The organism is Paraburkholderia diazotrophica (assembly GCF_900108945.1).
In the GTDB taxonomy this organism is placed as follows: domain Bacteria; phylum Pseudomonadota; class Gammaproteobacteria; order Burkholderiales; family Burkholderiaceae; genus Paraburkholderia; species Paraburkholderia diazotrophica.
The window spans coordinates 1-92,868 of sequence record NZ_FNYE01000032.1 but is presented as its reverse complement, the minus strand read 5'-3'; the positions used below and the strand labels follow the sequence as shown (position 1 = coordinate 92,868).

General features: G+C 62.5%; 106 protein-coding genes, 1 tRNA gene and 1 riboswitch. Of the genes, 15 read left to right on the top strand and 92 right to left on the bottom strand.

Annotation, left to right across the window (positions count from 1 at the left end; translation table 11 throughout):
* On the bottom strand, positions 1-744 hold a 744-nt coding region (locus BMW76_RS30055), incomplete at its 3' end, for an APC family permease (RefSeq protein WP_143062353.1).
* A gap of 523 nt (positions 745-1,267) precedes the next feature.
* On the opposite strand from BMW76_RS30055, the gene BMW76_RS30050 reads away from it, so the two are divergent.
* On the top strand, positions 1,268-1,471 hold the full coding sequence (locus BMW76_RS30050) for a cold-shock protein (protein WP_012402098.1): 204 nt from the start codon (positions 1,268-1,270) through the stop codon (positions 1,469-1,471).
* A gap of 92 nt (positions 1,472-1,563) precedes the next feature.
* Here BMW76_RS30050 and BMW76_RS30045 read toward each other — a convergent pair whose 3' ends face one another.
* Entirely contained in the window at positions 1,564-2,832 is a 1,269-nt protein-coding gene (locus BMW76_RS30045; RefSeq protein ID WP_090871843.1) for an Hsp70 family protein, read from the bottom strand.
* A 270-nt stretch (positions 2,833-3,102) separates the two neighbouring features.
* Between BMW76_RS30045 and BMW76_RS30040 the strand changes: the two genes are divergently transcribed.
* Complete coding sequence (locus BMW76_RS30040) at positions 3,103-4,569, top strand: MFS transporter (RefSeq protein WP_090871841.1); 1,467 nt, start codon at positions 3,103-3,105, stop codon at positions 4,567-4,569.
* Positions 4,570-4,640: 71 nt separating this feature from the next.
* On the opposite strand, the gene BMW76_RS30035 is transcribed toward BMW76_RS30040, so the two are convergent.
* Together BMW76_RS30035 and BMW76_RS30030 are read right to left on the bottom strand one after the other, a co-directional pair.
* On the bottom strand, positions 4,641-5,234 hold the full coding sequence (locus tag BMW76_RS30035) for a nitroreductase family protein (RefSeq protein WP_090871851.1): 594 nt from the start codon (positions 5,232-5,234) through the stop codon (positions 4,641-4,643).
* A gap of 248 nt (positions 5,235-5,482) precedes the next feature.
* Entirely contained in the window at positions 5,483-6,769 is a 1,287-nt protein-coding gene (locus BMW76_RS30030) for an MFS transporter (protein WP_090871839.1), read from the bottom strand.
* Between the two features lie 155 nt (positions 6,770-6,924).
* Here BMW76_RS30030 and BMW76_RS30025 point away from each other — a divergent pair, with 155 nt between their 5' ends.
* Positions 6,925-7,557, top strand: coding sequence for a TetR/AcrR family transcriptional regulator (locus BMW76_RS30025; RefSeq protein WP_090871837.1), 633 nt, complete (start codon positions 6,925-6,927; stop codon positions 7,555-7,557).
* Positions 7,558-7,605: 48 nt separating this feature from the next.
* A complete protein-coding gene (locus tag BMW76_RS30020; RefSeq protein ID WP_090871835.1) occupies positions 7,606-8,187 on the top strand; it encodes a DUF1415 domain-containing protein in 582 nt (193 codons plus the stop codon).
* A 21-nt stretch (positions 8,188-8,208) separates the two neighbouring features.
* Here the strand turns inward: BMW76_RS30020 and BMW76_RS30015 are convergent, their stop codons facing one another.
* A complete protein-coding gene (locus BMW76_RS30015; protein WP_090871833.1) occupies positions 8,209-9,039 on the bottom strand; it encodes a class I SAM-dependent methyltransferase in 831 nt (276 codons plus the stop codon).
* A gap of 426 nt (positions 9,040-9,465) precedes the next feature.
* Here BMW76_RS30015 and BMW76_RS30010 point away from each other — a divergent pair, with 426 nt between their 5' ends.
* On the top strand, positions 9,466-9,786 hold the full coding sequence (locus BMW76_RS30010; RefSeq protein WP_087736351.1) for a type II toxin-antitoxin system HicA family toxin: 321 nt from the start codon (positions 9,466-9,468) through the stop codon (positions 9,784-9,786).
* A 127-nt stretch (positions 9,787-9,913) separates the two neighbouring features.
* Here BMW76_RS30010 and BMW76_RS30005 read toward each other — a convergent pair whose 3' ends face one another.
* Complete coding sequence (locus BMW76_RS30005) at positions 9,914-10,129, bottom strand: DUF1059 domain-containing protein (RefSeq protein ID WP_090871832.1); 216 nt, start codon at positions 10,127-10,129, stop codon at positions 9,914-9,916.
* A 326-nt stretch (positions 10,130-10,455) separates the two neighbouring features.
* Between BMW76_RS30005 and BMW76_RS30000 the strand changes: the two genes are divergently transcribed.
* Positions 10,456-11,727, top strand: a complete 1,272-nt coding sequence (locus BMW76_RS30000) for a TIGR03862 family flavoprotein (RefSeq protein WP_090871830.1) — start codon at positions 10,456-10,458, stop codon at positions 11,725-11,727.
* Positions 11,728-11,785: 58 nt separating this feature from the next.
* Here the strand turns inward: BMW76_RS30000 and BMW76_RS29995 are convergent, their stop codons facing one another.
* The 8 genes from BMW76_RS29995 to BMW76_RS29960 form a co-directional block, all read right to left on the bottom strand.
* Complete coding sequence (locus BMW76_RS29995) at positions 11,786-12,910, bottom strand: methyltransferase (RefSeq protein ID WP_090871828.1); 1,125 nt, start codon at positions 12,908-12,910, stop codon at positions 11,786-11,788.
* 575 nt (positions 12,911-13,485) lie between these two features.
* Positions 13,486-13,561 (bottom strand) — tRNA-Thr (locus BMW76_RS29990).
* A 19-nt stretch (positions 13,562-13,580) separates the two neighbouring features.
* A complete protein-coding gene (locus BMW76_RS29985; RefSeq protein WP_090871824.1) occupies positions 13,581-14,057 on the bottom strand; it encodes a ClpXP protease specificity-enhancing factor in 477 nt (158 codons plus the stop codon).
* A 73-nt stretch (positions 14,058-14,130) separates the two neighbouring features.
* Complete coding sequence (locus BMW76_RS29980) at positions 14,131-14,742, bottom strand: glutathione S-transferase N-terminal domain-containing protein (RefSeq protein ID WP_006052302.1); 612 nt, start codon at positions 14,740-14,742, stop codon at positions 14,131-14,133.
* Between the two features lie 95 nt (positions 14,743-14,837).
* Entirely contained in the window at positions 14,838-15,590 is a 753-nt protein-coding gene (locus tag BMW76_RS29975) for a cytochrome c1 (protein ID WP_090871823.1), read from the bottom strand.
* Between the two features lie 23 nt (positions 15,591-15,613).
* Positions 15,614-16,999, bottom strand: a complete 1,386-nt coding sequence (locus tag BMW76_RS29970) for a cytochrome b (RefSeq protein ID WP_090871821.1) — start codon at positions 16,997-16,999, stop codon at positions 15,614-15,616.
* Positions 16,999-17,616 (bottom strand): ubiquinol-cytochrome c reductase iron-sulfur subunit, encoded by a 618-nt coding sequence (gene petA, locus BMW76_RS29965; protein ID WP_090871819.1) that lies wholly within the window; start codon positions 17,614-17,616, stop codon positions 16,999-17,001. Before petA ends, BMW76_RS29970 begins: the two co-directional genes overlap by 1 nt.
* A 218-nt stretch (positions 17,617-17,834) precedes the next feature.
* Positions 17,835-18,581: a Nif3-like dinuclear metal center hexameric protein gene (locus BMW76_RS29960; RefSeq protein ID WP_090871818.1), complete on the bottom strand. Its 747-nt coding sequence runs from the start codon at positions 18,579-18,581 to the stop codon at positions 17,835-17,837.
* A gap of 20 nt (positions 18,582-18,601) precedes the next feature.
* Here BMW76_RS29960 and BMW76_RS29955 point away from each other — a divergent pair, with 20 nt between their 5' ends.
* Positions 18,602-19,816: a Do family serine endopeptidase gene (locus BMW76_RS29955; protein ID WP_090871816.1), complete on the top strand. Its 1,215-nt coding sequence runs from the start codon at positions 18,602-18,604 to the stop codon at positions 19,814-19,816.
* Between the two features lie 214 nt (positions 19,817-20,030).
* Here BMW76_RS29955 and tatC read toward each other — a convergent pair whose 3' ends face one another.
* From tatC to BMW76_RS29810, 29 genes are all read right to left on the bottom strand, one after another.
* The gene (gene tatC, locus BMW76_RS29950) at positions 20,031-20,807 is read right to left on the bottom strand and encodes a twin-arginine translocase subunit TatC (protein ID WP_090871814.1); all 777 of its coding nucleotides are present in this window, start codon (positions 20,805-20,807) and stop codon (positions 20,031-20,033) included.
* A gap of 42 nt (positions 20,808-20,849) precedes the next feature.
* On the bottom strand, positions 20,850-21,398 hold the full coding sequence (gene tatB, locus BMW76_RS29945) for a Sec-independent protein translocase protein TatB (protein ID WP_090871812.1): 549 nt from the start codon (positions 21,396-21,398) through the stop codon (positions 20,850-20,852).
* Positions 21,399-21,456: 58 nt separating this feature from the next.
* Complete coding sequence (gene tatA / locus BMW76_RS29940; RefSeq protein WP_087736360.1) at positions 21,457-21,693, bottom strand: Sec-independent protein translocase subunit TatA; 237 nt, start codon at positions 21,691-21,693, stop codon at positions 21,457-21,459.
* A gap of 316 nt (positions 21,694-22,009) precedes the next feature.
* Entirely contained in the window at positions 22,010-22,375 is a 366-nt protein-coding gene (locus tag BMW76_RS29935; RefSeq protein ID WP_090871849.1) for a histidine triad nucleotide-binding protein, read from the bottom strand.
* Between the two features lie 46 nt (positions 22,376-22,421).
* A complete protein-coding gene (locus BMW76_RS29930) occupies positions 22,422-22,817 on the bottom strand; it encodes a DUF4870 family protein (protein WP_090871810.1) in 396 nt (131 codons plus the stop codon).
* Positions 22,818-22,927: 110 nt separating this feature from the next.
* Positions 22,928-23,302, bottom strand: coding sequence for a phosphoribosyl-ATP diphosphatase (locus BMW76_RS29925; protein ID WP_090871809.1), 375 nt, complete (start codon positions 23,300-23,302; stop codon positions 22,928-22,930).
* A complete protein-coding gene (hisI, locus tag BMW76_RS29920; RefSeq protein ID WP_090871807.1) occupies positions 23,299-23,709 on the bottom strand; it encodes a phosphoribosyl-AMP cyclohydrolase in 411 nt (136 codons plus the stop codon). The genes BMW76_RS29925 and hisI overlap by 4 nt, the downstream gene beginning before the upstream one ends.
* A 1-nt stretch (position 23,710) precedes the next feature.
* Complete coding sequence (hisF, locus tag BMW76_RS29915; protein WP_090871805.1) at positions 23,711-24,484, bottom strand: imidazole glycerol phosphate synthase subunit HisF; 774 nt, start codon at positions 24,482-24,484, stop codon at positions 23,711-23,713.
* Between the two features lie 155 nt (positions 24,485-24,639).
* On the bottom strand, positions 24,640-25,392 hold the full coding sequence (gene hisA / locus BMW76_RS29910; protein WP_090871803.1) for a 1-(5-phosphoribosyl)-5-[(5-phosphoribosylamino)methylideneamino]imidazole-4-carboxamide isomerase: 753 nt from the start codon (positions 25,390-25,392) through the stop codon (positions 24,640-24,642).
* Positions 25,393-25,590: 198 nt separating this feature from the next.
* Positions 25,591-26,232 carry an imidazole glycerol phosphate synthase subunit HisH gene (gene hisH / locus BMW76_RS29905; protein ID WP_090871801.1) on the bottom strand — a complete coding sequence of 214 codons (642 nt, stop codon included), beginning with the start codon at positions 26,230-26,232 and terminating at the stop codon, positions 25,591-25,593.
* Positions 26,229-26,849, bottom strand: coding sequence for a MarC family protein (locus BMW76_RS29900; RefSeq protein WP_090871799.1), 621 nt, complete (start codon positions 26,847-26,849; stop codon positions 26,229-26,231). Before BMW76_RS29900 ends, hisH begins: the two co-directional genes overlap by 4 nt.
* Positions 26,850-26,892: 43 nt before the next feature.
* Entirely contained in the window at positions 26,893-27,480 is a 588-nt protein-coding gene (gene hisB / locus BMW76_RS29895) for an imidazoleglycerol-phosphate dehydratase HisB (RefSeq protein ID WP_087736369.1), read from the bottom strand.
* A gap of 57 nt (positions 27,481-27,537) precedes the next feature.
* Positions 27,538-28,608 (bottom strand): histidinol-phosphate transaminase, encoded by a 1,071-nt coding sequence (hisC, locus tag BMW76_RS29890; RefSeq protein WP_090871797.1) that lies wholly within the window; start codon positions 28,606-28,608, stop codon positions 27,538-27,540.
* A gap of 164 nt (positions 28,609-28,772) precedes the next feature.
* Positions 28,773-30,095, bottom strand: a complete 1,323-nt coding sequence (gene hisD / locus BMW76_RS29885) for a histidinol dehydrogenase (RefSeq protein WP_090871795.1) — start codon at positions 30,093-30,095, stop codon at positions 28,773-28,775.
* Between the two features lie 54 nt (positions 30,096-30,149).
* Entirely contained in the window at positions 30,150-30,848 is a 699-nt protein-coding gene (gene hisG / locus BMW76_RS29880) for an ATP phosphoribosyltransferase (protein WP_090871793.1), read from the bottom strand.
* The gene (gene murA, locus BMW76_RS29875; RefSeq protein ID WP_090871791.1) at positions 30,845-32,107 is read right to left on the bottom strand and encodes a UDP-N-acetylglucosamine 1-carboxyvinyltransferase; all 1,263 of its coding nucleotides are present in this window, start codon (positions 32,105-32,107) and stop codon (positions 30,845-30,847) included. Before murA ends, hisG begins: the two co-directional genes overlap by 4 nt.
* A gap of 234 nt (positions 32,108-32,341) precedes the next feature.
* Positions 32,342-32,581: a BolA family protein gene (locus BMW76_RS29870; RefSeq protein WP_087736373.1), complete on the bottom strand. Its 240-nt coding sequence runs from the start codon at positions 32,579-32,581 to the stop codon at positions 32,342-32,344.
* Between the two features lie 11 nt (positions 32,582-32,592).
* Positions 32,593-33,348 (bottom strand): ABC transporter permease, encoded by a 756-nt coding sequence (locus BMW76_RS29865; protein ID WP_087736374.1) that lies wholly within the window; start codon positions 33,346-33,348, stop codon positions 32,593-32,595.
* The gene (locus BMW76_RS29860; RefSeq protein ID WP_090871789.1) at positions 33,345-34,271 is read right to left on the bottom strand and encodes an ABC transporter ATP-binding protein; all 927 of its coding nucleotides are present in this window, start codon (positions 34,269-34,271) and stop codon (positions 33,345-33,347) included. Before BMW76_RS29860 ends, BMW76_RS29865 begins: the two co-directional genes overlap by 4 nt.
* Positions 34,272-34,553: 282 nt before the next feature.
* A complete protein-coding gene (locus tag BMW76_RS29855) occupies positions 34,554-34,862 on the bottom strand; it encodes an STAS domain-containing protein (protein ID WP_090871787.1) in 309 nt (102 codons plus the stop codon).
* Positions 34,859-35,491 (bottom strand): MlaC/ttg2D family ABC transporter substrate-binding protein, encoded by a 633-nt coding sequence (locus tag BMW76_RS29850; protein WP_090871785.1) that lies wholly within the window; start codon positions 35,489-35,491, stop codon positions 34,859-34,861. Before BMW76_RS29850 ends, BMW76_RS29855 begins: the two co-directional genes overlap by 4 nt.
* 139 nt (positions 35,492-35,630) lie before the next feature.
* Complete coding sequence (locus tag BMW76_RS29845; protein WP_090871782.1) at positions 35,631-36,617, bottom strand: MlaA family lipoprotein; 987 nt, start codon at positions 36,615-36,617, stop codon at positions 35,631-35,633.
* A gap of 12 nt (positions 36,618-36,629) precedes the next feature.
* Positions 36,630-37,205 (bottom strand): outer membrane lipid asymmetry maintenance protein MlaD, encoded by a 576-nt coding sequence (gene mlaD, locus BMW76_RS29840; protein ID WP_090871847.1) that lies wholly within the window; start codon positions 37,203-37,205, stop codon positions 36,630-36,632.
* A gap of 103 nt (positions 37,206-37,308) precedes the next feature.
* The gene (gene mlaE / locus BMW76_RS29835) at positions 37,309-38,076 is read right to left on the bottom strand and encodes a lipid asymmetry maintenance ABC transporter permease subunit MlaE (protein ID WP_090871780.1); all 768 of its coding nucleotides are present in this window, start codon (positions 38,074-38,076) and stop codon (positions 37,309-37,311) included.
* Entirely contained in the window at positions 38,073-38,894 is an 822-nt protein-coding gene (locus BMW76_RS29830) for an ABC transporter ATP-binding protein (protein ID WP_090871779.1), read from the bottom strand. The genes mlaE and BMW76_RS29830 overlap by 4 nt, the downstream gene beginning before the upstream one ends.
* A gap of 110 nt (positions 38,895-39,004) precedes the next feature.
* Positions 39,005-40,102, bottom strand: coding sequence for a thiamine phosphate synthase (thiE, locus tag BMW76_RS29825; RefSeq protein WP_090871777.1), 1,098 nt, complete (start codon positions 40,100-40,102; stop codon positions 39,005-39,007).
* Positions 40,099-40,935: a thiazole synthase gene (locus BMW76_RS29820; protein WP_090871775.1), complete on the bottom strand. Its 837-nt coding sequence runs from the start codon at positions 40,933-40,935 to the stop codon at positions 40,099-40,101. Before BMW76_RS29820 ends, thiE begins: the two co-directional genes overlap by 4 nt.
* 203 nt (positions 40,936-41,138) lie before the next feature.
* Positions 41,139-41,336, bottom strand: a complete 198-nt coding sequence (gene thiS / locus BMW76_RS29815) for a sulfur carrier protein ThiS (RefSeq protein ID WP_087736383.1) — start codon at positions 41,334-41,336, stop codon at positions 41,139-41,141.
* A 9-nt stretch (positions 41,337-41,345) separates the two neighbouring features.
* Positions 41,346-42,506 (bottom strand): FAD-dependent oxidoreductase, encoded by a 1,161-nt coding sequence (locus tag BMW76_RS29810; RefSeq protein WP_090871773.1) that lies wholly within the window; start codon positions 42,504-42,506, stop codon positions 41,346-41,348.
* Positions 42,507-42,728: 222 nt separating this feature from the next.
* A riboswitch (TPP riboswitch) is annotated at positions 42,729-42,839 on the bottom strand.
* Between the two features lie 326 nt (positions 42,840-43,165).
* Between BMW76_RS29810 and BMW76_RS29805 the strand changes: the two genes are divergently transcribed.
* Entirely contained in the window at positions 43,166-44,899 is a 1,734-nt protein-coding gene (locus tag BMW76_RS29805; protein WP_090871771.1) for an ABC transporter ATP-binding protein/permease, read from the top strand.
* Positions 44,900-44,977: 78 nt separating this feature from the next.
* Here BMW76_RS29805 and thpR read toward each other — a convergent pair whose 3' ends face one another.
* The 4 genes from thpR to BMW76_RS29785 all read right to left on the bottom strand — a co-directional run bounded on the left by thpR (position 44,978) and on the right by BMW76_RS29785 (position 53,135).
* Positions 44,978-45,610 (bottom strand): RNA 2',3'-cyclic phosphodiesterase, encoded by a 633-nt coding sequence (thpR, locus tag BMW76_RS29800; protein WP_090871769.1) that lies wholly within the window; start codon positions 45,608-45,610, stop codon positions 44,978-44,980.
* A gap of 210 nt (positions 45,611-45,820) precedes the next feature.
* A complete protein-coding gene (locus tag BMW76_RS29795) occupies positions 45,821-47,287 on the bottom strand; it encodes a glutamate synthase subunit beta (RefSeq protein ID WP_090871768.1) in 1,467 nt (488 codons plus the stop codon).
* Positions 47,288-47,402: 115 nt separating this feature from the next.
* Positions 47,403-52,106, bottom strand: a complete 4,704-nt coding sequence (locus BMW76_RS29790) for a glutamate synthase-related protein (protein ID WP_090871766.1) — start codon at positions 52,104-52,106, stop codon at positions 47,403-47,405.
* Between the two features lie 321 nt (positions 52,107-52,427).
* On the bottom strand, positions 52,428-53,135 hold the full coding sequence (locus tag BMW76_RS29785) for a transposase (protein WP_090871764.1): 708 nt from the start codon (positions 53,133-53,135) through the stop codon (positions 52,428-52,430).
* A gap of 185 nt (positions 53,136-53,320) precedes the next feature.
* Between BMW76_RS29785 and BMW76_RS29780 the strand changes: the two genes are divergently transcribed.
* Entirely contained in the window at positions 53,321-54,043 is a 723-nt protein-coding gene (locus BMW76_RS29780; protein ID WP_090871762.1) for an OmpW/AlkL family protein, read from the top strand.
* A 374-nt stretch (positions 54,044-54,417) separates the two neighbouring features.
* Positions 54,418-54,801, top strand: coding sequence for a DUF883 family protein (locus BMW76_RS29775; RefSeq protein ID WP_090871760.1), 384 nt, complete (start codon positions 54,418-54,420; stop codon positions 54,799-54,801).
* A 349-nt stretch (positions 54,802-55,150) separates the two neighbouring features.
* Here the strand turns inward: BMW76_RS29775 and BMW76_RS29770 are convergent, their stop codons facing one another.
* From BMW76_RS29770 to pilM, 7 genes are all read right to left on the bottom strand, one after another.
* Positions 55,151-56,368, bottom strand: a complete 1,218-nt coding sequence (locus BMW76_RS29770; protein WP_090871758.1) for a deoxyguanosinetriphosphate triphosphohydrolase — start codon at positions 56,366-56,368, stop codon at positions 55,151-55,153.
* Positions 56,369-56,425: 57 nt separating this feature from the next.
* Positions 56,426-57,508, bottom strand: a complete 1,083-nt coding sequence (gene aroB / locus BMW76_RS29765) for a 3-dehydroquinate synthase family protein (RefSeq protein WP_456090134.1) — start codon at positions 57,506-57,508, stop codon at positions 56,426-56,428.
* 16 nt (positions 57,509-57,524) lie between these two features.
* Positions 57,525-58,076, bottom strand: coding sequence for a shikimate kinase (locus BMW76_RS29760; RefSeq protein ID WP_090871754.1), 552 nt, complete (start codon positions 58,074-58,076; stop codon positions 57,525-57,527).
* A gap of 137 nt (positions 58,077-58,213) precedes the next feature.
* Positions 58,214-59,857 (bottom strand): type IV pilus secretin PilQ, encoded by a 1,644-nt coding sequence (locus BMW76_RS29755; protein WP_090871752.1) that lies wholly within the window; start codon positions 59,855-59,857, stop codon positions 58,214-58,216.
* Positions 59,854-60,768, bottom strand: a complete 915-nt coding sequence (locus BMW76_RS29750; RefSeq protein ID WP_090871749.1) for a hypothetical protein — start codon at positions 60,766-60,768, stop codon at positions 59,854-59,856. Before BMW76_RS29750 ends, BMW76_RS29755 begins: the two co-directional genes overlap by 4 nt.
* Complete coding sequence (locus tag BMW76_RS29745) at positions 60,765-61,388, bottom strand: fimbrial assembly protein (RefSeq protein WP_090871747.1); 624 nt, start codon at positions 61,386-61,388, stop codon at positions 60,765-60,767. Before BMW76_RS29745 ends, BMW76_RS29750 begins: the two co-directional genes overlap by 4 nt.
* On the bottom strand, positions 61,385-62,341 hold the full coding sequence (pilM, locus tag BMW76_RS29740) for a pilus assembly protein PilM (RefSeq protein ID WP_090871746.1): 957 nt from the start codon (positions 62,339-62,341) through the stop codon (positions 61,385-61,387). The genes BMW76_RS29745 and pilM overlap by 4 nt, the downstream gene beginning before the upstream one ends.
* 252 nt (positions 62,342-62,593) lie before the next feature.
* On the opposite strand from pilM, the gene BMW76_RS29735 reads away from it, so the two are divergent.
* Positions 62,594-64,987, top strand: coding sequence for a penicillin-binding protein 1A (locus BMW76_RS29735; protein WP_090871744.1), 2,394 nt, complete (start codon positions 62,594-62,596; stop codon positions 64,985-64,987).
* 128 nt (positions 64,988-65,115) lie between these two features.
* On the opposite strand, the gene cyaY is transcribed toward BMW76_RS29735, so the two are convergent.
* Positions 65,116-65,433: an iron donor protein CyaY gene (gene cyaY, locus BMW76_RS29730; RefSeq protein WP_090871741.1), complete on the bottom strand. Its 318-nt coding sequence runs from the start codon at positions 65,431-65,433 to the stop codon at positions 65,116-65,118.
* A gap of 35 nt (positions 65,434-65,468) precedes the next feature.
* Between cyaY and lptM the strand changes: the two genes are divergently transcribed.
* Together lptM and lysA are read left to right on the top strand one after the other, a co-directional pair.
* Positions 65,469-65,816, top strand: a complete 348-nt coding sequence (lptM, locus tag BMW76_RS42065) for an LPS translocon maturation chaperone LptM (RefSeq protein WP_090871740.1) — start codon at positions 65,469-65,471, stop codon at positions 65,814-65,816.
* A 9-nt stretch (positions 65,817-65,825) separates the two neighbouring features.
* On the top strand, positions 65,826-67,094 hold the full coding sequence (gene lysA / locus BMW76_RS29720) for a diaminopimelate decarboxylase (protein WP_090871738.1): 1,269 nt from the start codon (positions 65,826-65,828) through the stop codon (positions 67,092-67,094).
* Between the two features lie 84 nt (positions 67,095-67,178).
* Here the strand turns inward: lysA and msrQ are convergent, their stop codons facing one another.
* The 5 genes from msrQ to BMW76_RS29695 form a co-directional block, all read right to left on the bottom strand.
* Entirely contained in the window at positions 67,179-67,898 is a 720-nt protein-coding gene (msrQ, locus tag BMW76_RS29715) for a protein-methionine-sulfoxide reductase heme-binding subunit MsrQ (RefSeq protein WP_245763428.1), read from the bottom strand.
* An 11-nt stretch (positions 67,899-67,909) separates the two neighbouring features.
* Positions 67,910-68,905: a protein-methionine-sulfoxide reductase catalytic subunit MsrP gene (gene msrP, locus BMW76_RS29710; RefSeq protein ID WP_090871734.1), complete on the bottom strand. Its 996-nt coding sequence runs from the start codon at positions 68,903-68,905 to the stop codon at positions 67,910-67,912.
* 182 nt (positions 68,906-69,087) lie between these two features.
* Complete coding sequence (gene ccsB, locus BMW76_RS29705; protein WP_090871732.1) at positions 69,088-70,320, bottom strand: c-type cytochrome biogenesis protein CcsB; 1,233 nt, start codon at positions 70,318-70,320, stop codon at positions 69,088-69,090.
* Between the two features lie 4 nt (positions 70,321-70,324).
* A complete protein-coding gene (locus tag BMW76_RS29700; RefSeq protein WP_090871731.1) occupies positions 70,325-72,562 on the bottom strand; it encodes a cytochrome c biogenesis protein ResB in 2,238 nt (745 codons plus the stop codon).
* Between the two features lie 117 nt (positions 72,563-72,679).
* On the bottom strand, positions 72,680-73,333 hold the full coding sequence (locus tag BMW76_RS29695) for a c-type cytochrome (RefSeq protein WP_090871729.1): 654 nt from the start codon (positions 73,331-73,333) through the stop codon (positions 72,680-72,682).
* A 266-nt stretch (positions 73,334-73,599) separates the two neighbouring features.
* Here BMW76_RS29695 and yihA point away from each other — a divergent pair, with 266 nt between their 5' ends.
* The gene (gene yihA, locus BMW76_RS29690; RefSeq protein ID WP_090871727.1) at positions 73,600-74,262 is read left to right on the top strand and encodes a ribosome biogenesis GTP-binding protein YihA/YsxC; all 663 of its coding nucleotides are present in this window, start codon (positions 73,600-73,602) and stop codon (positions 74,260-74,262) included.
* Positions 74,263-74,502: 240 nt separating this feature from the next.
* The gene (hemB, locus tag BMW76_RS29685; protein WP_090871725.1) at positions 74,503-75,501 is read left to right on the top strand and encodes a porphobilinogen synthase; all 999 of its coding nucleotides are present in this window, start codon (positions 74,503-74,505) and stop codon (positions 75,499-75,501) included.
* A 195-nt stretch (positions 75,502-75,696) separates the two neighbouring features.
* On the opposite strand, the gene dsbD is transcribed toward hemB, so the two are convergent.
* From dsbD to BMW76_RS29525, 32 genes are all read right to left on the bottom strand, one after another.
* Complete coding sequence (gene dsbD, locus BMW76_RS29680; RefSeq protein WP_090871723.1) at positions 75,697-77,553, bottom strand: protein-disulfide reductase DsbD; 1,857 nt, start codon at positions 77,551-77,553, stop codon at positions 75,697-75,699.
* Entirely contained in the window at positions 77,546-77,872 is a 327-nt protein-coding gene (gene cutA / locus BMW76_RS29675) for a divalent-cation tolerance protein CutA (protein WP_177200534.1), read from the bottom strand. The genes dsbD and cutA overlap by 8 nt, the downstream gene beginning before the upstream one ends.
* A 156-nt stretch (positions 77,873-78,028) precedes the next feature.
* Complete coding sequence (gene rplQ, locus BMW76_RS29670; protein WP_007730705.1) at positions 78,029-78,424, bottom strand: 50S ribosomal protein L17; 396 nt, start codon at positions 78,422-78,424, stop codon at positions 78,029-78,031.
* 132 nt (positions 78,425-78,556) lie between these two features.
* Positions 78,557-79,534: a DNA-directed RNA polymerase subunit alpha gene (locus BMW76_RS29665; RefSeq protein ID WP_087736424.1), complete on the bottom strand. Its 978-nt coding sequence runs from the start codon at positions 79,532-79,534 to the stop codon at positions 78,557-78,559.
* Between the two features lie 124 nt (positions 79,535-79,658).
* Complete coding sequence (gene rpsD, locus BMW76_RS29660) at positions 79,659-80,282, bottom strand: 30S ribosomal protein S4 (RefSeq protein WP_090871720.1); 624 nt, start codon at positions 80,280-80,282, stop codon at positions 79,659-79,661.
* A gap of 146 nt (positions 80,283-80,428) precedes the next feature.
* Positions 80,429-80,833: a 30S ribosomal protein S11 gene (rpsK, locus tag BMW76_RS29655; protein ID WP_006052224.1), complete on the bottom strand. Its 405-nt coding sequence runs from the start codon at positions 80,831-80,833 to the stop codon at positions 80,429-80,431.
* A gap of 28 nt (positions 80,834-80,861) precedes the next feature.
* The gene (rpsM, locus tag BMW76_RS29650) at positions 80,862-81,227 is read right to left on the bottom strand and encodes a 30S ribosomal protein S13 (protein ID WP_087736422.1); all 366 of its coding nucleotides are present in this window, start codon (positions 81,225-81,227) and stop codon (positions 80,862-80,864) included.
* A gap of 41 nt (positions 81,228-81,268) precedes the next feature.
* Positions 81,269-81,385, bottom strand: coding sequence for a 50S ribosomal protein L36 (gene rpmJ, locus BMW76_RS29645; protein ID WP_004199844.1), 117 nt, complete (start codon positions 81,383-81,385; stop codon positions 81,269-81,271).
* Between the two features lie 20 nt (positions 81,386-81,405).
* Positions 81,406-81,624 carry a translation initiation factor IF-1 gene (gene infA, locus BMW76_RS29640; protein WP_004521905.1) on the bottom strand — a complete coding sequence of 73 codons (219 nt, stop codon included), beginning with the start codon at positions 81,622-81,624 and terminating at the stop codon, positions 81,406-81,408.
* An 8-nt stretch (positions 81,625-81,632) separates the two neighbouring features.
* Positions 81,633-82,979, bottom strand: coding sequence for a preprotein translocase subunit SecY (gene secY / locus BMW76_RS29635; protein WP_087736421.1), 1,347 nt, complete (start codon positions 82,977-82,979; stop codon positions 81,633-81,635).
* A 46-nt stretch (positions 82,980-83,025) separates the two neighbouring features.
* Positions 83,026-83,460, bottom strand: coding sequence for a 50S ribosomal protein L15 (gene rplO, locus BMW76_RS29630; RefSeq protein ID WP_087736420.1), 435 nt, complete (start codon positions 83,458-83,460; stop codon positions 83,026-83,028).
* A 30-nt stretch (positions 83,461-83,490) separates the two neighbouring features.
* Positions 83,491-83,673, bottom strand: a complete 183-nt coding sequence (gene rpmD / locus BMW76_RS29625; RefSeq protein WP_004202755.1) for a 50S ribosomal protein L30 — start codon at positions 83,671-83,673, stop codon at positions 83,491-83,493.
* 10 nt (positions 83,674-83,683) lie between these two features.
* Positions 83,684-84,202 (bottom strand): 30S ribosomal protein S5, encoded by a 519-nt coding sequence (rpsE, locus tag BMW76_RS29620; protein WP_004197945.1) that lies wholly within the window; start codon positions 84,200-84,202, stop codon positions 83,684-83,686.
* A 14-nt stretch (positions 84,203-84,216) separates the two neighbouring features.
* Positions 84,217-84,582: a 50S ribosomal protein L18 gene (gene rplR, locus BMW76_RS29615; RefSeq protein WP_087736419.1), complete on the bottom strand. Its 366-nt coding sequence runs from the start codon at positions 84,580-84,582 to the stop codon at positions 84,217-84,219.
* A 12-nt stretch (positions 84,583-84,594) separates the two neighbouring features.
* Positions 84,595-85,125: a 50S ribosomal protein L6 gene (gene rplF / locus BMW76_RS29610; RefSeq protein ID WP_090871718.1), complete on the bottom strand. Its 531-nt coding sequence runs from the start codon at positions 85,123-85,125 to the stop codon at positions 84,595-84,597.
* Between the two features lie 19 nt (positions 85,126-85,144).
* Complete coding sequence (rpsH, locus tag BMW76_RS29605; protein ID WP_090871716.1) at positions 85,145-85,540, bottom strand: 30S ribosomal protein S8; 396 nt, start codon at positions 85,538-85,540, stop codon at positions 85,145-85,147.
* A 14-nt stretch (positions 85,541-85,554) separates the two neighbouring features.
* The gene (gene rpsN, locus BMW76_RS29600) at positions 85,555-85,860 is read right to left on the bottom strand and encodes a 30S ribosomal protein S14 (protein ID WP_087736416.1); all 306 of its coding nucleotides are present in this window, start codon (positions 85,858-85,860) and stop codon (positions 85,555-85,557) included.
* Between the two features lie 7 nt (positions 85,861-85,867).
* Positions 85,868-86,407, bottom strand: coding sequence for a 50S ribosomal protein L5 (gene rplE, locus BMW76_RS29595; RefSeq protein WP_006052214.1), 540 nt, complete (start codon positions 86,405-86,407; stop codon positions 85,868-85,870).
* Positions 86,408-86,420: 13 nt separating this feature from the next.
* Positions 86,421-86,729, bottom strand: a complete 309-nt coding sequence (rplX, locus tag BMW76_RS29590; RefSeq protein ID WP_090871714.1) for a 50S ribosomal protein L24 — start codon at positions 86,727-86,729, stop codon at positions 86,421-86,423.
* 9 nt (positions 86,730-86,738) lie between these two features.
* Positions 86,739-87,107: a 50S ribosomal protein L14 gene (gene rplN / locus BMW76_RS29585; RefSeq protein ID WP_012402188.1), complete on the bottom strand. Its 369-nt coding sequence runs from the start codon at positions 87,105-87,107 to the stop codon at positions 86,739-86,741.
* Positions 87,108-87,398: 291 nt separating this feature from the next.
* Positions 87,399-87,671: a 30S ribosomal protein S17 gene (gene rpsQ / locus BMW76_RS29580; RefSeq protein WP_087736414.1), complete on the bottom strand. Its 273-nt coding sequence runs from the start codon at positions 87,669-87,671 to the stop codon at positions 87,399-87,401.
* Positions 87,668-87,862 carry a 50S ribosomal protein L29 gene (gene rpmC, locus BMW76_RS29575; protein ID WP_007180130.1) on the bottom strand — a complete coding sequence of 65 codons (195 nt, stop codon included), beginning with the start codon at positions 87,860-87,862 and terminating at the stop codon, positions 87,668-87,670. The genes rpsQ and rpmC overlap by 4 nt, the downstream gene beginning before the upstream one ends.
* 10 nt (positions 87,863-87,872) lie before the next feature.
* Complete coding sequence (rplP, locus tag BMW76_RS29570; protein WP_012402192.1) at positions 87,873-88,289, bottom strand: 50S ribosomal protein L16; 417 nt, start codon at positions 88,287-88,289, stop codon at positions 87,873-87,875.
* A gap of 2 nt (positions 88,290-88,291) precedes the next feature.
* Positions 88,292-89,086 (bottom strand): 30S ribosomal protein S3, encoded by a 795-nt coding sequence (gene rpsC, locus BMW76_RS29565; protein WP_090871712.1) that lies wholly within the window; start codon positions 89,084-89,086, stop codon positions 88,292-88,294.
* Between the two features lie 11 nt (positions 89,087-89,097).
* Entirely contained in the window at positions 89,098-89,427 is a 330-nt protein-coding gene (gene rplV, locus BMW76_RS29560; protein WP_007730533.1) for a 50S ribosomal protein L22, read from the bottom strand.
* A gap of 12 nt (positions 89,428-89,439) precedes the next feature.
* Positions 89,440-89,715 carry a 30S ribosomal protein S19 gene (gene rpsS / locus BMW76_RS29555; RefSeq protein WP_006998484.1) on the bottom strand — a complete coding sequence of 92 codons (276 nt, stop codon included), beginning with the start codon at positions 89,713-89,715 and terminating at the stop codon, positions 89,440-89,442.
* 10 nt (positions 89,716-89,725) lie between these two features.
* The gene (gene rplB, locus BMW76_RS29550) at positions 89,726-90,553 is read right to left on the bottom strand and encodes a 50S ribosomal protein L2 (RefSeq protein ID WP_090871710.1); all 828 of its coding nucleotides are present in this window, start codon (positions 90,551-90,553) and stop codon (positions 89,726-89,728) included.
* A 2-nt stretch (positions 90,554-90,555) separates the two neighbouring features.
* Positions 90,556-90,870 (bottom strand): 50S ribosomal protein L23, encoded by a 315-nt coding sequence (rplW, locus tag BMW76_RS29545; RefSeq protein WP_087736411.1) that lies wholly within the window; start codon positions 90,868-90,870, stop codon positions 90,556-90,558.
* Positions 90,867-91,487: a 50S ribosomal protein L4 gene (gene rplD, locus BMW76_RS29540; RefSeq protein WP_087736410.1), complete on the bottom strand. Its 621-nt coding sequence runs from the start codon at positions 91,485-91,487 to the stop codon at positions 90,867-90,869. Before rplD ends, rplW begins: the two co-directional genes overlap by 4 nt.
* Entirely contained in the window at positions 91,487-92,146 is a 660-nt protein-coding gene (rplC, locus tag BMW76_RS29535) for a 50S ribosomal protein L3 (RefSeq protein WP_090871845.1), read from the bottom strand. The genes rplD and rplC overlap by 1 nt, the downstream gene beginning before the upstream one ends.
* Positions 92,147-92,334: 188 nt before the next feature.
* Positions 92,335-92,646, bottom strand: coding sequence for a 30S ribosomal protein S10 (gene rpsJ, locus BMW76_RS29530; protein WP_087736409.1), 312 nt, complete (start codon positions 92,644-92,646; stop codon positions 92,335-92,337).
* A gap of 127 nt (positions 92,647-92,773) precedes the next feature.
* Positions 92,774-92,868 (bottom strand): EF-Tu C-terminal domain-related protein (locus BMW76_RS29525; protein WP_072445389.1); only part of this gene is annotated, 95 nt, incomplete at its 5' end.

The window sequence follows — 92,868 nt, the reverse complement described above, 5'->3', positions numbered from 1 at the left end:
CAGCAGGATCGAGCCGATCACCGCGAACGGCACGCTCTTCGCCGGATTGCGCGCCTCGCCCGCCAGGTTGACGGGACTCTGGAAGCCGTTGAACGCGAACACGATGCCGCTCGTCGCCACGGCCGTCAGCACCGCCGACCAGCCGTACGGCGCGAACGTGCCTGTGCCGCCCAACCCGTCGCCGAGGTTTTCCTTGTGAAAGCCGCTCATCATCAGGCCCAGAATCGTCAGGCCCGGAATGATGAACTTGAAGATCGTGATCGCCGTGTTGGCGCGCGCAAAGACCTTCACGCCCCAGTAGTTCAGCATGAAGTAGATGATCACCAGCACCGCCGAGAGCAGCAGCCCCGGCGCCGTCAGTTCGCCGTTGACGAACAGGTTGTGCGCCCACTCGTACGGCCACGTGCTCATGTACTGGATCGATGCCTCGGCCTCGATCGGAATCACCGACACGATCGCGATCCAGTTGGCCCACGCGCTGATGAAGCCCACCAGTGCGCCGTGCGAATAGCGCGCGTAGCGCACCATGCCGCCCGACTCGGGGAACATCGACCCCAGCTCCGCATACGTCAGCGCGATCGCGAGAATCACCACTGCGCCGATCACCCATGCGCAGATCGCGGCAGGACCTGCAATCTTGGCCGCCTTCCAGGCGCCGAACAGCCAGCCCGATCCGATGATCGAGCCGAGCCCCGTCAGCATCAGCGCGAATGGGCCGATATGCCGTTGAATAGAACTTTTCACGTCTTCTCCTGTGTCGACGGGATCAGGCGTTAGCGCCCGCTCCCGTCCCATGCAAGATGGTTACTAGCTGAAAGCACGCCGCTGCCGCGTGCCACGAGAGACGGCTAAAGGTCATCCAAAAGACTAGGGCATACGGCGGGCGGGCGCGAGTCCGGATTGCGGGTTATGCCAGGTGCAACCGGTCGCGCGCGGGGCGTAGTTTAACGGTTGCACCGCCCGATTGCAGTCAAAAACCGTATGCGCCCTACAAAAAATCAAGAACATAGCAAGCTTTGTAAGACAAGCCGTGCGGCGCGATATCCCCGTCCCGTATGAGGATTTAAAGATTGCGGTTGACCTTCTCTCGAAATGCCCGTATAAAGAACGGGCAGGATTTCAAGCGGCGAGTGAATTGGTCTTTCGTAGTTCGCCCATCAACGGTACTCCGGTTGGTCCCATTACCCTTCCTTGATTTTCATGCACCCTCGGGCTACGGCCTTTTTTTTGGCTTCGGCCTTGTTCACCATTTTTAGGAAAAAGTAATATGGAAACCGGTACCGTCAAGTGGTTCAACGACGCAAAGGGCTTTGGCTTCATCACGCCGGACGCCGGCGGTGAAGACCTGTTCGCGCATTTCTCGGAAATCCGCGTCGAAGGCTTCAAGACGCTGCAGGAAAACCAAAAGGTTACCTACGACGTCAAGACGGGCCCGAAGGGCAAGCAAGCCGCTAACATCAAGCCGGCCTAAGCTTCGCCTCCTTCTGGAACGCAAAAAACCCCGCCTCGGCGGGGTTTTTTGTTTATTGCCCGATGCGATTATCGGAGCGCGGTCTGAAATCTTTATCGGAATACCCGCCGCGCGTGAATGCCCAAACCAGTCGCCACACTGGCGAGCCGGTCGCCGAAAACGGGACGCGCATCGGGAAACGCCGCCGCCAGCGCGCCCGACAGAAACGCGAGGCCCGTCGATCCGCCCGTGAAGTACAACGCGTCGACGTCACGCGGCGCGACGCCCGCCCGCTGCACCGTTTCGCGCGCGGCCTGCATGATGCGCTGCGTCTCGTCCTTGCCAGCCGCAATCAGTTGCGCTTCGTCGAACGCAAGGCGCAAGTCCTCCTCGACGATCTCCAGATCGATCAGCGTCTCGCCGCCCGCTGCAACACCGATCTTCGCTTCCTCCGCGTGCGCCGCAAGCGCATGGCCAAAGCGCTGCTCGACGACGCGCATCAGCCGGTCGTGATGGCGCGTGTCCGAGTAAAGGTGCCGCATCAGCCCCAGTTCCGACACGCGCTTCGGCGTGTAAATCGTGTTGATCAGATGCCACGTCGCGAGGTCGAAATAGACGCGGTTCGGCACTTCGCGGCCCTCGGGATCGAGCGACTGATAGCCGAGCTCGCGCAGAATCGTCGCCAGTTCGACGCGTCGGTCGAAATCCGTTCCGGCGACGTGCACGCCGTGGTGCGCGAGCACATCGTCCTTGCGCTCCAGACGCTTCATCCGCTCCGGGCCGACGCGCACCAGCGAGAAGTCCGACGTGCCGCCGCCGATATCCGCGACCAGCACGATCCCCTCCTGTGTCAGATGCGCCTCGTAGTCGAACGCGGCCGCGATCGGTTCGTACTGGAAGTGAATCTCCTGCAGCCCGACCGAACGCGCCGCCGCTTCCAGCTGCTGTTGCGCGAGCAGATCGGCGCGGGGATCGTCGTCGACGAAAAAGACTGGGCGCCCGAGCACCGCGCGGCTGATCGGCGTGCCCGCCGCCTGCTCCGCGCAGCGCTTCAGATGCGTGACGAAGATCGCGATCACATCGGTGTACCTGATCGCGCTGCCATCGCCGAGATCGGTCGTGGTCTCGGCGAGCGGCGAGCCGAGAATGCTCTTCATCGAGCGCATCAGGCGGCCGTCGAAGCCGTCGATATACGCCTCAAGCGCCGCGCGGCCGTACTCGCGCGTGTTTTCGTCGGTGTTGAAGAAGACGGCGGTGGGCAGCGTCGTGTACGCGCCTTCGACGGGCGCCAGCTTCAACGCAGCCTGTTCAGCCGACGGGCCGCCGACCGGGACGGCAACTGCCGAGTTAGACGTGCCGAAGTCAATCGCGCAATAGGTCATGGCAGGAAACGCCGCTCGCGCTGGCGCGCACAGAAAGAGGACGGGCTTTGTAACATGAAAGCGGTGACACCATCAACCGACTGCAACCCCGACAGCAACCATTAGCGCACCGCTCACCTCGCCGGCGTCGCGGAACGCAATTTGCTCGACGAAGGGTCGCGCCACGCACGGATGAATCCGACAGGATACCCCGTCAGATTGCCGGCTTGCAGAACCTTCCGATCACTCGACGAATCACATTCGAACGTTCAGGAGACTTCAGGAGACTCGATGGAGCAATCCTCCGCCGCCACGATTCGCAGCGACTCGACGATCGTCGAGACCGATTTGCCATCGCGGCTCGACCGCTTGCCCTGGGGACGCTTTCATACGCTGATCGTCGTCGCGCTCGGCGTGACGTGGCTGCTCGACGGGCTGGAGGTGACGCTCGCGGGCTCGGTGGCGAGCGCGCTGAAGTCGAGCGCGGTGCTGCGCTTCTCGAACGCGGACGTCGGCCTCGCGGGCAGCGCATATATCGCCGGCGCGGTGCTGGGCGCGCTCGGCTTCGGCTGGCTGACGGACCGGCTCGGACGGCGCAAGCTGTTCTTCATCACGCTCGCGTTGTATCTGGCCGCCACGGCGGCGACGGCTTTTTCGTGGAATCTCGCGAGTTTTCTCGTCTTTCGCTTTCTGACGGGCGCGGGCATCGGCGGCGAATACACGGCGATCAATTCGACGATCCAGGAGTTCACGCCCGCCCGCGTGCGCGGCCACACCGATCTCGCGATCAACGGCACGTTCTGGATCGGCGCGGCGCTGGGCGCGTTCGGCTCGCTGGTTCTGCTCGACCCGCATCTGCTGCCCGGCGACTGGGGCTGGCGCGCGTGCTTTTTCATCGGCGCGGCGCTCGCGCTGGCGATTCTGCCGATGCGCGCCTGGATACCCGAAAGCCCGCGCTGGCTGCTGACTCACGGCGAAGAGAAGCATGCGCGCTCGATCGTCGAAGGGATCGAAACACGCTTTCGCGCGGCCAATCACACGCTCGCCGACGACGGTCTGAACCGCCTGCGTCTGCGGGCCCGCGACCGCACGACGCTGCGCGAGGTTTTCCACACGCTGTTCATGCTGCACCGGCGCCGCGCGCTGGTCGGGCTGTCGCTGATGACGGCGCAGGCGTTCTTCTACAACGCGATCTTCTTCACCTACGCGCTCGTGCTGACCGACTTCTATCACGTGCCGGGCGAACACATCGGCTGGTACATCCTGCCGTTCGCGTTCGGCAATTTCACGGGGCCGCTATTGATCGGCAGGCTGTTCGACGTGATCGGCCGCCGCAGGATGATCGCCGCGACGTACGCGCTGTCGGGAATCCTGCTGACCGTCAGCGGCTATATGTTCGAAAAGGAAATGCTCTCCGTGACGACGCAGACGATCTCGTGGATGGTGATTTTCTTTTTCGCTTCAGCGGCCGCGAGTTCGGCGTATCTGACCGTCAGCGAATCGTTCCCGCTCGAAATCCGCGCGCTCGCGATCGCGGTGTTCTATGCGTTCGGAACGGCGCTCGGCGGCATTGCGGGGCCCGCCTTCTTCGGCCGTCTGATCGACACGCACCAGCGCAGCGAAGTCTTTTCTGGCTATCTGGTCGGCTCGGCGCTGATGCTCGCCGCCGCGCTGATTGCCGCGATCTGGGGCGTCGACGCGGAACGTCGGTCGCTCGAAACCGTCGCGACGCCGCTGTCCGCCGTCGACAGCGAGTAATCGCACGCCCATGAAAAACGCGGCCATCGGGCCGCGTCTTTGTCATCGTGCGAAAGTGGCTCGCGGATCGCTCAGAACGCCTTGTTCCATGCGCCCGCATAGGCGACGTCGCCGAGCGGCAGACGCGCGCGCGCCGCCTTCTCGCGCTCACGCAGTACAGGATCGAGCTTGTCGACATCGCCGTAGTGCGCAAGCGAAATCATCGCGATCACTTCGACGTCGTCGGGCACCGCGAACGCCTTGCGAAATGCGTTCACGTCGAAGCCGCTCATCTGATGGGCTGCAAGTCCGAGCGCGTGCGCCTGCAAAACCAGCGACATCGCCGCAGCACCCGCGTCGTACGGCGCGCAGCGGTTCACGTCGCCCTTTGACGTCAGCGTGTGCGTCGTCACGCAGATCAACACCGGCGCATTGGCGTTCCACGCCTGATTGAACGGCACGAGCGTGTTGAATGCTTTCTTGAACGCCACTTCGTCCGTCGCGCGATCGAACACGACGAAACGCCACGGCTGCATGTTGTACGACGAAGGCGCCCAGCGCGCCGCTTCGAGCACCGCGCGCAGATGCTCGCGGCTCACCGGCTCGCTCGAATACGCGCGCGGGCTCCAGCGGCCGGCGATCAGTTCATGAATGGGAACGTCGGTGGGTGCGGGTTTGTTGGTCATGCGCATCTCTCGGTCGGAATTCATGAATGGCGGGCCGCAGCCCGAGGGCCCACTAGAATAACCGACGTGTCCCGATCCCGCTTCGCTCTTCGCGCGTCGCGCAGATGCAGATCGCGCGAGCGCATAAGCAAAGCGCGCCGCGGCTGTTGGGCTGCGACGCGCTGTGATGTGGCTCGAAACGCTTGCTTCTGCTTCGAAACCTGGCGCCCCAAAACGGGCGACTCGAAGCGGACGCCGCAACGCAAGCGTCAGACGGCGGCCTGGCTCGCCACGCGCCGTTCGCCGCGATTGATCCGCAGCACGATGATCGACGCGACGAGGCACAAGCCACCAGAGATCATCGACGCAACCGTGTACGTGCCGAGACTCGCGCGCAGCATGCCCGCGCCGAGCGCCGCGAACGCCGCGCCGAGCTGGTGCCCCGCGACGACCCAGCCGAACACGACGGGCGCCGACTCCTTGCCGTACACATCGGTGGCGAGGCGCACGGTCGGCGGAACGGTGGCGATCCAGTCGAGGCCGTAGAACACGGCAAAAAGCGGCAAGCCGAAGAAGTCGATCCCGAACGCGTGCGGCAGATAGATCAGCGACAGGCCGCGCAGCCCGTAGTACCAGAACAGCAGCACGCGGGCGTTGAAGCGGTCCGACAGCCAGCCCGACAGCGTCGTGCCGAACAGGTCGAAGATGCCCATCGCCGCGAGCAGCGATGCGCCCTGCACTTCCGTCATCCCGTAGTCGCCGCACATCGCGATCAGGTGCGTACCGACATAACCGTTCGTGCTCGCGCCGCAGATGAAGAAGCTGAAGAACAGCAGCCAGAAGTCGCGCGTCTTGCTTGCGGAGGCCAGCGTGCCGAACGCGATCGCAAGCGGGTTCTGCTTGCTCATGTCGGACCGGATGGGCGCGTCGGCGGGTGAGCCGTACGGACGCAGCGCCATGTCGGCGGGACGCTCCGGCAGTAGAAACGCGACGAGCGGCAGCACGACGGCCGCGGCCGCCGCGACCGTCCACACGACGGGCCGCCAGCCGTGATGCTGCGCGATCGCCGCGAGCAGCGGCAGGAACACGAGCTGGCCCGTCGCGGAGCTGGCCGTGAGAATGCCCATCACCAGACCGCGATGCGTCGTGAACCAGCGGTTGACGACCGTCGCCGACAGCGTCAGCGCCGCCACGCCCGTCGCGCCGCCGACCATCACGCCCCACACGAGGATCATCTGCCACGGATGTGTCATGAGCGACGACAAGCCGACGCCCGCCGCCATCGTGCCGAGCGCCGCCAGAATGGTCGGGCGCACGCCGAAGCGCTGCATCGCCGCAGCCGCGAACGGGCCCATCAGACCATACAGCGCGATATTCACCGAAATCGCCAGCGAGATCGTTGCGCGGCTCCAGCCGAAATCATGTTCGAGCGGCACCATCATCACGCTCGGCGTCGCGCGCGTGCCGGCCGCCGCGAGCAATACTAGAAAGACCACCGCCACGGCCAGCCAGCCGTAGTGGAAACGTCCACGTATCATTCTTGCTGCCCAGTTCATCGGTTCTCCAATGGGTTCGCCGTACTCGATGCATCGCGGCACGGATTCTTACCAACTTCGTAAAGGACTTGTGACCGGTCTGTCACAATCAGACTTGCGATGGTAGTTACCGATCGGTAACATGTCAAGACGTCTTACTCATGGATGACAAGACCATGTCCCATTCCGACACCACCAAACCCGCGCCGAGCCGCCGCACGCAGACGGCCGGTTCCGAAGCCCAGCAGCATCTGTTACGCGCCGCCGCCGACCTGTTCTACCGGGAAGGCGTGCGGGCGGTGGGCGTCGATGCCGTCGTCGAGCGCGCGGGCGTCAACAAGATGAGCTTGTATCGCCAGTTCTCGTCGAAGGACGATCTGGTGGTCGCGTATCTGGAACAGTCGGACCGGCGTTTCTTCAAACGCTTCGACGAGAGCATCGCGAAGCATCCCGGCGAGCCGAAAAAGCAGATCGCGCAGTATTTCGAGGACCTGTCGGGACGCGCGTCGAAAGACGACTATCGCGGCTGCCCGTTCGTCAATGTGTCGGCGGAATTTCCGGATCCCTCGCATCCGGCGCGATTATGCGTGCTGAACAACAAAACCAGGCTGATGCAGCGCTTGAACGAGCTTTGCGCCGCTGCGGGCGCGCGCGATCCGGGCGAACTCGCGAACGCGCTCGCGCTGCTGATCGAAGGCGTTTATGCATCGAGCCAGACGTATGGTCCGGGCTGCGGGCCGATCAAGGTCGCGCCGCTCGTAGCTGCGCAGCTTGTCGCACAGGCGTGCGGAGAGGCACCGGTAAAATAGCGGTTTGAGTTCCGCGGTTTGAACCCGCTTTGCCGCCCGCCTCACACCATGTCTTCAACGTCCGCCGAATCGCACGACACCAGCCACGACGCCATTCTCGACGCCACTCGCCACTGGCTGACACGGGCCGTCATCGGGCTAAATCTGTGTCCCTTCGCGAAAGCGGTGCACGTGAAGAACCAGATTCGCTACGCAATCAGCGAGGCGACGGACATGGAAGGCGTACTCGCCGATCTGGAAACGGAACTGCGCACGCTGGCGGAATCCGATCCCGCCGATATCGACACGACGCTGCTGATCATCCCGCGCGCGCTCGCCGATTTTCTCGAGTACAACGACTGCCTGTTCTTCGCGGACCGGATGCTGAAGCAGTTGCGGCTGGAAGGCACGCTGCAGATCGCGAGCTTTCACCCGCACTATCAATTCGAGGGCAGCGGCCCCGACGATATCGAGAACTACACGAACCGTTCGCCATGGCCGATCCTGCATCTGCTGCGTGAAGCGAGCATCGCGCGCGCGGTCGACGCCTTTCCGGACGCCGCCGACATCTACGAACGCAACGAGGAAACCATGCGACGCCTCGGCCCGGACGGCTGGCGCAAATGGATGAGCGAGCCCGCCAAAGACTGACGGGCTGACGCCCGCCGCATCTCAAGCCTCGACGTAGAAACGCTCGCGCAACTCGCCGATCCCGAGCGTCTCCATCACTTCATTGAGCCGTTCCGTCGGACGACGGCGCGGCAAGTCCTTATAGGTCGCGATGATGAGCTCGTTCTTCATCGAATGCTCCCAGCCGACCAGTTCCGTCACGTTGACCTGATAGCCGTGCGCTTCCAGCTGCAGGCAGCGCAGCACATTGGTGATCTGGCTACCGAACTCGCGCGTATGCAGCGGATGCCGCCAGATTTCTGTCAGCGCGTTGCCCAGCGATTTGCCCTTGTTCTTGCGCAGCACGCCCGCCACTTCCGCCTGGCAGCACGGCACGACGACGATGTACTTCGCGTGCTTTTCCAGCGCGAAGCGGATCGCGTCGTCGGTGGCCGTGTTGCACGCGTGCAAGGCCGTGACAATGTCGACGTTCGGCGGCAGTTTGTCTGAAGCGATCGACTCCGCTACGGAAAGATTCAGAAACGACATGCCCTTGAAGCCGAGTCGCGCGGCAAGCTCCTCGGACTTCGTGACCAGTTCCTCGCGCGTCTCAATGCCGTAAATGTGCGAGTTATCCCGCAGTTCCTTGACGAACAGGTCGTAGAGAATAAATCCAAGGTAGGACTTGCCCGCGCCGTGATCGACGAGGGTCAGTTCGCCCTTCGTCTCCTTCAAGTCCTGGAGCAGCGGCTCGATGAACTGGAACAGGTGATAAACCTGCTTGAGCTTGCGGCGGCTGTCCTGGTTCATCTTGCCGTCGCGCGTCAGGATATGGAGTTCTTTCAGCAGTTCGATCGACTGGTTTGGACGGATTTCGTAGGTTTTGCTGGACATCGAGTAAGCACGCCACCGATTGCATCGCGAACGTGCGTCAGGTGACGGAAAAAGGGAAAAGTGTCTGTCAGTTTACCCAAAGCGCGGTGGACGGTCCCGGTTCTTCCGCGTCGACGGCGATACCGCGCCACGCCAGGCACAGTTCGTGCAGCAAAGCAGCTGGCTCTGGACCTGCCGGGCGAACGTGTCGCGATGCAGGAATCGTCTGTCGCGGGCCCGACGCAAGCCATACGGTGCGCCTGAGGGCCGCGCGACGCATGACAAGAGACAAGAGACAAGAGACAAGAGACAAGCGACCGGCCGCTGCGGCGACAAAAGACTGCCGGTACGCGTGGGGAGGTCGAATGGCAACACGGTTCGAACGTTACGTAACCTGAAGTGCGTCGGGACTGCAATGAAGCGCGCTCAGATCTCATGAGGCGGCAAATGGATACGACACCCAACGGAAACGCCGAGCGCAAGTTCCAGGAGCTCATGGCGAAACTGCTGGCCACGCCCGAATGGACGGAGAAGCAGCAGCTGGAACTCGAAATGGCGCGCGACATCTCGGTCGAGATGTTGCACCTCGCGGAAGCCATGCGCGACGGCAGCGTCGATCTCGAGACGTGCCTGACGCTGCTCAAATACGCGAAAGTGCTGGACTTCGTGATGACGACACTGGCGTCGCGTCGCGACATCAAGCCTCAGACGCTGCGCGTGATCTTCAAACTCGCGGGACTCAAGGTCGACGAAGCCTATCCGGGCTGAGTCCGTCACCGGCTGCGCGGCCCGTCGCTCAGCCGCTTGTTTGTTGCCTGTTGCCGCTTGCGGCCTCACGTGCTTCTCGCCGGGTGGGCGCGGTGATCCGAACGCCGCGCCTGAGCCCACGCATACGTTATGCAGCGGCGGCGGGCCCGCCGAGCGGCGGTGTGCCATCGTGGAACATCGACTTCAATTGCTCGCGCAGTTCTGGCGTATCGCTGTGCTTGTGCGCCTGGACTGCGTGTCCGACGGCGGCTTCGAGCAGTTCGCTTTCCGAATCGGCGGATAGCGCGACTGTGCAGTTGATGTCGCTCGGGAATTCGCGGCAATCGATGTATTTGCGACCCATGACAGTCTCCTCAGACCAAAAACGTCGCGCGCAACACGTGCGCTGGCGCGGCCTCGCCGTATCGATGGGCGAAGCCGCGGGCAGCGGCGAATGCGAGAGTCGTGCGCGACAGGACGGCGCGGAGTGCGCCGGAACGGAAGGGATGTGAGAAAAGTATAGGTCGCGTGTGCCGTCGCGCGAGCCCGGTGCGGGTTTGCTGCGCGTTTCCCGCTGATTTGACGCGGATTTGCCGCCGGTTTGCTGCGCTTCAAGGCCGGTGGGACAATACCGGCCTTCACGCCGCGCGCTTTGCCCTCTTCCGCTTACTCCTTCACCGCCTCAAGCCGATGCCGAACTCGCCCGATCACGTCCAGGATCATGTCCGTGTTGCCGTTATCGGCGGCGGTCCAGCGGGGCTGATGGCCGCCGAAGCACTGGCGCGCGGCGGCGTGCGCGCCGATGTGTACGACGCGATGCCATCCGTGGGCCGCAAGTTTCTGATGGCGGGCAAAGGCGGCATGAACATCACGCACTCCGAGCCGATTGAGCCGTTTCTCGATCGCTACGGCAAGCGCCGCGCGGACATCGCACCGCTGCTCGACGCGTTCGGACCGCATGCGCTGCGCGCGTGGCTCGACGAGCTTGGCGTAGAGACGTTCGTCGGCAGTTCGGGACGCGTGTTTCCGGTCGACATGAAAGCCGCGCCAATGCTGCGCGCGTGGCTGCATCGGCTGAGGGAATCGGGCGTGCGCTTTCATATGCGGCACAAGTGGACCGGCTGGTCGTCTTCGTCCGATGACGCGCACAGCCTGCGCTTCGCGACACCAGCAGGCGAGCTAAACATCGCTGCCGACGCTGTGGTGCTCGCACTGGGCGGTGGCAGTTGGGCGCGCCTCGGCTCCGATGCCGCATGGGTCGCGCTGATGAAAGAGCGCGATGTGCCCGTCGCGCCGCTGCTGCCCGCGAACTGCGGCTTCGACGCCGACTGGAGCGACTACTTCCGCGAGCGCTACGCGGGCCAGCCGGTGAAGCCGGTGTCGATCAGCGTCGACGGCGTGGACGGCGTTGTCCAGCATCGACAAGGTGAGTTCGTCGTGACGTCGACGGGAATCGAAGGGAGTCTCGTGTACGCGCTTTCATCAACGATTCGCGACCGCCTGCTCGCCGAAGGCGACGCGACGATACGGCTCGATCTCGCGCCTGGCTTGACGGCGCAGCGCGTGATTGACGAAGTGACACGGCCGCGCGGCTCGCGCTCGATGTCGAGTCATCTGCATAGCCGCATCGGCATTGCGGGTGTGAAGCTCGGCTTGCTGCACGAATGCCTGTCGAAAGAAGATTTCGCCGATGCTGCAAAGCTTGCTCACGCGATCAAGTCGCTGCCGCTGCGGCTTGCAGCCCCTCGCCCGATCGACGAAGCGATCAGCAGCGCGGGCGGCGTGCCGTTCGAAGCGCTCGATCGCGCGCTGATGGTTAAACAGTTGCCCGGCATGTTCTGCGCGGGCGAGATGCTCGACTGGGAAGCGCCCACGGGCGGCTATCTGTTGACGGCCTGTTTCGCCAGCGGCCTCGTCGCGGGGCGCGGCGCGCTGGAATACGTCGAGGCGTCGAAGCGCTGAGCCTTGGCTCGCTTTTGCCTGTTTTGCGCCGCTTGCTCCCGCTTGCGCAATCAGCGCTTCATTTCGCCTTGAGCCGCCACAGCGATGTGACTTCGGCGACGCGCGCCGTATGCAGCGGGTCGGTTGCGTCCGTCGCCTTCGGATGACGCGGCTTGATGTCCTCGCGCCCAGCGACGGTGAGACCCGCGTTGTCGATTGCGGCCAGTAGCCAGTCGCGCGCGCGCATGCCGAGATGCTCCGCGAAATCGGACAGAATCAGCCAGCCTTCGCCTCCCGGTTCGAGATGATCGGCGAGTCCGTTCAGAAAACCGAGCAGCATCCGATTCTCGTAGTCGTACACAGCGTTCTCGATCGGCGATGCGGGACGCGCCGGCACCCACGGCGGATTGCAGACGACGAGTGGCGCGCGTCCTTCCGGAAACAGATCGGCTGCGATGATTTCGACCTGCCTCTCGTAACCGAGACGCGTCAGATTTTCTTTCGCGCATGCCAGCGCACGAGGGTCCTGATCGGTCGCGACGATACGCTTGACGCCGCGCTTCGCGAGAACCGCCGACAGCACGCCCGTGCCCACGCCGATATCGAACGCCTTTTCGAGCGACGGCAACGGCGTACGTGCAACGAGATCCACATACTCGCCGCGCACCGGCGAGAACACGCCGTAGTGCGGGTGGATACGTTCCTGAAGCGCGGGAATCTCGACGCCTTTCTTGCGCCATTCGTGCGCGCCGATCAGGCCAAGCAGTTCGCGCAACGAAACGATGGACGGTTCGTGCGTCGGCGGTCCGTAGACTTCCTCGCACGCCTCTTGAACACTGGGCGCGCGGCGCAACGGGATCGTGTAGTCGCCTTCGAGCGGAATCAGCAGCATGCCGAGCGTACGTGCGCGCTGCGCCTGTGCTTGCCGGTGGAGATTGAACGCATCGAGTGGACTGGCGGCCTGCTTGCGAGGCTTGCGTTCGAGCCGGCGAGTCATCGCCTGCAGCAGTTGGCGCGCGTTCTGGAAATCGCCGCGCCACAGCAGCGCGGTGCCTTCGCAGGCGAGTCGGTAGGCAGCATCGGCCGTAGTGCGATCGTCGGCGATCACGACGCGCTTGGCGGGCGGAACCGCGGCTTCCGAGCGCCAACGCGCGGAGTGCGGGCCGTCGGCTTCGGGCCAGCTCAACGTGGGGAAATCGGTCATAGAGGTGATTTGTGGCGCGGGAGGCGACGCAAGCACTTGTGCGCCGCGGGCTCTCGTTTCGATCCCCGTATTGTATTGAACGTTCCGGCGAAGCCGCGTGCTTTCGCCGTCGATGTCGCGACCACTCGTGCAGCACTGCGAATACAAACGGTTCACGCGATCGACCGAAAGCCGAGGCGCGCGAGATCAGCGCAACAGCGGCACCAGTCTGGCGCGCCATGTCAGCGCCGTCAGTTCGAGTCAGCTGCGCTGTCCGAGGGTCACAGTTCGCTGGCCGGCCGGCAGCGCGAATTCGATGAATGGGGCTGTCCGTCTCCGGATGGACGGTGCTGGAGCCGATCGTCGCATACGTTCCAGCATCGATGTCGAGAACCGACCGGCCGCAGCCCGCAACGGTTGGGCACGTCGCGGGCAGTTGCCGCAGGTGCCATGTCAGCCAATGGGCCGTTGCCGGGCGAAACGCGGCCGGCAAATATTCGCCGGGTTGCGGCAAGTTGCGGGGAGCGATCGGTCTGTAGGGATCCGGAAACAGAAAAGGGGTTGCAGATGAAATGTCTGCAACCCCTTGGTCATACTGGTGCCGGCTGCAGGACTCGAACCCGCCACCTGATGATTACAAATCAACTGCTCTACCAGATGAGCTAAGCCGGCACAAGACCGCGATTCTACTTCATTTCACGACTTTGAGGTGGCCTCTTCCGCCGCCTTTCGTTCCATCGTCGTCGGGACGCGGTTCTTCATCGGTTTCGCTGATTTTTTCCGCTGCCGCAGTCGCTTCCGGCTCGTCGGCGATCACGGTTTCGTCGTCCTCGGAATCCGTCGCCTCGCCGCCTGCCGATTCGACCGGGAATGCCATACCCTGCCCATTCTCCCGCGCGTAGATGGCGAGCACGTTCGCGACAGGCACCTCGATCTTGTGCGACTTGCCCGAAAAGCGCGCGTGGAACTCGATCCACTCGTTGCCCATCTGCAGTTGGCTCGTCGCCTCGAAGCTGATGTTCAACACGATCTCATTGTCGCGCACGAACTGGCGCGGCACGCGCGTCTGGTTATCGACGCGCACCGCGATATGCGGCGTATAGCCGTTATCGGTACACCACTCGTACAGCGCGCGCAGCAGGTACGGCTTCGTGGAAATCTCTTGCATCAACTGTCCTCGTGCCGGGCAGACGCGTGAACCGAACAGGCGCCACGCGCCCCACCCGAAGCCAATCTCAAACTCAGCGGCGCATCACCTTTTCCGACGGCGTCAGCGCTTCGATATAGGCCGGACGGCTGAAAATACGCTCGGCGTACTTCATCAGCGGCGCGGCGTTCTTCGACAGTTCGATGCCGTAGTGATCCAGACGCCACAGCAGCGGCGCGATCGCGACGTCGAGCATCGAGAACTCTTCACCGAGCATGTACTTGTTCTTCAGGAAGATCGGCGCGAGTTGCGTCAGGCGGTCGCGGATCGCGAGGCGCGCCTTCTCGTGATTCTTCTCTGCAGCCTTGCCCTTCTCGTTTTCGAGCGTGCCGACGTGGACGAACAATTCCTTCTCGAAGTTCAGCAAGAACAGGCGCGCGCGGGCACGCTGGACGGGGTCCGCGGGCATCAGTTGCGGATGCGGGAAGCGCTCGTCGATATACTCGTTGATGATGTTCGATTCATAAAGGATCAGGTCCCGTTCGACGAGAATCGGCACCTGACCATACGGATTCATCACGGCGATGTCTTCCGGTTTGTTGAACAGGTCGACGTCGCGGATTTCGAAGTCCATGCCCTTTTCGAACAACACCAGCCGGCAGCGCTGGGAGAACGGGCAAGTAGTGCCGGAATACAGAACCATCATGTTTGCGTTTCCTCAAAAAACTTAAAGGGCCAGCGAGCGGGAAAACCGTCCTGCAGGTCTTCCCTTGCGCCGGCCCCACACCCGTCACGGTGTGACTATTTGATATCTTTCCAGTACGCGGCGTTCAGTCGCCAGGCGAAAAAGCTCAGAACGCCGAGGAACAGCAGCACCCACACGCCAAGCTGACGGCGGGTTTTCTGCGTCGGTTCGGACATCCATGAAAGGTACGACACGAGGTCGGCCACAGCAGAATCATAATCCACCGGTGACATCGTCCCCGGCGTCACCTGCTGGAAGCCCACGAATTTCTTGACTTTTTCCTTTGTCTCTTCGTCGACTTCGTCTTCGAACTTCGCCGTACGTTGCCCCTGAAGCTGCCACAGCACATGAGGCATGCTCACGTTTTCGTACACCATATTGTTCCAGCCTGTCGGCCGTGTGTCATCGCGGTAGAAACCGCGCAAATACGTGTACAGCCAGTCACGGCTCTTTGCGCGCGCTTCCACGGACAAATCCGGCGGCATCGCGCCGAGCCACGCTTTCGCATCGTCGGGGCGCATTGCGACCGTCATCGTATTGCCGACTTTATCTGTCGTGAACAAAAGGTTCTTTTCAATTTCCTTCTGTGAAATGCCGATATCCTGCAATCGGCTGTATCGCATCAGGTTCGCGCTGTGGCAATTCAGGCAGTAGTTTACAAACAACTGGGCGCCGTGCTGCAACGAGGCGATATTTTCGGTGTTGTCGGGCGCGCGGTCGAGCGGGAATTCATCCGCGCGAACGGGTGCCGTGGACAGAGCCAGCACCGTGGCGCCGAGCAGCGCGAGCGTCGAAAGCAGTTTTTTCATCTTCGTTTTCTCCTGGCTCGCGGTTAGTGGGGTTTGAACCGCACTCGTTCGGGCGGCTGCTTGAACTTGCCAAGCGGCGTCCAGAACGGCATGCCAAGGAAGAACGCGAAGTAGATCAGCGCACAAATCTGCGCGATCAGCGTCGCGGCGGGCGACGGCGGCTTCGTTCCGAGGAACGCCAGCGTCAGGAAGGCCAGCACGAAGATCGCGTAAAACACCTTGTGGAAGAATGGCCGGTAACGGATCGACTTCACAGGCGACCGGTCGAGCCACGGCAGGAAGAACAGCGACACCACCGCGCTGCCCATCACCACCACGCCCCAGAACTTCGATTCGGTGAACGCCATCGCCAGGATCACGAGGACTGCGAGCACGGGCAGACCGAGCTTCCACTTGCCGCGCGCCCGCACCAGCGCGAACAGGCCCAGCAGGCCGATCACGATCATCAGCACGATCTTGAACGGATCGGTCGTCGCGCGCAGCATCGCGTAGAACGCGGTGAAGTACCAGACGGGGGCGATTTCGGGCGGCGTCTGCAGCGGGTTCGCCGGAATGAAGTTGTTCGCTTCCAGGAAGTAGCCGCCCATCTCCGGCGCGAAGAAGATGATCGCCGCGAACACCATCAGGAAGATGCACACGCCCATGAAGTCGTGCACCGAGTAGTACGGATGAAACGGAATGCCGTCGAGCGGAATGCCGTTCGAATCCTTCTTCGCCTTGATCTCGATGCCGTCCGGGTTGTTCGACCCCACTTCATGCAGCGCGACGATGTGCGCAACAACGAGCAGCAGCAGCACCAGCGGAATCGCGATCACGTGAAACGCGAAGAAGCGGTTCAGCGTGACGTCCGACACGACGTAATCGCCGCGAATCCACAGCGACAGATCCGGACCGATGAACGGAATCGCCGAGAACAGGTTAACGATAACCTGCGCGCCCCAGTACGACATCTGGCCCCACGGCAGAAGGTAGCCGAAGAACGCTTCCGCCATCAGACACAGGAAGATCGCACAGCCGAAGATCCACACGAGCTCGCGCGGCTTGCGATACGAGCCGTACAGCAGCCCGCGGAACATGTGCAGATATACGACGACGAAGAACATCGAGGCGCCCGTCGAGTGCATGTAGCGGATCAGCCAGCCCCACGGCACTTCCCGCATGATGTACTCGACCGATGCGAATGCTGTCATCGAGTCGGGCTTGTAGTTCATCGTCAGGAAGATGCCGGTGACGATCTGATTGACCAGCACCAGCAGCGCGAGCGAGCCGAAGAAGTACCAGAAATTGAAGTTCTTCGGTGCGTAGTACTCGGAGACGTGCGCTTTCCACGTCGACGTCATCGGAAAACGGCGATCGATCCAGCCCGTCAGCCCCGTCGCCGTTCCCACCTCTTTTTCGGTTGTCGCCATTACGCTTCTCCTTTCTCGTCCTTGCCGATCACGAGCGTGGTGCCGGTGATCATGTAAGGCGGGATATCGAGGTTTTGCGGCGCAGGTTTGTTCTTGAAGACGCGGCCGGCCATGTCATAGGTCGAGCCGTGGCACGGGCAGAGGAAGCCGCCGGGCCAGTTGTCGGGCAGATTCGGCTGCGCGCCCTCCTGAAAGCGGGGCGTCGGCGTGCAGCCCAGGTGCGTGCAGACCGCGACGGCAACGAAAAGATTCTTGTGATCGGCCCGCGAGCGGAACTCGTTCTTGCAGTAGTCTGGCTCGGGCAGCGAAAAAGGGTTCTTGGTTTCGGGGTCTGCGACTTCTTTGTCGGCCTTCTGGACATCGGCCAGCATCTTGTCGGTGCGGTTGATGATCCAGACGGGCTTCCCGCGCCATGCGACGGTCATCATGTCGCCGGGCTTCAGGTTGGAAATATCGACTTCGACGGGAGCTCCCGCCGCCTTGGCCTTTTCGGATGGTGCAAACGAACTAACAAAGGGTACGACGGTGGCGACTCCTCCGATGCCACCTGCTACGGTCGTCGCAATCAGCCAGCTACGGCGGCTGCCATCGACGCGTTCATCTTCCTTGTCTCGCATCACACGCCCCACTTCTGAGTTGGATTTTTCCTTCACGTCGGCTCTACCGCCGCTAGTTTGCTCGAATGGAGTCGGCATTTACAAGGGCCGATTGCCAAAAACCGTGCGAAGTCATTGATAAATCAGGGTTTTCCCGCACGGATCGCAAACATTTTTGCGGCCTTTATTAAGCATTTCCTCCGTTTTTAAAGCCTTTTTGTCGCGTAATCGGACGGCTATTAGACCGGATTATGAATATCGATAAAGAGGTGTTCGATCTCGAACTGTTCGGACAGATGCGCGCCGAGCGCCTGCACGCCGTAGCGCTCGGTCGCGTGGTGGCCGGCGGCGAGAAACGCGACGCCGCTTTCCGCCGACATATGCGTGATCGGCTCGGAAATCTCGCCCGTCAGATAGACGTCCGCGCCCGCTTCGATCGCGGCCTCGAAATAGCCTTGCGCGGCGCCCGTGCACCATGCGACACGCCGTAATTCCTGGTCGGGATCGCCGAGCACCAATGGAGCCCGAGCAAGCGTATGCTCAACTTGTGCGGCAAAGTGAGCAAGCGTGATCGGCATCGGCAGCGTGGTCATCCAGCCGATGTCGTTCTCGCCGAAGCGCGATTCACCGATCAGTCCGAGCTTCGCGCCCAGTTGCGCGTTGTTGCCGTAGACGGGGTGATCGTCGAGTGGCAAATGGAAGGCAAACAGATTCAGATCGTTGGCGATCAGCGCCTTGAGCCGCTGGTATTTCCGGCCGGTGATCTGCGGCGGCTCGTTGCGCCAGAAGTAGCCGTGATGGACCAGCACGGCATCGGCGCCCCACTCCAGCGCGGCCTCCAGAAAGGCCAGCGACGCGGTCACACCTGTCGCAATCTTGTCGATCTTGCGCCGCCCTTCGACCTGCAGGCCGTTCGGGCAATAGTCCTTGAAGCGCGAAGTTTCAAGGAGGTTGTTCAAGTACAATTCGAGTTCGATCCGATCCATATATCCCTCTAATTTTTCAGATGCTCAGACGCTTTTGGCTGTTCTTCGCCCAGGCGGTGACCGTGCTGCTGGCGCTGATGTTCATCATTGCGACCCTGAAACCGCAATGGCTGCAACGTCAAGGGCAGTTCGGCAAGCAACTGGCCGAGCCGATCGTCGCGCTGCGAGAGGTAGCACCCGGGATCGGCAACGGCGGCGCTGTGCAAAATTCCTATGCCGACGCGGCGCAAAAGGCGATGCCCGCCGTCGTCAACGTCTTTTCCAGCAAGGACGGATCGCTTCCGCCCGATGCGCGCGCCAAAGACCCTCTCTTTCGCTACTTCTTCGGCGACCGGAACCGCAAGCAGCAAGAGCAACCCGCAGCCAACCTGGGCTCGGGAGTGATCGTGAGTTCGGAAGGTTACATTCTAACGAACCAGCACGTCGTGGACGGCGCGGATCAGATCGAAATCGCACTCGCCGACGGCCGTACGACGGACGCGAAGGTGATCGGCGTCGATCCCGAAACCGATCTCGCCGTCCTCAAGGTCAACATGACCAATCTGCCGACCATCACGCTCGGCCGCATGGACCAGACGCGCGTGGGCGATGTCGTGCTCGCGATCGGCAATCCATTCGGCGTCGGGCAGACGGTGACGATGGGCATCGTCAGCGCGCTCGGCCGCAATCACCTTGGCATCAACACGTTCGAAAACTTCATCCAGACCGACGCGCCGATCAATCCCGGCAACTCGGGCGGCGCGCTCGTCGACGTGAACGGCAATCTGCTCGGCATCAACACGGCCATTTACTCGCGTTCGGGCGGCTCGCTCGGCATCGGTTTCGCCATTCCTGTGTCGACGGCACGCAGCGTGCTGGAGAGCATCATCACGACGGGCACCGTGACGCGCGGCTGGATCGGCGTCGAGCCACAGGACGTGACGCCTGAGATCGCCGAATCGTTCGGGCTTGACCAGAAGTCGGGCGCGATCGTCGCGGGCGTGCTGAAAGGCGGCCCCGCCGACAAGGCAGGCATCAAGCCCGGCGATATCCTGGTATCCGTCAACGGCCAGGACATCACCGATACGACGCGCCTGCTGAACGTCATCGCGCAGATCAAGCCGGGTACGGGGGCGAAAGTGCACCTGGTGCGCAAGAACAAGGAAATGGATTTGACGGTGATGATCGGCAAGCGCCCGCCACCGCCTAAGCAGCCGTCCGACGAAGGCGACGATCAGGGCGACGATGGCGGCTAAATTTTGCTGGCCTGCTGAACCGAAACCACGAGGCGCGGCGATATGACGCACCCCGAACGCGGGAAGCCGGCGGCAACGCAAAGAAAAAGGGCAGTCTCCGATGGAGAACTGCCCTTTTTCCTGTCCGCTCGTTTTGTCCGCTTACTGTGTACCGTTTTTCTGCGTCAACTGCCGCGCAGCCCAGGAACCTTCGCCAGTACGACCGGCCGGGCCGTCAGCTCGCCGCCTTCTCTTCGTTCTCCGTGGTCACCGGCTTGCTCACGAAGAGCCGCGCCGCGATGATCCCCGCTTCGTAAAGCACGATCAGCGGAATTGCGAGAATCAGCTGCGAAAACACGTCCGGCGGCGTCACGACAGCCGACACGACGAACGCGCCGACGATCACATACGGCCGGATCTCCTTGAGCTTCTTCACCGTCAGCACGCCCATCCGGACGAGCAGCACGACGACGATCGGCACTTCGAACGTCACGCCGAAGGCGATGAACATCGTCAGCACGAAGCTCAGATAGTTGTCGATGTCCGTTGTCATTTCCGCGCCGAGCGGCGCGTTGTAATGCGCCATCACGCGAAAGATGGTCGGAAACACCACGAAGTACGCGAACGCCATCCCGCACAGAAACAGCGTGTAGCTGCTGCCGACGAGCGGCCCGACCAGCTTCTTCTCATGCTGATAGAGACCGGGCGCGACGAACGCCCATATCTGATACAGCACGAACGGCAGCGCGATCACGAAGGCGACGAGCATCGTCACCTTCATCGGCACGAAGAACGAGCCGGTGACGTCGGTGACGATCATCTTGCCGTCCTTCGGCAGATTGGTCATGAGCGGACGGGCAAGCAGCCGGAAGATATCCGGCGCCCAATACACGAGCCCGACGAACACGACGATCACCGAAATGCCGGCGCGAATGATGCGATCGCGCAGCTCGACGAGATGCGAGATGAAGGTCTCTTCAGCGCCTTCGTTCTGATTTTGGGGGTCGCTCACACCGGCCCTCGGTTGGAGATTGATGCGCGAGACATCGGAAGATCAGAAGAAGCGTGTCGGCCGGCGCAGACTGACGGGCGTATGCCGCGCAACGCGCGCCGCCCCCGATTGGACACGCGTGCGCCGCAACGTGGCGCGTTTGTACCAGTTCGGCGTGGCTGTCTGCTTGACGCGCCAGTTCTTGCGTTTGGCAGCGGACACGCTGTTGCTGCGCCAGGACGTACCATCCGCTGCGACGGAAGAATCCGCTGCGGCCGACGCCTCGCTTTCCGCCGCGCCGCCTGCAATGCTCGGCGACACCGACGTGCCCTGCGCCCACGCTTCGTTCAGTTCGGCTTCGTGCTTGCGCAGATTCTCGTGAATCGTCGACTGGACGTTTTGCGCCGCCGATTCGAATTCCGTCTTCATGCGGCGCAATTCGTCGAGTTCGATTTCGCGCGTGACTTCGGCCTTCACATCGTTGATATAGCGCTGCGCGCGACCGAACAGCGCGCCGGCCGTGCGCGCAACGCGCGGCAGACGCTCCGGCCCGAGCACGACCAGCGCGACAACGCCGATCAACGCCATCTTGGTCAAACCGAGGTCCAGCATGGATTGGGCTTCCCGTCAGTGCGCGCCTCGTCAGCGCAAGCGTGCGGCTTGCGCCGGATTAGCGGGAATCGCCGGAATGCGGCGCCTTTTCCTTTGCGTCGACATCGACGGTGTTCGAGCGCGACAGCTGGTCACGCTGCTGCGCCTCGGGCGATTCGCTTTCCTTCATTCCTTCCTTGAAGCCCTTCACCGCGCCGCCCAGATCGCTGCCGATATTGCGCAGCTTCTTGGTGCCGAACACCAGTGCGACGATCAGCAGAACGATCAGCCAATGCCAAATGCTCAATGAACCCATGAAAAATCTCCTTAACCCCCGCCGTCGTGCCTGGCGACGGCAATCGTGTGCCTTGCGGCGTGAATCGAAGCGCGGCCTTTCGAATGCGCCCCGTGTGTAAAGCCTGCCGACCAGGCGAAATTCGTGTCGGCGCCCATTAGCCTGGACCCTTGCTCATTATGAGCATGTCTGCGGGTCGCTGTCGTTACATCCCTACATAGAACAGCGACTTCGGGTTTCGCCATTGTGCGCAGTCAAAATGCCTGGGCGGCGAATTAATGCGGTCTGGGTCAGCGCCGAACGTATGGCAGCACAAGCGCCTACATGCGGCCCTCGCTCAGCCCATCCGCAGCCAAGGGCGCGGCCCCGCCAGCAAATGAGCATGCAGATGGTAGACCTCCTGCCCGCCGCCCGGCCCCGTGTTGATGACCGTGCGGAAGCCCGTCTGGCCGCCCTTGTATGCGACGCCGAGCTGTTCAGCGAGACGTGCAACCAATATCAACATTTTACCAAGCAGAGCGGCATCGCCTTCGGTGCAATTCGACAGCGTCTCGATGTGCTTGCGCGGTATGACGAGCACATGCGTCTCAGCGGCGGGGCGGATGTCACGGAACGCGACAAACTCGTCATCTTCGTGGACTTTCGTCGACGGGACCTCACCCGCGGCGATCTTGCAGAAAAGGCAGTTCGGATCGTGGCTCATGGTCTCGATGGACGCCGAACGCAGCGCGCGCCGCATTCGGCGATTGTCAGAACCAGCTGCGCGGATTCGTCAGCGGCTTGTTGTCGTACAGGAACAGCCAGCCTTTGATGATACGGTACAACGTCCATATCGCGACAGCCCACAGAATCGGCACGCCGATCAGCACGATAAAGAGCGCGACGCCGATCAGATGCCCCAGCAGGCCCATCCAGAACGTGCGGATCTGCCAGTCGAAGTGCGCTTCGTACGGCGTGCCGATTGTCTCCGGCCGCTTGATGTAGTTGAGGATGATCGCGATCAGCACCGAGATCCCGCCCGTCAGCCAGTAGACGGCGTAGAGCGCATAGATGATATGCGTCAGCGTGCGCAGGCTGCGCTGCCGGTCGATTTCGATTGCGCTCTGATACGACGGTGGCGGATATCCGCCCTGCGACTGTTCCATGTATGCGTCCTCCTCGAGGGTGCGACTGGATACTGTTGCTGTGCCAGTGCTGCGTCGCCTTGTCTCGTCGATTCCGAACCCGAGCCTGCCGTTTCTTAAATCGGACGGGCTCAGTCGCCGTTGCGCTCGCGTTCGCGGCTCTTGCGCAAGGCCTTTTCCTCGATGCCCGAGAGGCCTTCGCGACGCTCCAGCTCGGCGAGCACGTCGGCGGGATTCAGATCGAAGTGCGACAACATCACGAGGCAGTGAAACCACAAGTCGGCCACTTCGCCGACGAGCGCCTTGCGTTCCGCGCCGAGGCGCACGTCCTTCGCGGCGAGCACGACTTCCGTGGCTTCTTCGCCGATCTTCTTCAGCACCGCGTCGTCGCCCTTATGGAAAAGGCGCGACACATAAGAAACGTCGGGATCACCACCCTTGCGGCTTTCGATGACGGCGGCAAGGCGCTGAAGCGTGTCGTCCGTCGATTGAGAATTTTGCGTCATTTGTAGATATGTTCGGGGTCTTTCAGCACGGGATCGATGGCAACCCAGTTGCCGGAATCGGCCGAGCCTTCGAATTTCTGGAAAAAGCACGAATGCCGGCCGGTATGGCACGCAATGCCCGATACCTGCTCGACCTTCAGCAGCACGACGTCTTCGTCGCAGTCGAGACGCACCTCGCGCACGTGCTGCACGTGGCCCGACTCTTCGCCCTTGAACCACAGGCGCTGCCGGGAGCGCGAAAAATAGACGGCGCGGCCCGTCTCGATCGTCTTCGACAGCGCTTCGCGGTTCATCCACGCGAACATCAGCACGTCGTTCGTCGACGCTTCCTGCGCGATCACCGGCACGAGGCCGTTCGCGTCCCACTTCACCTTGTCGAGCCAGCTGACTTCAGACGGATTGACCACGTTACAACCTCACCGAAATGCCTTGATCGGCCATGAAGCGCTTACACTCGCCGACCGTGTGCTCGCCGTAGTGGAAGATGCTCGCGGCCAGCACGGCATCCGCGCGGCCTTGCGTGATGCCGTCGGCGAGATGCTGCAGCGAGCCGACGCCGCCCGACGCGATCACGGGAACGGGTACCGCGTCCGACACGGCGCGCGTCAGCGCGATGTCGAAGCCGCTCTTCGTGCCGTCGCGGTCCATGCTGGTCAGCAGGATTTCACCCGCTCCGAAGTCGGCCATCTTGCGCGCCCATTCCACTGCGTCGAGGCCCGTATTCTTGCGGCCGCCATGCGTGAACACTTCCCAGCGCGGCGTCTCGCCGTCCGCCGACACGCGCTTCGCGTCGATCGCGACGACGATGCACTGCGAACCGTACTTATCCGTCGCGTCGCGCACGAGCTGCGGATTCGCCACCGCCGACGAGTTCATGCTGACCTTGTCGGCGCCCGCGTTCAAAAGGCGCCGCACGTCTTCGACGGCGCGCACGCCGCCGCCGACCGTCAGCGGAATGAACACCTGTGAGGCCACCGCTTCGATGATCGGCAGGATCAGGTCGCGCTGATCGGACGTGGCCGTGATGTCGAGGAATGTGAGTTCGTCCGCGCCCTGCTCGTCGTAGCGGCGCGCGATTTCGACGGGATCGCCCGCGTCGCGCAGCTCGACGAAATTCACGCCCTTGACCACGCGGCCAGCCGTGACGTCCAGACAGGGGATGATGCGTTTAGCTAAAGCCATGATCTTGCGAGTTCTTGCCAATACCGCTGGTGAGGACGCTCATCCTTTCGCGATTCGCAGGAGAGCGGAAAAGTCCGACTTCGGGCCGGCACACGAGCGCTGCGCAATGTGCGCTCATGCACATCGGGCGCGCCGTGTGCGCGAACGCCCGACGCTCAGGCGTCATCCGATTCGCGCAAACGGTCCGCGCGCGTTTGCGCCGCGGCAAAGTCGAGGTCGCCCGAGTAGATCGCGCGGCCGCAGATCACGCCTTCGATCCCTTCGCCTTCCACTTCGCACAGCGCTTCGATATCGCCCATGTTCGACAGGCCGCCGCTCGCGATCACAGGAATCTTCACCGCGCGCGCGAGGCGCACCGTCGCTTCGATGTTGATGCCCTGGAGCATGCCGTCGCGGCCGATGTCCGTGTAAATGATCGATTCGCAGCCGTAGTCCTCGAACTTGCGCGCGAGATCGGCCACTTCGTGGCCCGTCAGCTTGCTCCAGCCGTCGGTGGCCACTTTGCCGTCCTTCGCGTCGAGGCCGACGATGATATGACCGCCAAACGCCGTGCACGCTTCGAGCAGGAAGCCTGGGTTCTTCACCGCCGCCGTGCCGATGATCACATACTCGAGGCCGTCGTCCAGATAGCGCTCGATCGTGTTCAGATCGCGAATGCCGCCGCCCAGCTGCACGGGAATCTCGCCGCCGACTTCCTCGATGATCGCTCTGATCGCGTCTTCGTTCTTCGGCTTGCCGGCAAACGCGCCATTCAGGTCGACGAGGTGCAGGCGCCGCGCGCCACGGTCGACCCAATGCCGGGCCATCACCTGCGGTTCCTCGTGGAAAATCGTCGCCTGGTCCATATCGCCCTGTTTGAGGCGTACACACTGACCGTCTTTCAGGTCGATGGCGGGGATCAGCAGCATAGCAATCGGGTGGTATCTGGGAAGAAAGTTGAAGTTCGGCTGGCGGGAAATCCGGCTGTGGCCCGCGCCAGGCCGTTCCGCTAGTTTAGTACATGTCTTTCGGCGAGCTTGCCAACGGGCGGCGTATGCATATGCATGTGAGCGAGGCAGGCGGACCGGAAGGGGAACATGGACGGTTCAAGACGCTGACGACAGGGATCAGGGATTCCAGTGCACGAAGTTGCGATACACGCGCAAACCCGCGTCGGCGCTTTTTTCCGGGTGGAATTGGGTCGCAAAAATGTTATCCCGCGCCACCGCCGAGGTAAAGGGCACGCCGTACACCGTCTCGCCCGACGTGTGCGACGCGTTCTCAGGCACGACGTAATAGCTGTGCACAAAATAGAAGAACGCGTTGTCAGGCACGCCGTCCCACAGCGGGTGCTGCACGACCTGACGCACGCGGTTCCAACCCATTTGCGGCACCTTGAAGCGCGAGCCGTCGTCCTGCAGCTGGCCCTCCAGCTCGAAGCGCACGACCTTGCCCGGCAGCAGGCCGAGGCCATTCGTGTCGCCTTCCGCGCTCCAGTCGAACAGCATCTGCTCACCGACGCACACGCCCATCAGCGGCTTGGTGCGCGACGCTTCGACGACGGCATCCTGCAAGCCGGATTCGCCGAGCGAGCGCATGCAGTCGGGCATCGCGCCTTGGCCCGGCAGCACCACGCGGTCTGCCGAACGGATGGCTTCGGGCTTGTCGACGATCGCCACGTCCGCTTCCGGCGCGGCTTTCTTCAACGCCTGCGCGACCGAGCGCAGGTTGCCCATTCCGTAATCCACAATCGCAATCGAAGTTTTCATTTCAAGTTAGGCAGCAACGCCTTCAATCCGTCGACGATGAACTCCACCGCCAGCGCCGACAACATCAAACCCATCAACCGCGTGCCGATATTGATGCCCGTCCGCCCGACCCAGCGGGCGATCGGTTCGGCAAGACTCAGCGACCCGAAGCAGAGCGCCGCAATCACGGCGCCGATGGCGATCAGACTAACGCGGTCGTACCAATGATGAAAGCTGGCCGAATAGACAATGACCGTACTGATCGAACCCGGCCCCGTCAGCAGCGGAATCGCCAGCGGCACGACGGCGACGTTGTCTTTCAGCTCGGCTTCGTGACGCTCTTCGGGCGTCGAGCGGGCGTTGCCGATCTGCGCATTCAGCATGTTGATCGACATCAGCAACATGATGATGCCGCCGCCAACTTCAAGTGATCCGACCGAAATGCCGAAGAAGCTGATGATCTGCTGCCCCAGCAGCGTCGTCACGGCGATCACGCAGAACACCGAAATCGAGGCGATACGGATCGTGCGGCGCTGCTCGGCGGCCGATTGCTGCGACGTCAGGCTCAGAAAGAACGGTATGGCGCCGACGGGATTGATCAGCGCCAGCAGCGAAATAAACGACTTGAGGATATCCATCGCAAGCCGGACGCGCGCGGCGCGGCCGGTCCGGTTCTGTCGCTCAGAGGCTGCCCTTGGTCGACGGAATCTGCCCCGCCGCGCGTTCGTCCAGTTCGACGGCCATGCGCAGCGCGCGGCCGAAGGCCTTGAACACCGTTTCCATCTGGTGATGCGCGTTCAAGCCGCGCAGGTTGTCGATATGCAGCGTGACGCCCGCGTGATTCACGAAGCCGCGGAAAAATTCGATGGAAAGATCGACGTCGAACGTGCCGATGCGCGCGCGCGTGAACGGCACATGGAATTCGAGGCCCGGACGGCCGGAAAAGTCGATCACGACGCGCGACAGCGCTTCGTCCAGCGGCACGTACGAATGGCCGTAGCGGCGAATGCCCTTCCTGTCGCCGACCGCTTTCGCAATCGCCTGGCCCAGCGTGATGCCGACGTCTTCGACGGTATGGTGGTCGTCGATATGCGTGTCGCCATGCGCTTCGATGTCCAGATCGATCAGCCCGTGACGGGCGATCTGGTCGAGCATGTGATCGAGGAACGGCACGCCCGTGGCCAGCTTCTGCTGACCGGTGCCGTCCAGGTTGATCTTCACACGGATCTGCGTTTCGCTGGTGTTGCGAACGACTTCCGCAAGGCGCATGGCAATTCCTCGAATCTGACTTTTGAAAGTGTGGGGTTGAGAAGTGCTGAAGTGAGTTCAGTTCAGCACGAGTTTCAGCGCGGCGAGCATCTGGGCGTTTTCTTCCGGCGAACCGACCGTCAAACGCACGCAATTCGCGAGCAATGGATGCATTTTACCCACGTTTTTGATCAAAACCCGCGACGTGAGCAGGGTTTCGAAGGTCGCCGACGCGTCCGGCACGCGCACGAGCAGGAAATTGCCCGCGCTCGGGAACACTTCGGCGCCCGGCAGCGCGGCCACGGCCTGCGCGAGCTTCGCGCGTTCGTCGCGCAGTTGCGCGGCCTGCGCGTCGAGCACTTCGATGTGATCGAGCAGGAAATCGGCCGTCGCCTGCGTGAGCACGTTGACGTTGTACGGCGGGCGCACCTTGTCGAACTCGTTGATCCATTCCGTGCGGCCTGCCATATAGCCGAGCCGGATGCCCGCGAGACCGAGCTTCGACACCGTGCGCATCACGACGACGTTGTCGAACTCGCCCGCGCGCTGCATCCAGCTGCGCTGCGCAAACGGCTGATACGCCTCGTCGATCACGACGAGGCTGGTGTTCGCCGCAGCGACGATGCGCTCCATGTCGGCGGCGTCGTACAGCGTGCCCGTCGGGTTGTTCGGATACGCGAGATAAATGACAGCGGGCCGATGTTCGGCGATCGCGGCGAGCATCGCATTCGTGTCGAGCGTGAAATCGGCATTGAGCGGCACGCCGACGAACTCCATATGCGCAAGCTTCGCCGACAGCGCGTACATCACGAAGCCCGGCACGGGCGCGAGCACCTTTGCGCCCGGCGTCGAGCACGCGACGGAAATCATGCTGATCAGTTCGTCCGAACCATTGCCGAGCAGCACCTCGCAGTTCGCCGGCACGTTCATCACGCGCTTGAGCTTGTCGAGCAGCGCCTCCGGGCGCGGCGCCGGGTAGCGGTTCAGCGCGACGCCCGCCAGATGCTCGCCGAGCCGCACGGCAAGCGCTTCGGGCAGCGGAAACGGATTTTCCATCGCGTCGAGCTTCACGAGGCCCGTTGCGTCGGGAACGGGATAGCTCGTCATCGCGAGCACGTCGCGGCGAATGATGTCTTGAGGTGTCGTCATGGCGTGGAGCGCGGCCGCCCTCTCCGGCAGGCCAAAGCGCAAATGGGGCGGCTCGCCGGCCGCCCGGGTTGAGTTTTGTGTAGTTCTCTATTGCTCTCGCAACGGCATCTGCATCGGATAGAGCACGCGTGATGCCCGTCCGAAGCAGCAGACTCGCCGCCCGTTCAGCCCACGTTCTTCATCCGGTATTCGGCGCTGCGAGCATGCGCCTGCAGGCCTTCGCCGTAGGCGAGTTCGGCGGCGATTTCACCGAGCGTCTGCGCGCCGTCCGCGCTCACTTCGATCAGGCTCGAACGCTTGAAGAAATCATAGACGCCGAGCGGCGACGAGAAACGTGCGGTACGAGACGTAGGCAGCACGTGATTGGGCCCCGCGCAGTAATCGCCGAGGCTTTCGCTCGTATAGCGGCCGAGGAAGATCGCGCCCGCGTGACGGATCTGCTGCGCCCACTGCTGCGGCTCCAGCGCGGAAATTTCGAGGTGTTCCGGCGCGATATCGTTGGCGATCGCGCAGGCTTGCTCCATGTCGCGCACCTTCACCAGCACGCCACGCCCTTCGAGCGAAGCCTGGATCACGTCGCGGCGCGGCATCGCCGGCAGCAGTTCGTCGATCGCCTCTTCGACGCGCGCGATGAAGGCTTCGTCCGGACACAGCAGAATGGATTGCGCGAGTTCGTCGTGCTCGGCCTGCGAGAACAGGTCCATCGCAACCCAGCGCGGGTCGGTCGTGCCGTCGCACAGCACGAGAATTTCCGACGGACCGGCGATCATGTCGATGCCGACCGTGCCGAACACGCGGCGCTTCGCCGACGCGACATACGCATTGCCCGGCCCGCAGATCTTGTCGACGGCGGGGATGGTCTGCGTGCCATACGCGAGCGCGCCGACGGCCTGCGCGCCGCCGATCGTGAACACGCGATCGACGCCGCCCAGCAGCGCCGCGGCCAGCACGAGCGGGTTCTTCACGCCGTCCGGCGTCGGCACGACCATGACGATTTCGCGCACGCCGGCGACGCGCGCCGGAATCGCGTTCATCAGCACCGACGACGGATACGCCGCCTTGCCGCCCGGCACATAGATACCGGCGCGATCGAGCGGCGTCACTTTCTGGCCGAGCACGGTGCCGTCGGCTTCCGTGTACTGCCAGCTATGGCTGCCGCATTCGATCTTCTGCTTCTCGTGATACCCGCGCACGCGCGCCGCCGCCGCTTCGAGCGCCGCGCGGCGCTTCGGCTCGAGCCCTTCCAGTGCCGCTTCGAGTTCGGCCATCGGCAGTTCGAGCGCGGCGACATCCTGCGCGGTCAGGCGGTCGAAACGGTTCGTGTATTCGAGGACGGCGGCGTCGCCGCGCGCCTTCACGTCGGCCAGAATCTGCGCGACCGAGCGCTCGATCGCTTCATCTTCGCTCGCTTCGAACGCGAGCACCGCATGCAGCGACTTCTGGAAATCTTCAGTGCTGGAATCGAGTTTGCGAATCTTGATAGACATGCTGGTATCCGTTACGGTAAGGCGCGCGAGTGAGCCGCGAATCGAGAGCTTTCGTCAGGCCGGTGCGTCGGTGCGTTGCGACGCGCGTTCGAACGCGTCGAGGATCGGGGCCAGCGCGGCGCGCTTGAGCTTCAGCGCCGCCTGGTTTACGACGAGGCGCGACGAGATCTGCATGATCTCTTCGACCTCGACTAGATTGTTGGCGCGCAGCGTGCCGCCCGAGCTGACCAGGTCGACGATCGCGTCGGCGAGGCCCACGAGCGGCGCGAGTTCCATCGAGCCGTACAGCTTGATCAGGTCGACGTGCACGCCCTTGGCCGCGAAGTGCTCGCGCGCGGTTTCCACGTACTTCGTGGCGACGCGCACGCGCGCGCCCTGGCGCACGGCATTCGCGTAGTCGAAGCCGGCCGCGACGGCAACCGACATCCGGCAGCACGCGATGTTCAGATCGATCGGCTGGTAAAGGCCGCTGCCGCCGTGCTCGATCAACACGTCCTTGCCCGCGACGCCGAAATCGGCGGCGCCGTATTCGACGTACGTTGGCACGTCTGTCGCGCGCACGACGATCACGCGCAGGTTCGGATCGGTGGTCGGCAGAATCAGCTTGCGCGACGTTTCCGGGTCTTCCGTCACTTCGATGCCCGCTGCCGCGAGCAGCGGCACCGTTTCCTCGAAGATACGGCCCTTCGACAGCGCGAGCGTCAGCGGCTTGCCCACTGCTGGCGACAACGACGTTTGCGGCAATTCGCTCATGCCTGATTACCCTTGATGCGACGCACCTTCGCGCCGACTGCGGTGAGTTTCGATTCCATCCGGTCGTAGCCGCGATCGAGGTGATAGATGCGGTCGATCAGCGTTTCGCCGTCCGCGCACAGGCCCGCGATCACGAGGCTCGCCGACGCACGCAGATCGGTCGCCATCACCTTCGCGCCCGACAGCTTCTCGACGCCATTGACGAGCGCCGTATTGCCGTCGATCGTGATGTGCGCGCCGAGACGGTTCAGCTCCTGCACGTGCATGAAGCGGTTTTCAAAGATCGTTTCGACGACTTGCGACGTGCCGTCCGCCAGCGCGTTGAGCGCCATGAACTGCGCCTGCATGTCGGTCGGGAATGCCGGGTACTCGGACGTGCGGAACGACACGGCCTTCGGACGCTGGTTCATGCGCACGCGCATCCAGTCGTCGCCCTCTTCGATCGTTACGCCTGCGTCGCGCAGCTTGTCCGTCACGGCTTCGAGAATTTGCGGACGCACGTGGCGCAATGTGACGTCGCCGCCAGCTGCCGCGACCGCGCACAGGAACGTACCCGCTTCGATGCGGTCCGGCACGACCGCGTGCCGCGCGCCGTGGAGCTTGTCGACGCCCTGAATGACGAGGCGGTCGGTGCCGATGCCGTCGATCTTCGCGCCCATCGCGACAAGCAGATTGGCCAGATCGCCGACTTCCGGCTCGCGTGCCGCGTTTTCGATGATCGTTTCGCCTTCCGCGAGAACGGCCGCCATCAGCAGGTTTTCCGTGCCCGTGACGGTAATCATGTCGGTGATGATGCGCGCGCCCTTCAGACGCTTCGCGCGCGCTTCGATGAAGCCGTGCTCGATGTTGATCTCGGCGCCCATCGCCTGCAGACCCTTGATGTGCTGATCGACGGGACGCGCGCCGATCGCGCAGCCGCCCGGCAGCGACACCTTCGCCTCGCCGAAACGCGCGACGAGCGGACCGAGCACGAGAATCGACGCGCGCATCGTCTTCACGAGCTCGTACGGCGCGACGAGGTTGTCGACCTTCGACGCATCGAGTGACACCTTGCCGTCGCCGCTTTCCGTGCGCACGCCCATCTGGCCAAGCAGCTTCAGCGTGGTGCGCACGTCCTGCAGATCGGGCACGTTGTCGAGGTGAACCGGCTCCGCGCTCAACAAGCCTGCGCAGAGAATCGGCAGCGCCGCGTTCTTCGCACCCGAAACGACGATCTCACCGGCGAGCTTCTGGCCGCCTTCAATCACGAGTTTGTCCATGCCTGTTTGTTCCTGATCTGTCCGTCCGCCAACGGGCGTCTTATGGGCGGTTGCTGCGGCGCCATGCGCGACGTCGCGACTCTCATGTGTAATTCGCACTAATGTTCCAACTGATTGGGTGCTACATCCGAAGCTTATTGTGCAGCTTGTTGTTCCGCTCTTTCTTGCAGCCGGGTTGTTAAGCGCTGTCCCCCGACAGACAGCCTGTTTTTTCGCCCTCGCTTATGCGCCTGGTCAGGCGCTTTGCCATTCGGCGGGCGTCAGCGTTTTCATGCTGAGCGCGTGGATTTCTTCGCGCATGCGGTCGCCGAGCGCCGCATACACGAGTTGATGCCGTTGAATCAGTCGCTTGCCTTCGAAGTTCGGCGACACGATGGTCGCGAAGAAATGCTGGCCGTCGCCTTCGACTTCGAGATGCTCGCAAGGAAGCGCAGCCGCGATGTAGTTCTTGACCTGTTCGGGAGTGGGTAGCATGAGTGCTCCTGTCAGTGACGCAGCTTATAGCCGGACGCGAGCATACGCATTGCCAGCACGGCCAGCACGACGAAGAAACCGCCGACGATCGCGAGGCTCCACAGCGGATCGATATCCGACATGCCGAAGAAGCCGTAGCGAAAGCCGTCGATCATGTAAAAAAACGGGTTCAGCCGCGAGATTTCGCGCCACACGGGCGGCAGCGTATGCGTCGAGTAGAACACGCCCGAGAGGAACGTGAGCGGCATGATCAAAAAGTTCTGGAACGCGGCGAGCTGATCGAACTTTTCTGCCCAGATTCCGGCGATCAGACCGAGCGTGCCGAGAATCGCCGACCCGAGCACCGCGAACGCGACGATATAGAACGGCGCCGTGAAGCTCACGGGTATGAACCAGATCGTCACGATGAACACGCCGAAGCCGACGCACATTCCGCGCACGACGGCCGCGAGCACGTAGGCGGCGTACATCTCCCAGTGCGACAGCGGCGGCAGCAGCACGAACACGAGATTACCCGTGATCTTCGATTGAATCAGCGACGACGAGCTGTTCGCGAACGCGTTCTGCAGCACGCTCATCATCACGAGGCCGGGCACGAGGAAGCTCGTGTACAGCACGCCTGGATAGACCTGCACGTGGTCGCGCAGCGCGTGGCCGAAGATCGTCAGATACAGCAGCGCCGTGATGACGGGCGCGAGCACCGTCTGGAACGACACTTTCCAGAAGCGCAGCAGCTCTTTGTAAAGCAGGGTACGGAAGCCGCTCATGCCAGTCCCTCGACCATTTCCGGTCCGTTCATCACCTGCAGGAACACGTCTTCGAGGTCGGCCTTGCGCACTTCGATTTCCTCGAACGTGCAGCCCGCGGCGCGGCATTGCGCGAGGATGCGCTCGACGTCGTCATAGCTCGACAGGCGCAGCAGATGCTGACGTCCGTTGACGGCGCCCGGATCGACTTCGAGCGAGCGCAGTTCGGCGGGCAGAACGCCTTGCGCGAAGCGGATGAAAAGTTGCGTGCCGGCGAAACGCTGCAGCAGCGTGCTCGTGCGTTCCAGCGCGACGACTTCGCCACGTCGCAGCATCGCGATGCGGTCGCACAGCGATTCGGCTTCTTCCAGATAGTGCGTGGTCAGCACGATCGTGTGGCCTTCGCGGTTTAGACGCGAGATGAATTTCCACAGCGTCTGGCGCAATTCGACGTCGACGCCCGCCGTGGGCTCGTCGAGCACGATCACGGGCGGCCGATGCACGAGCGCCTGTGCGACCAGCACGCGGCGCTTCATCCCGCCCGAAAGCGCACGCATGTTCGCGTCGGCTTTTTCGGTGAGATCGAGATTGGCCATCACTTCGTCGATCCAGTCGTCGTTGTTGCGCAGGCCGAAGTAGCCCGACTGGAGGCGCAGCGTCTCGCGGACGGTGAAGAACGGGTCGAATACGAGTTCCTGCGGCACGACGCCGAGCGCGCGGCGCGCGAGGCGGAAATCGTCGACGACATTGTGACCGTGAACCGCGATGCTGCCTTCATCGGCGCGCGCGAGACCGGCGAGAATGCTGATGAGCGTGGTCTTGCCGGCGCCGTTCGGGCCGAGCAGCCCAAAGAACTCGCCTTGCTCGACGGTGAAGCTGACGCCTTTGAGCGCTTGCAGATCCTTGTAGCGCTTCTTGACGTTACGAATTTCGATCGCTGACATGACTATGCGCCGTCGACTTCGACAGCGCCTGATAGGTCGCCCGCCAAGGGCGCGAGAGCTGGGGAAACGGAATTGGGGCCCGTTGCGCGGTAACCGTCCGAGCAGCCACGAGAGCCGCTACGAACCGACTGCCAACCGCTTCCGCAATGCAAACTGAAACGGCGAGGCGCCAAAAAACGTTTGATTATAGGGCAAAAGTCGGAAGTGCCGGCTTGCCTTGGGGGAGAACGCGAGCCGGCGCGAACGGCGGAACGCTGCGCTAAGGTCGCTGACGCGCGAGCGTCAATATCGTGCCGATAGCAGCGTGTCGACGCCGTAGGCTTGCGCGAGACTGGACAGTCCCGCAGGCATGTTGACGATGGCAAGCGGCGTGCCGCGGGCGGTCGCCGCGCGCTGCCATGCAAGCAGCACGGCGAGCGCCGACGAATCGAACTGCGTGAGCGGCGCGCAATCGACAGCCGTCGAGCCGCCGCCGATCCGCGCAAGACCCGCCGCGAGCGCGGCTTTCGCGCTCGCGTGGGTCAGCGTGGCGCCCGTTTCGAACGTATTGGCCGACGACGTCGTCACCGGCGCAGTCGAAAGGTTGTTCACGACTGTTTGCCGTTCGCCAGTTGCTGGTTGCGAGCCGTCAGGAACTGGATCAGACCGTCGACGCCGTTCTTCTGGATCTGCTCGTTGAACTGCTGCTGGTACGCCTGGATCAGCCATGCGCCGAGCACGTTCAGGTCATACACGCGCCAGCCTTGCGCCGTCTTGTACAGACGGTAGTCGAGCTCGACGGGCGAACCGTTGTTCATCACGACCGAGCGCACGACCACGTCGGTGTCCTCCGGGTTCGCGCGGAATGGCTTGTACTGGATCTCCTGGTCCTTCACCTGCGCGAGCGCGCCCGAATACGTGCGGATCAGCAGCGTCTTGAACTGCTCGACGACGGCGCTCTGCTGCTCCGGCGTCGCCGTGCGCCAGTTGCGGCCCATCGCCAGTTGCGTCGTGCGGCGGAAGTCCGTGTACGGGAGGATCTTTTCGTTTACGAGCTTCGTGACGGCAGAGATGTTGCCGGTCTGAATCGTCTTGTCGGCACGCACTGCGTCGATCACCTGTTGCGTGACCGTTTTGACCATCGCGTCGGGATTGCTGGTGTCCACGGTCTGTGCGGACGCGGCGCCGCTAAACGCAAAGAGAGCTGCAAAAAACGGGATAAAGAAGAAGAATTTTTTCATTTCCAGTCCTGCCAAAAAAAATAAGCTTAACGTTGGAGGCGACGATACCACGCGAGTTCAGCCGCAATCCACGTGCAAACTGCGAGAGTCGTATCCGAGTGTTACGGTAGCCCAACGGGCGACTCTCAATCATCTGACATTAACGCAACTTCAGCGACGGATAGCCGAAGTGCGCGGGCGGCACGATCTGGCCGCCGGGGACGGTCGGCGGCACGTCGGCGGGAGGCGTCGCCGGTTGCGCGCCCGAGGCCGGTTCGGCGCCGCCTGCCGTCGCGCCCGAAGCCGCTTGCGGCGCGGACGCAGGCGCAGCGGGCTTCGCGGCCACTCCCGCACCCGGCGCGGCGCCAGCCGCCGGCGCTGCCGCCGCCGCGCCGCCATCGACGTCTTCGTACTTCGGCGGCGGCGCTTCGTTGCCGTAGTCCGGCAGGCCAGTCGCAGCAGCGCTTCCATCCGACAGCAGATAGCGGCGGCGCTGCAAGTAGGCGTTGCGAACGAACGAGTACTTGTCGAGCGCCGCGCCTTCGAGCACGTCGCTCGCGCCCAGCAGGTTCGCGCGCACGTTGATGAGGTTCAGGCCGTAGAGCGCCCAGCTCACGCTGTCGGGCTTCACATACGTCAGCGGGTTGATGAAGTAGTTGCCCACCATGCCGACGCCGTCACGCACCGTACTCGGACCGAACAGCGGCAGCACGAGATACGGGCCCGACGGCACGCCGTAATGGCCGAGCGTCAGGCCGAAGTCGTTGTCGTGCTTCGGCAGCTTCGCGATCGTTGCAACGTCGAACAGGCCGCCGACACCGAAGACCGTGTTGATCACGATCCGCATGATGTCCGACACACCATCGGCGATCTTCAGCTGCAACAGGTTGTTCGCGGCGATGTACACGTCGCCGATATTCGAGAAGAAGTTCGTCACGCTGTCGCGCACCGGTTGCGGGGTCACGAACACGTAGCCCTTCGCGACGGGCTTCACCGCGTACTGGTCGACCTTGTCGTTGAAGGTGAAGATCGTGCGGTTGAAACCTTCGAGCGGATCTTCCTTCGTCGGATTCTGAACGGTTGCGCACCCTGCAAGCGTTGTCGAGGCGAGCGCGAGCGCCGCGACACGTCGGCGTGTCGTCTTCATTTCTTGTTCTCCTTATTGACCGGACGCGCCCGAAACAGCCGCAGCCGGAGCTGCGGGAGCCGGTGCTGGAGCCGCGGGAGCCGGCGCTCCGGGAGCGGGCGCCGTAGCAGACGCACCGGGTTTGGCAGCCCCCGAATCCGCCGCCTTGCTATAGAGGAACTGCCCGATCAGATTCTCCAGGACGATGGCCGACTGGGTCATCGTGATCGTATCGCCGGCTTTCAGCATTTCGCTGTCGCCGCCCGGCTCAAGCCCGATGTATTGCTCACCCAGCAAGCCCGCCGTCAGAATCTTCGCGGACGTGTCCTTCGGAAACTCATATTGCTTGTCGATATCGAGCGTCACGAGCGCCTGATACGAGTTGGTGTCGAAGCCGATCGACGCCACGCGGCCCACCGTCACGCCCGCGCTCTTGACGGGCGCGCGCGGCTTGAGTCCGCCGATATTGTCGAATTTCAGCTTGACGGGATACGTCGCCTGAAACGACAGCGAGCTCATGTTGCCGGCCTTCAACGCGAGGAACAGCAGCGCGATGAACCCCAGCACCACGAACAGACCTACCCAGAAATCGAGAGCAGTTTTTTTCATCGTCATCCCAAAGAGAATCTGTCGCAGCGGCGTGACACCCGTGCGGCGGATCTGCGCGCCGCATGGCGGTTCACACCGCGCAAAGTCTTGGCTGAAATACCGCCTAGCTGAACATCAGAGCGGTCAGCAGGAAATCGAGACCGAGCACCGCGAGCGACGCATAGACGACGGTCTTCGTCGTCGCGCGCGACACGCCTTCCGGCGTGGCCTTCGCTTCGTACCCCTGGTAGAGGGCGATGAACGTCACCGCGAAGCCGAACACGATGCTTTTGATCACGCCGTTGCCGACATCGCGATATGCATCGACGCCGCTTTGCATCTGCGACCAGAACGAGCCCGCATCGACGCCGATCATCAGCACGCCCACGACATAGCCGCCCAGCACGCCGACGGCGCTGAAGATCGCCGCGAGCACCGGCATCGCGATGATGCCCGCCCACATGCGCGGCGCCACGACAACCTTGAGCGGATCGACGGCCATCATTTCCATTGCCGTCAGTTGCTCGCCTGCCTTCATCAGGCCGATTTCAGCCGTCAGCGACGTGCCCGCGCGCCCGGCGAACAGCAGCGCCGTCACGACGGGCCCGAGTTCGCGCACGAGCGACAGGGCGACCAGCAAGCCCAGCGCCTGCTCGGAACCGTAGCGGTTGAGCGTGTAATAGCCCTGCAGCCCCAGCACGAAGCCGACGAACAGCCCCGACACCGCGATGATCACCAGCGAATAGTTGCCGACGAAATGGATCTGCTTCGTGACAAGTCGCGGACGGCGCAGCAGCGGGAAAAATTCCAGCACGAGGCGTACGAACATGCGGGTTGCATAGCCAGTCTGACCGAGTCCATAGATGACGGTACGACCGATGTTGCTGATCATGCGCGGCCTCCGCCAATACCGAAATCCGCCGCGAGCGGTGTGCTGCTCGGGTAGTGAAATTTGAACGGACCGTCGGGCGCGCCGTCGATGAACTGGCGCACGGTCGGATCGGTCGACTCGCGCAACTCGGCGGGCGTGCCTTCGGCGAGGACGCCGCCGTTCGCGAGGAAGTAGACGTAATCGGCGATCGCGAACGATTCGGGCACGTCGTGCGTGACGAGGATGGAGGTGGCGCCGAGCGCCTGATTCAGCGTGCGGATCAGGTTCGCGGTAACACCGAGCGAGATGGGGTCGAGACCGGCGAACGGCTCGTCGTACATCATCAGTTCGGGATCGAGCGCGATCGCGCGTGCGAGCGCGACGCGGCGCGCCATGCCGCCCGAAATCTCCGACGGCGCGAGATCGCGCGCGCCGCGCAGACCGACCGCGTTAAGCTTCATCAGCACGAGGTCGCGGATCAGTTCTTCGGGGAGATCGGTGTGCTCGCGCAGCGCGAAGGCGACGTTCTCGAACACTGACATGTCGGTAAAGAGCGCGCCGAACTGGAACAGCATGCCCATCTTGCGGCGCAACGCGTACAGGCCGTCGCGCGTCTGCGCGCCGAGGTCCTGTCCGTGGAATAGCACCTGGCCGCGCTTCGCTCGCACGAGGCCGCCGATCAGCCGCAGGACGGTGGTCTTCCCGCACCCCGATCCGCCCATGACCGCGACCACCTGGCCGCGTTTGAAGCGCAGATTCAGGTTCGACAGGACGAGGCGCTCGCCATAGCCGAAGTCGACGTCGCGCAGCTCGAGAAGGGTCTCGGAAGAGGATGGCACGTAACGGACAGTCCTTTTACACGGAAGGCGGAATTATAGGGCCTTCGTGCAAACCCTGCCTTGACGGCGCCACGATTTAACCTTTTAGAACCCTTCTCCCACCCTTTGGGCTACGCAAAAGCCTGCTGCAATGACGCAACGGCAGCGGCGGCATCGGCGGCTTCCGTCACCGCGCGCACCACGGCCGCGCTTTTCACGCCCGTCGAGAGCACTTGCGGCAGCACATCGCCGCTGATGCCGCCGATCGCGACGAGCGGCACGACGCCGTCCAGCAGTTTCACGTAGCGCGCGAGCCTTGCAAGACCTTGAGGCGCCGTCGGCATCGCCTTCGTCGTGGTCGGGAACACGGCGCCGAGCGCGATGTAGCTCGGACGGAAATGCAGCGCCGTCAGCATCTCGTAGTAGCCGTGCGTCGAGAGGCCGAGCCGCACACCCGCTGCCGCAAGCGCGTGCAGGTCGGCCGTGTGCACGTCTTCCTGGCCGAGGTGCACGCCGTAAGCGCCCGCGTCGATGGCGGCCTGCCAGTGATCGTTGATGAACACCTGCGCATCGTGCTCGCGGCCCGCCGCGACGGAGCGCGCGATTTCCTTTTTCAGCTCGTCGGGTTCCGCAGTCTTGCGGCGCAACTGCACCGTCTTCACGCCGAAGCCGACCACGCGTTCGACCCACTCCGCCGTCGGCAGCACGGGATAGAGACCGAGCGCGTCGGGGCACGCGGCGAACGGCTGCGCGGGCGCGTCAGGCAGACCGGCGACGCGCGGAAAGCGCGACAGATCGCACGGCCACGCATCGCCGGATTTCGCTTCGTCGCCGTCGCGCCATGCGAGCGCGAGCACCAGCGCGTCGTGCGGATCGAAGCCGCAATCGAGGAACGCCGCCAGCGCGGGAATCCAGTCTTCGGCCAAATGGCCTTCTAGTTGATAGCGCACACCGCCCAGATGCAGCACCGCGCGGCCTGCGACCGCTTCGATCACGCCCGCGCCCTGCGTCATCCAGCGCGCGATCTGTTCGCCGTGCTGCTGCAAATCGGCGACGACGATCAGATCGCCGCCGTTCGCGACATCGGGCGCCGTCAGGCAGATGCGCCAGTCGACGTGCGTCGGCGGCCAGTCGCCAAGGCGCGCGCGGATGCGCTCGGCCGCTTCCGTGAGTTCGTCGGCGGGCGGCCAGAACAGGTCGCGGCCCGCAAGTTTCAGGGTTTCGGTCATGCAGCAGCGCTCCCATCCTGGTGCCAGAACGGCATGCCGACGACGGGCGTGCTCGCGTGGGCGGTTTCACGTTCGGCCATCGGGCCGGCCAGATAAGCCTCGCGGCCCGCTTCGACGCCCAGCGCGAACGCGCGCGCCATCGTCTCAGGGTGCGTCGCCTGCGACACGGCCGTGTTCAGCAGCACGCCATCGAAGCCCCACTCCATCACCTGGCTCGCATGCGAGGGCACGCCGAGCCCCGCGTCGACGATCAGCGGCACGTCCGGCAGACGCTCCCGCAGCACGCGCAAGCCATACGGATTCAGCACGCCCTTGCCAGTGCCAATGGGCGCGCCCCACGGCATCAACGCTTCGCAGCCGGCATCGAGCAGACGCCTGCCGATCACGAGATCTTCGGTGCAGTAAGGCAGCACCTTGAAGCCATCCTTGACCAGTTGCGCGGCCGCTTCGATCAGGCCGACGGGATCGGGCTGCAGCGTGTAGTCGTCGCCGATCAGTTCGAGCTTGATCCAGTCGGTCTCGAAGATCTCGCGCGCCATGTGCGCCGTCGTAACCGCCTCGCCGACCGTCTGGCATCCCGCCGTGTTCGGCAGCAGCGGCACGCCGTGGCGCTTGATCAGATCGAAGAAACCGGCTTCCGCGCCGCCCTCGTTCATCTGCCGGCGCAGCGCGATCGTCACCATGCCCGGCTTCGCCGCCGCGATCGAATCCGACAGCGACTGCAGCGACGGATAGCGCGATGTGCCCAGCAGCACGCGGCTCTGGAAGGTTTCGCCGTAAAGCGTGAGCGCGTCGGCGGGGGCCAGCGCGGGTGGGTTCGCGTATGAGTTCATGCGTGTGTCCTTGGCTTGTGTAGCGGCTTCTATCGCGTACTTGCTTCGCCTGCTTGTGGCATCAGCTTGCGTCGCCTGCTTGTGGCATCTGCTTGTGGCATCTGCTTGCACCGCCGGCTTGTGGCATCTGCTGCGTCGCCTGCTTGCGGCATCTGCTTGCGCCGCCGGCTCGTGTCACTTGCGGCAGGCCGGCGCCTCGCCCGTCAGCCGCCCGCGACGGGGTGCACGACGTCGAGCTTGTCGCCCGCCTGCAAGGCGCGCGCGGCATGCTGCGCGCGCGCGACGAAATTGCCGTTCAACGCGACGGCGAACGGCGGCCGTGCACCGAAAGCGTTGAGCGCGTCGGCGACCGTCGCGCCCTCGGGCAGCGACAGCGGCTTGTGGTTGATCTGGATATCCATGTCTTTCGTTCAAACGTTGAGAGTGGCGGCTGGCCGGGCGTCGCTGCGGACGTGCCCGCGATCCAGCTGGAACAGCTCGCTCCAGCGCGCTTTGCTTCGCCAGTCGGCGAAGGCGTCTTCATCGGCGACGCGGCCATCCAGCAGCGCTGACGCGAAGCGCACCGCTTCGCCCGCGACTTCGGGCACGATCATATAGCCGTGCCGGTACAGCCCGTTCACGCGCAGCGTGTTCGCGCCGTCCCACATCAGGGCGGGACGATGGTCGGGCAGCGTCGGCCGGCACTGCGAATTCAGTTCGAGAATGCGCGCCTCGCCGAAAGCCGGGTGGACGGAGAACGCCGCGCTCAGCAGTTCGAGCGCCGAGCGCACGCTGACGGGCGACATGTCCTCGCCCTCCACTTCCGTCGCGCCGATCACGTACAGATCGTTCTCCTTCGGCGCGATATAAAGCGGATAGCGCGGATGCAGCAGCCGCACCGGCCGCGCCAGGCCGATGCCGGGCGCGTGCACGCGCGCGACCTCGCCGCGAATGCCGCGCAGCGTCGGCATGACGGGCTTCGCGCCGAGCCCCCGGCAATCGATTGTGATGCGTGCGGCCGGCAACGCGTTGTCGTCGACGGACGTATTCCAGTGCGTCTCGACGCCGCGCGCCGCGAGGCCCGCCGCGAGCGCCGCCAGCAGTTGACGGTTGTCGAGCTGTCCCTCGTGCGGCAACAGCCAGCCCTGGTTGAAACGGCCGCCGAGCGCCGGTTCGGCCGCGCCGACCTGGGCGCCCGCCAGCGCGACCAGGCCGCCGTCGAGCAGTTCGGCGGGTGCGTTCGCGCGCACGCGGCGCTCGAACAGCGGTGCTTCGGCGCGATCGCCGTGATGCCAGACGATCAGCGAACCGTTGCGCTGGAAAAACACCCGCTCGGGCAACTGGTCGAGCAGCGTCGGCCACGTTTCCAGCGAGGCCGCGCCCAGCCGCGTAATTAGCAGTTCGGCGCTGGCCGCCTCGGCGAGCGGCGCGAGCATGGCTGCAGCGACCCACGCGGCCGCCTGCGAGCCCGACGCATCGCCGCGTTCGTACAGCGCGACGCGATGTCCGTCGCCCGCAAGCTGCCAGGCGACGAGACGCCCGCACAGCCCGCCGCCGATCACGGCGAAATCCGGTTGAGCAGAGATCGTCATCGCGCGGCTCCCCGGCGCGCCGCAAACGGCGCGCGCATGACGAAGCAACCGGCGGAAGCCGGGCCAACGAAGCAAATAACTGAAGAATGAGCGGTCATCGAATCCTTTCCGTACGGCAGACGTGCGCACGTACCCAAGGACGAAACCGGCGGGCGAGGCCGGCCGGGCATGGGCGTTCACGGTTGAACGGGAACGCCGCCCAGCGGAAGGAGAACTTCCAGGAAAAACTTCCCGAAAACTTCCCGCGCCGGTATTACCCGGATCGGGTGCGAAGGGTCTCTCTCAGCCTCGCTGCAACGACTGCTTGCGCACGAAGCACCCCTGTTTCGTCCGGACCATTAGACCATAAAAGCCGCGCGCGCCGCAAACCCGGAAGGAACGCAATCGGCCGGGGCTTATTTTGCATTTGTCGTGGCCTTCGCCGGGTCTGGCACAATGGCACGCGTCAATGCGGACGGAAGCACGCCCCGCTGTCAGGCCGCTGCCCGGCTACGGGAGGCGAACTCGCGGCGCTGTGCGTCGTCTGCTTAAGTTCAGATTAAGCCGCTGCCGGGACAATCGCAGCCCGAGCCGCAACGCGACGAGGCATGGCGCGCGACACAAAACCGCATCACCAGGCACCGCGCCGCCACTCGCGACGACCGTTTGAAAGGACGCATATGACCAACAACTCGACCAGCTCCGCGGACATCACCGCGTGGGGTCTCATCAAGCCATACTGGGTGTCCGAGGACAAATGGAAAGCGTGGGGACTTCTCGCGCTCGTCATTGCGATGAACATGACGATGGTCGCGGCCAACGTCTGGTTCAACACCTGGCAGCGCACGTTCTTCGACGCGATCCAGCAATACAACTACCCCGTCTTCAAGTATTCGTTGCTTCAGTTCACCGTCATTGCGCTCGCGCTGATTCTGCTCGGCTCGTACCGCACGTACTTCCGCCAGATGCTCGAATTCCGCTGGCGGCAATGGCTGACGAACCGCTATCTGAATGAATGGCTCGGCGATCGCGCGTACTACCGGATCGAGCGCGACAACCTCGCTGACAACCCCGACCAGCGTGTGTCCGCCGACCTGCAAGGGCTCGCCAGCTCGACGCTGAATCTGTCGCTAGGCCTGCTGTCGACGACCGTCACGCTGTTCTCGTTCATCGTGATCCTGTGGAACCTGTCGGGCGCGCTGTCGTTCAACCTCCTCGGCACGCAGATGTCGATCCCCGGCTACATGGTGTGGGTCGCGCTGATCTACGCGGCGCTCGGCTCGTGGGTCACGCACAAGGTGAACCACCCGCTCGTGTCGATCAACTATCAGCAGCAGCGCGTCGAAGCAGACTTCCGTTTCTCGCTGATCCGCATCCGCGAGAACGCCGACCAGATCGCGTTGTATCAGGGCGAGCCGTCGGAAGAGCGCGCACTCAAGGGCGTGTTCGGTCATATCCGCGACAACTGGCGTCTCATCATGCGCTTCACGCGGCGCTTCAACATCGTCGTCATCAGCTACTCGCAGCTGGCCATCGTCTTTCCGTACATCGCGGCCGCGCCGAAATACTTTTCGAAGAGCATTTCGTTCGGCGTCTATCAGCAGCTGACGGGCGCGTTCGGCACGGTCAGCGATTCGTTTTCGTGGTTCATCAATAATTACGATTCGCTCGCCGAATGGCGCGCGACCGTCAACCGTCTGCGGGAATTCAATCGCGTGATGCGCTCGCAGCATCTGCATGAATCGGTGGTCGAAGGCACCGCGCACGGCGGCATCAACATTCACCTCACCGACACCGACTCGCTCGACGTGACGAACCTGGGCCTTCAGCGCCCGAACGGCGAACCGATGGCGAACGTCGGCTCGTTCCGCATCGCGCCGAAATCCCACTGGCTCGTGCGAGGTCCGTCGGGCGCGGGCAAGAGCACGCTGATGCGCACGCTCGCGGGCTTGTGGCCGTTCGGCGAAGGCACGATCGAGATGCCCGCCGGCGCGAAGCTTCTCTTCGTTCCGCAGCGAAGCTATCTGCCCATCGGCACGCTGAAAGCCGCGCTCTGCTATCCATCGGAGGCGTCCGCGTTCTCCGATGACGCGTGCCGCGAAGTGCTCACCGTCTGCCGCCTGTCGGAGTTCGCGGACCGGCTCGGCGAAGCGGCGCATTGGGAACGGTCGCTGTCGCCGGGCGAGCAGCAGCGTCTCGCGGCTGCGCGCGCGCTGCTGCAAAAGCCCGACTTCCTGTTCCTCGACGAAGCGACGAGCGCGCTCGATCCGGACAACGAAAGCATCATCTACAACGCGCTGATCGAGCGTCTGCCGAATGCGGCGATCGTCAGCGTTGCGCATCGCAAGACGCTCGAAGCGTTCCACGATCAGACGCTGTTCGTCGAGCGCGCCGTCGAGCGCGTGGCCGCGTGACCGATGCGCCGTCTCGACGGACTGACGTTGGCACGCTATCGCGCGTGATGAATGGCGCGCGGCGGTCCGGGTCGCACGTCATGCATACGTGACGGGCACGCTCGCCAGCGACCGATACCGCGCGCCGTTGCGGGCCAATGTGCTCGAATACAGTGTCAGCGAATCGAAACGCGCCATCAGTTCGCCTTGCAACTCAGTTGCGGGACCGACAGCCGCTGCGTCGTGCCGGTATCGCGCGAGCGTCACATGTGGCCGGAAAGTGCGGGCATCGACGGGCAGGCCGAGCGCGATCATCGACGAGCGCACGCGCCAGTCCAGCGCGACGAACTCATCGGACATGGCCAGCGTCGCCACAGTCAGACGTGGATGCGAGGCGCGCGGCCAATGCTCAATCTTCGCGACGGGGGCAAGCTGCAGCGGCACCGTCTCGCGCGTCAGTGCGTCGATCAGCGCCGCGCTTTTCTCGTGCGGCAGCATGCCGATGAAGGTCACGGTCAGATGCAGTTGTTCGTAAGGCACGCGGCGCGCCGTCGGAGGAACGGCGATCGACGTGAGCGCATCGCGCGTCGCGGCATCGGGCACGAGCGCGATGAAGCAGCGCTGGTAGTCCTGCTGCGCGTCCTGTCCGGCCGGCGCGACGCTCGCGGACGCATTGTCGAATGCCGTGTCTGCGCTTTCTTCAGGATCAGGCTGCGGATCGGTGCGTTGCATCGTTCTGTCTCCGTACGCTTTCCCGCTCATCGACACATTATCGCCTGATGCAAAGAAAAAACCGGGTCGCTCTTGCGAGCGCCCGGTTTTGTCCTGCTTCTACTGCTGTGCGGTACGGTTTAATGCGTCCGCGTCTGTCTCCACCTCGTCAACCAAAAGGAGCAGCGAGCCGCGCGATGCATGCCGCGCGGCCACGCCCGAACGCGAGACTTAACGCGGCAGCTCCGAGTGCCCCATCAGGTACGCATCGACGGAGCGCGCGCACTGACGGCCTTCGCGAATCGCCCACACGACGAGCGACTGGCCTCGGCGCATATCGCCTGCCGTGAACACCTTGTCGACCGACGTGTAATAGGCCTTATCACCTTCCGTCGACGCGCGCACGTTGCCGCGCGCATCCTTGTCGACGCCGAACGCCTCCAGCACGGGCGAGACGGGCTGCGTGAAGCCCATCGCGAGCAGCACGAGATCGGCCTTCATTTCGAACTCGGAGCCCGGCACTTCCTGCATCTTGCCGTCCTTCCATTCGACGCGCGCGGCGATCAGCTTCTCGACCTTGCCGTTCTTGCCTTCGAAGCGCTTCGTCGCGACAGCCCAGTCGCGTTCGCAGCCTTCCTCATGCGACGACGACGTGCGCAGCTTCACCGGCCAGTACGGCCACACGAGCGGCTTGTTTTCCTCTTCCGGCGGCTGCGGCAGCAGCTCGAACTGCGTGACGCCCTTCGCGCCGTGACGGTTCGACGTGCCGACGCAGTCCGAACCCGTATCGCCGCCGCCGATCACGACGACATGCTTGCCCTTCGCGAGCAGTTGATCGGCCACCTTGTCGCCCGCGTTGACCTTGTTCTGCTGCGGCAGGAACTCCATCGCGTAGTAGATGCCTGCGAGTTCGCGGCCCGGCACGGGCAGATCGCGCGGCATTTCGGAGCCGCCCGTCAGGATCACTGCGTCGAACTGTTCCTTCAGCTGGTCCGGCGTGATGGTTTCCTTCGCGGTGTTGCCGATGTGCGCCGGAATCGCGTCCTTGCCGACGAACACGTTCGCGCGGAACGTCACGCCTTCCGCTTCCATCTGGCGCATGCGGCGGTCGATCAGCCACTTCTCCAGCTTGAAATCGGGGATGCCGTAACGCAGCAGGCCGCCGATGCGGTCGTTCTTTTCGAACACCGTCACGTCATGGCCGGCGCGCGCGAGCTGCTGCGCGGCGGCGAGGCCCGCCGGGCCCGAACCGACGATCGCGATCTTCTTGCCCGTCTTGTGCTTCGGCGGCTGCGGCGCGACCCAGCCTTCGGCCCATGCCTTGTCGATGATCGCGTGCTCGATCGACTTGATGCCGACCGGGTCGTCGTTGATGCCGAGCGTGCACGCCGCTTCGCACGGCGCCGGGCAGATGCGGCCCGTGAATTCGGGGAAGTTGTTCGTCGAGTGGAGAACTTCGATCGCGTTCTTCCAGTCCTGGCGGAACACCAGATCGTTGAAGTCCGGGATGATGTTGTTCACCGGGCAGCCGTTGTTGCAGAACGGAATTCCGCAGTCCATGCAACGAGCGCCTTGAATCTTCGCTTCGTCGTCGGTCAGCGCCGAGACGAATTCCTTGTAGTGCTTCACGCGCGTGAGGGGTGCTTCGTACGCCTCGTGGCGGCGTTCGAACTCGAGAAAACCGGTTGCCTTGCCCATGTGGTTCTCTATGTCTATCTGAATCGGTGAGGGGATCGGCGCCCGCCGCCTGCGTTTTCGTTCGCAGGCGGCGGGTGCGCTTCGTTATGTCGTCAGTGGCTTTGTCGGGAAACGATCAGGCCGCGAGCACTTCCTTGCTGGCCTTCTTCGCGCCCATTTCGCCCAGCGCGCGCTTGTATTCAGTCGGGAACACCTTCACGAACTGACGGCGCGACGCATCCCAGTTTTCGAGCAGCGCCTTTGCGCGCGGCGAACCCGTGAACTGGAAGTGACGTTCGATGAGCCCCTTGAGCAGCGCTTCGTCGGTCTGGCCCGTGTGCCACAGCGCCTTGTCGACCGTGCGCTCCTGTTCGGCCTGTTGCAGCACCGGTTCGAGCGCGACCATCGACTTGTTGCACTTCGCGGCGAACGTGCCGTCCGGGTCGTACATGTAAGCGATGCCGCCCGACATGCCCGCCGCGAAGTTGCGGCCCGTCTCGCCGAGCACGATGACCGTGCCGCCCGTCATGTATTCGCAACCGTGGTCGCCCGTGCCTTCGACGACGGCCGTCGCGCCCGAGTTACGCACGCAGAAGCGCTCGCCCGCAACGCCGCGGAAGAACGATTCGCCTTCGATTGCGCCATACATCACCGTGTTGCCGATGATGATGTTCTCTTCGGACTTGCCGCGGAAATCGTTGGTCGGACGCACGATGATGCGGCCGCCCGACAGGCCCTTGCCGACGTAGTCGTTGCCGTCGCCGACGAGATCGAGCGTGATGCCCTTCGCGAGAAACGCGCCGAAGCTCTGGCCCGCCGTGCCCTTCAACTGGATGTGCACCGTGTCGTCGGGCAGGCCGTCGTGGCCGTACTTCTTCGCGATCGTGCCCGACAGCATCGCGCCGACCGTGCGGTTCACGTTGCGCACCGGCTGGATGAACGACACGTGCTCGCCCTTCTCGATCGCGGCCTTCGCCTTTTCGATCAGCGTGTGATCGAGCGCGCGGTCCAGACCGTGATCCTGCGATTCGACGTGCAGACGCGCGACGCTCGACGGCACGCTCGGCTGATAGAACACGCGCGAGAAGTCGAGACCCTTCGCCTTCCAGTGCTCGATGCCCTTCTTCATGTCGAGGAATTCGCTGTGGCCAATCAGGTCGTCGAACTTGCGCACGCCCAGTTGCGCCATGATTTCGCGCACTTCTTCGGCGATGAAGAAGAAGAAGTTCACGACGTGTTCCGGCTGGCCCTGGAATTTCGCGCGCAGTACGGGGTCTTGCGTCGCGACGCCGACCGGGCACGTGTTGAGATGGCACTTGCGCATCATGATGCAGCCTTCGACGACGAGCGGCGCCGTCGCGAAGCCAAATTCATCCGCGCCGAGCAGCGCGCCGATCACGACGTCGCGGCCCGTCTTCATCTGGCCGTCGGCCTGCACGCGGATACGGCCGCGCAACTGGTTCAGTACCAGCGTTTGCTGCGTTTCCGCGAGACCCAGTTCCCACGGCGTGCCTGCGTGCTTGATCGACGACAGCGGCGATGCGCCCGTGCCGCCATCGTGGCCCGCGATCACGACGTGATCGGCCTTCGCCTTCGCGACACCGGCAGCGACCGTGCCGACACCCACTTCCGAGACGAGCTTCACCGAAATGCTCGCCGACGAGTTCGCGTTCTTCAGATCGTGAATGAGTTGCGCGAGGTCTTCGATCGAGTAGATGTCGTGGTGCGGCGGCGGCGAAATGAGGCCGACGCCCGGCACCGAGTAACGCAGCTTGCCGATGTATTCCGACACCTTGTGGCCGGGCAACTGGCCGCCTTCGCCCGGCTTCGCGCCTTGCGCCATCTTGATCTGGATCTGGTCCGCCGACGCGAGGTATTCCGCCGTCACACCGAAGCGGCCCGACGCGACCTGCTTGATCTTCGAGCGCAGCGAATCGCCGTCCTTCAGCGGGATGTCGACGATCACCTCGTCGCCGAGGACGGTCTTCATCGTGTCGCCGTTCTTGATCGGGATGCCGCGCAGTTCGTTGCGATAGCGGTTTTCGTCCTCACCGCCTTCACCCGTGTTCGACTTGCCGCCGATACGGTTCATCGCGACAGCCAACGTCGCGTGCGCTTCCGTCGAGATCGAGCCGAGCGACATCGCGCCCGTTGCAAAGCGCTTGACGATTTCCTTCGCCGGTTCCACTTCGTCGAGCGGAATCGCCTTCGACGGATCGACCTTGAATTCGAACAGGCCGCGGAACGTCATGTGACGCTTCGTCTGGTCGTTGATCAGATGCGCGTATTCCTTGTACGTCTGATACGAGTTGCTGCGCGCCGAGTGTTGCAGCTTCGCGATCGCATCGGGCGTCCACATGTGGTCTTCGCCGCGCACGCGATACGCGTACTCGCCGCCCGCGTCGAGCATGTTCGCGAGAACGGGGCTCTCGCCGAACGCTTCGCGATGCAGGCGAATCGCTTCTTCAGCGACTTCGAAGAGGCCAATGCCGCCGACCTTCGACGCCGTGCCCTTGAAGTACTTGTTCACGAGATCTTCGGCGAGACCGACCGCTTCGAAAATCTGCGCGCCCGTGTACGACATGTACGTCGAAATGCCCATCTTCGACATGACCTTCTGCAGGCCCTTGCCGACTGCCTTCGTGAAGTTGTAGACGGCCTTTTCCGCCGACAGGTCGCCCTTCATGCCCGCCGCCATCTGCGCGAGCGTTTCCATCGCGAGATACGGATGCACGGCTTCCGCGCCGTAGCCCGCGAGCAGCGCGAAGTGGTGCGTCTCACGCGCCGAGCCCGTCTCGACGACGAGGCCCGTGCTCGTGCGCAGACCTTGCTGCACGAGGTGCGTATGAATGGCCGACGTGGCGAGCAGCGCCGGAATCGCGACGTTGTCGCGGTCCGTCTTGCGGTCCGACACGATCAGCATGTTGTAGCCGGACTTCACCGCATCGACGGCTTCCGCGCACAGCGATGCGAGGCGCGCCTCGATGCCTTCCTTGCCCCAGCCGACGGGATAGCAGATGTTCAGCTCGTACGAGCTGAACTTGCCGCCCGTGTACTGATCGATCGCGCGGATCTTCGCGATGTCCTTGAAGTCGAGCACAGGCTGCGATACTTCGAGGCGCATCGGCGGGTTGATGTTGTTCGTGTCGAGCAGGTTCGGCTTCGGACCGACGAACGACACCAGCGACATCACCATGTTTTCGCGGATCGGGTCGATCGGCGGGTTCGTCACCTGCGCGAACAGCTGCTTGAAGTAGTGATAGAGCGTCTTGTTCTTGTTGGACATGACGGCGAGCGGCGAGTCGTTGCCCATCGAGCCGACGGCTTCTTCGCCGGCTTGCGCCATCGGCGCCATGAGGAACTTGAGGTCCTCCTGCGTATATCCGAACGCCTGCTGGCGGTCGAGCAGCGCAGCCGCTTCACGGCGCTCCGTGACGACGTCTTCCGCGCTCGGCTCGATTTCGTCGAGCTTGATGCGCACGGCGTCGATCCAGCTCTTGTACGGCTTCGCGTTCGCGAGGTTGTCCTTCAGTTCCTTGTCGTCGATGATGCGGCCGTGCTCCATGTCGATCAGGAACATCTTGCCCGGCTGCAGGCGCCACTTCTTGACGATCTTCGATTCGGGAATCGGCAGCACGCCCGCTTCCGACGCCATGATCACGAGATCGTCGTCGGTGATGATGTAGCGCGCCGGACGCAGGCCGTTACGGTCGAGCGTCGCGCCGATCTGGCGGCCGTCGGTAAACGCGATCGCAGCGGGGCCGTCCCACGGCTCCATCATCGCGGCGTGGTATTCGTAGAAAGCGCGGCGGTTGTCGTCCATCAGCGTGTGCTGTTCCCACGCTTCCGGAATCATCATCATCACGGCATGCACGAGCGGGTAGCCCGCCATCACGAGCAGTTCGAGACAGTTGTCGAACGATGCCGTATCCGACTGGCCCGGATAGATCAGCGGCCACAGCTTCGGCAGGTCGTCGCCGAGCACGTGCGACGCGATCGCGCCCGTACGCGCGTTCAGCCAGTTGACGTTGCCCTTCACCGTGTTGATCTCGCCGTTGTGGGCGATCATCCGGTACGGGTGAGCCAGTTCCCACGCCGGGAACGTGTTCGTCGAGAAGCGCTGGTGCACGAGCGCGAGCGCCGACACGACGCGCTCGTCCTGCAGGTCGCGGTAGTACACGCCGACCTGGCCCGCCAGCAGCAGGCCCTTGTAGACAACCGTGCGCGCCGAGCACGACGGCACGAAGTATTCCTTGCCGTGCTTGAGCTTGAGCGCCTGGATGCGATGGCTCGCCGTCTTGCGGATCACGTACAGCTTCCGCTCGAGCGCGTCCGTCACCATGATGTCCTTGCCGCGGCCGATGAAGATCATGCGGATCAGCGGCTCGCTCGCCTTGACGGTCGGCGAAATCGGCATGTTGTGGTCGACGGGAACGTCGCGCCAGCCGAGCACGACCTGGCCTTCGGCCTTCACCGTGCGCTCCAGTTCCTGTTCGCACGCGAGACGCGATGCATGCTCCTTCGGCAGGAAGATCATGCCGACGCCGTATTCGCCAGCGGGCGGCAGCGTCACGCCCTGCTTCGCCATTTCCTCGCGGTAGAACGCATCCGGAATCTGGATCAGGATGCCCGCGCCGTCGCCCATCAGCGGATCGGCGCCGACGGCGCCCCGGTGATCGAGGTTCTCGAGAATCTTCAGGCCTTGCTGGATGATCTCGTGGCTCTTTTTGCCCTTGATATGCGCAACGAAGCCGACTCCGCATGCGTCGTGCTCGTTCTGCGGGTCGTAAAGACCCTGCGCGGCGGGAACCGTGGAAATCGGCTGCTGGTGGTCGTTCATGGGGACACCGTCTGTCAGGGGCCGTGGGGCCGTTAATCCATTTTCTTGTTGCCCGCAGTTTCAACTCAACTGCGCGGGCGGCCGCTTAGTCGTGTGACATGCGAGATATTGCACTTGCACATTCGGACGCCGGAAGTCGAAATATACGCGACGAATCAAAGGAATAGCAAACAAAATCTGATGTCCAGGCCCCTATTATCAATGTGGTGCATTTTTCTTAAAATTAATTGGTTCCACATCTAATAAGGGCAAAAGAAAACGGCATTCGCAGATGCCGTTCGCTCTCTCTTGGCGCCGACAAACCTTTGATCCACAAAGGCTTTATTGGGTTTGCGGCGTCTCGCGGACCTTGCGTGGCCGTCCTCGCGGCAGCGGCGACACGCGCCGGTTCGCCGCGCGCGCCGCCCACTCGCGATACGAGTCGCTGCCCAGCACCCACCCCTTCAGCGTGGCCTGCTGGAGCTGGCTCGCTTCGCGTTCGTCGAGCGGCTGCTCGCACAGTTCGCGGTAAGCGCGCTGCCGCTCGAACGGCGTATTCCCGAGCGACCAGTACAGCCGGTGGTCGGTGATGAGACTGTCTAAGGTCAGCCCGATGTGATGCCGATAACTGGACCATCGATAGTCTTCGGGCGTGCTCGCCAGCTGGTTGCGCACCGGCGACATTTCGACGACGCGGCTCGCGAGCAGGAAGTACTTCTCACCTTCGATGACCGTCGCGCGATAACGGCCTTCCCACAACGTGCCGCGTCGCGAGTAACGACGGTTGAAATGCGCGACATAGCGCCGGCCGACTGCCTGCATTGCTTTCGGCAAGCTTGATTCGTCGGTGGGCGTGACGAGCAGTTGCACCGCGCCTGGCATCAGCGCGTATGCATGAACGGACAGATGGTGATCGCGTGAAGCCGCCTTCAGGCAATCGATGAACAGTTCGTAATCCTGGTCGTCGACGAATGCGGGCTGCTGGTCGAGTCCGCGCAGGATCACGTGCTGCGGCTGGTCGGGGACATAAAGACGTGCAAGCCGTGCCATGCTGGATTATCCAAAGTCGCGTTGGTACATACCCGAAGGTCCGAAAAGCTGCGCCGGCGCGACCTTACGCGCCGTGCGGGTCTGCCGGAAACAGCATAAAGCCCAGGCAGAACGCTCTAACGGGCGCCATGGTTTGTTTGAAACGTTGTGGTCATAATTAGCGGGCCTTTTTTGGAGGAGCACAAATGAAATTAAAACAGGCCTTGGGAATCGCGACGCTTGCTTGCGTGACAACCGCAGCGCACGCGCAATCGGCCGGCAGTATCTACGTTACAACCGGGTGGTTCCATCTTGCGCCGCAGTCCAGCAGTCAGCCGTTGAGAGAGACAAACGTCGGCGGTTCGCCCGTCAACATCACGGTACCTAACTCTGGCGCCTCGGCTGGCGATGGCGACACCGTTGGTTTCACGGCCGGCTATTTCATTACCGACCACATCGCCACCCAGTTCGACATCGGCATTCCGCCGCAATTCGATCTGAAAGGCACAGGCGCATTTGCGCAGTACGGCAAGATCGGCTCGGCCAAACAGTGGAGTCCGACACTGCTGCTGAAGTACTACTTCAATCAGCCGCAAGCGAAGTTCCGCCCATATCTCGGCATCGGCGTGAGCCGCATCTGGTTCACCGACGAGCACATCACGAACGGCACCTTTCAGAACAACGTCCTGCATGGTCCGACCACCGTCACCACGGATAGTTCGTGGGAGCCCGTGTTTAATGCCGGCTTCACCTACGCGTTCACCGATCACTGGTTCGCCGGCTTCTCGATTTCGTACCTGCCGCTCAGCACGACTGCCAAGCTGAACACCACGGCAAGCACACCCGTCGGCCCGCTGACCGTGCAATCCGAAACGAAGATCCGCCTGAACCCGATCGTCACGTACGTGAACCTCGGATACCGCTTCTAACACAACAGCGTAGTCGAGATTTTCGGGCTTGAACAACGCCGTCACGTTAATCCGTGACGGCGTTTTGCTTTCAATCCCATCACGATACTCGTATGGACGTGCGTTCGTCTCCGGCGTATCGCGACATCGTTTCCGCCACTTGCGACCATGCCTGCTCGCGCGCGCGAGTCGTTGTAAATTTGACTGACGCGCAGGGCCTGCCGGCGCAATTTCTGCCGCATGCCGCGCGCATCATTCGACGCAAAGCGCGTCGTCGATGCATGTTATGGCGCAGGTTGTGAGTCTCGCGCCAGGCGGGCACCGAAGTTGCGTCAGAAGAGACTTCCCGCGCTGTGTTGCGGGCATGTTGAACCACCCTCATCGACGGAGCGACCATGACAGCACTACCTAATACGCGAGATGCCATCGGCGAATCCTGGACAACGACGGGGCGTCGTGCGCGCCGCATCGCGCGCCATAGCCGGCATGCCGCTGAAGACATTGCCAGTGAACTGCGCACACTGATGGCGGAACTCGAGAACTCGCTTGGCGACGGCACGCAGGCCGATGCCGCAGCCATCAGGACGCAATTACGCAAACGGCTTGACGATGCGCGCTCCCGCCTGAACGACACGCGCGACGTCATGCGCGACCGCGCGCAAGCAGCGTTTCACGATGCCGACGACTACGTGCACGAAAACCCATGGCGGACGATTGCGCTCGTCGGCGGCATCGCGCTGATCGCGGGCGCGCTCATCGCACGAGGCGGCATGCGTTGATGCGTTGATGCGTTGATGCGTTGATGCGTTGATGCGCTGATGCGCTGACTCAGCGAACCTGGCTGAACGGTCAGGCGACTGGATCGGCCGCACATCGGATCGCTGCAACGGCCACGACGCTGTGCACGGCTGCGCCCGTGCGCGCTTGTGCACAGCATGCGTGCGCATGTCGTTGCGATCCGTTGTGAGCTGTTGTGAACGCGCGTCCAAGCCGTCACACACGTGCGATGCACGTTGCACGGCGCGCGGTCTGTTTTGCGCGTGACGGTGAACGTGTGAGCGTTCTTCCGTCACCTTCGCGGCGAACACGTGCTGAGCATCGCGTGTCAAACGCGGCTCACGTATGGCATCAAGTACCGTCGACGACGAATAGCCGCTGGTATTCCTTCGACGCGTACCGGTCCGTCATGCCCGCGATGTAATGCGCGATCAGTCGCGGCTGCTTCGCTGCGTCCGCTGTCTGGTAATCGGGCGGCAACAGCCGAGGGTCGTCGATGAACGCATCGAACAGACCGATGATCACGCGCCGCGCCTTGCTCGCCATGCGCATCACCCGATAGTGCCGATAAAGGTTCTTGAACAGAAACTGCTTGAGCGCAGCGGCCTGCGCGGCGATGGCTGCGCTATGCGCGACAAGCGGCGGCGCACGTCGCACATCGTCAAGCGATGCCGGCGCATGGTGCGCGATATTGCGCGTCGTCGTGTCGATCAGATCGACGATCAGCGTGTTGATGATACGGCGCACCGTCTCGTGAATCAGCCTGCGCCCTTCGATGTGCGGATAGTCGCGGCGCGCCGCCTCGTCATGCGTGCGCCATAGCTCGACTTCGGTGAGCTGGTCGATGGTGAGCAATCCCGAGCGCAGACCGTCGTCCACGTCGTGATTGTTGTACGCGATTTCATCGGCGAGATTCGCGATCTGCGCTTCGATCGACGGTTGGCGTCCTTGCAGAAAACGCTCGCCCAGTTCACCTAGACGCCGCGCGTTTTCGCGCGAGCAATGCTTGAGAATGCCCTCGCGCGTTTCGAAGCACAGATTCAGGCCATCGAATGCGCCGTAGTGCTCTTCGAGATCGTCGACGACGGCAAGGCTCTGCAGATTGTGTTCGAAGCCGCCGTACTCGCGCATGCATTCGTTGAGCGCGTCCTGTCCCGCGTGGCCAAATGGCGTATGTCCGAGATCGTGCGCGAGCGAGATCGCTTCGACGAGATCCTCGTTCACGCGCAGATTGCGCGCGACGGAACGCGCGATCTGCGCAACTTCAAGACTGTGCGTGAGCCGCGTGCGAAACAGATCGCCCTCGTGGTTCACGAACACTTGCGTCTTGTATTCGAGCCGCCGGAAAGCCGTGGAGTGAACGATGCGATCGCGATCGCGCTGAAACTCGGTGCGCGCGCTTGGCGGCGGTTCGTAATGGCGCCGGCCGCGCGACTGAGAAGAGTGCGCGGCATACGGCGCAAGATGCGCTTCGAGCGCTGCGATGGTGGGCAACGACGTGGCGCCCGTGGCGGGCGCACACGAGACGTCGCGTGGTTCGATCAGATTGTCGCTGCGTATTTCACTCACCGATGTCTCCGAATCCGAAGCGACGCCCTTGTGCCGTTGCCCTGGCCGCGCGTCGCGTCAGGCGCCGACGTTGGCGTCGAGCGTCTGTAGCACGGCGTCGTCTGGTGCGCGCGTGATCAGTGTGTCGCCGAAACGCTTCAGCAGGATGAACTTGATTTCGCCCGCTTCTGCTTTCTTGTCGACGCGCATCAGGTCGACATAACGCGACGCGCCAAGCGCGGGTGCGCTGGTGGGAAGATGCGCAGCCCTGATGACGGCAACGAGTCGCTCGCGCGCGGCTTGGTCCAGATGGCCGAGCCGCACCGACAGATCGGCCGCCATCACCATCCCGCAGCCGACGGCTTCGCCGTGCAGCCATTCGCCGTAGCCGAGGCCCGCCTCGATCGCGTGACCGAACGTATGGCCGAAATTGAGGATCGCACGGAGACCGCCTTCGCGTTCGTCGGCAGCCACGACGGATGCCTTGATTTCGCACGAACGCTTGACGGCTTCCGCGAGCGCCTGCGGCTCGCAACGATTGAGCGCCTCGACGTTCGCCTCGATCCACTCGAAGAACGCTGCGTCGGCGATTGCGCCCGTCTTGATGACTTCCGCGATGCCGGCCGCCAGTTCGCGCGCGGGCAGCGTGCGCAGCGCGCCGATTTCGGCGATCACCGCTTGCGGCTGGTAGAACGCGCCGATCATGTTCTTGCCGAGCGGGTGATTGATGCCCGTCTTGCCGCCCACCGACGAATCGACCTGCGACAGCAGCGTAGTCGGCACCTGGATGAACGGCACGCCGCGCATGTAGCAGGCGGCGGCAAATCCCGTCATGTCGCCAATCACGCCGCCGCCGAGCGCGATCAGCGTGGTCTTGCGATCGGCGCGCGCGCCGAGCAGCGCGTCGAAAATCAGATTCAGCGTTTCCCAGTTCTTGTGCGCTTCGCCGTCGGGCAGCACGACCGTCGTCACGTCCTTGCCGAGCGGCGCGAGCGCCTTGCGCAACGCGTCGCCGTACAGCGGATCGACAGTCGTATTGGTGACGATGGTGACGGACGAGCCGCGAATATGCGGGGCGAACAGTTCGGTCTTGCCGATCAGATCGGCGCCGATGTGGATGGGGTAGGCGCGCTCGCCCAGTTCGACGTTGACGGTAATCATGGAGGTCATCTCGTCATTATGACGCAGGAGACTTGGCGACGCCCGCCATCTCGAGCTGCATCAGCACCATGTTGACGAGTCCGTTGACCGACGGACGGCCCGTTTCGATTACGAAATCGGCGCATTCGCGGTAGAGCGGGTCGCGGACTTCGTAGAGCGCTTCGAGGCGCCCTTTCGGGTCCTCGGTTTGCAAGAGCGGCCGGTTCTTGTCGCGGCGCGTGCGCAGCCACAGATCGTGCGGATTCGCGCGCAGATAGACGACGATGCCGTGCTGGCGCAGCGCTTCGCGGTTTTCAGGGCGCAGCACCGCGCCGCCGCCAGTCGCGAGGACGATGTTCTCGCGGCCGGTAAGCTCGGCGATCACTTGCGCCTCGCGGTCGCGAAAGCCCGCTTCGCCCTCCAGTTCGAAGATCACCGGGATGCGCGCGCCCGTGCGCGCCTCGATTTCGTGGTCGGAGTCGAAGAACGGGCGCTCCAGCCGGCGCGCCACGGCCCGGCCCACGGTGGTCTTGCCCGCCCCCATGAGCCCTACGAAAAAAACGTTGGCGTGTGCGTCCCGCGCTTGCAACTTGTCCTCTGGCTAGTCCGGTGTAGTTCGTGCGGCAGCTTACTGGCAAAGCGCCTGCCTTGTCGAGCCTGACGGCCCGCGCGCTGGCGCCCGTCCTGCGTTCGGCTCCCGCCCGTGGCGTCTTGCCCGGCGATTCGTCAATTCGTCTGCACAACCCTTGGCGTGATAAAAACGACGAGTTCGCTGGTCAGATCGCGATGAGCGCGGTGACGGAAAAATGCGCCCAGAAGCGGTATTTTGCCCAGGAGCGGCACGCGCGTCACATCATCGCGGTCGTCGGCCTCGTAGATTCCGCCGATCGACACCGTCCCGCCGTCCTCCACCTCGACGCGCGTCTGCACGTGCTTGGTGTTGATCGCGGGCCCGGACGCCGTCTGCTCGCCGACGCTGTCCTTCGCGACATCGAGATCCAGCACGACCCGGCCGTCAGGCGTGATTTGCGGCTCGACCTCCAGTTTGAGACTCGCACGGCGAAACTGCACGCCCGACACGCCTTGCCCGACTTTCGCCTGATAGGGCAGCTCGGTGCCCTGCTCGACGATCGCCTTCATCCTGTCCGCCGTCACCACGCGCGGGCTCGACACGATCTGGCCGCGCCCCTGCGCTTCGAGCGCGCTCAGCTCGATGTTCAGAAGCCGCGTCGCCTGCGCGGCAAAAAGCGTCAGGCCGGCCGTGGCGGCGTCGAAGCCCGAAATCGGCCGCGCCGACAGATCGAAGACCGCGCCATCCTTTCCGCCGACGAGGCCCGTCGCCTTCCCGTCCTCGCTCGCTGCTGCCATCGACAGCTTTACGCCAAGATTGCGCGAGAAGCCCTTCTCCGCTTCGACGATCCGGGCCTCGATCAGCACCTGGCGCGTCGGCCGGTCGAGCGACGCGATCAGTTCCGCGATCTGCGCGAGGCGCGCTTCGAGATCGGTGACGAACAGCAGATTGGTGCGCGTATCGGCCATCGCGGCGCCACGCTTCGACAGTACGCGTTGATTGCCCGATGCCGTCAGCAGCTTGCGCAGTTCGTCGGCGTGCGCGTAGTGCAGTTCGAACGTGCGGCTCGCGAGCGGTTCGAGTTCGGCTGCGCGCGCATGCGCCTCGAAACGCTGACGCTCGCGCGCGGTAAGCTCCGACAGCGGCGCGACCCAGATCACCTTGCCGCGCTGTTCCATCGCGAGGCCGTTGACGTCGAGCAGCGTATCGAACGCGGTGCGCCACGGCACGTTGTCCAGATGCAGCGTGACCGTGCCGCGCGCCTTTTCACTCGCGACGATGCTGAGGCCCGTGAATCGCGCGAATGCGCCGAGCACGGCGCCCAACTCGGCGTGCTGAAAGTGCAGCGTGATCGGCGTGTCGGCGGGAAGCGCAACGGACGCGCTCGTGCTCGTGCTCAGGCGAGCGGCGGGCGCAAGCGGGACGGGCGGACCTTCGAGCGCTTCATGCTGTGCTTCTTGCCGTGCTTCTTGCTGATATTGCCGCGATTCTTTCTGTGCCCCGCTTTCTGTCTTACGGCGAGGTTCGGCGTCATCGCGTTCGGCAGAAAGCGCCTGTTCGGACTCCTGCGGCGGAACCTTCGCATCGGCTGTCGATACGCCACCGTCATCCGCTGCATCGAGCACGAACGGATTCGCGACGTCCGTCGTAATCACGCGCGGCAACGGCGGCATGCCGGCCGGCGCGATCGCGTCGTCGAACGGCATGTTCGAGGGAAGGGGCGGCAACGCTGCGCGCGCCGCCATCGCGACGCAGGACACGCACGCGAGAAGCCAGCGTATGTTGTGCAGGCGCATCATTCGACGGCCTCCGCAAGCGTGAACGAATGCATGCTGCCGTCGCGCTTCGCAAACGTGAGTGCGTTGGCATCGACATGCGTGACACGCTCGTCGCCCCACTGCTGTCCGCTTTCGAGTATCTCTGCGCCATCGCCCGTTTCGATCAGCGCAAGCCCGCGCATGCGGTCGGCCAGCAGTCCGACGAGCCGCATCGATACCGGCGCGTCCTCGGATGCAGATGCGAACGTCGGTGGCTGGAACGGATCGTAGAACACGATTTCTTCGTCCGGATCGAATGCGTCGGGATCGTTGCGCACGCTTGAGCGCGCGGCGCTCGGCACGGGATGAATCGCGTTGAACGAATGCAACGTCGCGCTCACCGACAATGCGTCGCCCTGGCGCTTGAGCGTCAGTTCGTCGGGCACGACGAGCACGGGCAGGCTCGACAGGCCTTCGAGAAAATCGACGGCGTGATCGAAATCGGCCTGCGCTGTCACGTGCAGCGGACGCATCGCGTCGAGCCCGCTTCCCGCCACCGCGCCCGGCTCGATTTTCAGCAGCGTGACGTCGCTGCGCGCTGCGAGCTGGGAGATAACGCGCACGCCGTCTGCGGAGGTCCATCCCGCCGGCACATGCGCGACAGGCGCTGCACGGCGCAAGGCCGGCAGTTGCGCAACAGCGGCTTGCGCTTCGCTCAATTTTCGCTGTGCGGCCGACAAGGCATCGCTGCTCGTCTGCACGCCACTCATATCCGCAGCGGTCCACGCGTTCGCGCCAAGCGCGAACACGGCAACGGCAATCGCCAGCGCGACAAGGCAGCGCCGCCGCGCGCTCCATGCTTCGAGCGGCATGCGCAGGCGCTCGGCGATTGCGTCCCCGAACGGCACGCGCTTAAACGGCGCGCCGATGCGGCCGACCGTGGTTGTGTTCATTTCTCACCTCTCGTTTTCTGATGAACCGGCGCGGACGCTTTAGGCTTTTCAGGCGGCCCATCCCACTTCAGATTCGCCGTGAGTTCGATGGCAGCGGACGATTCCGTCGCACTTGCCGTGCGATGGAGATCGCTGAGACTGGCGTCCTTCACGCCCCTCAACGCGGCAAGCCGGTTCAGCCACGCCGACGCCGCCGCGTGATCCGTCGACACAGCAAGCATTTCCGTATCGCGCCCACGCTGCCTCAACTGCTTGACGACGACGGCTTCGGATGGCTCCCGACTCAACGCATCGAGCAGATCGAGCAAATGAACGAGCGGCTCGGAAAGCGTCGCGGCACGCTCGTTCTGCAAGCGCTCATTGCTGGCTTCGCCTGTCAGACGCGCGTGTTCGGCAAGCGGCGATGCAAGCGTCGCGAGCTTGCCGTCGAGCTCTGCACGCTGTCTGTCGATACGCGTTCGCTCGAATGCTTGCCAACTCACCAGCATCACCACGGCAAAGCATCCGCAAAGCGCTGCAGCCGTCCATTCGATATAGCGGCGCCGGCGCGCAAGCCGTGCATCGCGTTGCCGGTGCGGCAACAGGTTGAAGCCGCCGGCTTTGATCCGCGTCGCGCTCATTGTGCGATGCCGCGCAACGCAAGCCCGAACGCGACCGCCAAAGAAGGCTCGTGCAGCACGTCCGATAACGGGACCGCGTTACCGTCACCGAACGACGAACAATCGAACGGCAACACGGAGCAGCCCAGCACATCGCCGATGTCCGCAAGCGAAAAGCACACGCCTTCCAGCAAATCGATTTCGCCTCCGACCAGCGCGCATACATTCAGATTGTTTTCGGCGAGATCGCGCAACGCATCGGCGAGGCACGAATACTCGGGCGACGGATAGCGGATCTCCTCCGCGACGGTTTCACCGTCGATGCGCCAGCCGTAGACGCCGTCGCCGCCGATCCAGATCGCGGCGTACGGCGCGTTCAGTTCGAGTTCGAATGTCGCGGCATGACGCAGCGCGCGCAACGCCGCGTGCGGCTCCACGTCGACGGTGGTCAGCGTGATGTCCGCCATCGCCGCGCATTCGATGCGCGCTTCGAGGTGCTCGCGGGCCGTCGCCGCAACCGCAATTTCGCCGAGGCGCGGCGGCGTGTCCTCGACATACCAGTCGACGGCCAACGCGTGACGTTCGATGCCTGCGATCCGCTCGGCTTCCATCATCACGACGGGCTCGACGGCCGCACGACGATGCTGGCCATTCGCCTGGCCGGCAGGCAGATGCGCGGTGAACGTTGCTGAGCCGGGAATCGCCATCGCGCAGCGCAACGCCTGCGACGTGCAATGCTGCGGCACATGCCCGAGCACAGCGGCGAGCGTGCGCGCCACCGCATGACGGTCGACGATCTCCATGCCTGCCATCGCGCCTGGCGCAAGCGGCTCCGACGCCACGCACTCGATGCGCACGGGGCCGCCCTTTCGCCCGCTGCAACTCACCACCACGATCCTGACCGCTTGCGCACCTACATCGATGCCGACTGCGTGCCGCCGCATCGACATCCGTAACGAGTCTTTCAACGTCATACCTTCCCCCTCGGACACAAACCGACTCTGAAGGCCCGCGTCATTCGAATGACGCGGACAACGGGAAGGATTCTGCGCAGCGCGGCACATTAGCGAAATTCGGCCGAATGGCTAATGGTCCGGCAAGCGATATCCAGCGACAATCAAACGAACTACAGTGTTCTCATAGTCGTGCGGTTGCGGCGGCCGTAAGCACGCCGAAAGCTGCCAGGTCGGGCGGCTATAATCGCGGGACCGTTTTTTGGTGTTCATATGCAATCCACGACTCCTACGTCTCCGCCTCCGGCACCGCCGAAGCGCAAACGTCCTCTCTGGCTCAAGATCATCCTCGGGTTTGTCGGCCTGATCTTTGCCGGCATCGTCTGTGTCATGCTCGTGCTGGGCTATGCGCTGGTCGTCGCGACGCCCAATCTGCCGTCGCTCGAAGCGCTCACCGACTATCGCCCGAAAGTGCCGCTGCGCATCTACACCGCCGATCACGTGCTGATCGGCGAGTTCGGCGAGGAGCGGCGCGACATCGTGCACTTCCGCGACGTGCCGGACAATCTCAAGAAAGCCGTGCTCGCGATCGAGGACGCCCGCTTCTACGATCACGGCGGCGTCGACCTGACGGGCATCGCGCGCGCCGGCATTGTCGCGCTCACGAACGGTCACGCGACGCAGGGTGCGAGCACGATCACGATGCAGGTCGCGCGCAACTTCTTCCTTTCCAGCGAGAAGACCTACACGCGCAAGGTCTACGAGATGCTGCTCGCTTACAAGATCGAATCGAAGCTGAGCAAGGATCAGATTCTCGAGGTGTACATGAATCAGATCTATCTCGGCCAGCGCGCGTACGGTTTCGCGAGCGCCGCGCGCGTGTACTTCGGCAAGGACCTGAAAGACCTGTCGCTGGCCGAATGCGCGATGCTGGCCGGCCTGCCGAAAGCGCCGTCCGCGTACAACCCCGTCGTGAACCCGAAGCGCGCGAAAGTGCGTCAGGAATACATCCTTCAGCGAATGCTGGAGCTGGGCTACATCACGGAGAATCAGTACGAAATCGCGAGCCAGCAGCCGCTCGTCGTGAAGGGCGCGGGCAAGGAATTCAGCGTGCACGCGGAATACGTTGCGGAAATGGTGCGGCAGATGATGTACGCGCAGTACCGCGAAGAGGCGTACACGCGCGGGCTGAACGTCGTGACGACGATCGATTCCGCCGATCAGGACGCCGCCTATCACGCGCTGCGCAAAGGCCTGATGGACTACGAGCGCCGGCACGGCTATCGCGGACCGGAAGCGTTCATCGATCTGCCCGCCGATGCCGGCGAGCGCGAGCAGGCCATCGACGATGCGCTGCTCGAACATCCCGACAACGGCGAGATCATCGCGGCTGTAGTGACGTCGGCGAATCCGAAGCAGGTGCAGGCAACGCTGATCGACGGCAACGTCGTGACGATTCAGGGCGACGGGCTGCGCTACGCATCATTCGCGCTCAGTACGCGCGCGCAGCCGAACCAGCGCGTGAGGCCTGGCGCCATCATCCGTATCGCGAAGAACGACGACGGCAGCTGGTCGATCACGCAGTTGCCGCAGATCGAAGGCGCGTTCATCTCCGTCGTGCCGCAGGACGGCGCGATCCGCGCGCTCGTCGGCGGCTTCGACTTCAACAAGAACAAGTTCAATCACGTGACACAGGCATGGCGTCAGCCGGGTTCGAGCTTCAAGCCGTTTATCTACTCGGCGTCGCTCGAAAAAGGTCTTGGGCCCGCGACCGTCATCAACGATGCACCGCTCTTTTTCAGCGCCGCCGAAACGGGTGGCCAGGCGTGGGAGCCGAAGAACTACGGCGGCGGCTTCGACGGCCCGATGTCGATGCGCACTGCGCTGCAGAAATCGAAGAACCTCGTGTCGATCCGCATCCTCAATCACATCGGCACGAAGTACGCGCAGCAGTACATCACGCACTTTGGCTTCGACGCGGACCGTCATCCCGCCTATCTGCCGATGGCGCTCGGCGCGGGTCTCGTCACGCCGCTGCAGATGGCGGCCGGCTACTCGGTGTTCGCGAACGGCGGCTATCGCGTCAATCCGTATCTGATTGCGGAAGTCACCGATCAGCGCGGCGGCGTCGTCGCGCATGCGGAACCGCTCGTCGCGGGCAGCAACGCGCCGCACGCGATAGAGCCGCGCAACGCATACGTGATGAACAGCCTGTTGACGAGCGTCGCGCAGCGCGGCACGGGCGCGAAGTCGAACATGCTGAAACGCACCGACCTCGCCGGCAAGACGGGTACCACCAACGATTCGCGCGACGCGTGGTTCGCCGGCTATCAGCACGCGTTGTGCGCGATCGCGTGGATGGGCTACGACAATCCGCGTAGCCTGGGCGACAAGGAAACGGGCGGCGGGCTCGCGCTTCCCGTGTGGATCGACTACATGGGCCGCGCGCTGAAGGGCGTGCCCGAGTACAAGATGCCGATGCCGGAAGACGTGGTGATGCTCGGCGACGAACTCTATTTCGACGACTTCACGCCGGGCAACGGCTTCGTGTCGACTGTCGGGGTGACGCTGCCGCCGCCGGAAGCGAGCGGTGCGGCAAGCGCTGCGCCCGCTCAAGTGGGTGCGCAGGAAAAAGAGGACATCATGAACCTGTTCAAAGGTCACTAGGTCCGCTTACGGGTGATCGCTTGATCGCGTGAAAAAACGAAGCCGCCGCGTGCTGAACGCGGCGGCTTTTCACTTTCTGAAGACGCACATCGATCGGCATCGCGAGCGTCGAGGTGAAAACAAATGAGTTACGGCGCGATCCGGACCGGCTCGCCTGCCTGCTGCGTCGCGTATTCGGACAGCGCGGCGTAAAACTCGGTGCCGTTGCGCGTATCGCGCCACTCGCCGTCGACGTAACGGAAGTGGTACCCACCCGATTTCGCGGCGATCCAGATCTCCTGCATCGGCGGCTGAAGGTTCACGATGATCTTCGTGCCGCTCTCGAATTCGAGCGTCAATACGTTGCCGCTGCGCTCGAATTCGATGTCGGCGTCGGTATCGTCGAGCGCGCGCTCGACGGCCGCGAGCACGGCCTCGGCACGGGTCAGGTATTCACTGTCGGGCATGCTAAACTCCAGCGATTAATTGTTCAGGGACAGTCATGCGAGTCGTATTCCGGATGAGCGCAGCGGCAACTGATGTACTGGCGCCCCGCGGATGGCCCCGCGCGATTGTAGCGACTCTTGCTATTGTCGCAGGTGTCGCGCTCAACGGCTGCGGACAGCGTGGTTCGCTCTATCTGCCGAACGTTCCGCCTCTTCCGGCCAAACCGAACGAGCAGACCCAGTCGTCTCCCGATGCAATGAAACCCGGCGCCGAATCCGCTCGAGACTCCGTACCGGACACATCGGGCACGCCGCTGTCCTTGTCGCCCGATACCGAACTGCGCACCGCGCCTAATACGAATGCGCCCGCCCAGCCGACGTCGGATGCATCTGAAGCTCAATAAGACCGTCGCATGACTCAATCTGCCTTCGCCTATGTCGACGGCGTGCTGCACGCTGAAGGCGTGTCCGCCGTTTCGCTTGCCGAGCAATTCGGCACGCCGCTCTATGTCTACTCGCGCGCGGCGCTCAGCGCTGCGTGGCACGCCTACGCTGACGCGTGCGTCGGCCGGCGCGCCACTGTACACGTCGCCGTGAAGGCGAACAGCAACCTCGCCGTGCTCAATCTGTTCGCGCGCATGGGCGCGGGCTTCGACATCGTGTCGGGCGGCGAACTGGCGCGCGTGCTCGCAGCGGGCGGCAAGGCGGGAAACACCGTGTTTTCAGGCGTCGGCAAGAGCGTCGCGGAAATGCGCGAAGCGCTCGCGGCAGGCGTGAAGTGCTTCAACGTCGAGTCGATTCCCGAACTGGACCGCCTGAACGCCGTCGCGCGCGAATTGGGCAAGAAGGCGCCCGTGTCGCTGCGCGTGAATCCCGACGTCGACGCGAAGACGCATCCGTACATCTCGACGGGCCTCAAATCGAACAAGTTCGGCGTCGCGTTCGACGACGCGCGCGCCACGTATCGCGCGGCCGCCGCGATGAAGAACCTGGAAGTGGTCGGCATCGACTGCCATATCGGTTCGCAGATCACGGAAGTCGCGCCGTATCTCGATGCCGTCGACAAGCTGCTCGAACTCGTCGACCAGATCGAAGCGGACGGCGTGAAGATCCGGCATATCGACGTGGGCGGCGGACTCGGCATCACATACGACGACGAAACGCCGCCTGATATCGGCGACTTCGTGCGCACGCTGCTCGACCGGATCGACGCGCGCGGGCACGGTCATCGCGAAGTGTATTTCGAGCCGGGCCGCTCGCTCGTCGGCAATGCGGGTGTGCTGCTGACGCGCGTCGAGTTCCTGAAGCCGGGCGCCGAAAAGAACTTTGCGATCGTCGATGCGGCGATGAACGATCTCGCGCGTCCCGCGATGTACGAGGCTTATCACGCGATCGAACCCGTCGTGCAGCGTAACGGCGACAAGCATCTGTACGATGTCGTCGGTCCCGTGTGCGAAAGCGGCGACTGGCTCGGACGCGAGCGGGAACTGGCCGTCGAACCCGGCGATCTGCTGGCGATCCGTTCGGCAGGCGCCTATGGCTTTACGATGAGCTCGAACTACAACACGCGCGCGCGCGCCGCCGAAGTGATGGTCGATGGCGACAAGGCCTACGTCGTGCGCCGGCGCGAAGAAGTGAAGGAACTATTCGCGGGCGAATCGGTTCTGCCGGATCGAAGCTGAACACTTCGAACGCTCGAAGCAAAAAGGCGATGCGCCGGGAACGCATCGCCTTTTTTGTTGCTCTCTGCAGCCTCCCGCGAAGAGCTAGCTTCTCGCCCGTTGCCTGATTCTGTCGCGTGCCCACGCAAGCAGTCGCCAGCCGAGCAACGCAATCACGATAGCCCCGTAAATCTTCGGCAAGATCAGATCGTGCTTGCCCGCTTTCATCCACCAGAAATGCAGGATCGCGAGCGCGGCAATCAGATAGATCGCGCGATGCAGCGTCTGCCAGCGTCTGCCGAGCTTGCGCACCATCGCTTTCGGTGACGTGACGGCGAGCGGAATCAGCAGCACGAACGCCGCGAAGCCGACCGTGATGAACGGCCGCTTGCCGATGTCCTTCACGATCTCCGCGAGATCGAACCATTTGTCGAACCAGAAATACGTCGTGAAGTGCAGCGCCGCGTAAAAGAACGCGTAAAGCCCCACCATCCGGCGAAAGCGCAGCAGCGCATTCCAGCCGGTGAGCTTGCGCAGCGGCGTCACGGCAAGCGTGATGCAGATGAACACCAGCGTCCATAATCCCGTCGAGCGCGTGATGAACTCGATCGGATTCGCGCCGAGCCGGTCTGTGAAACCGAACAGCACGATGCGCGCAAACGGATACAGCGCTGCGACGAACACGGCGATCTTCGCCGCCGCGAGCCAGCGGCCAGCGCCGGCAGTGGTTGTTGCCTTGCGCGAAGGCGCCGTGTGTTTCGAAGCGCTCGCCGCCGTCCGCGCGCCACTGCCTGCCGTCACGGCCGGCGTCGTCTCAGTTCCCATGCGCGCCGCCATCAGAAGTTCTTCTTCAGGTCCATGCCCTGATACATCGACGCGACCAGATCGCCATAGCCGTTGAAGACCAGCGTCTTGCGCTTCGGCGTGAAGAACCCGTCTTCACCGATGCGCCGCTCGGTCGCCTGGCTCCAGCGCGGATGATCGACATTCGGGTTCACGTTCGAGTAGAAGCCGTATTCGTTCGGCGCGTAGGTGTTCCAGCTCGTCGGCGGCTGCTTGTCGACGAAGCGGATCTTGACCAGCGATTTCGCGCTCTTGAAGCCGTACTTCCACGGCACGACGACGCGCACGGGCGCGCCATTCTGATTCGGCAGCACCTGGCCGTAGACGCCCATTGTCAGCAGCGTAAGCGGATTCATCGCTTCGTCCATCCGCAGGCCTTCCGAGTACGGCCAGTCGAGAATCGGCGTGGACAGGCCCGGCATCTGCGACTGATCGGCGAGCGTGATGAACTGCACGTACTTCGCGTTCGCAGTCGGCTGCGCACGCCTGATCACTTCCGATAACGGAATGCCGATCCACGGAATCACCATCGACCAGCCTTCGACGCAGCGCAGCCGGTACACGCGCTCCTCGAGCGGCGCGAGCTTCAGCAGCTCGTCGATGTCGTAGACCTTTGCGTTCTTCACCTCGCCTTCGACGCTCACCTTCCACGGATGCGGCCGCAGCGTGCCCGCGTTGTGCGACGGATCGCTCTTGTCGGTGCCGAACTCGTAGTAGTTGTTGTACGTGGTGATGTCCTTGAACGGCGTGACCTTGTCGGCGACGACGAACTTCGGATTTGTCTTCGCGCCGAGCTTCTGCGCTTTCGCGTCGGACGACGAATACTCCGCAAACGCCTCGCCATGCACGCCGATCAGGCTGCCGAGCGCCGCCGCGCCCGCTGCCTGCAAGACCCGCCGGCGATTCTCGAACACGCGCTGCGGCGTGATTTCGCTGCGCGCGATGTCGTCGCCGTAGAGGCGGCTCCGCTCGCTTCGCTTGATCCACATGCTGAAACTCCTTGCCGGGCGCTCTGGCCCGGGTGATATCCGTTCGACCGCCTTTCATTCGACCCGCTCATTGCGGTCACCGTTCGTGTTAACACACGCGGCGCGCAATCCTTCCATACCGGCGTAAAAAAACCGCCGGTGCGGCGCACGCGGCGGTTTTCGGCGTCTTGATCCGGCGGTTCTTACAGCTTGCCGTAGCTATGCAGCCCCGACAGGAACATGTTTACGCCGAGGAACGCAAAGCTCGTCACCAGCAGGCCCGTCAGCGCCCACCATGCAGCGGCGGCGCCGCGCAGGCCTTTCATCAGACGCATGTGCAGCCATGCCGCGTAGTTCAGCCACACGATCAGCGCCCACGTTTCCTTCGGGTCCCAGCTCCAGTAGCCGCCCCACGCTTCGGCGGCCCACAGCGCGCCGAGAATCGTCGCGATCGTGAAGAATGCAAAACCGACGGCGATCGACTTGTACATGACGTCATCGAGCACGTCGAGCGTCGGCAGGCGGTCGGCCAGCACGCCGCGCTCTTTCATCAGATATGCGACGCCGACCATCGCCGACAGTGCGAAGCTGCCGTAGCCGATGAAGTTCGCCGGCACATGGATCTTCATCCACCAGCTTTGCAGCGCCGGGACGAGAGGCTGGATCTGCTGCGCGTCGCGCGCGATCGAGTACCACATCAGGAAGCCGACGGCCGCGCTGATCACGAGCAGCACGAACGCGCCCAGCGCGCGCGTGTTGTAGTGTTGCTCGTAGTACAGATAGAACAATGCTGTAATTAAACTGAACAGCACGAACACTTCGTACAGGTTCGAGATGGGAATATGGCCGACGTCCGAGCCGATCAGATACGACTCGTACCAGCGCACCATCAAGCCGACGAAACCCATCAGCACGGCGGCCCACGTCATCTTCGAGCCAATGGCCGCGCCCGACGGCGAGCGCGACAGCACACCGATCCAGTAGAACAGCGTGGCGAGCACGAAGAGCGCACTCATCCACAGAATCGCTGACTGGCTCGACAGGAAATACTTGAGGAAGAACGCGTGATCGGCGCGGGTCAGGTCGCCGCCGTACAGCTGGATCGCGAACAGCGAGAGCACGGCGATGCACGCCATCAGCAGGCGCGCGGGCTTCCAGCGCCATCCAAGCACGACGAAAGCCGGCACTGAGCAAACCAGCACCAGCTTGTCGTAGTAATTCATGTACTCGTGGTAACGCGACAGCGCGAACCCGGCTCCCGCGACCATCGCCAGGGCGAACAGCCAGTCGAATGCGCCGAGGCGCTTCAGGAATGGACGATCGTCCAGCAGCGCCGGTTCACCTGGCACATGCGCATGCAGATGCGTGGCCGAATGAGCCGCCGTATCGGCGTGCGGCTTGGCGCGAGAGGAAGAAGAAACTTGGGTCAAGTCCATGTTCTTACCGGGTCGAATCGGGTGAATCTGTGGACGCTGCATCCGCTGGACGGGCGGCGCCCTTTGCCTCGTTGGCGGCATCAGCATCGGCATCGGCATCGAGCGGCTTCGTCCCAAGCGCCGCGCCGACTGCGTCGCGGGTCCGGGCAAATTCCTTCTCGAAATCGAATGTCCTGCGCGCCGTCGACATCGCGATCACGACGCTCACGCCGCGATCCGCCTCCTTGAGCCAGAACCACAGGCGCCGTTCGCGGACGTAGAACATCGAAAAGATGCCTAACACGAGTAGCAGGCTGCCAAGATACACGACTTTTTTGCCCGGTGCGCGCGTCAACTGAAATACCGAAGCTTGCACCTGCTTGAAGGAGTCAAGCTGCAAAAACACTGGCGAACCGTACAGAAAGCTGTCGGATAGCGCGTTGATCGAAGTCTGGACAAAGCGGCTCGTGGTCGCGTCCGCCGTCGCCGGGCTTTCTCCTGCCTGCTGCCGCGCAATCTGCCAAACGTCCCACGTCGCGCCTTCCAGCATACGAAGCAAGAGTCCTGCCGCCTTCTCCTGCTCACCCTTGGGGACGGAGCGATCGATGAACGCGGCAATCGCCTGGAAGCCGCCAATCGTCTGACCATCGGGCGCCTTGCCGATCGCCGGATCGCCGCCCGCGAAGAGCGTCAGCACGCGCGACGCGCTTTCTTCCAGATGCTGCTGCAGTTCCGCGTTCGACTGCACCGAGCGCTGCGCGAACTGGCGCGCCGCCTGCGCACGGATGGCCGGGTCTTCGAGCGCGGCGCGCAGTTTCATCCATTCGTTGACCGTGCCGGCGGTGTCGGCGGGAATGCGCAGATAGCGGAACGGATCGTCCGGATTCGTGCGCATGCCGGCGAGGAACACGCGCTCGCCACCGACGTCGACGGGCAGCATGTAGTTGTTGTACTCGCGCGCCTGGCCGTCCTTGTCGCGCACCTTGTACTGCACCGACGGGCCGACGTTATGCAGATCGACCGGCTTCGACGTCTTCGCGCCCGAACCGAGACGCTCGTCGAAGGCTTCCTTCAGCGACTGGTGCGCGGCCACGCCGCGCGCATCGTTCTGCCCATTGCCGTTCGAGATGTTCTCGACGTTGATCGCCCGGAAGTCGGAGAATTCGACGGTCTGGCCGTCCGCGCCGGGCATCGACGCGCTCAGCACTTTCGAGCCGCCGATCTCGCCGTTGAAGGGCTCGGTCTTGCTGCTGCTGCCCGTCATCGGATACGCGGTCATCTGCATCTGCGAGCCGCCGTCCTGGAAACTCGACTGGTAGATCGACACGCCGTCGTATTCGAACGGCTTGTTCACCTCGACGCGCGCCGGTATGCGCGCGCCCGTCTTATGGTCGATCACGACGATGTCGCTCGCGAAGAGCTTCGGCATGCCCGTCGAGTAGTAATCGACGATGAACTTCTTCAGCTCGATCGAGAACGGCAGGTCCTGGATTAGCGAGCCGTCCTGCTGGTTCAGGATCGCCGTCGACACATGCTGGCCCTCGGGCACCCACGCGTAGCCGCGGAACGTCGGGTTGCCCTGCGACAGGCGATGCTCGGGCGGAATCTCGTTGATGACGGTGTTGCTGCGGATCGGCGTCTTGTCGAAGAGCCACATCTGCAGCTTGATGGGCAGGTTGCTGTCGAGCAGGCCACCGATACAGATGATGACGATCGCAAGGTGCGCGGAGATGTAGCCGAGCTTGGTCAGCGCGCCGCGCTTCGCGGCGATCAGCGTCGCGCCTTCCGATTCGCGCGTCACGTACTTGTAGCCGAGCCTCGCGGACAGCTTGCCGAGCGTCGCCGCAGCCTGCGCGCGGGTCGTATCCGGGACGGCGTACTCGCCCTTGTGATGGAACGCGCGCAGGCTGCCTTCGCGAACCTTGTCTTTCCAGCTCTTCGTGTCGGCGATCATCTTCGGCGCGTTGCGGATCACGCACAGCGAGATCGACACAACGAGAAAGCCGAGGATCAGCATGAACCACCACGCGCTGTACACGTTGTAGAGGCTCAGCGAACGGAAGATGTCGGCCCAGAACGGGCCGAACTGGTTGACGTAGTTCGGATACGGGTCGTCCTGCGTGAGCACGGTGCCGATGATGCTTGCGATCGACAGGATCACGAGCAACGCGATCGCGAAGCGCATCGAACTCAGCAATTCGACGGACGTGCGCACGAAGCGCGGCCGCGACTTCAACTCCCAACCCGACGTGGTGACGCTCATTCAAACTCCGACTCAACAGCAAAAAAGGGTGCAGGGCATCGCTTCATGCGACTCCCTCACCCTTTTCTTGTTTTCTTGCCGGCCTCTTTGCGGCCGGCTTCGCTTTCGTACGGACTCTTAGTGCAAGCCCGCAACGTAATCGGCGACAGCCTTGATCTCGCTGTCCGACAAACGTGACGCGATGGCGTGCATCGCATCGTTGTTGTTGCGCGCGCCCGGGCCTTGGGTGAACGCGGTCAACTGCGTCACAGTGTATTCCGCCCATTGCCCCGACAGCCGGGGATACTGCGACGGAATCCCCTGGCCCGTCGGCCCGTGACAGCTTGCGCACGCCGGCACGCCCTTGTCGGCGACGCCAGCGCGATAGATCTTTTGCCCCAGGGGCACCGTGTCCTTGTTGTGCGCGTAACCCGGTTTCGGTGCCTGCGACGAGAAGTATGCCGCCACGTTCGCCATGTCCTGATCGGACAACGCTGCCACCATACCCGCCATGATCGCATTGTTGCGGACGGGCTGCTTGGCACCGGGTTGTGTTTTGAAATCCTTCAGCTGCTTGACGAGATACTCGGGATGCTGGCCCGCAAGCTTTGGATACGCACCGCCGGCGCTGTTGCCATCGGCCCCATGACACGAAGCGCATACCTGCGCCGCGATTGCCTGCCCCCGATTCAAATCCGGCTTTGCCTGATCTGCTGCTCTTGCCTGTACTGCGAAACCTGAAAGACCTGCTGCTGTGTGAAGTACCACCAGAAACTTGCCCAGTCGATTCATTCGCACACCCTGTTTCGTCTTGTGGGAATTAGAGGTTCTGCAAAATACGACAGCGGCCAATCAGCCGCAGAGGCCCGCGCGACGGCCTCACAGGTTTTCAGTAAACCATCGTATTGTACAATAACTCGCTATTCGCGCTGGCACCAGTCGGGCCTCTCCGGCCTTCGCGGCGGGCTGTATCGCCCTTGCACGGCATTTCATCACATCCGTCGATGTTCGCTGGACGTCCGCTTGACGTCCATTTACCCGTCCTTCCGGTCTTCTCCATGTCTTTCCTGCTCCATCAAGCCCGCTTCTTTACGACCGTCAATCACTTGCGCGATCTGCCGCCTTCGCCGCAGCCGGAGGTCGCGTTCGCGGGGCGCTCGAACGCGGGGAAGTCGACGGCCATCAACATCCTCTGCAACCAGAAGCGCCTTGCGTTCGCCAGTAAGACGCCGGGACGGACACAGCACATCAACTTTTTTTCGGTGGGCCCCGCGGCCGAGCCGGTCGCGAATCTCGTCGATTTGCCGGGTTACGGCTACGCCGAAGTGCCAGGCGCGGCGAAAGCCCACTGGGAACAGCTGCTGTCGACCTATCTGCAAACGCGCTCGCAACTGCGCGGCATGATCCTGATGATGGACTCGCGCCGCCCGCTCACGGAACTGGACCGGCGGATGATCGAGTGGTTCGCGCCGACCGGCAAGCCGATTCACACATTGCTCACCAAGTGCGACAAATTGACCCGCCAGGAGGGCATCAATGCGCTGCGGGCGACGAAGAAAGGGCTGGATGAATATCGCGCGGCTGGCTATCAGGGCGAATTGACCGCGCAACTCTTTTCCGCGCTCAAGCGGACCGGCCTCGACGAGGCGCACGAGCTGATTGAAAGCTGGGTCGCGCCCGATGTGGCAGGCGATTCCGGCGAACCCGCATCGGCCGAGTAAGCCGCGAAAGGCCATCGCAGGGGGCAGGCACCGTTTTTCGATCACCCATAAAAAAACCCGCCGCTAGTTGACGGCGGGTTAAACAGCCTAATCGAAAAACGACAGGCACCCGCTCAGGGAGGAGAAGCGGGGAGGTCAGCGCTAGGCGCCTTGCTCGATCGGTATGATATACCATTGTCTCGAAAAGTTTCTGGCAGGGAACGGCCAGCGTTCCTGACTTCTGCAGACACGACATCCCACATGAGCTTCTATCCGCACCACCGTCCGCGCCGCATGCGCCGCGACGAATTCTCGCGCCGCATGATGCGCGAAAACATTCTCACCACCAACGATCTGATCTATCCCGTCTTCATTCTCGAAGGCACGAATGTGCATCAGGCCGTTCCGTCGATGCCGGGCGTCGAGCGCGTGTCCGTCGATCTGCTAATGGGCGTGGCCGAGCAATGTCTCGAGCTGGGCGTGCCCGTGCTGTCGCTCTTTCCGGTGATCGAGCCGTCCATTAAGACCCCCGACGGACGCGAAGCGACCAATGAAGCAGGCCTGATTCCGCGTGCCGTGCGTGAGCTGAAGAAGCGCTTTCCCGAACTGGGCGTGCTGACGGACGTCGCGCTCGATCCCTACACGAGCCACGGCCAGGACGGCGTGCTCGACGAGAGCGGCTACGTGATCAACGACGAAACTGTCGAGATTCTCGTCGAACAGGCGAAGGCGCAGGCACTGGCAGGGGTCGACATCGTCGCTCCGTCCGACATGATGGATGGCCGCATCGGCTCGATCCGCGAGATGCTGGAGAGCGAGGGCCATATCCACACGCGGATCATGGCGTACTCGGCGAAGTTCGCATCGGCGTTTTACGGTCCGTTCCGCGACGCCGTGGGTTCCGCAGCGAACCTTGGCAAGGGCAACAAGATGACGTATCAGCTCGACCCCGCCAACTCGGACGAAGCGCTGCGAGAAGTGCGCGCCGACATCGACGAAGGCGCGGACATGGTGATGGTCAAGCCGGGCATGCCGTATCTGGACATCGTGCGTCGCGTGAAGGACGAGTTCCGCTTCCCGACCTACGTCTACCAGGTGAGCGGCGAATACGCGATGTTGAAGGCGGCTGCGCAAAACGGCTGGCTCGATCACGACAAGGTGATGATGGAGTCGCTGCTCGCGTTCAAGCGTGCAGGCGCGGACGGCGTGCTGACGTACTTCGCGCTCGATGCTGCGCGCGTGTTGCGGGCGCAGAAGTAAGAGAACGCGCTACGCGGTAGCGCTGTGGCATTCGCTGTAGCATTCGCTGTAGCATTGGGAAAGCGGAGGTGGCGTTGTGGCTGCCTTCGCTTTTTTTATGAGCTTTTTTTGGGGATTCGCGGGTGCGACTGATCTGGTTGGATTTTGAGTATGCCGGGCGCTAACCCGGCTAACCGCTGTCCGGCGTTGCCGTTCTCAGGTCTGAGGCGTCATCGTCACGCGATCGAGACTTCTCAGGAATTTGTCCGCCGATTCGTAACCGACCACGCGCAAGACCTCTCTGCCGCCTCGGTCGAAAAATATGATGCCCGGAGGCCCAAACAGGTTGAAGCGCTTGAGCAACGCCTGGTCGTCAGAGTTGTTCGCCGTAACGTCGGCCCGTAGCAGATTCATCTGCTTGAGCTTGGCCTGAACGCGTGGATCGCTGAAGGTGAGCTTCTCCATTTCCTTGCAGCTGACGCACCAGTCCGCGTAGAAATCGAGCATAGCGGGCCGTGCAGCGGTTCTGACGGCTTCGTCGAGCTGCCCCGATGATCGCACAGGCGCAAAGGCCAGATCGCCCTGAGGGGTCGCTGTAGACGGCGCATTCGACGTTCGGCTGGCAAGCACGGCTAGCGGCTCGAATGGGTTCGTCGATCCCGCTGCGAGCCCGACGAGCAGCGTTGCCGCCCAGATCGCCAACGCCGCGCCGATTCCGCGACCGAGACCGCTCCAAATGGACTTTGGCCCGGCGTGCGGCGAAAAGAGCCCCAAACTGGCCGCGGCAATCAGCAGCCACAGTGCGGCCAACAGCATTTGCGCAGTCGCGCCCAGAACCGGCCATACGATCCACAGCGCAGCCGCCAGCAGCACGACGCCGAAGAAGACCTTCACGCTGTCCATCCACGCGCCCGCGCGCGGCAGCAACGTACCCGCGCCAAGCCCGATGATTAGCAGCGGCACGCCGAGCCCCATGCCCATTGAAAACAGGGCCGCACCGCCCAATACAGCGTTGCCCGTGTGCGCGATGAACGCCAGCACGGCGAAAAGCGGTGCTGTCATGCACGCGCCGACCACCAGCGCCGACAGCGCGCCCATCACGGCGACAGCAGCGAATTTGCCTCCCGATCGTCCTTCCGATGCCTTCGAGACGCCGTTCTGCCAGCGCTGCGGCAACACAATATCGACGCCCGCGATCAGCGAGAGAGCGAACACAGTCAGCACGAGCGCGAACGCGCCGAGCACCCACGGATTCTGAAGCCAGGCACCGAGGCTTTGCCCGACGAGCGCGGCCGCAATGCCGAGCACGGTATAGACGAGTGCCATGCCGATGACATAGGCAAGCGACAACGCGAAACCCCGGCCTCGCGTCACGCGCGGCCCCTCGCCGATGATGATTGCGGACAGGATCGGGATCATCGGATACGAACACGGCAGCAGGCTCAGCACTACGCCGGCGACGAAATACAATCCGACGATTGCAAAGAATCCACCGCCTTGCAGCAGCGACTGCGCGTAGTCCGCGCTCGTCGCGCGTTCGTACCACGACGCGCCACTCTGCGTGCCCTGGATACTTTGTGCGCCGTCGACAACGCCTGCCGCGGCCGCGTGCAAGGCGGTGCCCGTCACGTGATAGACGCGCTCCATCGGCGGATAGCAGATGCCCGCGTCGGCACAACCTTGCGACGTCACAGCGAGATCGAACGGACCGCTGGCCTGTTTCACCGGTACGCGGACGGTCAGTTCGCCGCGATAGGTTTCGACGTTCTTTGCGAAGGTCTGGTCGAACTTCACATGGCCAGCGGGCAACTGCGGATCCGCGATCGTGACCGTGCCGTTGCGGGTCGCAAAGGCAAATCGCTCGCGGTACATGTAGTAGCCATCGGCGATCTTGTAGTGAACCAGTACTTCGCCCGGCTGTTCAGACGCGCTGAATCTGAAAGCAACGGCGGGGTCAAGGAAGTCGTCAGCGTGTGCGCCGCTCGCGCTGAACAGCGACAGCAGCAGAATGCCGGTGAGACGAACCAGAAAGCGCGCGCTATCGCGCCAGCGCCAGGAGAAGCTGTTAAACATGGATCGGGCGTTGCGTTTCGGTGTTCACCCATTGGCCGTACGCGGCCGACGCCGTGACCTGCCACGAGAGGATTTCGGGCGTCTCGTACGGATGCCGAGCCTGAATATACTGTTCGAGTTCGAACGCCCGGGCGACGCTCGTCTTGAACAGCAACTGGATCTCATCCGCCGATTCGATCTTGCCCTGCCAGTGATAACTCGACTGGACGCTGCCGAGTTGCGTCACACAAGCGGCAAGACGGGCAGAAAGTGCATCCTGAGCCAGTTTTTGCGCCGTAGCGAGGTCCGGCACGGTCGTCAAGATCAAACCCACATTCATGTCCACCGACCGCTCCAGCGCTTTCGAAACAGGGTGACGCTATCGTATCACCTTGTCCCGAGACGTCGCTGACGGCCAGATGGCATAGGCCGTTCGCACGGCCGGAAAACAAAAAAGCCAGACTTTCGCCTGGCTTTTTAGCGGTTGTCAGAACGCTTATTCAGCTTCTGCAACGTTCTCGACTTCCTCGACTTCCGGACGGTCCAGCAGTTCGACCAGTGCCATCGGTGCGTTGTCGCCGACGCGGAAACCGAACTTCAGGATGCGCAGGTAGCCACCCGGACGGTTCGCGAAGCGCGGGCCCAGCACGTCGAACAGCTTCGTGACCGAGTCACGATCGCGCAGGCGGTTGAACGCCAGACGACGGTTTGCCAGCGACGGCTTCTTGCCGAGCGTGATCAGCGGCTCGACGACCTTGCGGAGTTCCTTCGCCTTCGGCAGCGTCGTCTTGATGACTTCGTGCTCGATCAGCGAGTTGGACATGTTACGGAGCATTGCCAGACGGTGGCTGCTCGTGCGGTTCAGTTTCCGCAGACCATGACGGTGACGCATTTCAGTATCCTTGATTCAAAGTTTTGGTCCAGCTCTTCTATCGCTTTCAGCAGAAAGCACGGGCCGGTAGTGAAAAGGCAAGACGCGGATTTTAAAGGAAAATCCGCGTCCTGGCCAGTTGATGCTACGTGATTACTTGTCGAGACCAGCCGGCGGCCAGTTTTCGAGCTTCATGCCGAGCGTCAGACCGCGCGAAGCGAGCACTTCCTTGATCTCGTTCAGCGACTTGCGGCCCAGATTCGGCGTCTTCAGCAGTTCGTTTTCCGTGCGCTGGATCAGGTCGCCGATGTAGTAGATGTTCTCGGCCTTCAGGCAGTTCGCCGAACGAACCGTCAGTTCGAGATCATCGACCGGGCGCAGCAGGATCGGATCGATCTGCGGTGCGCGCGACGGTGCTTCTGCCGCGGCTTCCGTGCCTTCCAGTGCTGCGAACACCGACAGCTGATCGACCAGAATACGCGCCGATTGACGGATCGCTTCTTCCGGCGAAATCACGCCGTTGGTTTCGATGTTCATCACGAGCTTGTCGAGGTCGGTACGCTGTTCGACACGCGCGCTTTCCACGGCATAGCTCACGCGGCGAACCGGCGAGAACGACGCGTCCAGCACGATGCGGCCAATAATCTTGGCCGATTCTTCGCCGTAGCGGCGCACATTGCCCGGCACATAGCCACGGCCCTTTTCAACCTTGATCTGCACGTCGAGCTTGCCGCCCTTCGACAGGTGCGCGATCACGTGATCCGGGTTCATCACTTCGCAGTCGTGGGCGAGTTCGATGTCGCCAGCGGTAACAACGCCTTCGCCTTCCTTGCGCAGCGTAACCGTCACTTCGTCACGGTTATGCAGCTTGAACACCACGCCCTTCAGGTTCAACAACAGGTTGACCACGTCCTCTTGCACACCGTCGAGCGTCGAGTATTCATGCACGACGCCTGCAATCGTCACTTCCGTCGGCGCGTAGCCAACCATCGACGACAGCAACACGCGCCGAAGCGCGTTACCCAAGGTGTGGCCATAACCGCGTTCAAACGGCTCCATGACCACTTTCGCGTGGCTTTCGCCAAGCGATTCAACTGCGATAATCTTGGGCTTCAACAAACTGGTTTGCATAGGTTTTCCTTTTCAATACCCTCGGCTCGTTACACCGATAAGGCTGACCGGTAACAACCTGAAAATAAACAGCCGAGGCGCCCCCTTGCCTAACGCAATCCGGGAACCTCGGCCGTTAATCCGATTACCGCGAATACAATTCGACGATCAGGCTTTCGTTGATGTCGCCAGCGATATCGCTGCGTTCCGGCATTTGCTTGAACGTACCTTCGAACTTCTTCGAATCGACAGCAACCCAGCTCGGCAGGCCACCCTGTTCGGCGAGCGACAGCGCTTCGAGAATACGAGCCTGCTTCTTGGCCTGTTCGCGCACGGAGATCACGTCGCCAGCCTTCACTTGCAGCGACGGGATGTTCGCGACGACGCCGTTCACCGTGATTGCCTTGTGGCTCACGAGCTGACGCGCTTCTGCGCGCGTCGAGCCGAAGCCCATGCGATATACGACGTTGTCCAGACGCGACTCGAGCAGTTTCAGCAGGTTTTCACCCGTGTTGCCCTTGCGGCGGTCGGCTTCAGCGAAATAACGGCGGAACTGGCGCTCGAGCACGCCGTAGATGCGCTTCACTTTTTGCTTTTCCCGCAACTGCGTGCCGTAGTCGGACGTACGTGCGCCCGAGGTGCGGCCATGTTGACCCGGCTTGCTGTCAAGCTTGCACTTGTCAGCGAGCGAACGACGGGCGCTCTTCAGGAAGAGATCAGTGCCTTCACGGCGAGACAGCTTGGCTTTAGGGCCGATATAGCGTGCCACTTTGCATTCCTTCTATGATTAATCACGTGAACATTCATTCACGCTAGTCCGAACCCTTTGGGTCGAACGGTGGGCTTAGTCAATTCAATAACGCAAGCAGCCTGCTACCGCCTTTAGCGGCAACAGGCGCAAGCGAAGCAAGCGTCTTAGATACGACGACGCTTCGGCGGACGGCAGCCGTTGTGCGGGACCGGCGTCACGTCGGAGATCGCGGTGATCTTGATGCCAAGACCATGCAGCGCGCGCACCGCGGACTCACGGCCAGGGCCGGGGCCCTTGATCCGCACTTCGAGGTTCTTCACGCCGTATTCCATCGCCACGCGGCCAGCCGACTCAGCGGCAACCTGAGCTGCAAACGGGGTCGACTTGCGCGAACCCTTGAAGCCCTGACCGCCCGACGTTGCCCAAGCCAACGCATTGCCTTGACGGTCGGTGATCGTGATGATGGTGTTGTTGAACGACGCGTGAACGTGAACCACGCCCTCGGCGACGTTCTTCTTGACCTTCTTGCGAACGCGTTGCGCCGCGGAGTTGTTCGAAGCCTTAGCCATTACGTTTTCCTGTAACTGTCAGTCTCGCTTACTTCTTCAGCGCTTGCGCTGCACGACGCGGACCCTTGCGCGTACGTGCATTTGTACGCGTACGCTGGCCACGCAGCGGCAGGCCCTTACGATGGCGCACGCCGCGGTAGCAACCGAGGTCCATCAGGCGCTTGATGTTCATCGTCGTTTCACGGCGCAGATCGCCTTCAACGATGAACTTGCCGACTTCTTCACGCAGCTTTTCGAGGTCTGCGTCGGTCAGGTCCTTAACCTTCTTCGAAAATTCCACACCAGCAGCAACGCAAATGTTGCGCGAGCGCGTGCGACCGATACCGTAAATTGCCGTCAGGCCGATTTCGGTATGCTGGTGGTTCGGGATGTTAACCCCTGCGATACGAGCCATTGTTTTTCCTCAAACAAAAAGCGCAAACAAAAGCGCGGCGTTCAGCCTTGACGCTGCTTGTGGCGCGGATCAGAGCTGCAAATCACGCGAACGACGCCCTTGCGCTTGATGATCTTGCAATTGCGGCAAATGCGCTTAACCGATGCCATCACTTTCATGATATTACCCTTTTTTCAAATCACTTCGCCCGGAACACGATCCGCGCACGCGACAGATCGTAAGGCGTCAATTCAACCGTCACCTTGTCGCCCGGCAGAATGCGGATGTAGTGCATCCGCATCTTGCCGGATATGTGTCCCAATACGACATGGCCGTTCTCCAGCTTCACCCTGAAGGTGGCGTTTGGCAGGTTTTCGATTACTTCACCCTGCATCTGGATTACATCGTCTTTGGCCATAAGTCCTTTCAACGCATCGGGACGCCGCCGCCTTTGAAATTGGCTTTCTTCAGCAGCGATTCATACTGTTGCGACATAACGTACGACTGCACCTGCGCCATGAAGTCCATTGTGACGACGACAATGATCAGCAGCGACGTTCCACCAAAATAAAACGGCACATTCCAGCGCAGCACCAGAAACTCGGGCAGCAAGCAAACGAACACGATGTAGATCGCACCGGCCAACGTCAGACGCGTCAGGATGCGGTCGATATAGCGCGCCGTCTGGTCTCCCGGACGAATGCCCGGGACGAATGCACCACTCTTTTTCAGGTTGTCGGCCGTCTCCCTGCTGTTGAACACCAGTGCGGTGTAGAAGAAGCAGAAGAACACGATCGCCAACGCGTACAGCAACACGTACACCGGCTGACCGGGCTTGATCGCTTCGGCCACATTGTGCAGCGTGTCCGCGAACCAGCCGGTCCGCGATCCGGAACTGAACCAGTTCAGGATGGTTGCCGGGAACAGGATGATCGACGACGCAAAGATCGGCGGAATCACGCCCGACATGTTCAACTTCAACGGCAGATGCGACGACTGTCCGCCGTAAATCTTGTTGCCGACTTGCCGCTTCGCGTAGTTCACAAGAATCTTGCGCTGGCCGCGTTCGATGAACACCACCAGATACGTCACAGCTGCAATCAGCGCGACCACGATAATCGCCGAGATGATGCTCATCGAGCCGGTACGAACCAGTTCAAAGAGACCACCGATCGCATTCGGGAAACCCGCCGCGATGCCGCCGAAAATAATGATCGAAATGCCGTTGCCCAGACCACGTTCCGTGATTTGCTCACCGAGCCACATCAGGAACATCGTGCCGGTCACGAGCGTCACAACCGTCGTCAGCCGGAAGACCATGCCAGGATCGATCACCAGCGCCGGCTGATTCTCCAGCGCGACAGCGATGCCGAAAGCCTGGAACGTCGCCAGAACCACCGTGAAGACACGCGTGTACTGCGTGATCTTCCGTTGTCCTGCCTGCCCTTCCTTCTTCAGCGCTTCGAGTTGCGGCGAGACGATCGCCAGCAACTGCATGATGATCGACGCCGAGATATACGGCATGATCCCAAGCGCAAAAATCGTGAACCGCGAAAGTGCGCCACCCGAGAACATGTTGAACATGCCAAGGATGCCGCCCGACTGGCTTTGGAACAGCTTTGCCAGTTGGTCCGGGTCTATGCCCGGCACCGGAATGTGCGCGCCAATACGGTAGACGACCAGCGCCAGCAGCAGGAACACTGCACGCCGGCGCAGATCGCCAAACTTCGCCGCGCTTCGACCGGGTTTTGCGAGACTCGGGCTGTTAGCCAAGTACCTTCTCCGATGCAAATGCTAGTGACGGCAATCGACTTGCACGTTACTCGGCGAAAGAACCGCCAGCTGCTTCAATCGCAGCGCGCGCGCCCTTCGTCGCAGACAGACCTTTCACGACGATCTTGCGCTTCAGCTCGCCCGTCGCGATGATCTTGGCGCTCGTCATCATCTCGCCAATGAGACCGGCTTGCTTCAGTGCCAACAGATCGATTTCGTCGACCGGCAGCTTTTCCAGGTCGCCGAGGCGCACTTCACCGACAAATTCCTTCGTCAGCGAGGTAAAACCGCGCTTCGGCAGACGGCGTTGCAGCGGCATCTGACCGCCTTCGAAGCCGACCTTGTGGAAGCCACCCGAACGCGACTTCTGACCCTTGTGACCACGGCCAGCGGTCTTGCCGAGGCCGGAGCCGATGCCGCGACCAACGCGACGCTTTGCGTGCTTCGCGCCTTCGGCCGGCTTCAGGTTATTCAATTCCATTATCAACTCCTTGAGTGCCCGAACGGCCGCTTAGCCGATGACCTTAACGAGGTACGAGACCTTGTTGATCATGCCGCGCACAGCCGGCGTGTCCTGCAGCTCGCTAACCGAGTTCAGGCGGCGCAGACCAAGACCGCGCACCGTCGCGCGGTGCGATTCGCGGGTCCCAATCAGGCTCTTGACGAGCTGAACCTTGACAGTTTTTTCAGACATGGTGACCACCTTAGCCCAGAATTTCTTCGACGGACTTACCACGCTTCGCCGCGATGTCAGCCGGGGTCGACTGCTTGCGCAGGCCGTCCAGCGTCGCACGTACGAGGTTGTACGGGTTCGTCGAACCGTGGCTCTTGGCCACAACGTTTTGCACGCCCATCACGTCGAACACTGCGCGCATCGGGCCGCCAGCGATCACGCCGGTACCGTCCTTCGCCGGAGCGAGGAGAACCGTCGATGCGCCGTGCTTGCCGTGCACTTCGTGTTGCAGCGTACCGTTCTTGAGCGGCACCTTGAACATGTTGCGGCGGGCTTGTTCCATTGCCTTCTGAACGGCAACCGGCACTTCCTTCGCCTTGCCCTTGCCCATGCCGACGCGACCATCACCGTCGCCAACCACGGTCAGTGCGGCGAAGCCGAGAATACGGCCACCCTTCACGACCTTGGTCACGCGGTTGACCGAAATCATCTTTTCGCGAAGGCCGTCGTCGCGTTCGTCAGCCTGAACTTTCGCTTGCATCTTTGCCATGACGAATTCCTTCCTTAGAACTTGAGCCCGGCTTCGCGCGCCGCATCAGCCAGCGCCTTCACGCGGCCGTGGTAGCGGAAACCCGAGCGGTCAAAGGCGACGGATTCGATGCCGGCAGCCTTAGCCTTTTCTGCGATGCGCTTGCCGATCAGGGTTGCAGCGGCAACGTTGCCACCCTTGCCCGACTTGTCGGCGAGCTGCGCACGCACTTCGGCTTCTAGCGTCGATGCGCTGGCGAGCACCTTGGTGCCGCACGGCGAGAACACTTGCGCATAGATGTGCGTGTTCGTGCGATGCACGGCCAGACGCGCGACTTGCAGCTCAGCGATCTTGAGACGCGTCTGACGAGCGCGGCGCAGGCGAGATTGAGTCTTATCCATGATTGCGCACCCTTACTTCTTCTTCGTTTCTTTGAGGATCACAACCTCGTTGGCATAGCGCACGCCCTTGCCCTTGTAGGGCTCCGGCGGACGATAGCCGCGCACTTCTGCAGCGACCTGGCCAACTTTCTGCTTGTCGATCCCCTTGATCACGATTTCCGTTTGCGACGGGGTTTCAGCCTTGACGCCTTCCGGCATCTGGTGCACCACCGGGTGCGAGAAACCCAGCGACAGGTTCAGCTTGTCGCCTTGCGCTTGCGCACGATAACCGACGCCAACCAGCGTCAGCTTGCGCTCGAAACCCTTGGTCACGCCTTGCACCATGTTCGCGACCAGCGCGCGCATCGTGCCCGACATTGCATTTGCTTCGCGGCTCTCGTCCACCGGCTCGAACTTCAGCGTGCCGTTGTCGTTCACCACCTTTACCAGGCGATTCGCAGCTTGCGTAATCGTGCCCAGCGGGCCCTTGACGCTAATGCGCTCGTCGCTCAGGGCCACTTCGGCGCCTTGCAGCGCGATCGGGCTTTTACCTACTCGAGACATGTTTCTTCTCCCTTCGGCTTTAAGCGACGTAGCAGATGACTTCGCCGCCCACGCCCGTAGCGCGCGCCTTGCGGTCGGTCATCACACCCTTCGGCGTCGACACGATCGCAACGCCCAGGCCGTTCATGACCTGCGGGATTTCGTTACGGCCGCGGTACACGCGCAGGCCAGGCTTCGAAACGCGCTCGAGGCGCTCGATAACCGGACGGCCAGCGTAGTACTTCAACGCGATGTTCAATTCCGACTTCGCACCTTCGGACTTCACTGCGAAATCGTCGATATAGCCTTCATCCTTCAGGACTTGCGCGATTGCAATCTTGACTTTCGACGAGGGCATCGTCACCGAAACCTTCTCGACCATCTGCGCATTGCGGATGCGAGTCAGCATATCGGCGATAGGATCACTCATGCTCATTTACGTTTCTCCTATTACCAGCTCGCCTTGGTCAGGCCAGGGATCTCGCCGCGGAACGCGATTTCACGAATCTTGTTACGCGCCAGCCCGAATTTGCGGAACGTGCCGCGCGGACGACCAGTGATCGCGCAACGATTGCGCTTACGAGTCGGGTTCGAATTGCGCGGCAGTTGCTGCAACTCGAGACGAGCCGCATAGCGTTCTTCTTCCGACTTGCTTTGGTCGTCGATGATTGCCTTCAGCGCAGCACGCTTCGGAGCGTACTTGGCAGCCAGGCGCGCACGCTTCTTTTCACGTTCGATCAGTGCCAGTTTAGCCACGGTAACCTCAGTTTCTGAACGGGAACTTGAAGCTGGCGAGCAGTGCCTTTGCTTCGTCGTCAGTCTTCGCAGTCGTCGTGATGCTGATGTTCAGCCCACGCAGCGCGTCGATTTTGTCGTAGTCGATTTCGGGGAAAATGATCTGCTCTTTCACACCGATGTTGTAGTTGCCGCGACCGTCGAATGCACGGCCCGACACGCCACGGAAGTCACGCACACGCGGGAGCGCGACCGTCACGAAACGGTCCAGGAATTCGTACATTGCCTGGCCACGCAGCGTGACCATTGCACCGATCGGATAACCCTGACGGATCTTGAAGCCCGCGATTGCCTTGCGTGCCTTCGTGATCACCGGCTTCTGGCCCGCGATCTTCGTCAGATCGCCAACGGCGTTCTCGATGATCTTCTTGTCGGCGACGGCTTCGCCAAGACCCATGTTCAGGGTGATCTTGGTGATGCGCGGCACTTCCATCACGGACTTGTAACCGAACTTCTCGATCAGGCCGGGGACAACCTTCTCTTTATAAAATTCTTGCAAACGTGCCATTTTTTACTCCGCGTCAGGCGCTCAGCACAGCACCGGTCGTCTTCAGGAAACGGACCTTCTTGTCTCCCTCGACCTTGATGCCGACACGCGACGGCTTGCCGTTCGCGTCGACCAGCGCGACGTTCGAAATGTGCAGCGGCATTGCCTTCGCTTCCACGCCGCCCGTCGTACCCTTCATCGGGTTCGGCTTCACATGCTTCTTGGCGATATTGAGGCCTTCGACGGTCACACGGTCGTCGCCAACAGCCAGCACGACGCCGCGCTTGCCCTTGTCTTTGCCGGTGATGACGATGACTTCGTCACCCTTGCGAATCTTGTTCATCTCGGCTCCTTACAGCACTTCCGGCGCGAGCGAAACGATCTTCATGAAGCGTTCGCTGCGCAGCTCACGCGTGACCGGCCCGAAGATGCGGGTGCCGATAGGCTCGAGCTTGGTATTCAAAAGCACGGCGGCGTTGCCGTCGAACTTGATCAGCGAGCCGTCTTGACGGCGAACGCCCTTGGCGGTGCGAACCACCACGGCGTTGTAGATTTCGCCTTTCTTCACGCGCCCGCGCGGCGTTGCCTCTTTGACGCTCACCTTGATGATGTCGCCGATGTTGGCATAACGACGCTTCGAGCCGCCGAGCACCTTGATGCACATGACTTCACGCGCACCCGTGTTGTCGGCCACTTCGAGCCGAGTTTCGGTCTGGATCATGGTTTATCTTTCCCAACTTAATCCGATTGCACCACCATGATGCATTCGGTCAGTCTTGGTCCCGTCAGCCAATCGGCTGCTTGGGTTAGAACAGCAGCGACGGCAAACGAAACCCGCCATCGCAATCCGGTGAATCTGCCGACATGAACTGACGCTCACGTCGCTTCCCCCACCTCAACTTCGCCCGCGATGGGGCTCCCACAAAGAGGGAAGACCGAGATTATAACAAATAATCTCGGTCTTGCAAGCGAAATCTACTGCGATTTCAACTACTTCTGTCGCTCAGCTGCTTTAGATGACGCGAGCAGCTTCGACCAGACGCGACACCGTCCAAGCCTTCGTCTTCGAGATCGGACGAGTTTCCTGGATTTCAACGAGGTCGCCCTCGTTGTAGGTATTCGCCTCGTCGTGAGCGTGGTACTTCTTCGAACGTACGACGTACTTGCCGTAGATCGGGTGCTTCACTCGGTGCTCGACCAGCACGGTAACCGTCTTGTCCATCTTGTTGCTGACGACCTTGCCGACCAGCGTCCGCTTGAGCGAGGTTTTTACGCTATCGTTCATTTCTGGTTCGCCTTCTCAGTCAGGACGGTCCGCACACGTGCGATGTCGCGACGAACCTTCTTCAGCTGGCTCGTGTTCGTGAGCTGCTGGGTCGCGAGTTGCATGCGCAGGCCGAATTGCGCCTTCAACAGGTCCGACAGCTCTTTGTTGAGCGCGGCCTGATCTTTCTGGTGAAGTTCGGAAGCCTTCATCATTCACTCCTTAGGCGCCGAGCTGACGAACCATGAACGTCGTCTTAAGCGGCAGCTTGGCTGCAGCCAGACGGAACGCTTCACGCGCCAGTTCTTCGGACACACCGTCCATTTCGTACAGCATCTTGCCCGGTTGAATCTCGGCGACGTAGTACTCAGGGTTACCCTTACCGTTACCCATACGTACTTCAGCCGGCTTTTGCGAGATCGGCTTGTCCGGGAAAATGCGAATCCAGATGCGGCCGCCGCGCTTGATGTGACGCGTCATTGCACGACGCGCTGCTTCAATCTGACGCGCGGTCAGGCGGCCGCGACCGATAGCCTTCAGACCGTATTCACCGAACGACACCGCGTTACCACGCGTTGCGACGCCAGTGTTACGACCCTTCTGCTCTTTGCGATACTTCCTGCGTTTCGGTTGCAGCATCGTTATTCTCCAGTCTTACCGTCGCCGACACCGCCGCGGCGCGGACCGCCACGGCGCGCACCTGCCGGTGCACCTTCACCATCGCGACGCGGGCGACGGTCACCCGGACGTGCATTGCGGCGCGGACGCTTTTCTTCGGCGACTTCTTCCACCACCGGAGCGTCATTGCGGCCGAGCGTATCGCCCTTGTAGACCCAAACCTTCACGCCGATGATGCCGTACGTCGTCTTCGCTTCCGAGGTCGCGTAGTCGATGTCCGCACGCAGCGTGTGCAGCGGCACGCGGCCTTCGCGATACCACTCGGTACGAGCGATTTCGATACCGTTCAGACGGCCAGCGCTCATGATCTTGATGCCCTGAGCACCGAGACGCATCGCGTTTTGCATCGCACGCTTCATCGCGCGGCGGAACATGATCCGGCGCTCGAGCTGTTGCGTGATCGAATCGGCGATCAGTTGTGCGTCGGTTTCCGGCTTGCGGATTTCTTCGATGTTGACGTGAACCGGAACGCCCATGCGCTTCTGCAGTTCCGACTTCAACAGTTCGATGTCTTCGCCCTTCTTGCCGATCACAACACCCGGACGCGAGCTGAAAATCGTGATGCGCGCGTTCTTTGCAGGACGCTCGATCACAACGCGGCCGACGGACGCGTTCTTCAGCTTCTTCTTCAGGTATTCACGAACACCGATGTCTTCCTGCAACATCGCCGCGAAATTGTTGTTGTTCGCGTACCAACGCGACGCCCAATTGCGGCTGACGGCCAAACGGAAGCCAGTCGGATGAATTTTCTGTCCCATCGTATGACCCCTTAATTCCCGACCGTCACAGTGATGTGACAGGATTGCTTCTCAATGCGGTTGCCGCGGCCCTTGGCGCGCGCGGTAAAACGCTTGAGCGACGCTGCCTTGTCGACGTAGATGCTCGTGATCTTGAGCTCGTCGATATCAGCACCTTCGTTGTGCTCCGCATTCGCGATCGCCGACAGCACGACCTTCTTCACGATGCCAGCCGCCTTCTTCGGCGAGAACGTCAGAACGTTCAGCGCCTTGTCGACCGGCAAACCGCGGATCTGGTCAGCCACAAGGCGCGTCTTCTGCGCCGAGATGCGGGCACCGCGATGAATTGCTTTCACTTCCATCTTGATTGCCCCTTATTTCTTGGCCTTCTTGTCGGCCGCGTGACCCTTGAACGTACGGGTCAGTGCGAACTCGCCAAGCTTGTGGCCGACCATGTTTTCCGTGACATACACCGGAACGTGTTGACGGCCGTTGTGAACGGCGATCGTCAGGCCGATGAAGTCCGGCAGGATCGTCGAGCGACGCGACCAGGTCTTGATAGGCTTCTTGTCGCGCGATGCTGCAGCCGCCTCAACTTTCTTCAGCAAATGGGCGTCGCAGAACGGACCTTTTTTAATAGAACGTGCCATTGCCTACTCCTTAACGCTTGTGACGGCGCTGGACGATCATGCTCGTCGTGCGCTTGTTGCTACGGGTGCGATAGCCCTTCGTCGGCGTGCCCCACGGGCTCACCGGATCGCGACCTGCAGCCGTCTTGCCTTCACCACCACCGTGCGGGTGATCGACCGGGTTCATTGCAACGCCGCGCACCGTCGGACGGATACCGCGCCAGCGGTTCGCGCCAGCCTTACCGATTTGACGGAGGCTATGCTCTTCGTTGCCCACTTCCCCGATCGTCGCGCGGCACTCGATGTGAACGCGGCGGATTTCGCCCGAACGCAGACGAACCTGCGCGTAGGTGCCTTCACGAGCCAGCAGCATCGCCGACGTACCAGCCGAACGCGCCATTTGCGCGCCCTTGCCCGGCAGCATTTCGATGCAGTGAATCGTCGTACCGACCGGGATGTTGCGGATCGGCAGCGTGTTGCCTGCGCGGATCGGCGCTTCCGAACCCGACATCAGTTGCTGACCAACCGCCACGCCCTTCGGAGCGATGATGTAGCGGCGCTCGCCGTCTGCGTACACGACCAGCGCGATGTTCGCGCTACGGTTCGGATCGTACTCGAGGCGTTCGACCTTCGCGGGAATGCCATCCTTCGTGCGACGGAAGTCGACGATACGATAGTGATGCTTGTGACCACCGCCCTTGTGACGCGTGGTGATGTGGCCGTTGTTGTTACGGCCGGCGGTCGAGCTCTGCGTGTCGAGCAGCGGTGCGTACGGCTTGCCCTTGTGCAGATCCTTGTTGACCACCTTGACCATCGCACGGCGACCCGGCGAAGTCGGCTTAACTTTCACGATTGCCATGATTACTTGGCCTCCGCTTCAAAGTTGATTTCCTGGCCGGGCTTCAGGCAGACGTACGCCTTCTTCACGTCCTTGCGCTTGCCCATGTAGCGGCCAAAGCGCTTGGCTTTGCCCTTCTGGACCAGCACATTGACGGAATTGACTTCCACCTTGAACAGCAGCTCGACAGCAGCCTTCACTTCCTGCTTCGTAGCGTCCGGCGCAACTTCGAACACGACTTGCTCGTTCTTGTCAGCCACCAGCGTCGCCTTTTCGGAGATCACCGGCGCGAGCAGAACTTGCATCAAACGATGATCGTTTTTGCGAACTTCGCTCATGACAGCAACTCCTCGATCTGGGCGACCGCAGCCTTCGTGATCAGCACTTTCTTGAAGTAGATCAGCGACAGGGGGTCGGCGTAACGCGGCTCGACAACCGCCACATGGGCCAGGTTGCGCGACGCGAGGTACAGGTTTTCGTCAACCGTGTCGGTGATGACCAGCACGGAGTCGAGACCCATAGCCTTGAACTTTTCGGCCAGCAGCTTCGTCTTCGGCGCTTCGAGCGTCAGCTCGTCGACAACGGCGATGCGGCCTTCGCGGGCCAGCTGCGAGAAGATCGAGCAGAGACCTGCGCGATGCATCTTCTTGTTGACCTTGTGCGAGAAATTTTCTTCCGGCGAGTTCGGGAAAATGCGACCACCGCCACGCCACAACGGGCTCGACGACATACCGGCACGAGCACGGCCCGTACCCTTCTGACGCCACGGCTTCTTCGTCGTGTGCTTGACCTGCTCGCGGTCCTTCTGAGCACGGTTGCCGCTGCGTGCGTTCGCCTGATAAGCGACGACGATCTGGTGAATCAGGGCTTCGTTGTAGTCACGGCCGAACACGACGTCCGACGCGCTAACAGCTGCGCCTTCCTGACCATTTGCATTCAGGAGCTTAAGTTCCATTATTTCGCTCCTTTCACGGCACGCACCTTCACAGCCGGCGTCACGAAAACCTTGCCGCCCTTCGCACCCGGAACAGCACCCTTGACCAGCAGCAGCTTGCGGTCGGCGTCGATACGAGCGATTTCCAGGTTTTGCACCGTTACCGTCTCGTCACCCATGTGACCGGTCATGCGCTTACCCGGGAAAACACGACCCGGATCCTGCGCCATACCGATCGAGCCCGGCACGTTGTGCGAACGCGAGTTACCGTGCGATGCACGGCCCGAACCGAAGTTGTAACGCTTGATGGTACCGGCGTAGCCCTTACCGATCGAGGTGCCTTGCACATCGACCTTCTGGCCCACTTCGAAGAGATCTACACCGATCACGGCGCCGTTCGACAGCTCGGCAGCCTTGGTGGCGTCGATTTGGAATTCCTTGAGGATTTCACCGGCTTGAACACCGGCTTTGGCGAGATGACCTGCCAGCGGCTTCGTCACGCGCGATGCACGGCGCGTACCGAAGGCAACCTGAACGGCCGTGTAGCCGTCGGTTTCAACAGTCTTGATCTGCGTCACGCGGTTGTCGGACACGTCCAGCACGGTGACGGGAATCGAATCCCCTTCAGCCGTGAAGATACGGGTCATGCCAACCTTGCGACCTACGAGTCCAAGGCTCATCGTTTTCTCCATTCCCGACTGCGATTGGTCGGGGCTAATTTACAAAATGCCGCGCGATTCAAAGGCGAACCGGGACGGCTTTTTTACGCAAATGCGCGAAAAGCCTAGCATTGTAGCAAGGCTTTTCCTTTTCTGCAAGCAATCAAAGACTTAGCGGCACCCGATGATCTGGATGCCGCTTGAAACCTTTACTGCAGCTTGATTTCGACGTCCACGCCAGCCGGCAGATCAAGCTTCATCAGCGCGTCGACGGTCTTGTCGGTCGGATCAATGATGTCCATCAGGCGTTGGTGCGTGCGGATTTCGAGCTGATCGCGCGACGTCTTGTTGACGTGCGGCGAACGCAGGATGTCGAAACGCTGGATACGGGTCGGCAGGGGCACCGGACCACGAACGATTGCGCCAGTCCGCTTTGCCGTGTCGACGATTTCAGCTGCCGACTGATCGATCAGACGATAGTCGAAAGCCTTCAGGCGAATGCGGATTTTCTGGTTTTGCATGACGAATTCCTTGGAAAGAGCGAGGCGGTATTGCACCGCCGACTAGTAAAAGAACGTAGGTCTGGGCGCCCGCGGGACGCGAGTGCCCAGACCCGGGCACTGCATACTGCTACGGCAATCGTCGATTTTACTCGATGATCTTGGCAACGACACCGGCGCCGACGGTACGGCCACCTTCGCGGATGGCGAAGCGCAGACCTTCTTCCATCGCGATCGGCGCGA

Bases quoted from the DNA above. Each gene is read 5' to 3' on its own strand.
- BMW76_RS30050 (WP_012402098.1), top strand. From the start codon at position 1,268: ATGGAAACCGGTACCGTCAAGTGGTTCAACGACGCAAAGGGCTTTGGC.
- BMW76_RS30045 (WP_090871843.1), bottom strand. From the start codon at position 2,832: ATGACCTATTGCGCGATTGACTTCGGCACGTCTAACTCGGCAGTTGCC.
- BMW76_RS30040 (WP_090871841.1), top strand. From the start codon at position 3,103: ATGGAGCAATCCTCCGCCGCCACGATTCGCAGCGACTCGACGATCGTC.
- BMW76_RS30035 (WP_090871851.1), bottom strand. From the start codon at position 5,234: ATGACCAACAAACCCGCACCCACCGACGTTCCCATTCATGAACTGATC.
- BMW76_RS30030 (WP_090871839.1), bottom strand. From the start codon at position 6,769: ATGAACTGGGCAGCAAGAATGATACGTGGACGTTTCCACTACGGCTGG.
- BMW76_RS30025 (WP_090871837.1), top strand. From the start codon at position 6,925: ATGTCCCATTCCGACACCACCAAACCCGCGCCGAGCCGCCGCACGCAG.
- BMW76_RS30020 (WP_090871835.1), top strand. From the start codon at position 7,606: ATGTCTTCAACGTCCGCCGAATCGCACGACACCAGCCACGACGCCATT.
- BMW76_RS30015 (WP_090871833.1), bottom strand. From the start codon at position 9,039: ATGTCCAGCAAAACCTACGAAATCCGTCCAAACCAGTCGATCGAACTG.
- BMW76_RS30010 (WP_087736351.1), top strand. From the start codon at position 9,466: ATGGATACGACACCCAACGGAAACGCCGAGCGCAAGTTCCAGGAGCTC.
- BMW76_RS30005 (WP_090871832.1), bottom strand. From the start codon at position 10,129: ATGGGTCGCAAATACATCGATTGCCGCGAATTCCCGAGCGACATCAAC.
- BMW76_RS30000 (WP_090871830.1), top strand. From the start codon at position 10,456: ATGCCGAACTCGCCCGATCACGTCCAGGATCATGTCCGTGTTGCCGTT.
- BMW76_RS29995 (WP_090871828.1), bottom strand. From the start codon at position 12,910: ATGACCGATTTCCCCACGTTGAGCTGGCCCGAAGCCGACGGCCCGCAC.
- BMW76_RS29985 (WP_090871824.1), bottom strand. From the start codon at position 14,057: ATGCAAGAGATTTCCACGAAGCCGTACCTGCTGCGCGCGCTGTACGAG.
- BMW76_RS29980 (WP_006052302.1), bottom strand. From the start codon at position 14,742: ATGATGGTTCTGTATTCCGGCACTACTTGCCCGTTCTCCCAGCGCTGC.
- BMW76_RS29975 (WP_090871823.1), bottom strand. From the start codon at position 15,590: ATGAAAAAACTGCTTTCGACGCTCGCGCTGCTCGGCGCCACGGTGCTG.
- BMW76_RS29970 (WP_090871821.1), bottom strand. From the start codon at position 16,999: ATGGCGACAACCGAAAAAGAGGTGGGAACGGCGACGGGGCTGACGGGC.
- petA (WP_090871819.1), bottom strand. From the start codon at position 17,616: ATGCGAGACAAGGAAGATGAACGCGTCGATGGCAGCCGCCGTAGCTGG.
- BMW76_RS29960 (WP_090871818.1), bottom strand. From the start codon at position 18,581: ATGGATCGGATCGAACTCGAATTGTACTTGAACAACCTCCTTGAAACT.
- BMW76_RS29955 (WP_090871816.1), top strand. From the start codon at position 18,602: ATGCTCAGACGCTTTTGGCTGTTCTTCGCCCAGGCGGTGACCGTGCTG.
- tatB (WP_090871812.1), bottom strand. From the start codon at position 21,398: ATGCTGGACCTCGGTTTGACCAAGATGGCGTTGATCGGCGTTGTCGCG.
- tatA (WP_087736360.1), bottom strand. From the start codon at position 21,693: ATGGGTTCATTGAGCATTTGGCATTGGCTGATCGTTCTGCTGATCGTC.
- BMW76_RS29935 (WP_090871849.1), bottom strand. From the start codon at position 22,375: ATGAGCCACGATCCGAACTGCCTTTTCTGCAAGATCGCCGCGGGTGAG.
- BMW76_RS29930 (WP_090871810.1), bottom strand. From the start codon at position 22,817: ATGGAACAGTCGCAGGGCGGATATCCGCCACCGTCGTATCAGAGCGCA.
- BMW76_RS29925 (WP_090871809.1), bottom strand. From the start codon at position 23,302: ATGACGCAAAATTCTCAATCGACGGACGACACGCTTCAGCGCCTTGCC.
- hisF (WP_090871805.1), bottom strand. From the start codon at position 24,484: ATGGCTTTAGCTAAACGCATCATCCCCTGTCTGGACGTCACGGCTGGC.
- hisA (WP_090871803.1), bottom strand. From the start codon at position 25,392: ATGCTGCTGATCCCCGCCATCGACCTGAAAGACGGTCAGTGTGTACGC.
- hisH (WP_090871801.1), bottom strand. From the start codon at position 26,232: ATGAAAACTTCGATTGCGATTGTGGATTACGGAATGGGCAACCTGCGC.
- BMW76_RS29900 (WP_090871799.1), bottom strand. From the start codon at position 26,849: ATGGATATCCTCAAGTCGTTTATTTCGCTGCTGGCGCTGATCAATCCC.
- hisB (WP_087736369.1), bottom strand. From the start codon at position 27,480: ATGCGCCTTGCGGAAGTCGTTCGCAACACCAGCGAAACGCAGATCCGT.
- hisC (WP_090871797.1), bottom strand. From the start codon at position 28,608: ATGACGACACCTCAAGACATCATTCGCCGCGACGTGCTCGCGATGACG.
- hisD (WP_090871795.1), bottom strand. From the start codon at position 30,095: ATGTCTATCAAGATTCGCAAACTCGATTCCAGCACTGAAGATTTCCAG.
- hisG (WP_090871793.1), bottom strand. From the start codon at position 30,848: ATGAGCGAATTGCCGCAAACGTCGTTGTCGCCAGCAGTGGGCAAGCCG.
- murA (WP_090871791.1), bottom strand. From the start codon at position 32,107: ATGGACAAACTCGTGATTGAAGGCGGCCAGAAGCTCGCCGGTGAGATC.
- BMW76_RS29870 (WP_087736373.1), bottom strand. From the start codon at position 32,581: ATGCTACCCACTCCCGAACAGGTCAAGAACTACATCGCGGCTGCGCTT.
- BMW76_RS29865 (WP_087736374.1), bottom strand. From the start codon at position 33,348: ATGAGCGGCTTCCGTACCCTGCTTTACAAAGAGCTGCTGCGCTTCTGG.
- BMW76_RS29860 (WP_090871789.1), bottom strand. From the start codon at position 34,271: ATGTCAGCGATCGAAATTCGTAACGTCAAGAAGCGCTACAAGGATCTG.
- BMW76_RS29850 (WP_090871785.1), bottom strand. From the start codon at position 35,491: ATGAAAAAATTCTTCTTCTTTATCCCGTTTTTTGCAGCTCTCTTTGCG.
- BMW76_RS29845 (WP_090871782.1), bottom strand. From the start codon at position 36,617: ATGAAGACGACACGCCGACGTGTCGCGGCGCTCGCGCTCGCCTCGACA.
- mlaD (WP_090871847.1), bottom strand. From the start codon at position 37,205: ATGAAAAAAACTGCTCTCGATTTCTGGGTAGGTCTGTTCGTGGTGCTG.
- mlaE (WP_090871780.1), bottom strand. From the start codon at position 38,076: ATGATCAGCAACATCGGTCGTACCGTCATCTATGGACTCGGTCAGACT.
- thiE (WP_090871777.1), bottom strand. From the start codon at position 40,102: ATGACCGAAACCCTGAAACTTGCGGGCCGCGACCTGTTCTGGCCGCCC.
- BMW76_RS29820 (WP_090871775.1), bottom strand. From the start codon at position 40,935: ATGAACTCATACGCGAACCCACCCGCGCTGGCCCCCGCCGACGCGCTC.
- thiS (WP_087736383.1), bottom strand. From the start codon at position 41,336: ATGGATATCCAGATCAACCACAAGCCGCTGTCGCTGCCCGAGGGCGCG.
- BMW76_RS29810 (WP_090871773.1), bottom strand. From the start codon at position 42,506: ATGACGATCTCTGCTCAACCGGATTTCGCCGTGATCGGCGGCGGGCTG.
- BMW76_RS29805 (WP_090871771.1), top strand. From the start codon at position 43,166: ATGACCAACAACTCGACCAGCTCCGCGGACATCACCGCGTGGGGTCTC.
- thpR (WP_090871769.1), bottom strand. From the start codon at position 45,610: ATGCAACGCACCGATCCGCAGCCTGATCCTGAAGAAAGCGCAGACACG.
- BMW76_RS29795 (WP_090871768.1), bottom strand. From the start codon at position 47,287: ATGGGCAAGGCAACCGGTTTTCTCGAGTTCGAACGCCGCCACGAGGCG.
- BMW76_RS29790 (WP_090871766.1), bottom strand. From the start codon at position 52,106: ATGAACGACCACCAGCAGCCGATTTCCACGGTTCCCGCCGCGCAGGGT.
- BMW76_RS29785 (WP_090871764.1), bottom strand. From the start codon at position 53,135: ATGGCACGGCTTGCACGTCTTTATGTCCCCGACCAGCCGCAGCACGTG.
- BMW76_RS29780 (WP_090871762.1), top strand. From the start codon at position 53,321: ATGAAATTAAAACAGGCCTTGGGAATCGCGACGCTTGCTTGCGTGACA.
- BMW76_RS29775 (WP_090871760.1), top strand. From the start codon at position 54,418: ATGACAGCACTACCTAATACGCGAGATGCCATCGGCGAATCCTGGACA.
- aroB (WP_456090134.1), bottom strand. From the start codon at position 57,508: ATGATTACCGTCAACGTCGAACTGGGCGAGCGCGCCTACCCCATCCAC.
- BMW76_RS29755 (WP_090871752.1), bottom strand. From the start codon at position 59,857: ATGATGCGCCTGCACAACATACGCTGGCTTCTCGCGTGCGTGTCCTGC.
- BMW76_RS29750 (WP_090871749.1), bottom strand. From the start codon at position 60,768: ATGAACACAACCACGGTCGGCCGCATCGGCGCGCCGTTTAAGCGCGTG.
- BMW76_RS29745 (WP_090871747.1), bottom strand. From the start codon at position 61,388: ATGAGCGCGACGCGGATCAAAGCCGGCGGCTTCAACCTGTTGCCGCAC.
- pilM (WP_090871746.1), bottom strand. From the start codon at position 62,341: ATGACGTTGAAAGACTCGTTACGGATGTCGATGCGGCGGCACGCAGTC.
- BMW76_RS29735 (WP_090871744.1), top strand. From the start codon at position 62,594: ATGCAATCCACGACTCCTACGTCTCCGCCTCCGGCACCGCCGAAGCGC.
- cyaY (WP_090871741.1), bottom strand. From the start codon at position 65,433: ATGCCCGACAGTGAATACCTGACCCGTGCCGAGGCCGTGCTCGCGGCC.
- lptM (WP_090871740.1), top strand. From the start codon at position 65,469: ATGCGAGTCGTATTCCGGATGAGCGCAGCGGCAACTGATGTACTGGCG.
- lysA (WP_090871738.1), top strand. From the start codon at position 65,826: ATGACTCAATCTGCCTTCGCCTATGTCGACGGCGTGCTGCACGCTGAA.
- msrQ (WP_245763428.1), bottom strand. From the start codon at position 67,898: ATGGGAACTGAGACGACGCCGGCCGTGACGGCAGGCAGTGGCGCGCGG.
- msrP (WP_090871734.1), bottom strand. From the start codon at position 68,905: ATGTGGATCAAGCGAAGCGAGCGGAGCCGCCTCTACGGCGACGACATC.
- ccsB (WP_090871732.1), bottom strand. From the start codon at position 70,320: ATGGACTTGACCCAAGTTTCTTCTTCCTCTCGCGCCAAGCCGCACGCC.
- BMW76_RS29700 (WP_090871731.1), bottom strand. From the start codon at position 72,562: ATGAGCGTCACCACGTCGGGTTGGGAGTTGAAGTCGCGGCCGCGCTTC.
- BMW76_RS29695 (WP_090871729.1), bottom strand. From the start codon at position 73,333: ATGAATCGACTGGGCAAGTTTCTGGTGGTACTTCACACAGCAGCAGGT.
- yihA (WP_090871727.1), top strand. From the start codon at position 73,600: ATGTCTTTCCTGCTCCATCAAGCCCGCTTCTTTACGACCGTCAATCAC.
- hemB (WP_090871725.1), top strand. From the start codon at position 74,503: ATGAGCTTCTATCCGCACCACCGTCCGCGCCGCATGCGCCGCGACGAA.
- dsbD (WP_090871723.1), bottom strand. From the start codon at position 77,553: ATGTTTAACAGCTTCTCCTGGCGCTGGCGCGATAGCGCGCGCTTTCTG.
- cutA (WP_177200534.1), bottom strand. From the start codon at position 77,872: ATGAATGTGGGTTTGATCTTGACGACCGTGCCGGACCTCGCTACGGCG.
- rplQ (WP_007730705.1), bottom strand. From the start codon at position 78,424: ATGCGTCACCGTCATGGTCTGCGGAAACTGAACCGCACGAGCAGCCAC.
- BMW76_RS29665 (WP_087736424.1), bottom strand. From the start codon at position 79,534: ATGCAAACCAGTTTGTTGAAGCCCAAGATTATCGCAGTTGAATCGCTT.
- rpsK (WP_006052224.1), bottom strand. From the start codon at position 80,833: ATGGCTAAGGCTTCGAACAACTCCGCGGCGCAACGCGTTCGCAAGAAG.
- rpsM (WP_087736422.1), bottom strand. From the start codon at position 81,227: ATGGCTCGTATCGCAGGGGTTAACATCCCGAACCACCAGCATACCGAA.
- rpmJ (WP_004199844.1), bottom strand. From the start codon at position 81,385: ATGAAAGTGATGGCATCGGTTAAGCGCATTTGCCGCAATTGCAAGATC.
- infA (WP_004521905.1), bottom strand. From the start codon at position 81,624: ATGGCCAAAGACGATGTAATCCAGATGCAGGGTGAAGTAATCGAAAAC.
- rplO (WP_087736420.1), bottom strand. From the start codon at position 83,460: ATGGAATTGAATAACCTGAAGCCGGCCGAAGGCGCGAAGCACGCAAAG.
- rpmD (WP_004202755.1), bottom strand. From the start codon at position 83,673: ATGTCTGAAAAAACTGTCAAGGTTCAGCTCGTCAAGAGCCTGATTGGG.
- rpsE (WP_004197945.1), bottom strand. From the start codon at position 84,202: ATGGCAAAGATGCAAGCGAAAGTTCAGGCTGACGAACGCGACGACGGC.
- rplR (WP_087736419.1), bottom strand. From the start codon at position 84,582: ATGGATAAGACTCAATCTCGCCTGCGCCGCGCTCGTCAGACGCGTCTC.
- rplF (WP_090871718.1), bottom strand. From the start codon at position 85,125: ATGTCTCGAGTAGGTAAAAGCCCGATCGCGCTGCAAGGCGCCGAAGTG.
- rpsH (WP_090871716.1), bottom strand. From the start codon at position 85,540: ATGAGCATGAGTGATCCTATCGCCGATATGCTGACTCGCATCCGCAAT.
- rplE (WP_006052214.1), bottom strand. From the start codon at position 86,407: ATGGCACGTTTGCAAGAATTTTATAAAGAGAAGGTTGTCCCCGGCCTG.
- rplX (WP_090871714.1), bottom strand. From the start codon at position 86,729: ATGAACAAGATTCGCAAGGGTGACGAAGTCATCGTCATCACCGGCAAA.
- rplN (WP_012402188.1), bottom strand. From the start codon at position 87,107: ATGATCCAGACCGAAACTCGGCTCGAAGTGGCCGACAACACGGGTGCG.
- rpsQ (WP_087736414.1), bottom strand. From the start codon at position 87,671: ATGAACGATAGCGTAAAAACCTCGCTCAAGCGGACGCTGGTCGGCAAG.
- rpmC (WP_007180130.1), bottom strand. From the start codon at position 87,862: ATGAAGGCTTCCGAACTTCACCAGAAAGATCAGGCCGCGCTCAACAAA.
- rplP (WP_012402192.1), bottom strand. From the start codon at position 88,289: ATGCTGCAACCGAAACGCAGGAAGTATCGCAAAGAGCAGAAGGGTCGT.
- rpsC (WP_090871712.1), bottom strand. From the start codon at position 89,086: ATGGGACAGAAAATTCATCCGACTGGCTTCCGTTTGGCCGTCAGCCGC.
- rplV (WP_007730533.1), bottom strand. From the start codon at position 89,427: ATGGAAGTGAAAGCAATTCATCGCGGTGCCCGCATCTCGGCGCAGAAG.
- rpsS (WP_006998484.1), bottom strand. From the start codon at position 89,715: ATGGCACGTTCTATTAAAAAAGGTCCGTTCTGCGACGCCCATTTGCTG.
- rplB (WP_090871710.1), bottom strand. From the start codon at position 90,553: ATGGCAATCGTGAAAGTTAAGCCGACTTCGCCGGGTCGCCGTGCGATG.
- rplW (WP_087736411.1), bottom strand. From the start codon at position 90,870: ATGAGCGAAGTTCGCAAAAACGATCATCGTTTGATGCAAGTTCTGCTC.
- rplD (WP_087736410.1), bottom strand. From the start codon at position 91,487: ATGGAACTTAAGCTCCTGAATGCAAATGGTCAGGAAGGCGCAGCTGTT.
- rplC (WP_090871845.1), bottom strand. From the start codon at position 92,146: ATGAGCCTTGGACTCGTAGGTCGCAAGGTTGGCATGACCCGTATCTTC.
- rpsJ (WP_087736409.1), bottom strand. From the start codon at position 92,646: ATGCAAAACCAGAAAATCCGCATTCGCCTGAAGGCTTTCGACTATCGT.